Origin of the sequence: Arthrobacter sp. KN11-1C, from assembly GCF_052180225.1 — a bacterium.
Lineage (GTDB): Bacteria > Actinomycetota > Actinomycetes > Actinomycetales > Micrococcaceae > Arthrobacter.
This window is the reverse complement of sequence record NZ_CP197467.1, coordinates 2,499,446-2,614,788: the sequence shown is the minus strand read 5'-3', so window position 1 is coordinate 2,614,788 and position 115,343 is coordinate 2,499,446. Positions and strand designations below refer to the sequence as shown.

General features: G+C 62.3%; 96 protein-coding genes (1 of these 96 cut by a window edge). 38 read left to right on the top strand and 58 right to left on the bottom strand.

What is annotated here, in order from left to right:
- On the bottom strand, positions 1 to 3,396 hold the 5' portion of the coding sequence (gene mobF / locus ACSBOX_RS12255; RefSeq protein ID WP_442542716.1) for a MobF family relaxase. 162 nt of this gene lie to the left of the window's left edge; 3,396 of the gene's 3,558 nt are visible here — the first part of the coding sequence; it begins with the start codon at positions 3,394 to 3,396; the stop codon falls past the left edge of the window.
- 796 nt (positions 3,397 to 4,192) lie between these two features.
- Between mobF and ACSBOX_RS12250 the strand changes: the two genes are divergently transcribed.
- Together ACSBOX_RS12250 and ACSBOX_RS12245 are read left to right on the top strand one after the other, a co-directional pair.
- Positions 4,193 to 4,459, top strand: coding sequence for a hypothetical protein (locus ACSBOX_RS12250; protein ID WP_442542715.1), 267 nt, complete (start codon positions 4,193 to 4,195; stop codon positions 4,457 to 4,459).
- Positions 4,426 to 5,361: an IS110 family transposase gene (locus ACSBOX_RS12245; protein ID WP_442546024.1), complete on the top strand. Its 936-nt coding sequence runs from the start codon at positions 4,426 to 4,428 to the stop codon at positions 5,359 to 5,361. Before ACSBOX_RS12250 ends, ACSBOX_RS12245 begins: the two co-directional genes overlap by 34 nt.
- An 802-nt stretch (positions 5,362 to 6,163) precedes the next feature.
- Here the strand turns inward: ACSBOX_RS12245 and ACSBOX_RS12240 are convergent.
- The 3 genes from ACSBOX_RS12240 to ACSBOX_RS12230 form a co-directional block, all read right to left on the bottom strand.
- Positions 6,164 to 7,669: an NAD-dependent succinate-semialdehyde dehydrogenase gene (locus ACSBOX_RS12240; RefSeq protein WP_442542714.1), complete on the bottom strand. Its 1,506-nt coding sequence runs from the start codon at positions 7,667 to 7,669 to the stop codon at positions 6,164 to 6,166.
- Positions 7,670 to 7,894: 225 nt separating this feature from the next.
- Positions 7,895 to 8,446 (bottom strand): flavin reductase family protein, encoded by a 552-nt coding sequence (locus tag ACSBOX_RS12235; RefSeq protein WP_442542713.1) that lies wholly within the window; start codon positions 8,444 to 8,446, stop codon positions 7,895 to 7,897.
- 581 nt (positions 8,447 to 9,027) lie between these two features.
- The gene (locus ACSBOX_RS12230) at positions 9,028 to 9,942 is read right to left on the bottom strand and encodes a DMT family transporter (RefSeq protein WP_442542712.1); all 915 of its coding nucleotides are present in this window, start codon (positions 9,940 to 9,942) and stop codon (positions 9,028 to 9,030) included.
- Positions 9,943 to 10,659: 717 nt separating this feature from the next.
- Between ACSBOX_RS12230 and ACSBOX_RS12225 the strand changes: the two genes are divergently transcribed.
- The 7 genes from ACSBOX_RS12225 to ACSBOX_RS12195 all read left to right on the top strand — a co-directional run bounded on the left by ACSBOX_RS12225 (position 10,660) and on the right by ACSBOX_RS12195 (position 17,378).
- Positions 10,660 to 12,003, top strand: coding sequence for an MFS transporter (locus tag ACSBOX_RS12225; protein ID WP_442542711.1), 1,344 nt, complete (start codon positions 10,660 to 10,662; stop codon positions 12,001 to 12,003).
- 150 nt (positions 12,004 to 12,153) lie between these two features.
- Entirely contained in the window at positions 12,154 to 13,338 is a 1,185-nt protein-coding gene (locus ACSBOX_RS12220) for a thiolase family protein (protein WP_442542710.1), read from the top strand.
- Positions 13,339 to 13,355: 17 nt separating this feature from the next.
- A complete protein-coding gene (locus ACSBOX_RS12215) occupies positions 13,356 to 14,030 on the top strand; it encodes a 3-oxoacid CoA-transferase subunit A (RefSeq protein WP_442542709.1) in 675 nt (224 codons plus the stop codon).
- Between the two features lies 1 nt (position 14,031).
- A complete protein-coding gene (locus ACSBOX_RS12210; RefSeq protein WP_442542708.1) occupies positions 14,032 to 14,766 on the top strand; it encodes a 3-oxoacid CoA-transferase subunit B in 735 nt (244 codons plus the stop codon).
- 217 nt (positions 14,767 to 14,983) lie between these two features.
- A complete protein-coding gene (locus ACSBOX_RS12205; RefSeq protein ID WP_442542707.1) occupies positions 14,984 to 15,184 on the top strand; it encodes a hypothetical protein in 201 nt (66 codons plus the stop codon).
- A 135-nt stretch (positions 15,185 to 15,319) separates the two neighbouring features.
- On the top strand, positions 15,320 to 16,552 hold the full coding sequence (locus ACSBOX_RS12200) for a CaiB/BaiF CoA transferase family protein (RefSeq protein WP_442542706.1): 1,233 nt from the start codon (positions 15,320 to 15,322) through the stop codon (positions 16,550 to 16,552).
- Positions 16,530 to 17,378, top strand: a complete 849-nt coding sequence (locus tag ACSBOX_RS12195) for a citryl-CoA lyase (protein ID WP_442542705.1) — start codon at positions 16,530 to 16,532, stop codon at positions 17,376 to 17,378. The genes ACSBOX_RS12200 and ACSBOX_RS12195 overlap by 23 nt, the downstream gene beginning before the upstream one ends.
- Before the next feature lie 599 nt (positions 17,379 to 17,977).
- Here the strand turns inward: ACSBOX_RS12195 and ACSBOX_RS12190 are convergent.
- From ACSBOX_RS12190 to ACSBOX_RS12135, 12 genes are all read right to left on the bottom strand, one after another.
- On the bottom strand, positions 17,978 to 18,751 hold the full coding sequence (locus ACSBOX_RS12190; RefSeq protein ID WP_442542704.1) for a carboxymuconolactone decarboxylase family protein: 774 nt from the start codon (positions 18,749 to 18,751) through the stop codon (positions 17,978 to 17,980).
- Positions 18,752 to 18,874: 123 nt separating this feature from the next.
- On the bottom strand, positions 18,875 to 19,699 hold the full coding sequence (locus tag ACSBOX_RS12185; RefSeq protein WP_442542703.1) for a GntR family transcriptional regulator: 825 nt from the start codon (positions 19,697 to 19,699) through the stop codon (positions 18,875 to 18,877).
- A gap of 36 nt (positions 19,700 to 19,735) precedes the next feature.
- On the bottom strand, positions 19,736 to 20,626 hold the full coding sequence (locus tag ACSBOX_RS12180; protein ID WP_442542702.1) for an NAD(P)-dependent oxidoreductase: 891 nt from the start codon (positions 20,624 to 20,626) through the stop codon (positions 19,736 to 19,738).
- Positions 20,623 to 21,027, bottom strand: a complete 405-nt coding sequence (locus ACSBOX_RS12175) for a carboxymuconolactone decarboxylase family protein (protein ID WP_442542701.1) — start codon at positions 21,025 to 21,027, stop codon at positions 20,623 to 20,625. The genes ACSBOX_RS12180 and ACSBOX_RS12175 overlap by 4 nt, the downstream gene beginning before the upstream one ends.
- Positions 21,028 to 21,029: 2 nt before the next feature.
- Positions 21,030 to 21,434, bottom strand: coding sequence for a cupin domain-containing protein (locus tag ACSBOX_RS12170; RefSeq protein ID WP_442542700.1), 405 nt, complete (start codon positions 21,432 to 21,434; stop codon positions 21,030 to 21,032).
- Complete coding sequence (locus ACSBOX_RS12165; RefSeq protein WP_442542699.1) at positions 21,431 to 22,390, bottom strand: NAD(P)-dependent oxidoreductase; 960 nt, start codon at positions 22,388 to 22,390, stop codon at positions 21,431 to 21,433. Before ACSBOX_RS12165 ends, ACSBOX_RS12170 begins: the two co-directional genes overlap by 4 nt.
- Entirely contained in the window at positions 22,387 to 23,244 is an 858-nt protein-coding gene (locus ACSBOX_RS12160; RefSeq protein ID WP_442542698.1) for an SDR family NAD(P)-dependent oxidoreductase, read from the bottom strand. The genes ACSBOX_RS12165 and ACSBOX_RS12160 overlap by 4 nt, the downstream gene beginning before the upstream one ends.
- The gene (locus ACSBOX_RS12155) at positions 23,241 to 24,059 is read right to left on the bottom strand and encodes an N-acyl homoserine lactonase family protein (RefSeq protein ID WP_442542697.1); all 819 of its coding nucleotides are present in this window, start codon (positions 24,057 to 24,059) and stop codon (positions 23,241 to 23,243) included. Before ACSBOX_RS12155 ends, ACSBOX_RS12160 begins: the two co-directional genes overlap by 4 nt.
- Positions 24,060 to 24,074: 15 nt before the next feature.
- A complete protein-coding gene (locus tag ACSBOX_RS12150) occupies positions 24,075 to 25,427 on the bottom strand; it encodes an MFS transporter (RefSeq protein ID WP_442542696.1) in 1,353 nt (450 codons plus the stop codon).
- 640 nt (positions 25,428 to 26,067) lie between these two features.
- Positions 26,068 to 28,050 carry a hydantoinase B/oxoprolinase family protein gene (locus ACSBOX_RS12145; RefSeq protein WP_442542695.1) on the bottom strand — a complete coding sequence of 661 codons (1,983 nt, stop codon included), beginning with the start codon at positions 28,048 to 28,050 and terminating at the stop codon, positions 26,068 to 26,070.
- Positions 28,047 to 30,089: a hydantoinase/oxoprolinase family protein gene (locus ACSBOX_RS12140; protein WP_442542694.1), complete on the bottom strand. Its 2,043-nt coding sequence runs from the start codon at positions 30,087 to 30,089 to the stop codon at positions 28,047 to 28,049. Before ACSBOX_RS12140 ends, ACSBOX_RS12145 begins: the two co-directional genes overlap by 4 nt.
- A gap of 650 nt (positions 30,090 to 30,739) precedes the next feature.
- Entirely contained in the window at positions 30,740 to 32,896 is a 2,157-nt protein-coding gene (locus ACSBOX_RS12135) for a cytochrome P450/oxidoreductase (RefSeq protein ID WP_442542693.1), read from the bottom strand.
- Positions 32,897 to 33,015: 119 nt separating this feature from the next.
- Between ACSBOX_RS12135 and ACSBOX_RS12130 the strand changes: the two genes are divergently transcribed.
- Positions 33,016 to 33,930, top strand: coding sequence for a LysR substrate-binding domain-containing protein (locus ACSBOX_RS12130; RefSeq protein ID WP_442542692.1), 915 nt, complete (start codon positions 33,016 to 33,018; stop codon positions 33,928 to 33,930).
- A 521-nt stretch (positions 33,931 to 34,451) separates the two neighbouring features.
- Here ACSBOX_RS12130 and ACSBOX_RS12125 read toward each other — a convergent pair.
- The 6 genes from ACSBOX_RS12125 to ACSBOX_RS12100 all read right to left on the bottom strand — a co-directional run bounded on the left by ACSBOX_RS12125 (position 34,452) and on the right by ACSBOX_RS12100 (position 40,578).
- On the bottom strand, positions 34,452 to 35,159 hold the full coding sequence (locus ACSBOX_RS12125) for a GntR family transcriptional regulator (protein ID WP_442542691.1): 708 nt from the start codon (positions 35,157 to 35,159) through the stop codon (positions 34,452 to 34,454).
- Positions 35,160 to 35,272: 113 nt separating this feature from the next.
- Entirely contained in the window at positions 35,273 to 36,361 is a 1,089-nt protein-coding gene (locus ACSBOX_RS12120) for a zinc-binding dehydrogenase (protein ID WP_442542690.1), read from the bottom strand.
- Between the two features lie 49 nt (positions 36,362 to 36,410).
- The gene (locus ACSBOX_RS12115; protein WP_442542689.1) at positions 36,411 to 37,475 is read right to left on the bottom strand and encodes a maleylacetate reductase; all 1,065 of its coding nucleotides are present in this window, start codon (positions 37,473 to 37,475) and stop codon (positions 36,411 to 36,413) included.
- Between the two features lie 44 nt (positions 37,476 to 37,519).
- Complete coding sequence (locus ACSBOX_RS12110) at positions 37,520 to 38,179, bottom strand: alpha/beta hydrolase (protein WP_442542688.1); 660 nt, start codon at positions 38,177 to 38,179, stop codon at positions 37,520 to 37,522.
- 109 nt (positions 38,180 to 38,288) lie between these two features.
- Positions 38,289 to 39,242, bottom strand: coding sequence for a VOC family protein (locus tag ACSBOX_RS12105; RefSeq protein WP_442542687.1), 954 nt, complete (start codon positions 39,240 to 39,242; stop codon positions 38,289 to 38,291).
- A 172-nt stretch (positions 39,243 to 39,414) separates the two neighbouring features.
- Entirely contained in the window at positions 39,415 to 40,578 is a 1,164-nt protein-coding gene (locus ACSBOX_RS12100; RefSeq protein WP_442542686.1) for a flavin reductase, read from the bottom strand.
- Between the two features lie 221 nt (positions 40,579 to 40,799).
- Here ACSBOX_RS12100 and ACSBOX_RS12095 point away from each other — a divergent pair, with 221 nt between their 5' ends.
- The gene (locus tag ACSBOX_RS12095) at positions 40,800 to 42,047 is read left to right on the top strand and encodes an acyl-CoA dehydrogenase family protein (protein WP_442542685.1); all 1,248 of its coding nucleotides are present in this window, start codon (positions 40,800 to 40,802) and stop codon (positions 42,045 to 42,047) included.
- 130 nt (positions 42,048 to 42,177) lie between these two features.
- Here the strand turns inward: ACSBOX_RS12095 and ACSBOX_RS12090 are convergent, their stop codons facing one another.
- From ACSBOX_RS12090 to ACSBOX_RS12080, 3 genes are all read right to left on the bottom strand, one after another.
- Positions 42,178 to 43,260, bottom strand: coding sequence for a zinc-binding dehydrogenase (locus ACSBOX_RS12090; RefSeq protein WP_442542684.1), 1,083 nt, complete (start codon positions 43,258 to 43,260; stop codon positions 42,178 to 42,180).
- Between the two features lie 43 nt (positions 43,261 to 43,303).
- A complete protein-coding gene (locus ACSBOX_RS12085; protein WP_442542683.1) occupies positions 43,304 to 44,896 on the bottom strand; it encodes an FAD-binding oxidoreductase in 1,593 nt (530 codons plus the stop codon).
- A gap of 68 nt (positions 44,897 to 44,964) precedes the next feature.
- Complete coding sequence (locus tag ACSBOX_RS12080) at positions 44,965 to 45,804, bottom strand: SDR family NAD(P)-dependent oxidoreductase (protein WP_442542682.1); 840 nt, start codon at positions 45,802 to 45,804, stop codon at positions 44,965 to 44,967.
- 193 nt (positions 45,805 to 45,997) lie between these two features.
- Here ACSBOX_RS12080 and ACSBOX_RS12075 point away from each other — a divergent pair, with 193 nt between their 5' ends.
- Together ACSBOX_RS12075 and ACSBOX_RS12070 are read left to right on the top strand one after the other, a co-directional pair.
- On the top strand, positions 45,998 to 47,314 hold the full coding sequence (locus ACSBOX_RS12075) for an acyl-CoA dehydrogenase family protein (RefSeq protein ID WP_442542681.1): 1,317 nt from the start codon (positions 45,998 to 46,000) through the stop codon (positions 47,312 to 47,314).
- A gap of 192 nt (positions 47,315 to 47,506) precedes the next feature.
- Complete coding sequence (locus ACSBOX_RS12070) at positions 47,507 to 48,352, top strand: alpha/beta fold hydrolase (RefSeq protein ID WP_442542680.1); 846 nt, start codon at positions 47,507 to 47,509, stop codon at positions 48,350 to 48,352.
- Between the two features lie 95 nt (positions 48,353 to 48,447).
- Here ACSBOX_RS12070 and ACSBOX_RS12065 read toward each other — a convergent pair whose 3' ends face one another.
- The gene (locus ACSBOX_RS12065; protein ID WP_442542679.1) at positions 48,448 to 49,368 is read right to left on the bottom strand and encodes an SDR family oxidoreductase; all 921 of its coding nucleotides are present in this window, start codon (positions 49,366 to 49,368) and stop codon (positions 48,448 to 48,450) included.
- Positions 49,369 to 49,631: 263 nt separating this feature from the next.
- Here ACSBOX_RS12065 and ACSBOX_RS12060 point away from each other — a divergent pair, with 263 nt between their 5' ends.
- The 5 genes from ACSBOX_RS12060 (at position 49,632) to ACSBOX_RS12040 (ending at position 55,479) form a co-directional block, all read left to right on the top strand.
- Entirely contained in the window at positions 49,632 to 51,200 is a 1,569-nt protein-coding gene (locus ACSBOX_RS12060) for a sugar ABC transporter ATP-binding protein (RefSeq protein ID WP_442542678.1), read from the top strand.
- Positions 51,190 to 52,236: an ABC transporter permease gene (locus ACSBOX_RS12055; protein WP_442542677.1), complete on the top strand. Its 1,047-nt coding sequence runs from the start codon at positions 51,190 to 51,192 to the stop codon at positions 52,234 to 52,236. Before ACSBOX_RS12060 ends, ACSBOX_RS12055 begins: the two co-directional genes overlap by 11 nt.
- Positions 52,233 to 53,261 (top strand): ABC transporter permease, encoded by a 1,029-nt coding sequence (locus ACSBOX_RS12050; protein ID WP_442542676.1) that lies wholly within the window; start codon positions 52,233 to 52,235, stop codon positions 53,259 to 53,261. The genes ACSBOX_RS12055 and ACSBOX_RS12050 overlap by 4 nt, the downstream gene beginning before the upstream one ends.
- 60 nt (positions 53,262 to 53,321) lie before the next feature.
- A complete protein-coding gene (locus ACSBOX_RS12045; protein WP_442542675.1) occupies positions 53,322 to 54,608 on the top strand; it encodes a substrate-binding domain-containing protein in 1,287 nt (428 codons plus the stop codon).
- A gap of 136 nt (positions 54,609 to 54,744) precedes the next feature.
- Positions 54,745 to 55,479 carry an SDR family NAD(P)-dependent oxidoreductase gene (locus ACSBOX_RS12040; protein WP_442542674.1) on the top strand — a complete coding sequence of 245 codons (735 nt, stop codon included), beginning with the start codon at positions 54,745 to 54,747 and terminating at the stop codon, positions 55,477 to 55,479.
- A gap of 266 nt (positions 55,480 to 55,745) precedes the next feature.
- Here the strand turns inward: ACSBOX_RS12040 and ACSBOX_RS12035 are convergent, their stop codons facing one another.
- A complete protein-coding gene (locus ACSBOX_RS12035) occupies positions 55,746 to 56,549 on the bottom strand; it encodes an SDR family NAD(P)-dependent oxidoreductase (protein ID WP_442542673.1) in 804 nt (267 codons plus the stop codon).
- On the bottom strand, positions 56,546 to 58,120 hold the full coding sequence (locus ACSBOX_RS12030; protein ID WP_442542672.1) for an FAD-binding oxidoreductase: 1,575 nt from the start codon (positions 58,118 to 58,120) through the stop codon (positions 56,546 to 56,548). Before ACSBOX_RS12030 ends, ACSBOX_RS12035 begins: the two co-directional genes overlap by 4 nt.
- Positions 58,121 to 58,379: 259 nt before the next feature.
- On the opposite strand from ACSBOX_RS12030, the gene ACSBOX_RS12025 reads away from it, so the two are divergent.
- The 3 genes from ACSBOX_RS12025 (at position 58,380) to ACSBOX_RS12015 (ending at position 61,109) form a co-directional block, all read left to right on the top strand.
- Positions 58,380 to 58,565 carry a hypothetical protein gene (locus ACSBOX_RS12025; protein WP_442542671.1) on the top strand — a complete coding sequence of 62 codons (186 nt, stop codon included), beginning with the start codon at positions 58,380 to 58,382 and terminating at the stop codon, positions 58,563 to 58,565.
- A gap of 421 nt (positions 58,566 to 58,986) precedes the next feature.
- Complete coding sequence (locus ACSBOX_RS12020) at positions 58,987 to 59,298, top strand: putative quinol monooxygenase (protein ID WP_442542670.1); 312 nt, start codon at positions 58,987 to 58,989, stop codon at positions 59,296 to 59,298.
- Positions 59,299 to 59,984: 686 nt separating this feature from the next.
- Entirely contained in the window at positions 59,985 to 61,109 is a 1,125-nt protein-coding gene (locus tag ACSBOX_RS12015; protein ID WP_442542669.1) for an ROK family protein, read from the top strand.
- A 338-nt stretch (positions 61,110 to 61,447) separates the two neighbouring features.
- Here ACSBOX_RS12015 and ACSBOX_RS12010 read toward each other — a convergent pair whose 3' ends face one another.
- The 9 genes from ACSBOX_RS12010 to ACSBOX_RS11970 all read right to left on the bottom strand — a co-directional run bounded on the left by ACSBOX_RS12010 (position 61,448) and on the right by ACSBOX_RS11970 (position 71,742).
- A complete protein-coding gene (locus ACSBOX_RS12010; protein ID WP_442542668.1) occupies positions 61,448 to 62,449 on the bottom strand; it encodes a sugar phosphate isomerase/epimerase family protein in 1,002 nt (333 codons plus the stop codon).
- 48 nt (positions 62,450 to 62,497) lie between these two features.
- Positions 62,498 to 63,592 (bottom strand): Gfo/Idh/MocA family protein, encoded by a 1,095-nt coding sequence (locus ACSBOX_RS12005; RefSeq protein ID WP_442546023.1) that lies wholly within the window; start codon positions 63,590 to 63,592, stop codon positions 62,498 to 62,500.
- Positions 63,593 to 63,831: 239 nt separating this feature from the next.
- Positions 63,832 to 65,007, bottom strand: a complete 1,176-nt coding sequence (locus ACSBOX_RS12000) for a multidrug effflux MFS transporter (protein WP_442542667.1) — start codon at positions 65,005 to 65,007, stop codon at positions 63,832 to 63,834.
- A gap of 32 nt (positions 65,008 to 65,039) precedes the next feature.
- Positions 65,040 to 66,044 carry a Gfo/Idh/MocA family protein gene (locus ACSBOX_RS11995; protein ID WP_442542666.1) on the bottom strand — a complete coding sequence of 335 codons (1,005 nt, stop codon included), beginning with the start codon at positions 66,042 to 66,044 and terminating at the stop codon, positions 65,040 to 65,042.
- The gene (locus tag ACSBOX_RS11990; RefSeq protein WP_442542665.1) at positions 66,041 to 67,714 is read right to left on the bottom strand and encodes a dipeptide ABC transporter ATP-binding protein; all 1,674 of its coding nucleotides are present in this window, start codon (positions 67,712 to 67,714) and stop codon (positions 66,041 to 66,043) included. The genes ACSBOX_RS11995 and ACSBOX_RS11990 overlap by 4 nt, the downstream gene beginning before the upstream one ends.
- The gene (locus tag ACSBOX_RS11985; RefSeq protein WP_442542664.1) at positions 67,711 to 68,532 is read right to left on the bottom strand and encodes an ABC transporter permease; all 822 of its coding nucleotides are present in this window, start codon (positions 68,530 to 68,532) and stop codon (positions 67,711 to 67,713) included. The genes ACSBOX_RS11990 and ACSBOX_RS11985 overlap by 4 nt, the downstream gene beginning before the upstream one ends.
- 95 nt (positions 68,533 to 68,627) lie before the next feature.
- The gene (locus ACSBOX_RS11980) at positions 68,628 to 69,581 is read right to left on the bottom strand and encodes an ABC transporter permease (protein WP_442542663.1); all 954 of its coding nucleotides are present in this window, start codon (positions 69,579 to 69,581) and stop codon (positions 68,628 to 68,630) included.
- Positions 69,578 to 71,125, bottom strand: a complete 1,548-nt coding sequence (locus tag ACSBOX_RS11975) for an ABC transporter substrate-binding protein (RefSeq protein ID WP_442542662.1) — start codon at positions 71,123 to 71,125, stop codon at positions 69,578 to 69,580. The genes ACSBOX_RS11980 and ACSBOX_RS11975 overlap by 4 nt, the downstream gene beginning before the upstream one ends.
- Before the next feature lie 125 nt (positions 71,126 to 71,250).
- Positions 71,251 to 71,742, bottom strand: coding sequence for a VOC family protein (locus ACSBOX_RS11970; protein WP_442542661.1), 492 nt, complete (start codon positions 71,740 to 71,742; stop codon positions 71,251 to 71,253).
- 143 nt (positions 71,743 to 71,885) lie between these two features.
- On the opposite strand from ACSBOX_RS11970, the gene ACSBOX_RS11965 reads away from it, so the two are divergent.
- From ACSBOX_RS11965 to ACSBOX_RS11940, 6 genes are all read left to right on the top strand, one after another.
- Positions 71,886 to 73,073 carry an ROK family protein gene (locus tag ACSBOX_RS11965; RefSeq protein ID WP_442542660.1) on the top strand — a complete coding sequence of 396 codons (1,188 nt, stop codon included), beginning with the start codon at positions 71,886 to 71,888 and terminating at the stop codon, positions 73,071 to 73,073.
- A gap of 48 nt (positions 73,074 to 73,121) precedes the next feature.
- The gene (locus tag ACSBOX_RS11960; RefSeq protein ID WP_442542659.1) at positions 73,122 to 74,207 is read left to right on the top strand and encodes a Gfo/Idh/MocA family protein; all 1,086 of its coding nucleotides are present in this window, start codon (positions 73,122 to 73,124) and stop codon (positions 74,205 to 74,207) included.
- A complete protein-coding gene (locus ACSBOX_RS11955; protein ID WP_442542658.1) occupies positions 74,204 to 75,301 on the top strand; it encodes a Gfo/Idh/MocA family protein in 1,098 nt (365 codons plus the stop codon). Before ACSBOX_RS11960 ends, ACSBOX_RS11955 begins: the two co-directional genes overlap by 4 nt.
- Before the next feature lie 127 nt (positions 75,302 to 75,428).
- Positions 75,429 to 75,860, top strand: a complete 432-nt coding sequence (locus ACSBOX_RS11950; RefSeq protein ID WP_442542657.1) for a DUF3237 domain-containing protein — start codon at positions 75,429 to 75,431, stop codon at positions 75,858 to 75,860.
- 34 nt (positions 75,861 to 75,894) lie between these two features.
- Positions 75,895 to 76,116 carry a hypothetical protein gene (locus tag ACSBOX_RS11945; protein ID WP_442542656.1) on the top strand — a complete coding sequence of 74 codons (222 nt, stop codon included), beginning with the start codon at positions 75,895 to 75,897 and terminating at the stop codon, positions 76,114 to 76,116.
- Positions 76,117 to 76,243: 127 nt separating this feature from the next.
- Positions 76,244 to 76,528: a hypothetical protein gene (locus ACSBOX_RS11940; protein WP_442542655.1), complete on the top strand. Its 285-nt coding sequence runs from the start codon at positions 76,244 to 76,246 to the stop codon at positions 76,526 to 76,528.
- Positions 76,529 to 76,578: 50 nt separating this feature from the next.
- Here ACSBOX_RS11940 and ACSBOX_RS11935 read toward each other — a convergent pair whose 3' ends face one another.
- Complete coding sequence (locus ACSBOX_RS11935) at positions 76,579 to 77,046, bottom strand: MarR family winged helix-turn-helix transcriptional regulator (RefSeq protein WP_442542654.1); 468 nt, start codon at positions 77,044 to 77,046, stop codon at positions 76,579 to 76,581.
- Positions 77,047 to 77,173: 127 nt separating this feature from the next.
- Here ACSBOX_RS11935 and ACSBOX_RS11930 point away from each other — a divergent pair, with 127 nt between their 5' ends.
- From ACSBOX_RS11930 to menE, 5 genes are all read left to right on the top strand, one after another.
- Positions 77,174 to 78,106: an SDR family NAD(P)-dependent oxidoreductase gene (locus ACSBOX_RS11930; RefSeq protein WP_442542653.1), complete on the top strand. Its 933-nt coding sequence runs from the start codon at positions 77,174 to 77,176 to the stop codon at positions 78,104 to 78,106.
- 15 nt (positions 78,107 to 78,121) lie between these two features.
- Positions 78,122 to 79,015: an amidohydrolase family protein gene (locus ACSBOX_RS11925; protein ID WP_442542652.1), complete on the top strand. Its 894-nt coding sequence runs from the start codon at positions 78,122 to 78,124 to the stop codon at positions 79,013 to 79,015.
- Positions 79,012 to 80,199: an acyl-CoA dehydrogenase family protein gene (locus tag ACSBOX_RS11920; protein ID WP_442542651.1), complete on the top strand. Its 1,188-nt coding sequence runs from the start codon at positions 79,012 to 79,014 to the stop codon at positions 80,197 to 80,199. Before ACSBOX_RS11925 ends, ACSBOX_RS11920 begins: the two co-directional genes overlap by 4 nt.
- 67 nt (positions 80,200 to 80,266) lie before the next feature.
- On the top strand, positions 80,267 to 80,722 hold the full coding sequence (locus tag ACSBOX_RS11915; RefSeq protein ID WP_442542650.1) for a MaoC family dehydratase: 456 nt from the start codon (positions 80,267 to 80,269) through the stop codon (positions 80,720 to 80,722).
- Between the two features lie 11 nt (positions 80,723 to 80,733).
- On the top strand, positions 80,734 to 82,266 hold the full coding sequence (gene menE, locus ACSBOX_RS11910) for an o-succinylbenzoate--CoA ligase (protein ID WP_442542649.1): 1,533 nt from the start codon (positions 80,734 to 80,736) through the stop codon (positions 82,264 to 82,266).
- Positions 82,267 to 83,227: 961 nt separating this feature from the next.
- Here menE and ACSBOX_RS11905 read toward each other — a convergent pair.
- The 11 genes from ACSBOX_RS11905 to ACSBOX_RS11855 form a co-directional block, all read right to left on the bottom strand.
- Positions 83,228 to 83,773, bottom strand: a complete 546-nt coding sequence (locus tag ACSBOX_RS11905; RefSeq protein ID WP_442542648.1) for a heme-degrading domain-containing protein — start codon at positions 83,771 to 83,773, stop codon at positions 83,228 to 83,230.
- A 58-nt stretch (positions 83,774 to 83,831) separates the two neighbouring features.
- The gene (locus ACSBOX_RS11900) at positions 83,832 to 84,854 is read right to left on the bottom strand and encodes a LacI family DNA-binding transcriptional regulator (RefSeq protein WP_442542647.1); all 1,023 of its coding nucleotides are present in this window, start codon (positions 84,852 to 84,854) and stop codon (positions 83,832 to 83,834) included.
- 74 nt (positions 84,855 to 84,928) lie between these two features.
- The gene (locus ACSBOX_RS11895) at positions 84,929 to 86,377 is read right to left on the bottom strand and encodes an MFS transporter (RefSeq protein WP_442542646.1); all 1,449 of its coding nucleotides are present in this window, start codon (positions 86,375 to 86,377) and stop codon (positions 84,929 to 84,931) included.
- Entirely contained in the window at positions 86,367 to 88,004 is a 1,638-nt protein-coding gene (locus tag ACSBOX_RS11890; RefSeq protein WP_442542645.1) for a GMC oxidoreductase, read from the bottom strand. The genes ACSBOX_RS11895 and ACSBOX_RS11890 overlap by 11 nt, the downstream gene beginning before the upstream one ends.
- Before the next feature lie 5 nt (positions 88,005 to 88,009).
- Positions 88,010 to 89,224, bottom strand: coding sequence for a glycoside hydrolase family 88 protein (locus ACSBOX_RS11885; RefSeq protein WP_442542644.1), 1,215 nt, complete (start codon positions 89,222 to 89,224; stop codon positions 88,010 to 88,012).
- A 28-nt stretch (positions 89,225 to 89,252) separates the two neighbouring features.
- A complete protein-coding gene (locus ACSBOX_RS11880) occupies positions 89,253 to 90,770 on the bottom strand; it encodes an aldehyde dehydrogenase family protein (protein WP_442542643.1) in 1,518 nt (505 codons plus the stop codon).
- A 44-nt stretch (positions 90,771 to 90,814) separates the two neighbouring features.
- On the bottom strand, positions 90,815 to 91,627 hold the full coding sequence (locus ACSBOX_RS11875; RefSeq protein ID WP_442542642.1) for an enoyl-CoA hydratase/isomerase family protein: 813 nt from the start codon (positions 91,625 to 91,627) through the stop codon (positions 90,815 to 90,817).
- Positions 91,624 to 93,891 carry a gluconate 2-dehydrogenase subunit 3 family protein gene (locus ACSBOX_RS11870; protein ID WP_442542641.1) on the bottom strand — a complete coding sequence of 756 codons (2,268 nt, stop codon included), beginning with the start codon at positions 93,889 to 93,891 and terminating at the stop codon, positions 91,624 to 91,626. Before ACSBOX_RS11870 ends, ACSBOX_RS11875 begins: the two co-directional genes overlap by 4 nt.
- A 33-nt stretch (positions 93,892 to 93,924) precedes the next feature.
- Entirely contained in the window at positions 93,925 to 95,559 is a 1,635-nt protein-coding gene (locus ACSBOX_RS11865) for an acyl CoA:acetate/3-ketoacid CoA transferase (RefSeq protein WP_442542640.1), read from the bottom strand.
- Between the two features lie 18 nt (positions 95,560 to 95,577).
- The gene (locus ACSBOX_RS11860; RefSeq protein WP_442542639.1) at positions 95,578 to 96,588 is read right to left on the bottom strand and encodes a Gfo/Idh/MocA family protein; all 1,011 of its coding nucleotides are present in this window, start codon (positions 96,586 to 96,588) and stop codon (positions 95,578 to 95,580) included.
- 10 nt (positions 96,589 to 96,598) lie between these two features.
- Positions 96,599 to 97,621: a LacI family DNA-binding transcriptional regulator gene (locus ACSBOX_RS11855; protein WP_442542638.1), complete on the bottom strand. Its 1,023-nt coding sequence runs from the start codon at positions 97,619 to 97,621 to the stop codon at positions 96,599 to 96,601.
- Positions 97,622 to 97,891: 270 nt separating this feature from the next.
- Here ACSBOX_RS11855 and ACSBOX_RS11850 point away from each other — a divergent pair, with 270 nt between their 5' ends.
- From ACSBOX_RS11850 to ACSBOX_RS11825, 6 genes are all read left to right on the top strand, one after another.
- Positions 97,892 to 99,187 carry an ABC transporter substrate-binding protein gene (locus ACSBOX_RS11850; protein ID WP_442542637.1) on the top strand — a complete coding sequence of 432 codons (1,296 nt, stop codon included), beginning with the start codon at positions 97,892 to 97,894 and terminating at the stop codon, positions 99,185 to 99,187.
- A 77-nt stretch (positions 99,188 to 99,264) separates the two neighbouring features.
- Positions 99,265 to 100,269, top strand: a complete 1,005-nt coding sequence (locus ACSBOX_RS11845) for a carbohydrate ABC transporter permease (protein WP_442542636.1) — start codon at positions 99,265 to 99,267, stop codon at positions 100,267 to 100,269.
- A gap of 2 nt (positions 100,270 to 100,271) precedes the next feature.
- A complete protein-coding gene (locus ACSBOX_RS11840; RefSeq protein ID WP_442542635.1) occupies positions 100,272 to 101,174 on the top strand; it encodes a carbohydrate ABC transporter permease in 903 nt (300 codons plus the stop codon).
- Positions 101,171 to 102,133: a sugar kinase gene (locus ACSBOX_RS11835; RefSeq protein WP_442542634.1), complete on the top strand. Its 963-nt coding sequence runs from the start codon at positions 101,171 to 101,173 to the stop codon at positions 102,131 to 102,133. The genes ACSBOX_RS11840 and ACSBOX_RS11835 overlap by 4 nt, the downstream gene beginning before the upstream one ends.
- Before the next feature lie 54 nt (positions 102,134 to 102,187).
- A complete protein-coding gene (locus ACSBOX_RS11830) occupies positions 102,188 to 102,826 on the top strand; it encodes a bifunctional 4-hydroxy-2-oxoglutarate aldolase/2-dehydro-3-deoxy-phosphogluconate aldolase (protein WP_442542633.1) in 639 nt (212 codons plus the stop codon).
- A 111-nt stretch (positions 102,827 to 102,937) separates the two neighbouring features.
- On the top strand, positions 102,938 to 103,642 hold the full coding sequence (locus tag ACSBOX_RS11825; RefSeq protein WP_442542632.1) for an HAD family hydrolase: 705 nt from the start codon (positions 102,938 to 102,940) through the stop codon (positions 103,640 to 103,642).
- Positions 103,643 to 103,838: 196 nt separating this feature from the next.
- Here the strand turns inward: ACSBOX_RS11825 and ACSBOX_RS11820 are convergent, their stop codons facing one another.
- From ACSBOX_RS11820 to ACSBOX_RS11780, 9 genes are all read right to left on the bottom strand, one after another.
- Positions 103,839 to 104,873, bottom strand: a complete 1,035-nt coding sequence (locus ACSBOX_RS11820) for a DUF4192 domain-containing protein (protein ID WP_442542631.1) — start codon at positions 104,871 to 104,873, stop codon at positions 103,839 to 103,841.
- Positions 104,874 to 105,190: 317 nt separating this feature from the next.
- A complete protein-coding gene (locus ACSBOX_RS11815; RefSeq protein WP_442542630.1) occupies positions 105,191 to 106,195 on the bottom strand; it encodes a hypothetical protein in 1,005 nt (334 codons plus the stop codon).
- Positions 106,195 to 106,680: a hypothetical protein gene (locus ACSBOX_RS11810; protein WP_442542629.1), complete on the bottom strand. Its 486-nt coding sequence runs from the start codon at positions 106,678 to 106,680 to the stop codon at positions 106,195 to 106,197. Before ACSBOX_RS11810 ends, ACSBOX_RS11815 begins: the two co-directional genes overlap by 1 nt.
- Complete coding sequence (locus ACSBOX_RS11805; RefSeq protein WP_442542628.1) at positions 106,667 to 107,560, bottom strand: oxygenase MpaB family protein; 894 nt, start codon at positions 107,558 to 107,560, stop codon at positions 106,667 to 106,669. The genes ACSBOX_RS11810 and ACSBOX_RS11805 overlap by 14 nt, the downstream gene beginning before the upstream one ends.
- A 137-nt stretch (positions 107,561 to 107,697) precedes the next feature.
- Entirely contained in the window at positions 107,698 to 108,204 is a 507-nt protein-coding gene (locus ACSBOX_RS11800; protein WP_442542627.1) for an SRPBCC family protein, read from the bottom strand.
- 85 nt (positions 108,205 to 108,289) lie between these two features.
- Entirely contained in the window at positions 108,290 to 108,904 is a 615-nt protein-coding gene (locus ACSBOX_RS11795) for a hypothetical protein (RefSeq protein ID WP_442542626.1), read from the bottom strand.
- A gap of 426 nt (positions 108,905 to 109,330) precedes the next feature.
- Positions 109,331 to 109,759, bottom strand: coding sequence for a hypothetical protein (locus tag ACSBOX_RS11790; RefSeq protein WP_442542625.1), 429 nt, complete (start codon positions 109,757 to 109,759; stop codon positions 109,331 to 109,333).
- A 13-nt stretch (positions 109,760 to 109,772) separates the two neighbouring features.
- Positions 109,773 to 109,952 carry a hypothetical protein gene (locus ACSBOX_RS11785; RefSeq protein ID WP_442542624.1) on the bottom strand — a complete coding sequence of 60 codons (180 nt, stop codon included), beginning with the start codon at positions 109,950 to 109,952 and terminating at the stop codon, positions 109,773 to 109,775.
- A 517-nt stretch (positions 109,953 to 110,469) separates the two neighbouring features.
- On the bottom strand, positions 110,470 to 114,597 hold the full coding sequence (locus ACSBOX_RS11780) for an NACHT domain-containing protein (protein WP_442542623.1): 4,128 nt from the start codon (positions 114,595 to 114,597) through the stop codon (positions 110,470 to 110,472).
- Positions 114,598 to 115,343 lie beyond the last annotated feature (746 nt).

Sequence of the window (115,343 nt, the reverse complement as noted above, 5' to 3'; positions counted from 1 at the left end):
AACAGGCCCGAGCGGAAGCGGCGAGTTTTCGATACCCCATCTGTCTCGGTAGACGGCGACTCTGCCAACCACGGGGAGTATGTCGTCCACGCCTTCCTTATGCAGAATCTCAAGTAGGTTTCGCTTCCATTCGGGGTCCGTAATGAGTGCTCTTCTGCTAACCTCGTCGGCCCTGTTGCTGATCCGTTCCGTCACCTGCGCGAGCATGTTGGCGAGATCGGGCCGATCAGCTTGAACCGGGTCTCCGGTAAGGGCAGGTTCACGGTCGGGCATTCCTGCCACGAAGTTGCGGAGCCGGGCATGGATGACGGCAGTGGCGTCTTTCGCTGTCGTGCTCGTCTCTAACGCATTTGCAACGATCCGCATCGCAGTTGATCGGTTCATTCCCGTGGATCGGCGCCATGCTGCGACGGCCGCGCCCCAGGACGGGGATTGCTCGAGTTCGCCAACATTGCAAGGGCTGTGGGCCTGGAGAAACTTACTCAGGTCTTCCGCGGATGCGATTTGTGCGAGGTAGTCATATTCGGCGCTGAGGCGTTCCAAGCTGTCGGAGCTGAGCCGTTCGGCGTCGCGGACTTCGTGGGCGGTCCGTTCGGCACCTTCCGCAGCGAGTACCTCTCCCAAGACCTCCAGCCACGAGGCATGCGAGGAGGGATCAAGAGGCTCGGCATCGGTAGGGTCAACGTCGCAGACATAGGCGTAGTTTCCCAGGCGTCCGCGGGTCATGCTCACGTACAGAAGCTCGCGGGTGAGTCGGCCCCGTGTGACGACGCTGTGGCCGGCGTCCACCGTGAGCCCCTGGGAGCGGTGGGCGGTCGTCGCGTATCCCAGCTCGACTGCAGACTCAACATAGTCTCGGTACAGCGTGACGGTGGCGCCGGTGTCCCTGCGGACCGCGGTAAGGGAGCAGTCGCGCCTGCCGATACGTACGACGTCGAGCAGGGTGCCATTGCGGATGAAGTCGCCATTGCTGTCGGCAACGGTGCGGTCGTTGCGGCGCGCGATGATCGTATCACCGCGGCCGGCACGCATCCCGTCGCCCAGAAGTACCGCCTGTTCGGCGTCCACATGACCCTGGATCACACGGTCTGCCTGGGCACGTTCGTTGAGCATACCGACGGTGTCGTTGTCCGCGGCGATGAGAATGGACGACCTTCCGGCAAGGATGTCGGCTTGCCAGTTCAGGTAGGCCTGGTCGACCATGTCCAGATAAGCGCCGTGCCGGATCCGCTGATGCTGCTCGTAGGCGGTGATGGCCGCCATGTCCCCTCTGCGGAGTTTCAGCGAGGCCTCGCGTTCCCAGACGTGTTCGAAGCGCCAGATGGTGCTCAACCGGCTGGTTTTGCCTTGTCGGTCCAGCCAGCCGAGTACGCCGCCGGCGTCGATCGCATCCAGTTGCCCGGGATCGCCCACCAATAGGACCTTGGCTCCGGCTTCCCGGGCCTGGTGCAGCAGAGCCGAAAGCTGAACGGTGGACACCATCGAGGCTTCGTCGACGACGACCAACTGGTTCCGATGGAACCGCCACCGATTCTGCTCTGCGGCCAGCCGGGTAGCTTCCTGCGCCAGGCGGGTGCTTGGAGCCACTGAGTTGCCCAGGCGCGCCTCGGTAGCGAGAAAGCGCTCAGCCCTGTGGCCCGCCCCCTCGCCGACGGACTCGTACAGCCATTTGGCGACGTTCTCTGTCACCATGGACAGCTCCCGCCCCAGGACCTCGGCGCTCGCCGCCGCGGGCGCCAGTCCGATGACGGAGCCGGTCCCGAATTCCGATTCCCAGGCGACCTTGATTCCGCCGAGGGCGGTGGTTTTGCCCGTGCCTGCCGGCCCGATGACGGCGTCGAGCCGGTTCCCGCTCAGCAGCACTTTGGTCGCGGCGGTCCGCTGGTCCTCGTGGAGCCCGAATTTGCCCTGATGTTTGTATCCGGTGAGTGCCTCCATGGCGAGGGTTGCGCGGACAGCCGGGCCGCCGTCGTCGTTCCTTGCCGCCAAGACCGCCTCCTCGCAGGCGAGCGTCGTGGTGTCGGTATAGAGGCGGGAACCATGGAAGTCGAAGACGCTCCGCTTGCCGAGCCGGAGATCGGGCCGCGCGTCCGCGGGGACGCTGTACCGGTAGTCATTCAGCGGAACCGATTGGGCCTCAGCGGCCGTGGCGACGGCATCGATCAGGGCGTTGCGGTCCTCCGGTGCGTGGCAGCGAATCGCGGCGCAGACCCGTTCGGCCTCGGCGAGGAGGTTCCAGCGGTTCCAGGTGGCGCGTTTGGCCGCCACACGCTCTCGCGTGAGGGAAGCCACGGCGTCGATCCAGTCGACGGTGAAGTCGGACGAACGGAACGGATTTGTCCGTGACCGCCGGATGGTGTTTGCCAGAACGAGGCGGGGGTCGAAGCCCTTGGCCTCGGCGCGTGCCCGCCAGTTTACGGAGAGTTGGTGCAAGGGTGCGATGGTCGCGGCTTTGGCGGTGCGGGTGGAGAGAGTTGCCTGCTGACGGAGCTTGATGGTGGTCGTCGCCGTTGGGGGAGTGCCGTGGGCCGCGGTCCATGCGGCTACCAGGCGGTCGGTTTCCTGATCAATCAGGCGGGAGCGGTGGGAGAATTCGCGGATCAACGTGTCGTGGACGCCGGTGAGCTGCGGGCTCGGGTTGTGGGTGCTGGGTGCGGGCTCCCGGATGTCGGTCTCGGTACCCAGGTGGCGGTGGAGGGAGTCGAAGAGCAGACCGTTGTAGTGCTCACTGGCAGCGACGGCGGCCTTGTAGAGCGTCCTTGAGTCGAGGGTGACCCAGACGCTGTCGGTGGTCCGCTGGACGCGGTTGGCGATCACCAGGTGCGTGTGCAGCTGCGGGTCCCCGGCGCGCGACTCCCAATGATCAAAGGCGGCGGCGATCGCCCCAGTGGTGCCGATGCGCGCGACGCCGTTGCGGCCGGATCTTGTGTGGATGACGGACTCTTCCAACCATTCCAGTGTGGCGGAGACGGCGTCGTGGTGGGTTTGAAGAATCTGGTCTTGGAGGGTCCGCGCGCTCAGCGCCCATAGCACAGAGACTGATTTGGGGGCGCTGAAGGTTAGGTCGAAGCCGGCGACAGCGCGACGCGTGCCGTTTTGTCCCTGGTTGTTTTGAACGATGGTGGGCTGGCCGTGCGGCCGGCCTAGGGGAGCGCCGGTGTCCGGATGGATGGTGTTGTCGAAGATGGCTTTCGCGTCGGTTTCCGTGACGAGTTCACCGGTTGTTCTGCCGATGCCGTCCAGTCCGGAGCCGAGCCAGCGGCCTTGCGGTGTCCCCGCCTTCAGGTAGTAGGTGGTTGCGTCCCGAGGAGTGGGCGAGACGTCGTCCATCATCGTTGTCTTGAACAGGTACTTTAGGCCGGACTGTGCGGAGAGCCGGGCGATGGACATGGTCATGGCCGGGGGATGAGGGATTGCTTACGCGCTGGTTTCCATCCGCGTCGGCGAAGGATGTCCAGCGTCGGGGGGTCTAGTGCGACGCGTTGTGCGTGCGAGACTGCAACCAATCGGGCGGCGATGTGAGCCAGATCTTGGATATTGATTCGTTGGGCGCGTTTGAGACGGGCGAGCTCGTTTTGGAGGAGTCTGATGCGGTCGTGTTGCTCCGTGTTCTCCTCTTCGACACGTTCGAGTTCTGATGACTGAGATCGGAGGGCGGTTTGGAGGGTGTCGATGTGCTGTAGGTAGATCTTGGTGGGTACGTTGTGATCTTGGCTCGCAGGTAGATGGGCGGGGAGCTTCCACGCGTACTCCGACTGCGGAGGCGTCGCATCCCGCGTCCGTTGCCGCCGTCGATGGTCCCTTTGCCGATTGGCGCACCGTGTCGTGCAGAACCGCTGAGAGCTGCGAGACGGCTCAAGGTCGTCCCCGCACTCTTCGCAAACTTTTCCACTCACGTCGGTTCATCAACACCGAGCCCAACCGCTACATGACATCCCGTGAGCCCTTACACACGTCCACGCCTTGGGTGCCAGAGGTGTAGCTCATGCGGGAGTATCTTCCGCGGGCCGAGGGGTGAGAATTGTGGTGCCGCTTGGCGACGTCTATTCACATTGGTGCCGGGGAGCCCGAAGACGTGTATGACGCGAGGTCCGTGGGTGAGCCGGATTGTTGCCGTAGAGCACGTGGGTCTGTTTCCTGATCAGAGGATCCTCCAAGCGGCGCTGATAGTGATTCTCGCTTCAAAGGATGGGTGAGTCTGATGGACGTGATGTTCGAACGCGTCGCCGGGCTGGACATCGGGAAGAAATCGGTGACTGTGTGCGTGCGCACGCCCCGTCGTCACGGCGAGACGCGCACGTTTCGGACAATGACGCGCTCGCTGGAGCTGATGAGGGATTGGCTGGTCGGGCAGGGGGTGACGCTGGCGGCAATGGAGTCCACGAGCACGTACTGGAAGCCTGTGTTTACTCCTTGGAAGAGCGGATGGAGTGCTGGCTGCTCAAGGCCGCTCATATGAAGGCGGTTCCGGGCCGCAAAACTGAGGTCAAAGACTCTGAGTGGATAGCACAATTGCTCGAGCACGGCGTGCTCCGGCCTTCGTTCGTGCCGCCTCCGCCGATCCGACATCTGCGCCTGCTGACGCGTTACCGGGTGCAGTTGATGGGAGACCGAACCAGGGACGCCGGCCGGTTGGAGAAGATGCTCGAAGATGCCAGCATCAAGATCTCCTCGGTGGCCTCATCCGTGACCACCGTCTCCGCACGCGCCATGCTCGCGGGGCTGATCGCCGGGGAAGCTGATCCGGAGGTTTTGGCGCAACTGGCGAAGGGAAAGATGCGGTCCAAGATCCCTGACCTGATCGAGGCGTTGACGGGCCACTTCGATGCCGATCATGCCCGGCTGGCTGCGGCGATGCTGGGTCGCCTTGACCGGGTCGAGGCCGCGTTGGCGACACTTGATGCGGCCATTGCGGACGCTTCACGTCCGTGGGCCCATCAGGTTGAGTTGCTGCAGACGATCCCGGGTGTGGGGCTGAAAGTCGCGCAGGTCATCATCGCCGAAACAGGCGGTGACATGTCGCGGTTCCCGTCGGCGGCGCACTTGGCGGCGTGGGCAGGTGTCGCGCCGGCGATCCACGAGTCGGCTGGGCGCAGGACTCCGGCCGGTGCGAGGCACGGAAACAAATGGCTCACCTCGGCACTGGTCGCCTGCCGGCGGGGTGGCAAGCGGGCCCAGATCGCGGCCGCGCACTCAATCCTCGATAGCGCCTCCTACATGCTTGAACGCGACGAGCCCTACCGAGACCTCGGACCCGACTGGCTGCACCGCCGGCACGACGAGGCACCTACCCGACGGCTGGTCGCCCAGTCGAACGGCTCGGACACACCGTCGTCATCGACCCGGCCGCCTGATTTTTAGTACGCTTATTGCCCGGAGCGACACCTCCGGTGGGTCACTCACGCCCTGCTCGGGTTATTCAAGGGTCTGTAGCTGAAGGGTACGTTCCTTCCGCGGACCTTCGAGATTGGAATTGCTTGCGCTTCGCGATGCATCTTCGCATTGGTGCGGGGAGCCGTTAGAACTGTATGACGCGATGTTCTTGGCAGCGAGAGATTGCTGATGTAGAACAGCGCGGCCACGAGGCGCTGTTTGATACAAATAGAGGTAGGCGGTCTTCGTGATGCGTCGTCGTAGCGATCCACCTGTTAGAGGGCGCCGGACGCCGGCCGGTGAGGCTACTATCTCCCAGTGCGCACAGAAGCTTACGCAGACCGGCCGATAGAAGCGCAGAAGCCACCCAAACTGATTTACGGCCCAGTCAAGGAAAGGTGACTCGCCGCTTGGCCGCGAGCTGATTCTCTGTCGTCTGACGGCCCAAAATCTGGAGATCCAGTAGGGTTTTGTATCCATCGACGTGGTGAAAAATACGGCGGCCCCCGCAGTCGTCCTGCACAAGCCAGATCAGGGAGCCATCGGCGGATACCCCCGTCGACCGTTCCTGATATTCGCCCATCGCCCTTTTGCAGATTATGCAAGACCACACTGTCGCCTTAGATGAGCTCACGCCAGTCCGCGACGACCGGTCGGTGGCCGTCGCGTGGGAGTTGAGGCAAGGAACTACCTTTCTGTCGGTCGCGCGGTGATGACGCCGCCCGCTCGAATTGCCTGTTGAGCGGCTTGCCGGCCGGGGCACAGATGCGCCCGGCGCAAACACGTTCGCTCAGTTGGTGTATGGGTCTGCGATGCCGATGTATTGGGTGGTGGTGTATTCGGCGATGCCTTCGGAGCCGCCTTCGCGGCCCAGGCCGGACTGCTTGACGCCGCCGAAGGGGGCGGCGGCGTTGGAGATGACGCCGGCGTTGAAGCCGACCATGCCGAAATCGATCTGTTCCGCCACGCGGAGCAGCCGGTTGAAGTCACGGCTGTAGAGGTAGGAGGCCAGGCCGTATTCAGTGGTGTTCGCGAGACCGATGGCGTCCTCTTCGGTGGTGAACGTGGTGACCGGGGCGACGGGGCCGAAGATTTCCTGGCGGAGGATCTCGGCGTCATTGGGCACACCGCCGAGCACGGTGGGCTGGTAGAAGTAGCCGGGCCCCTCCACGGGGGCGCCGCCCGTCACCGCGGTGGCTCCGGCGGCGATGGCGGCACTGACCAGGGCGTGGACGTCGTCGCGGGCGCCGGCGTCGATGAGCGGACCCACCTGGGTGTCGGGTTCGGTACCGCGGCCGGTGGTGAGGGCGCCCATGGCGGCGGCGAACTTCCGGGTGAACTCCTGTGCGACGGAGTCCTGGACGAGGAAGCGGTTGGCGGCGGTGCAGGCCTCGCCCATGTTGCGCATCTTGGCGGCCATGGCGCCTTCGACGGCCTTGTCCAGGTCCGCGTCCTCGAAGACGATAAACGGCGCGTTGCCGCCCAGTTCCATAGACGTGCGCAGGACATTCTGCGCGGCGTCGGCCATGAGGCGCTTGCCCACCGGGGTGGAACCGGTGAAGGAGACCTTGCGCAGCCGCGGATCTGCAAGCAGCGGACCGGAAATTCCGGCAGCGCTGGAGGAGGACACCACATTCAGCACCCCGGCGGGCAGGCCGGCATCGAGCATGGTCTGGGCGAAGTATTGGGCCGTCAGGGGTGTGAGTTTCGCGGGCTTGAGCACCATGGTGCAGCCGGCGGCGACGGCGGGCGCGACCTTGCGTGTGGCCATGGCGAGGGGGAAGTTCCAGGGGGTGATGAGAAGGCAGGGCCCGACGGGCTTGTGCTGGACCAGGATCTTGTTCTTGCCCTCGGGGGTGGTGAGGTAGCGGCCGTAGTCGCGGACGGTCTCTTCGGAGAACCAGCGGAGGAATTCTGCCCCGTAGGTGACTTCGCCGCGGGCTTCGGCCAGGGGCTTGCCCATTTCCATGGTCATGAGCAGGGCGAAGTCCTCTGCCCGTGCGGTGACCAGGTCGAAGGCCCGGCGCAGGATCTCGGCTCGCACCCTGGGTGCGGTCCGGGCCCAGGAGGCCTGCACGGCGTCGGCTGCATCGAGGGCGGCGAGGGCGTCCTCGCTCGTGGCGGATGCGAGGGTGGCGAGCACCTGCCCGGTTGCGGGGTCGTGGACGTCGAATGTGCCGCCGTCGGACGCGGCGCGCCATTGTCCGTTGATCAGCAGGCCGGTGGGTACGGCAGCCAGGAGGGCGGTCTCCTGCTTAGTGGCGACGGTAGGGGACGCTACGGGGGAAGTGGTCATGCGGAGGTCTCCTCAAGAGAATTTTGGGGTTGGACTGGCTCAACCACCACCGGTGCTGTTCTGTAGCTGGCAGGAGCTTCTGCGTCTGCCCGCCGAATGCATTCAGCCGCCAGCCCTTCGGTGCCCAGGGAAAGGCCGCCGGCCCTTCTCGGCACCCCGCCAGGTCAGTGGACGTACGAGTCGTCGATTGGTATCAACATGGGCATTGTCTGCTTATCCCCTCGGTTAGGGGATAACCGAATTGTCATCGAGCGTGTGCCACGCGCGGTCGTGGTACACGAGCGGACTCGGTCGGTCGTCAGCGAGGGACGCCTGAAGGGCGCGAACCGCCACGATGGTGGACGTGCCGGCAGCCATGCGACTAACGATGCGGCCGCGGAGCCAGGTTGAAGCCGATGTCAGGACGGGTTCGCCCGTCTCTAGCGCCGACCACGAAGACGGGTCTTCGAACCTGTCGATGCCGCTCGTTGCGAATCTCCGGGCCAAAGGGAGCTCGTCCACGCCGAGCATGTGTACAACGACGTTCGTGGCGTTGGAAATGGTCGGTGCTGCGGAAGACAGGTCGGACAGGGAAAAGACCAACAAGGCAGGATCGGCCGACACGGAGATCACTGATGTGGCTGTCAGCCCGACCGGTCCGTTGCCATCGTTGGCGGTGATGATGGCAACTCCGGCCGGATGGTTTCGAAAGACCGCTTTGAAGTCTTCGGCGCTAATGGATTCGCCGAACGTGTCTTCATGGCTGCTCTCCACTGGACTGGGCTGGGTCTGCGTCATTGGGTTCCCTCTCGGACTGGAGACTACAAGTCGAAACAAACTAGATTGTCATACGATAATACGAAAATCTGGACCATGTCAACGATCCCCCATACCGAGGTCCCCCTATGCCGGCTTACACCGGACCTTCATCCCCGCCGCAGCGGGGGGTTGGCATAAGGAATTACAGACCTCATGCCCGGCACTGGAGATTTGCCGCGCAGACAGACCGCGCGCTGGCAAGAGCGTCTTTCCTGGCGGCGCACATGCAGCATGGAGGCCTCACTCATCCGGGAACAGGGGCGGGGAGGACTTTTCGGCAACGGATTGCCGCTCCTTCACGAACCATTCGGGCGCGCAAAGCGATAGCGATTGACGGAGGGCTCCCGGTAGCCAGGATCTGGAAATATTGCTCCGAATCTATTTGGAGCACCCATTGCCCCGGGCCGCGGCTCCGACGTTTACAGCGCGGAGTACGTCACTGGGAATTTCACCTGGCCCGGCGGCATGAGGGGGCTTGCTCCAAACGCTTCCAAATCTCACAACAACTCCTGCAGCACTTCAGAGACCGCGTTGAGACGGAAAGGAACGGTGTGGGCCAATCATCGCGGGTTCCTGCTGCCGGAGGCGGTCGGCTCATGATGTCCGCCAGGGCGTCCGTTAGCGATGAACACTGACGCGCAAGCAAGCAGGATCCCGGCGATGGTGAATATGCTGGGGCCACGCCCGGAGCCGGGCAGAAGAATTACGTCGATAACCAGTGCGGCGATGCACTGACCGGCGACCATGCCGAGAAAGAGCCGCAGAACGCCGAAGTTTTTCGCAGCGATGGGGCCGAAGATTCCCACGGCGGCACCTAACGCTCCTCCCGTCCAGGCCCAGCCGGGCAGCGAGGACAGCGGCACAAGGCTGGTGGCAGAAATCGCCAGGCCTAGAAAGAGCACAGTCGCGCCAACTAGGAAGTTGATCAAACCCATGGCGAGCGGCTCCCCTGTACTCCTCACCAAATGCGCGTTTCCTGCTTGTTGAAACGCCACAGCGGCACCCCCGGCAACAACCGAAATCAAGATGACCGGATGGGACTGGCCAGTCTGGTCGAGAGCGCCGACCGCAACACCCGCCAACGCCCCGAAGGCGCCGGCCAGTCGCCGTCGCGACGGAAGCTGGCGCCCTGCCGGTCCGACGCCCCATGCGTCGGCAAGGATGCCGCCCAAGAGCTGGCCAAACACTAGGGCGACCGTCAGGAACGCCAGGCCCACAATGGGCGCCGCAACAGCGTTTGCAGACACTGCCATGGCTCCGGCGACGCCGCCGAAGAACCACCACAGCCGAACCCGCGAGCGACCGGACCTTAACTCCCTTAGGGCCCGGGGGACTGCGCCGCTCAGAATGGCCAGCAACAAGACGATCGCGAGGGCCGCGCCGTTGTTGACGGCGGCTGCGGTCAGCGCTGATCCAAGGGACTCTCCGAGTCGTCCGTTAACAAAGGACTGCAACGACACCGCTGCGCCCGCCACGACTGAGAGCAGGGTGCCAACCAATACACGTTGACGGGCAGGCCGACGAGTACCCGCCAGTGGCTCGGACTCACGCGAAGGCAGTGAAAACACCGCTACGGTCAGCATGCCAGCATGACGAATGAATGCTCTTTTCCGTTTGCGTTGGCGAGTACGCCGTCACGCGCGGCCCCACTCTATATGGCCCGTGTTCCATCAGTCGATGACACCCAGGGATGTCGCTGTCGAGCATGCTTTGTCCATTCTGAAAAGACAGATCAGCCGGCCGTTCAAGGCAAAAGCGGTCTGCGAGAGGGGGATCTTGCTGCGTGGACTTTACTCACCCCGGCTGGTACGACAGTTCCGGTCACCAGGTCGAAACGCAAATGCTGTTTTTGTGCGCCAGTGCTCAACCAAAAACAATCGTATTACTATCATACAATCGTTTCAGAATCCACAATGACCGGAGGCTGGCTCTAGCTGCCGAGGGCCCCTCACCGCCTCCGGCCCTGGGATCTGGGGTTGCCGGACTGATCTCCACATGACCGGCCAAAGGAATAAACGCCATTTACGTGAAGGACAACGTGCAAACCCGGCGGCGTGGCCAGCGGTTCTTCACTTCGGCGCTGGAGGCAAACTTGTGATTGACACCACCCGCCATCTATTGAATGATTGTACGACAATGCGGCGAACGATCTTCTTGCCGGGGACCTTCCACTTCACGACTGGAGCACTTCAATGACGAACGCACCAAGTTCCCCCAAGGGGCTTACCCGCAAGAAAGCATGGCAGGTAGCCGGGGCCAGCCTGGCCGGCACGACCATCGAGTATTACGACTTTGCGATATATGGCTTGGCGGCGGCCCTGGTGTTCCCCAAATTTTTCTTCCCCGGCGGAGACCCTGTTCTCAGTTCCATGGCCGCCTTCGCGACTTTTGCCGTTGGCTTCATTGCCCGGCCCGTCGGAGGCCTGATCTTTGGCCATTTCGGAGATCGAATCGGCCGCAAGCCGACCCTGGTCATCACCCTGGTGATGATGGGCATCGCATCCGCACTCATCGGGGTGCTTCCGACTTATCAATCCGTTGGAATCTGGGCTCCCATTCTGTTGGTCACCCTCCGGATCCTCCAAGGCATTGCCTTCGGTGGAGAGTGGGGCGGGGCAGTTCTCATGGCATTCGAGTACGCCCCTCCGGGACGAAAAGCCTTCTTCGGTAGCATCCCGCAAGTCGGCCCCGTCGCAGGGGCTCTACTCGGCAGCGGAGTCTTCGCTCTGATCACACTCATGCCTGAGGAAGCTGTTCTCTCGTGGGGCTGGCGCGTTCCTTTCCTGTTCAGCGTCGTGCTCGTCGTCGTCGGCATGCTGATGCGCTCGAAAGTCAGCGAATCGCCAGAGTTCGAAGCACTCAAGGAACAAGGCCAAACTGCCGCACTTCCGTTTGTGGACGTTCTAAAGAAAAACCCCGGGTCCGTGGTCCTGATCATCTTTGGGTATCTTGGCTTTGGAGCCTACGCGGCCGTGTTGGTCACGTACATGCTTTCCTATGGAACAAAGCAACTGGGAATTCCCGCCAGCGTCCTCCTGACGTTCGCGCTACTGGCCAGTGCCCTCCAGATTCCCATGATGCTCCTGTCCGGCTACATGGCCGACCGCTTTGGGATGCGAAAGGTCATGGTCGCAGGCCCCATCCTCGCGATTGTCGGGGTCTATGTCTTGTTCACCGGGGTGGGAACGGGACAGCCGCTTGGCATTGGCTTGGGTTACGTCATCGGCCAACTCTGCTACAGCGTGTGTGCCGGGGCGCAGCCGGCCCTGTTCGCGGAAGCTTTTCCTGCACCCGTCCGGTTCACGGGCATGTCCCTCGGCTACCAGGTTGCGAATGTCCTGGGCACCGGCGTTACCCCGCTGCTGGCCACAGTGATCGTTAGCCAAACCGGGTCCGGCTATGCCGTAGCAACATATGTGGCCGCCGTGCTCGTCATCTCCCTAATCTGCCTTAATCTCCTGGTGAGCAAGGCATCGCGCAATACGAGGGAGCGTGTCATTGCTCCGGTCGTCGAACATTCATCGACAGCCAGCTAGGAGAGCTGTGCGCGTGGGCCGCAACCGACCCACGCGCACCCAAGCCTGCCGCCGTCCAACAGCTCAACGAAAACGGCGCGCGGCACAGTCCGTAGATTCGCGGCAGCGCCACGAGCAAAGGCGCTCCGCCCCACCCATGCGAAAGAACCCATGAACCAGGCTTTTGTGTACGACGCCGTCCGGACCCCGTTCGGGAAGTTCGGCTCCGGCCTCGCGGCCGTCCGCCCGGACGACCTCGCCGCCCACGTGATCGGTGAGATCGTCAAGCGCGCCCCGGCCCTGGACGTCGAGCGGATCGACGAGGTGGTCTTCGGCAACGCCAACGGCGCCGGCGAGGAAAACCGCAACGTCGCCCGGATGGGCACCCTGCTGGCCGGGCTGCCGGCCTCAATCCCCGGCACCACGGTCAACCGGCTCTGCGGCTCCTCCCTGGACGCGGCGATCATCGCCTCCCGCCAGATCAACACCGGCGACGCCGAGCTCATGCTGATCGGCGGCACCGAGTCCATGTCCCGCGCCCCCTGGGTGCTGCCCAAGACCGAGAAACCCTACCCGGCCGGGGACCTGACCCTGGCCTCCACCACGCTGGGCTGGCGGCTGGTGAACCAGGCCATGCCCACGGACTGGACCATCTCCCTGGGCGAGGCCACCGAACGGCTGGCCGAGAAGTACGGCGTGAGCCGCGAGGCGCAGGACGAGTTCGCCGCGAACTCCCACAACCTCGCCGCCGCGGCCTGGGACGAGGGCTTCTACGACACCCTCGTGGCCCCGGTCCCCGGCACGGACCTGGTCCGCGACGAAGGCATCCGGGCCGGCTCCACGGCCGAAAAGCTCGCCGGGCTCAAGACCGTGTTCCGGACCGGGAACGGCACCGTCACCGCCGGGAACGCCTCCCCACTCTCCGACGGCGCCTCCGCGGCCTGGCTCGGCTCCGAGGCCGCCGCCGGGATCCTCGGCCTGGAACCGCTGGCCCGCATCGCCGGGCGCGGCGCGCACGCCAACGACCCCCAGTACTTCGGCTACGCCCCCGTCGAGGCCGCGAACAAGGCCCTCGCCAAGGCCGGCATCGGCTGGGACCAGGTGGGCGCCGTCGAACTGAACGAGGCATTCGCCGCACAGTCCCTGGCCTGCATCAACGCCTGGGGCATCGACCCCTCCCTCGTGAACCGGCACGGCGGCGCGATCGCCATGGGCCACCCGCTCGGCGCCTCCGGCGGACGGATCCTCGGCACCCTGGCCCGGTCCCTGCAGGCCTCCGGCGAACGTTGGGGAGTCGCCGCGATCTGCATCGGAGTCGGCCAGGGCCTCGCCGTCGTCCTCGAAAACGTAACTTAGGAAGTGAGGGGCTGACCATGCTGAATTTCATTGACACCGTCGGCGAGGCAGTCGCCGGCATCAAAGACGGCTCCACCGTGATGATCGGCGGCTTCGGCAACGCCGGGCAGCCCTTCGAACTGATCGACGCGCTGCTCGACGGCGGCGCCACCGGCCTGACCGTGGTGAACAACAACGCCGGCCAGGGCGACCAGGGCCTGGCCCTGCTCATCAAGGAAGGCCGGGTGAGGAAGATGATCTGTTCCTTCCCGCGGCAGTCCGACTCCTGGCACTTCGACGAAAAGTACCGCGCCGGCGAGATCGAACTCGAACTCGTCCCGCAGGGGAACCTCGCCGAGCGGATCCGTGCCGCCGGCGCCGGGATCGGCGGCTTCTTCACGCCCACCGGCTACGGCACCATGCTCGCCGAGGGCAAGGAAACCCGCTATCTGGACGGCAAGTGGCAGGTCTTCGAGACCGCCATCCACGCCGACGTCGCCCTCATCAAGGCCCTCACGGCAGACGGAACCGGCAACCTCGTCTATCGCAAGACCGCACGGAACTTCGGCCCCATCATGGCCGCCGCCGCGAAACACACCATCGTCCAGGTCTCCGGGATCGTCCCCACCGGCGCCCTGGACCCGGAAGTCATCGTGACCCCCGGAATCTACGTCAACAGCGTCGTCCGTATGAACACAGAAAGCGTGGCCTGAGATGAGCGTGCAGTCCAACAGCCAGGCCGGTATCCGGGTGTCAGACAAGCCGCTGGGCCGTGACGATCTCGCCCGCCTCGTGGCCCGCGACATCGCCCCCGGATCCTTCGTGAACCTCGGCGTCGGCCAGCCCACCCTGGTCTCCAACTACCTCGAGCCGGGGCAGAACATCACGCTCCACACCGAGAACGGCATGCTCGGCATGGGCCCGGAAGCCGCCGGGGACCAGATCGACGGCGACCTCATCAACGCCGGCAAAATCCCCGTGACCGAGCTTCCCGGGGCGTCCTACTTCCACCACGCGGATTCCTTCGCGATCATGCGCGGCGGGCACCTGGACATCTGCGTCCTCGGCGCCTTCCAGGTCTCGGCCACCGGGGACCTCGCCAACTGGCACACCGGGGCGCCAGACGCGATCCCCGCCGTCGGCGGGGCCATGGACCTTGCCACCGGCGCCAAGGACGTCTTCGTCATAATGACGCTCCTGACCCGCGACGGCGCATCCAAGATCGTCGAGGCGTGCACCTACCCGCTCACCGGCATCGGCTGCGTCACCCGCGTCTACACGGACAAGGCCGTCTTCCTCACCGGCCCCGACGGCGTCCAGGTGCGGGAGACGTTCGGCTGCTCCCTCGAGGAACTCCAGACCATGGTCCCCGTGCCGCTAAGTAGCGTCAATCACGACTCCGTCCTTCATTTCGGCACCGGTTCTGTTGCCGTATCCGGCTCATGCTAGAGCCGTCAAACTCCGGCCGCCCCGCAGGCGCCGAGCACCAGTCCTGTGATCCTGGGCCGAGGAAAGACCTCCACAACAATGGGGACATACCGCCACCGCTGTCTTCGTCAGGCGATTCCTTGCAGTCGTCCGCGCGTGGTCACCGCTATTCCCTGAAGGGTTCAAAATGAAGGGTCCACAGCACCTAGTACCTCCGGAGCCGCATCGACTCCCCACCGTGACACCCGACAATAAATGGAGCTCCTTCAAGGCAGGTGACCTCGTGGAGGTTTGGTCGGATGGCGTCCCGCGGTATTCAGCACAGGTGGATGATCACTCCGAGGACGGCGAAATGGTGTGGATAATCGAGACTAGAACAGCGGCCCGACGGCTGCTGCTCCGCAGCGACAACGTCGCCCTCTACAGGCTCTCGGCGTAGTCTTCCTCCTGAGGTACCAGGAAGAGTGTGGCCGGCTTGGGCCCATGCAGTGACTCCATGAGACCCCGGCACTCCGCTCCACCATCCGGTGTCCGCCAGAAGACCATCTGAAGTTTGAAGCGGAAAGGAACCACCGTGGTAAGCCACCCCCAGCCGGAGGCCGCACAGGCTCCGGTCGCCCGCCCCCTGGACGGGATTGTCATCGCCGACTTCTCCCGCGTGCTGGCCGGCCCGTATGCCACCATGCTCCTGGCCGACATGGGCGCCGAAGTCATCAAAGTCGAAAGCCCGGGCGGGGATGACACCCGCTCCTGGGTGCCTCCGGTCCGCCCCGACGGTGTCTCGACGTACTACTCGGCCATCAACCGCAACAAGAAATCCGTCGTGCTGAACCTGAAGGACGAGGACGATCTGGCCGCCGCCCAGGAGCTCGCCGCCCGCGCCGACGTCGTGATTGAAAATTTCAAGCCCGGCGGACTGAAGCGGTTCGGACTGGACTACGTCTCGGTCCGGGAACGCAACGAGGCTGTCATCTACTGCTCGATCAGCGGATTCGGCACCGCCGAAGGGGCCGCCCTTCCCGGCTATGACCTGATCGTCCAGGCCATGTCCGGGCTGATGAGCCTGACCGGAGACCCCAACGGTGAACCCTACCGCGCCGGCATCAGCGTCTTCGACGTCATGGCCGGACTGCATTCGACCATTGGCATCCTCGCCGCCCTGCACCACCGGGACCGCACCGGTGAAGGGCAGAACATCGAAACGAGCCTGATGGCCTCGGCCATGAGCGGGCTCGTCAACCAGACCTCCGCCTACGTTGCCGGCGGCGTCACACCGTTCAGGATGGGCAACGCCCACCCGAGCCTGTTTCCCTATGAGGCGTTGCCGACCAAGGACGATGACCTGATCATTACCGCCGGCAACAACGCCCAGTTCCGCAAGCTCTGCACCGTGCTCGGCGTACCCGAACTTGCCGACGACGAACGGTTCGCCGAGAACGCGGGCCGGACCCGGCTCCGTGAAGAGCTCCGCCCCCTGCTGGTGGAACAGCTGAAGACCCGGAGTGCCGAAGAATGGTTCGGGAAGCTGAACGAAGCCGGCGTACCCAACGGGCCCATCAACACCATCAAACAGGGCGTCGAATACGCCCAGAAACTCGGGCTCCAGCCCGTCGTCGAGGTCGGCACCGGGACCAAGACCGTCCCGGGCGTGCGCAACCCGATCACGTTCTCCGCCACCCCGGCACGGTACGACCTGGCACCGCCGGAACTCGGCGAACACACCGACGAGATCCGTGCCTGGCTTGCCGCATCGCCGTCCCGACCGCCTCAACCACTGGAGAATAATGAACCCCGCGACCGAGCATGAACAGCTGCAGTTCCCGACCTCTCTGGGAACCTCCACCGCCACCGACATCCGCCTCCTGGGCCAGGACCTCGCCGCTGACCTGATGGGCAAAGTCAGCTTCGGTGAACTGGCCTTCTGGCTCGTTGCCATGCGCCGGCCCACAGGCGGGGAACTGCGTGTCTTTGAATCGGTGCTGGTCGCACTGGCCGATCATGGCTTCACACCCACCGCCATCGCCGCCCGGCTTACCTACCTCAGTGCGCCGGACTCCCTGCAGGGAGCCATGGCCGCCGGCCTGCTCGGCGGCGGCTCACGGTTCCTCGGCGTCACCGAAGACTGCGGCCAGTTCCTCGCCGCCACCCTCGCAGCCCACGATGGCGACCACCCCGACACGGACGCCGGATGGGATGAGCTGGCGCTGAGCGCGATCACCGCCCAGCGGGCCGCCGGCAAATTCGTCCCCGGGCTGGGCCACCCGAACCACAAGGTCCAGGACCCCCGCACCCCGGTACTGATCGGCATCGCCGAGGAGGAAAGCCTGCGCGGCCCGCACCTGCGCCTCTTCGAAGCCATCGGCCGAATGAGCGAAAAGGCCCTCGGCCGCAAACTGCCCCTCAACGGCGCCGGCGTCTGCGGTGCCGCCCTCGCCGACCTCGGCTTGCCCACCGACCTGCTGCGCGGATTCGCGCTGCTGGCACGGGCCGCCGGCCTGCTCGGGCAGATCGCCGAGGAACGCCGGAACCCGATCGCTACGGAGATCTATATGGCGGTGGACCGGAACGCCGTCTACGTAGACCCGCAGTCACCCGAGGCACCGGAGGCACCGGAGACACCGGACGAACGCTAAACCAGCGGGGCAAGGCGTCGTCATCGACTACGAACGGTGCGTTACGGGCCAGTTTTTATCCGCCTCTGCATGACAGTGTCCCCGCGTCCACGGATCAGGGCCTGTCCGCCGGGGTGAAGTCGGTGAAGGACATCTTGCGGTGGCCGTCATCTTGGATGAGCGGTCCGGTGGCGGCGCCGACAGTGGAAGTCTGGATGACGTGAGTGCGCCTGCGGGAAGTCCGGCTGCCTGCGCGAGATGGGCAAACCACGGGTGGTCGGCGCGATCAGGTTGGCCGGCTTGAGCATCATGGTTCAGCCGCTGCGACGGCCGGGGCTACCTTGCAGGTGGCCCCGGCCAGCGGGAAGGTCAGCGGGCGATCAGCCGGCACGAGCCAACGGGCTTCTTCGATACGAGCAAGCACTCTTGCCCTCCGGGGCTGCAGAGTAGCGGCCGTCCACGCGTACAGCTTCCTCGCAGATCCGGCGCAGGGAATCCACACCGTGGGGATCCTCGCAGCGAGGCTCTCCCAGCGGTTTGCCCATCTCCCGGTCATCTGCAGCGCGAAGTCCTCGGCCCGGGCCGCCACTCGCTCACGAAGGCGCGGCACAGGGTGTCGGTCAGAGCGTTGCGTGTTCTGCTTCGAATGCGGCGATTTCTTCGAGGATGATCGGGGCGGCGGTGGTGGCTGCGTGGATGCCGATGACGCTGGCGATCTCCATGACTTCGAGGATTTCCTCCACGGTGGCGCCGTAGCGGAGCGCGTTCTCCATGTGCAGCTTGGTGCCGCGTTCGTAGAGGTGGGTGGCCGCGATGTCGAACGCGATGTAGATGAATTCCTTGACCTTGGGCTCCAGCGGCCCGTACTTCCAGGAGGCGGAGGAGAACTCCGTGTAAGCCTCAAGGTATTCCGGGTCGAGCTCCAGGGTGTCGTCCCAGGTCTTGTTCCAGTAGCCGCGGTTTTCGGTGAATTCCTTCTTGACCCGTTCCTGGTACTCGGTCAGGGGCTGTTTGGCGGGCCGTGCCCCGGTTTCGTCCAGGACCTCGCAGAGAATCGGCACTCCGACGTTCATGGCGTGCACGCCGAGGGTGCTGGCCAGTTCCACCACCTCCATGATCTCTGCCGACGTGGCGCCGAACCGCAATGCGGCCCGGGCATGCTGCCGGACGCCCGGGAGGTACATGTGGGTTGCCGCGCTGTCCACGGCAATGTAGATGAACTCCTTGACCTTGTCCTCGAGGTGGTTCTTCTTCCAGGGAACGGAAGACATGGACAGGTACCCTGCGAGGAACTCGGGGCTGAGCGCCAGGATCGCCTCCCACGCGTCGCCCCACGTTCCGCGGATGCTGATGAAGTCTTGTTTGATTTGCTGCTGGCGGGCTGTCAGGTCCATGGGTTTTTCCTTCTCTGGGATGGGGCGGGCAACCAACTGCTGCCCAGGGCTGGCCCGTTTCGGGCATGGCAGAGGGAGTCTCGTTGTTTCGCGGTGTTGCTGTGGGGTCTGCTGTGTGGAGGGTTAGTCGTCGAAGTCGGCGAGGGCGGTTCTGGCAGCGTGTCGGATGTGGGCCTCGTAGAGCTCGGTGGCCTGGGTGATATCCCGCTTTGCCACCGAAGCGGCTATCGCTTCCATCTCCTCTACTGCTTCCATGGCGCGCCCGGGGTGGGATAGCGACGTTGCTCGAAGAACGTGCACCCTGGCCTGGATTTGTTCCATGAGCACGCGCAAGGCTTCACTGCGGGCACCAGCGATCAGAACAGCATAGATGCCGCTCTTGGCTGCAAGAACGGACCTCATATCGCTGATGTTTTGCGCGCTCTCTGTGCGGTGGAGGGCCGACGGCAGCCGGGTTGCGCCGTATTCCGTACCCGTAGCCTGACCGACGGACCTCTGGGTAATCAGGGACTCCAAGGCCGCTCGCATGTCGCTGATATGCTGCTCGGTCACTCTCCGGTAGTTTGCTGTGGCTTTCCTAAGATCAGATATTTCATCGTCGGAGGCCCGTTCGATGAATCGCTGAACCACAAGGGATTCGAGTCTGGCGCGGACCTCGTAAAGGTCCTCGGCCTCCGAACCAGTGGGACGGCTGACGATTGCGCCCTTCTGGGGAACAACGGTCACCAGCCCTTCTGAGGAGAGCTCCCGGATGGCTTCCCGGACGGTGGTCCGGGAGACCCCGAGCCGCTCCATAAGTTCCCGCTCCACGAGGCGCTGGCCGGGCTTGAGCTGCAACCCGGTGATGGCGCTCCGGAGCCGGTCGACAACTTGCTCGCGCACCGGCATTGCCGGGCGTCCCAGCGGCTCGGAGGCCCATGAGTCGGCCAATGCATTGGTCACCGTCATCGTGTTCCTTCTTCCTGCGCGCGGATCTGAGCAATCCTACCTTTGACTGGCTGCGGGCTCTTGTGAAGTTGCAGCAACCCATCGGGCTATTTCGGTGTGGTCGGCATTGTCGGGGAGTTCGGCCGCGGCTTCTTCCCAGAGCTGGACGGCGGCGTGACTGAGGCGCGATGCGGCGTGGACCTGGTCGGCGAGGTCCACGGCTATTTTCATGTCCTTGAGCATCAGCTTCAGTGCGAAGCCGGAGTTGTAGGTGCCGGTCAAGATGAAGTTGGGCCATTTGTTCTCGGTGGAGCCGCTCTTGCCGCTGGAGCCGTTGACAATCTGCAGCAAGAGTTCCGGGTCCACGCCGAAGCTTTGCCCGGCCAGGATGGCCTCGCTGCTGACCAGCAGGTGGGTGGCGGACATGAGGTTGTTCAGCGCCTTCGCGGCGTGCCCTGCCCCCACTTGCCCGGCACGCCTGACGGTTCCTAAACACTCCAGAATGGTGGCAGCCTCCGCCAGATTTTCGTCTATTCCGCCTGCCATCACGGTCAGCGTCCCGTTTTCGGCCCCCTTCACTCCTCCGGATACGGGGGCGTCGACGAAACGGATCCCATTTTTCCGCAGCCGTTGCTCAAGGGCCCTGCTGCGAAGCGGCTCGCTTGAACTCATGTCGATGACCAGGGTATTGGCGGCGAGTTCGGCGTTCACTTCCGGACTACTGATCACAGATTCGACGATGTCGGAGTTGGGCAGCATCAGAATCACGACGCCCGCTCCGGCCACGGCCTCTGCAGGCGATGCGCAGCTGATGCCGCCTGCCTCCGTTAACCTGGTCCTGGCCTGTTCGGAGAGGTCGAATCCCCTTACGGTGTGGCCTGCGGCGAGCAGTCGCTGCGCCATCGGGGTGCCCATGTTGCCCAGGCCGATAAATGCGATCGTGGTCATGGCGTCTGGCTTACCTTTATCTCGTTGAGCGCTTTCTCGGCGATCCGGAACGACTCGAGGGCCGCCGGGACGCCGACGTAGATGGCTGTCTGCATCAGGACTTCCTGGATTTCCTGCTCCGAGACGCCGTTGTTGATGGCACCGCGGACGTGGACTCCGAGTTCGTGGGGCCGATTCAGGGCCGTGAGCATGGCGAGGTTGATCAGGCTGCGGCTGCGGCGGTCGAGGCCCTCACGGGTCCAGACGGCGCCCCAGCAGTATTCGGTGACCAGTTCCTGGATGGGGCGGCTGAATTCGGATACCTGTCCGAGGGAGCGCTCCACATGGCTCGCGCCTAGGACCTCCTTGCGTACGGCCAGGCCCTCTTCGTACGTGGTGGTGTGGGTGTCGTTGGTGTCCATGTTTAGTCCTTTCGAAGCTCTGGGCTTGTGGTGTAGTCGGATTCCTCGACGGGTTCGGCCCAATGGGTCTGGCCAAGGGAGATCGCAGTGTGCGTCATGAAGGAGTCCGTAGCGGCCCCGTGCCAGTGGCGTTCCCCTGCCGGACACCACACGGTGTCACCGGCATTGAGCACCCGCGGTGTGTCCTCACCCTCGGCCTGGATCAGGCCGCGTCCGGCAAGGACTTGGAGGATCTGGCCGTTTTCGTGGTGGTGCCAGTAGGTCCTGGCGCCGGGGGTGAAGTTGACGGTGTTGATGGTGACGCCGTCCGTGGACGCCATCGTCAGGTATGGGAAAGCGGCGCCGCTGAACTGTGAACCGGCTTTGCCAGCCGTGCCGTCCTGCAAAGGTCCGTTGATGATCCTCACTGCTGTTCCTTTGCTTCGTACGGCGCGCGGCGGTCCTGTTCGAGCGTCTCGGGGCCTGCCGGCGAAGGGTCAAAGAGCCGGACCCCGCCGGACATATCTCCGATGGCGTCGACCACCGTGTTACTGATCTGCTCGGCGTATCCAAGGGCGTTGGCCAGGCCGAAGCTCGCCAGGGGCCCTGCGGAATTGGGGCTCGCTACGCCGAGGTCTCCGGTCAGCTCGACGTAGGCCAACACATCCTTCATCATCAGGGCGTTGGTGAGTCCGCCCTTGAGGTAGTCGCCCTTGATGATTTTCGGGAACCTGTTCAGCGAAGCGAAGCTGACCCCGGAGCTGTTGTTGATGACATCTAGCAGTACTTCGAGGTCCAGGCCGGCCTTCTTGCCGGCGACCATTGCTTCGGCCGTGGCGGAAAGGGTGATGGCGTTCAAGAAGTTGTTGATGAGCTTGGTCGTATGGCCCGCCCCGGACGCTCCCGTGTAGAAAATCTTGCTGGAGAAGAGTTCCAGGGCCGGCCGGGCGCGCTCAAGGACGCTTTCCTCGCCGCCCACCATCAGCACCAATTGGCCTTTTTCCGCCGCGGCCGCCCCGCCAGAGATGCCGGCGTCGAGGTAGCTTGCGCCTGCTGCGGCCACTTTGCCCGCAATCATGCGGGTGGAGGCGGGCGCGGACGTGCTCAGGTCCACCACGATCTGCCCGTCCCGGAGGTCCTCCAGGACGCCTCCGTCACCGAGCATGACGGCCTCCACGACGGCACTCTTGGGGAGGGAAAGGAGGACTATATCCGAGCCTCGTACCACGTCCGCCGCGCTCTCGGCCGGGCTTGCCCCTACTGCGGAGATGTTCGCTGCAACGGGGTCGTAACCCAGCACGTCCCGTCCGGCTTTGGTGATGCAGGCAGCCATCCGGCCGCCCATGTTCCCCAGTCCGATAAACCCAATACGGAGTTCGCTCATTGTCCTGTCCTCTGAAAGATGTTGCCGTAAATGGCCTCGTCCACGCTGGTGGTATCCCAGGCGCCAGCCCCCCCGCTGGGGCGGACGGTGTTCACGATGGAGGCTCCGCCGTCGGCCGCGATCACCTGGCCGGTCACGTACGCGGAGTCGTCGCTCAGCAGGAAGGCCACGACGCCGGCAATTTCCTCGGGGGTGCCGGCGCGGCGCAGGGGAGTGGTGCTGGCGCGCTGCTCCATGTCGCTTTTGCCGCCGCTGGTGGTCGCGGCGGCGGCGAAGAGTTCAGTGGGGACGATGCCCGGCGCCACGGCGTTGACCCGGATGCCCAGCGGGCCGCCGTAGACGGAGCCGCCATGGACCAGTCCGACGACGGCGTGTTTGGAGGTATGGTAGGCCAGTAGGTCCGCTGCTCCCGTGAGGCTCGCGATGGACGCCGTGATCGCGATGTTGCCACCGGTGCCCTGCGCGGCGAACTGCCGGAAGGCCGCGCGCATGCCTAGGAACTGACCGCGGACGTTCACGTTCATGACGCGGTCGAAATCCTCGACCTCGACCTCCGGCAGGGCCGCGAACTTGCCGAAGATCCCGGCATTGAGGTGGTGCAGGTCCACGTGGCCGAAGGCGTCGAGAGCCTCCCGCATGTAGTTGTGGACGTCCGCTTCGTTGGCCACATCCGTCGCCACTGCGATGGAGCGGGTGGGCAGTGATCGCGCCACGGCGTCGGCGGCGTCGGCGTTGATGTCGACGACGACGACGTGCGCCCCCTCCGCGGCGAGCCGCCAGGCCGAGGCTCTGCCCAGGCCGCCGGCCGCTCCGGTAACGACGGCTACTTTGCCGTCAAAACGCTGGCTGGTCATGACTGTTCTTCCTTTCTGCCGATGGTTGCTGCCAGTCCGGCGAGAGGGCCGGCGGTGACAGGGGTGAACCGGTCCAGGGTGGAGGGGTCATGGCCTGTCACGAGATGGCTGGCGGGCGTGTCTATCAACTGCCGGATCGTGTCGAACCCGGCATACATTTCCCGCACGTCATTGACGAACATGAACGGCAGGTCCTGTTCGAATTCTTCGTAGTAGTGGATGGCGTCCGAGGCGAGAACCACCTGGCCCTCGCTAGTTTGGACGGTGACGATTGACTGGCCAGGGGTGTGGCCCCCGACGCGTGACATCTGGATGCCTGGGGCAACCGTGTAGTCGTCGTCGAAGGTGGTGACTCTTCCTTCCCCTGCTGCCCGCTTCAGGTAGTCGAGTTCTTCGGTTTCGATTGAGTGCTGGAACTGCTTGCGGGCGGCGAAGCTGCTGAGCCAGAAGTCCAGTTCGGCGCGGGCGATGATGATGTTCGAGTCCGGGAACAGGTCCAGGTTCCCGATGTGGTCGTAGTGCGCGTGGGTGACCAGCACTTGGGGTGCTTCCGCGGGATCAACGCCCAGGGCTGCGAAGGCCTCGATCGGCTCGATAAGGAAGGTGCGTTTCCGGCTTTCCCCGCCCTGCCGAGAGAAGCCAGTGTCGACGACGACGGTACGTTGCCCGTTGCGGATTACCCAGAAGAAGTAGTCCATGTCCACGGGCCCATCAGCCGTTTTGTAGATGTGGTAGTTCAGGTACACGTCGCTCTTCAGTGTGGATCGGGTACCGAACTTCACAATGCTGACTTGATACGTGTCGTTGTGCGTCATACTCGTAATCCTCGCTTAGGCGGTGACTTGGGCTGTGTCGACCGGCCCGGGGGTCTTGGCGTGCCAGTCGATTTCGTCGCTGAAGATATCCTGCTTGCTGCTTTCCGGCAGCCACTTGAGGAGTGCTACCAGGGCGATCAACGCAATGAAGACCTGATAGAACGCCGGAGCGATCGGGTTGCCCATGCTGGAGGCTAGGAACGCGCCGATGTAGGGTCCGGGTCCGGCGATGAAGGCGAGGGCGATATTGAACCCGATAGCGCTTCCAGTGGCCCGTGTGGAGGCAGGGAAGAGCTCGACGAGCATGACGACCGTGGTCACGGAGACCAGGCACTGGGTGGCACCGAGGAGGACCAGTCCAAGGATGATGAGTGCCGGATTGGCCGTGCTCATCAGCAGGAACACCGGGATGGGCAGCAGGACGTAGCCCACCGTGCCAATGATGTTCGGAATGCGCCGCCCGAACTTGTCCGAGATCATGCCCGCAACGGGGCAGAGGATCATGTAGATCAGTAAGCCGATAGCGCTGAGCATGAGGGCATTGGGACGCTGGATCTTCAGCGTCACTTCGAGGTAGTTCACCACGTATGTTGCAAGATAATAGTAACCGAGGCCTTGGACTGCCGCGAAGCAGACGGTCAGACCTACGGCCTTCATGTTGCGCTTGAGTTTAGGCGCAGGCAAGCTTGCGGAATCGCGGGCCTTCTTAATCTCTTTGAAGACCGGGGTATCGTCCAGCCGCAGCCGCACGAACAGCCCGATCAGGGCGATGGGTGCCGCGGCCCAGAAAGGGATCCTCCAGCCGAAGTCCATCAGCTGGTCTTTCGTCAAGATGTTATTGAGCCACAGTGCGAAGCCGCTGCCGGCGACCGTGGCCAGAGCCGCGGTGGCCGAAATCACGCTGGCGTAGGTGGCACGGCGGTTGCGCGGAGCTCCTTCAATCAGGAAGGCAGCCGATCCGGTCCATTCGCCGCCTGCCGAAAGTCCCTGGATGCAGCGCAGGAGCACCAACAACAAAGGAGCGGCGACGCCGATGGTGGCGTAAGTCGGTATGAACCCGATCATGGTGGTAGCCAGGCCCATTGCTAAGACCGAGAAGCTCAGCGCGGCGCGGCGGCCGTACTTATCACCAATCGGCCCCAGGATGAAGCCGCCGAGTGGCCGCATGAGGAAGCCCACGGCAAAAACGCCCAAGGACGACAACAGCGACACCACGGGGCTCTGGTCCGCGAAGAACAGCTGGCCGATGATGACGGCGAAGAACCCGTACACGGCGAAATCGAACCACTCCATGAAGTTGCCAACGCCAACTGCGAAAGCGGCCTGGCCCAAGCTCTTGTGCTGCATTTCAGCTTCATTGATGCTCACTAGTTACCTCCTCGTAACTCTCGAATGGAGCGGTCGCTATCTGGCGATGACTCCTTGCCATGCAATGTACGACAATTCCTCTCCAAGAATGTACGACAATTGCGTCCCTGTCAACAGTGAGTGGTGACCGTCCCCGTAGTTCTTGGCCCGGACACCTGCAGATCCAAGGCATCAGACTGCTGGTGCGTACGCAGCCCATGTTGTCGACTACTCAATGGATGGGTAGATGTTTTAGGTAATTGAGGTAGGGACGGCCAGGCGCCGTCTCTTACTTCGCGACGACGTGTTTGCCGTATATACGGGTTGAACTGTTCGTCGGCCAGCCCGATTGCAAGGGCCGGGCCTCAAGCCTCCGGACATCGAAACGGAGGGGTTTAAAGGGATTTGCCACAGCGGGCACGAGCAGCCGGAGGGTGTGGGTGTCGCTCAGTCGGGATCTGGTCACCAGAATGCCTCGCCAGCTCCTGCACGGGTGTAGGCCAACGGCTGGGACTGTGGAGTGTTCGCCCTTATTGCTTTGCCTTTTATTTCAAGAGCCGGAAAGGCTCCGGCTTGAGGGAAAGTGTTGTGTCAGTTCTGGATGCCCTAGAGCCTCGAGGCGCAGCTGGCTACCGTGGCTCTAGGGCGGATGTTTGGACTGCTACGCGACTGCTAGTTCGGTCGATGACGTCGCGTCACGAACGGCCGCCAATCGGCGTCGCTGGTCACGGGTTGCTTCCTCGTCAACGGTGAGTGCTTCCGGGTCGGATGCGGGGTCTCCCTTGACGATCACCCCGTAGAGGCGGGCAGCGCCGTCGATGGAGACATACTCGTCGCGAACGTCGACTCTTACCTGCTCGATGTCCCGTTCCAAAGGGTTGCCCCACCCTCCGCCGCCGTTGGTTACGTAGCGGAGTACGGAATTTGCCTGGCTGTTGTGATTGTCGGCGAACGGATAGTGGAACACCCCTTCCCTGGATGGCAGCCCGGTCTCCGGGCTGATGACGCCCGCCCACGCGCGAGCGTCGCGGTAGGAAGGATCATCCGCGTGCGGGAGCGGCGATTCGCCGTCGGCGCTGGCCGGGAAAAGCCACACGCCGCCGTTCCGGCCTCCGTGGCCACCCAGGACTCCAAAGCCGGCGACGCGCTTGTGCCGAAGTTCGATCAAGGAGTGCGCGGCATCTGTGAGCCACAAGGTGTCCTTCAGCATGGCGTTACCCCCGCGGTAAAAACCCGCGCCTCCTGTGTCGGCCACTGGTTCGTGTCGCAGCATCACAACGGGGCTGTCTTTCTCGATGGCCTCGACCGTTGGGGCGACCCCGTTGGCCAAGTAGGACATGCACTGAGAATCCGCGTCCCCAAACTTGTTCGCGCCGTAGGGTCCGATTTCTCCTCCGCACTGGAGGGCCGAGACCCAGGGTGACCCGTCTTGGTGGTGTCCAAAGGCCGTGTGCAGGTTGGTTCCTCCCCGGTCCCCGGCTATGGCGTCGATTCCCATTGCGGATTCGAGTGCCCGGAGTGCTGTGGAGAGAATGATCTGGCTCTGCTCGAAGTAAAGGAAAACAGCTCCGTCAGGAGGGAGCGCCGAAATGACGGTTCCTTCGGGGATGAGGATGTCGATGTTCCGGAAGAGTCCGGAGTTGAAGCGACCCCTCGGGTCAAATACATACTTCATGGCGACGCCAATCGCTGTCTTGACCTCCCAGGCCGTTGCGTTGATGGAGCTCCTGGCTTGGCGAGATGTTCCGGAGTAGTCAATCTCTAACCGGTCGCCTCTCTTGCGGATGGCCACTCGGACTTCATAGTCCTCGGTGTCATCGACGCCGTCGCAGTCAACCGCATCGGCGGCGGACCAATCGCCGTCGGGGAGTGCGCTGATGCCTTCGGCCATACGTTCGGCAGAAACGTCACAGGCGTGGTCCATTGCGCCCAAGAAGGCCAGAAGGCCGTACCGGTTGACAGACTCGAGGACGAGGGTTTCGCCCAGTTCAAGACTGGAGCAGACGGTCTGCATGTCAGGTAGAAGGATCTCGGCCATCCGGACATTCTCGAAGATCAGATTCCAAGTCTCCCGAACCGGGCCTTCTGCTCTCATGAGGAGGCGGGGGGAGAGTACGAGCCCGTTTTCGTACACGTTCTGTTTGGTCGCGCTAAATCCGCCCGGTACGGTTCCTCCCATATCCAGCTGGTGGGCATTGAGCGTAACGAAAGAAATGATAGTGCCCTCAAAAAAGACCGGTCGAGTGAAAACGAGGTCATTGTTGTGATTGCCGGTGCGATAGGGATCGTTCGCGATCAGGACATCGCCTGGCTTCAGCTTGTCTGCCCCAAATTCGCGCACCATGTTGGGCACCGCGTCAATTGTCGTTCCTGCCATGAGGACAATGCCGTTGCTGGCAGCCGGGACAGGAAAGCCTCGCTCAGGCGGTCCTGAGATGGTTGCCGCCAAGTCGTAGAAATCTCTCAGGACGGGAGAGAATGCTCCCGTCAGCAGCCGTACGCTCATGTGCTCGACAAGGTACTCGAATCGGTTTCCCAAAACTGTCGCGGTGTAGCGATCACAGCCGTATCTGTCCACGAATGCTTTCTCGTCGAGATCGCGGATCTGCATGCTCGCTGGCCTGCTGGCTTCAATCGTGCTCATACCTGTGGCTGCCTTTCAATGATGATTTCGCCGCAACGTCCGACGGTGGCCCGCTGCCCTGGTGCAATAAACGTGGTGCTGAGCTCCTCGCGAATGACTGCGGGCCCCTGAACGAGGGCTCCGACGCTGAGTTTTTCGCGTAGGAACCATTCGGCCTGCAGGGGCTCATCGGCGAAGTAGCTAAGTACGAAGGTGCCCTCCGGCTCCGCGTCAAAAACGTCAACGGCGTCAGCGGGGACGTATTCGACCTTTTCGGAAGGAACGATGAGTTCCACCCGGTATGTCACGCCCTCTACTGGAATCGACTCGAAGCGGTTGCCGTTTCGCTCTTCGTAGGTGTTGTGGAAAGCATCGATCAGTCCGGCAACAGACTCACCGGTTATCGGACCCTCGGGAATCGGGATGAAAGGAGTCTCCCAGCTCTGGCCATACAGCCTGCCGTCAAAACTTCGCCGGACTGGGATGCCGTCTGCGACGCTGCCTAGTCGACTGCGAAGATGCGCCTCCATCTCATCGAAGACCTCGTTGATTTGGTCGGCGGAAGCAATGCCAAACGTCACATAGGCGCTCCGGCTCTCATAGAATGCCTGATCGCTGGAGAGCAACCCGAGGGCGGAAAACAATCCGGGATGCGGAGGGATGATCACTTCCGGGAGGGGAAGTAGATCGAGCACCGCCGGAAGCAGCATGCCGCCGGCCGCGCCGTAGGCCATCAAGCCGAAGTCCCGGATGTCCACGCCATGGCGAACGGCGACGTTCAGGATCTCCTCCGCCATGTTGGCTACGGCAAGTCGGTACGCCGAGCGCACGCGCTCGTCAAACGGAACCGGTGTCGTCAAACTTTCGAAAGCAAGCCGGGAGGCTTTCAAATCCAAGTCAAACTCCCCGCCGGCGAATCCCTGCGTGTCGAGAATACCCATCAGGAGTACGGCATCCGTCACAGCAGGGACGGTTCCGCCCCGCCCGTAACATGCAGGTCCGGGATCGGCACCGGCGCTTCCAGGTCCGACCTGGATGCCTCCGGCGGCGGAAACCGCCACCAAGCTTCCTCCGCCGGCGCCGACGCTGGACACCTCGGTCGAGAGTGCATTGATGGTCAGATCCGGTTCAATCTCAAACGTGGTTTGTACGAAAGGCCTGCCGTTTTGGATCATCGAAACGTCCGTGGATGTCCCGCCCACGTCGGCGCACAGCAGATTGGACCGCCCGATGGCGGAACCCAGGTGGGCGCTGGAAATGGTTCCGGCTGCCGGGCCTGCAAAGAGGATGCGGAACGGTCGATCCAGTGCTTCTTCCCAGGGAAGGAGGTTTGCAGCGCAGTCCGCAAAGTGGAGTTTGCCTTCAAAGCCGATGCCTTTGAGGTCTCGGTTCAAATCGTTGGCGTAGGAGGTGAACAAGAGTTTCATCAGGACGTCGATTGTCGTAGTCGAAGATCGTTCGTATTCCTTTGCCAACGGCGAAGTCTCCGAAGAGATGGAGACCTGAACTCCGTGGCCTAGCTCCTCGTGGACGAGCTCACGCAGCCGGATTTCGTGTTCGGGAGTGACGTAGGCGTTGATGAGGCAGATTGCCACGCCCTCGACGCCGCACTTTTTGAGAACAGAGAGCTGTTCTCTGGCCTGATTCTCATCGAGAGGGATGAGGGTTTCCCCAGTAGCAGTCTTCCTTTCCACGATTCCTCGGCGCAGATACCGCGGCACGAGCGGGCTTCCCTTCGCGTCGCCGAAGCTGCGTCGCCAGGAGGGGTCCGTTTGGCCGTCGAGCGGCCGATGGACCGTTCCGCGGTCCAGTACGTCCCTGAATCCTTCAGTAGTAAGGAAAGCAATTTTGGGGAGCCGCCGTTCCAGGACTGCGTTCAACCCCATCGTGCTGGCGTGATTAAATACGGCGCTCCCCGCTACGTTGAGGCGCCGGGATCCCTCGATAACTGCGCTGGCCGGGTCCGTCCGGCTGCTGGGCACCTTGGTGACTTCGATGACACCGTTCCTGATGGCGACCACATCCGTAAATGTGCCGCCCACATCAACTCCGAACATCATTGTCCTTTCAACTTGCATAGTTCGTTAGAGGGCGGAGCCCAGCGGTTGAATCGATCCCAGATGGGGTGCGGGGACTCGGCTCAATGACGCAAGGCAAGACTGGCATTTCACTACGGTCCACCACCCACCTTCGCTGAGAACCCGGTAGGCCTTGAGCCCCTCAGTGCCGCACTCAGCGCAGCGGCCCTCAGCCTCGTCGCGGGCGACGAACAGTCTCTTCTCTTGGGGGCGGGGGAAGTTATGCATAGTGGCTCCTCGATGAGCAGGGTCTTATTGCATGGTGAACTGATCGTAATACAATAGGACAAAAGTGGCGAGAGTCACCGAAATCGCGACTGGACATTTCGGGCGGTGCTGGCCGGCCGGTCGGACAGCTCGCGGGCGCATCAGGCTCCTCGGCGCTAGAGGTCCGGAGTCAGTCGGAAAATGGGCCTCATACGCCCTGTGGCGGGCGACTGGAAGCCGCCACTCGGACCAGAGATGGTGCGCAGGCCGCAAAAAAATCGTGCGGAGTGTCGGTTGACGTCCAACGGACACTCTCCGGTATCGCATCCTTCGGCTAGGCGATGACGGAATTGTCGTCGAGCGTGTAGCTTAACGACGCTCCCGTTGTGGTGTTCCTCATAGAGCTTCTTCCTACAGGGGAGGAATTAGAGATCCAAGGTTATAGAGGGCGTCGAGGCCCTAGACACGCAGATCATCATCGAAGTGTTCTTTTCGCGCTCTTCCTCGGAAAGAACGGAGTCGCGATGGCAAGGGCGGCCAGCCAGCACGGCGACCTCGCACGTACCGCATGTTCCTTCCATACAGGATGAAAGCACGGGGATCCCAGCATTTTCGAGGACATCAACAATCGATGTACCAACAGGGATGTTGAAAGCCTCACCGGTACTGCCTATCTCTACACTGAAGCTGCTCGTCTCTATCTCTGGCGTTTGGACCGGGCTGAAATGCTCAACGCGCAGGCTGCCCTTTGGCCAGGATTCCGAAAGTACTTTGAGCCCGCTCAGAAGAGCTTCGGGGCCGCAGGAATAGACCATGCACGAGGGTCCGGATACCTGGATCAGTGACTCCACGGATGCCCGGCCCCTTTCGTCCTTGGGCCACGCAGTCACTTTTTGGCCGTATCGGCTGAGAGTGTCGAGAAATGGCATACGACTGCGCGAGCTCCCAAGGTACAGCAGAGACCACTCTGAGCCCGCTGCCTCTGCCGCTTTGATCATGGGCAGAATCGGAGTGATCCCGATGCCACCGACAACAAACTTATACTCGGGAGCCGCGAGCAACGGAAAGTGATTTTTGGGGATGGCCGCCTCCAGAAGAGCCCCGGGTTCGATGCTGTTGTGAACGTGATCGGAACCGCCTCGACCTCCTGGCTCGCGCAGGACGGCAATCTTGTAGTGGAGTGGGTCACTGGCGTCGCCACAGAGGGAATACTGGCGCTCCAAACCGACCGAAAGTTTAAGCGTCAGGTGTGCACCTGGTTCCCAGGCGGGGAGTGGCTTGCCTGTCGGATCGGAAAGCTCAAGAACAACGACATCTTCGGTGGCCTGCATCCGACTATCAACCCTGAGCACAAGGTCGTGCGCATCAACCGCGCGTTGTCGGCCAGTGGGAGCGGGCTCCCACATGACGGGAAGACTTTCCAGGCCCCGGAAGGTCCACCCTTTGAAACTGGCGGCCACCACGTCTACTGGGCGAAATTTTGGCAAACGAGAATATAGCAAGGGCAACGCAACGTGTCCGACGGCAGACTCCGCCGCCCAACGCCCGGCGCACATGTGAGATCCGCTGCCAAAGGCGTAGTTCGGGAGTTTCTCGCGTAGGACATCAAAGGTGTCCGGGTCTAGGAAACGGCCGGAGTCTCGATTTGCGGACTGGATGGAGGCCCCGACCAAAGATCCGGACTCGATCAGCACACCACCAATCTCGACGTCCCGGGTCGCGCGACGCGAGATCATGCCCACCGGCGACAGCCAACGCGCGACTTCATCGAAGACATCACCAAAAAGCGAGCTATCTTCCATCACCGCAGCGAGCTGCCTCGGGTGCGTTGCCAGCGCCCAAACGGCGCTGGTGATCATGTGCTGGGGTTCGTTCACACCGCCAGCTATGGTCAGTTTTGTGTTTGCTCGGATGATGGGCGTGGGTAGCCTCGCCTGGAGCATTGCCGATAGCATCGAATCATCGGGCCGCTTTAGGAGATACGGGATCGCCTCGTCCAGAAGGGCCTCAACTTCCGCACCGGCGGCCTCTGTGACACGCCAGATGTCTATATCCTCTGCACTATTGGCGGTGCCATCGATGAAGGCCAGTGACCAACGACGGATGTCGGTCCAGTCAACTCCTGGGAGCCCCACAATGGCTGCCAGGTTGGTGGCAGCGTAGGGTGCAGCGAAGTCCTCGTTCAGGTCAGCGCCGGGGCCCTTCTGGAGCATCTGCTCGAGATACCTTGCCGCGTTGCGTTCGAACACTGGCCGCCAGATTTCTTGCACGGCCTTGACACGGAGCGTCGGGTTGATCGGACGCCGCTCCTTTGCGTGCTCCGGGTCATCCTTTCGCAGCATCGAGCCCCCAATGGCGCGATTCATCCGGTGCCCTTCCTCTACAGCTGAGAAGAGATCTCCGTCCGATTCGACGAAGCGGCAATCCTCATACCGTGTAAGGAAATACCTGCCTGCGCAAGGTACCCAGGCCACCGGTGATTCTCGTCGCAGGCGTTCATAGATCGGATATGGGTCCTGGTCCAACGCTTCTAAGGTGATCCAGTCTGCGACTGGTGCGTATGCGCGGGTCAGGGCATTCATTCTTCTAACTCCAAAGGACGGGGACAGGCTGACCACATGGGTGCTCCGACGATTGTCCCCCGACCAGTAAGTTTATAAAAGCGGTATTTATGTACTTTGTATCCCCATAAAATAGGCTTATGAACCCTTCCTACACCCTTCGGCAGCTGTCCTACTTCTGCGCCTTAGCGGAGGCGTCCAGCATCCGGCAGGCGGCTCTGACGTTGCACATCTCCGAATCGGCGCTGACTTCTGCTCTGGACAGCCTGGAGAGGGCGCTGAAAGTGCAGCTCTGCGTTCGACGCAAGGCGCTCGGTATTTCCCTGACTCCGGGAGGGCATCGTTTGGCGGAATTGGGCCGGGAGCTTCTTCGGAAGGCAACTGAGCTTGAGAACGAGGCAGCCGGGCTGCAGGGGACCATTTCCGGCCCTGTACGGCTGGGCTGCCCAGCCGGAACGGCGCCGACATTATTGCCAAGGATCATAATGGCCTGCCGGGATCTCTATCCGGATTTGGATGTTAGCTTCGAATTGGGTCAGCTAGCTGACCTCCTCCCTAGCCTCCATGCGGGCCTCCTGGACCTGATTATTCTGGCCGGTCCTCATATTCCGGCCGGGCTGCAAACCCGATTTCTCTACGACAGCCCGGTTCACGTCATCCTCCCTTCGGGTCATCCGCTGGCGGTGCACGAGTTCGTCGATCTGCACAGTTTGGCGGATCAGCCGTTGATTTTGCTTGATTCCAGCGACAGCCGGGAACATGCGCTCAGCATGTTCGATTCGATTGGGCTAACTCCCTATATCCGCATGCGTTCCGAGAGTTTTGAGCTCGTCCGGTCTTTGGTTGGGCGGGGGCTTGGATATTCCCTGCAGATGCAGCGACCTTGGGGTGACCACACATACGAAGGACTTCCCTTGTCTATCAGAACTCTGACCCCAGCCATGTCGGGAGAGACTACTCGGATCGGATGGCCAGATTACGTCCGCTTGAGTCCACGTGCCAGCGCCCTGATGGATCTCGTGGTTCAGGTCTGCTCCGAAAGTCTCCCCAAATAGGGCATCTGCGGTAATGAGGTGCAACAACACCGCGCTCTTCCTCGCCAGCGATGCAGGGCCGTTTTTGGCGGAGGCTCTTTTCCCATACGCCGGTTGTCATCATGTACGCGCACGCCAGTCCCCTCGGGCCAACCACTGTGGCTGCCACGTAACCAGCAGGTCCGGAACGCTACGAGAGAATCAGCCAAGAAAAGTGAGTAGGTATACGGCGCTCTGCAGGCCTTAAACGCGACGCTGGCGAACGGCCACGATCGCAGCGCAACCGACGAAGGTGGGTGGCGACAATGTGGTCAGAAGCTGGTGTTCCGCAAGGACGTCAACGCAGCGAGGATCCCTCACAGAGAGTCTGGGACCCGCTGGCGCAAATCCCGGGCGCGACTATCGAGCTGCAGCTCCAGCCCCTCGGGGCCAAACTGGCGCCCAGGCCCTGTCTGCGTCCGGCACAGGCGGAGCGGCTCTTCCGTTCATTTTCGGTGCGCGGACCGCCCTCCGAGCCTGAGCACCCTACACCCTCTGGGCGCCTAACTCGCTTGCTCGGCTTCTCGGAGGCTCTGTAAGGCATTGGCGCCACTCCGGCGGATGTGGATGGCGTACAGTTCGGCAGCCCGTTTACCGTCGCCGGCCTGTACGGCGTCGACAACGCCTCGCAGTTCCTCCACAGCCTGGCTGTGGCCTTCGGGGGACATGGCCTTCGCCCTGAGCACACGGACCCGGGCCTGAGTAGTTTCGGTCAATTGGTGAAATACCGAACTGCCTGCACCTTCGACGAGAACATCGTAGAAGACATCTTTGGCTGCCAGGATGGCGGAAGCCTCGCCACGGCCGGCAGCTTCGGCAAAGGCCTCGGCCGCCGCACTTAGGCGGATCACTTGAGATTTCGACGCATTCTCGGCAAAACGCTCCACGAGCAGGGACTCCAGTGCCGCCCTGGCTTCGTAGAGATCGTGCGCCTCTTTGAGGGAGGGTTGCGTGACAATGGCCCCCTTCTGCGGCACCACCGTTACGAGCCCCTCGGACGTAAGCTCCCGGAGGGCTTCACGGACCGTGGTCCGGGAGACTCCAAGCTGCTCGATGAGCTCCCGCTCCACCAGCCGCTGGCCCGGCTTGAGGCGGAAATCAAGGATCGCTTCGCGGAGGGCGGCGATCACCTGTTCCCTCAGCGGGGCGGCGATTCGGCCCACGGGACTGGAGACCCATGCGTCGGACAAAGTATTGATGGAAGTCGTCATGAGCCCTCGCGATTGTTAGATGTTCTCCTGTCATACAATCTATCACTGGGTGGTGTATCTCGCTGCATGCCGCGCGAACACTGTCCGCAGGGTGACGATTCGGAGAAGCACCGCTATCCGAAACTGATCACCCCGCTGAGGTCCTGCAGCTGACCTGACGCATACATTGCCTCGTTGATCTTCTCCAGCGGATATTCGGCAGTCACAAGTTCCGCTGCTTGGTACTGTCCGCTCTCCATGAGACTCAGGCACAGGGGGAGGTCACGGCCCAGTATGCTCTGGCCGTTCTGACAGGCCAGGATCCGCCGCCCCTGAATTGCTATGGCAAGCTGCGGGAGGTTAATCGACGCCTGAAACTGCTGCACTCCTGTCAGGACCACGGTTCCGGCGCGGCGGGACATCAGCACTGCCTGCTGGACTGCGAGTTCGGGTCCCGCTGCCTCAAGAACGACGTCGGAGCCCCGGCCGCCGGTCAAGGCCCGGACCTGTTCGACGGGATCGCCCGAGGTCGGGTCCACCAGATGGGTGGCACCCAGTGATCTGGCGAGGTCACGCCGGCCCGGCACCATGTCTACCCCGATTATGCTTGAAGCCCCGGCGACCCGTGCGGCCTGGACCATCCACTGTCCGAGGTGTCCCAGCCCTACGACCGTAACTGATTGTCCTGCTTCGACCTGGGCCACATTAACTACGGCACCGTGTCCTGTGGTGACTCCGCAGCCCAGCAGACTCAATTGGCTGTGCGGCATGTCGCTCTCGACGGCCCAGATCTGGTTCTGGTTCGCCAGGATGTATTCCGCGTACGCCCCAACCCGTCCGGCGGCTCTGATCGGCGTTCCATCTTCCTTGGCAGCGACTACCGGTTCTGGCTGCTCCATCAGCACGCTGCACTGATCAGGTCTGCCGACGCCGCAATAGAAACATTCCCCGCATTCGGGTGTCCCTGCGACCACCACAAGGTCCCCGGCCTTGACCGCCGACACCCCAGCTCCGGTGGTCTCCACAATTCCGACGGCGGTGTGCCCCAGGATGACGGGCGGCGTTTTGTTCCGCATGGCCTTCCAGCCCAGCCAATCCGTGGAACAAAATGGCGCCGCGGTGTTCCTGACCACCACTTCGCCCGGAGCCGGGTCCCTCATAATGACGTCGTGAACAATCATGGGGACGCCGAACTGTTCGAGCAGCGCGGCTTTGTGGATCATTGCTTGTCCTTTTCCTCGAGAGCCGGGCGGCCGTTGGGGGCCAGGGAGGTTAGACCTCAGGCACGGAGCCTGCAAAGGCGGCCTGAATCAGGACGGTCAGGTTTTCCCTGGTGACCGCGCGGGGGTTCGAGGTGGGTATCTGGGAAAGGATGAGTTCCACGGCCTCGGGGATGTCTTCTTCTGCCAGGCCATGGTTCTTGAGCGCCGTGGGTGCGTCGAGCCGCTCCCGCAGCTGATTCAGCCCTCCGACCGCGTCCTCCGAGCCGAAGGCTGCCGCAATGCGGCGTTCGGCTTCCGGAGCTGCAGCAGAGTTGAATGCCAGGACATATGGCAAGACTGTGGCGTGGGTCTGGGCGTGGGGGAGGTTGTAGGCGCCTCCCAGGACGTGGCAGATCTTGTGATGCATGCCGGAGCCGGCCGAGGCGAAAGCAACAGCGGAGAGGTAGGCGCCGTACAACGCCAGTTCACGGCCCGCCAGGTCTTCGGGATCATCCTTGACCAGGGGCAGCCCTTGGTTCAGGGCGCGGATGCCTTCAGCGGCCAGAGCCTGGTTGATGGGGTCGGCCCTGGGTGCCCACATTGAATCGACGCAGTGAGCCAGAGCATTGAGACCGGATGCCACCGAGAGTTCAGCTGGCAGGGAAGTGGTGAGTTCGGCGTCATAGATCACGGTGATCGGCAGGACTTTGTCATCCACGCCGGTGGTCTTGCGGGACGCCTCCGTGAGCCCCCAGACGTTGGTGGCTTCCGACCCTGCGTACGTCGTGGGCACGGCGATGATGGGCAGGCCAGTCGTCATGGCCACTGCTTTTGCAAGGCCGGTAGTGGAGCCGCCGCCGATGCAGACCAGCAGGTCAATGCCATGCCGGACGGCGGCAGCGCGCGCCTTGTCGGCTTTTTCGATCGGCACGTGCGGAGCCACGTCGTCGTACATCAGGGTCACTTCAATGTTCTGTGAAACTGCCGCGGCTATCACGGCTTCGAACTCGGAGGCGATGACCATGACCTTGCCTGGGCCAATGCGCGCGACTTCGGCAGCCAGGTTCTCGGCGGCCTTTCCCGAGCCGAAGAGGACCCTTTGCCCCAACGTGGTGTGTTCGAAAACAAGTGACATGTGCAGTCCTATCTAAGTCCGGCGTGGTGGGCAGGGTGCGGGCGCTAGGTGGCCGCAGGGCGGTCCGGGCCCCGCGTGTCAGATGGTCTGATGCTTCGCAGGAGCCGATCCACCGCTGACATGGCCTCGTCCGTGATGATGTGCTCGTTCCCTGGGGCGATGAGAAGGTCGACGTCGGCCCCGGCAGCGGACAGCGCCTTGGCAGTCTCTTTGACCCGGCCCGTTGGCACCCAGGGGTCATGTTCGATGCTTCGCATCACGACCGAGGTTCCCTGCAGTGGCCGGCCCTCGGGGGCAGGAAGCATCTCGGGGCCTACGAATCCTCCGGTCAATAGAGCGAGCCCACCGTAGCTGGCGGGCCGGGTCAGGACGAGGTGCGATATGAGGCATGCCCCTTGGGAAAATCCCCAAAGAACGATGCGTTCGGGGGGAAAGCCGTCTGCTTCAACAGCCCTGGCCAGGGAGTCAACTGCGTCGAGTGCGTGGGAAAGGTGGGGTTCGTTGTCGGCCAGGGGTTCCAGGAACTGCTTGGGGTACCACGTCTGGCCGAACGCCGAAGGGCAGTAGAAGCGGACCCCGGTGGAATGCAGCCTCTCGGCTTGGTCCCGCATGAATGCGGGGGACTGTCCCCGGCCATGGATTGCAATGACTGCGGTATGCGCCTGTTGTGTTTCGGGGCCCCACGTGGTGACGGGGGTGTCCAAATGCGGGTTCTGAATGGAACTCAGTCCTTTGCGGGGTATGGGGACGATTCTTCCGGCCGGGGGAGGGGGTCTGCGGCCGGAAGAATCGTCAGGGATCTGGCTGAGCCGCTTAGCTCTCGATCGGTTCGAGCTGGTCCATGATGGCGGAGCGCTGGTCCTCGAAGAACGCCGGCAGCATGAATGCCTGACCGAGTTCTTCAGGCGACTCATCGCAGTCCCAGCCGCCCTCATTGTGTGTCACGGCGAGTTCGAACAGTGCCCCGCCCGGTGTCCGCACGTAGTGGGACTTGAAGTAGGTCCGGTCCTTCAGTTCAGAGATATCCGTATATCCGGCACCTTCGATTTCGAACTTGATCTTGTTCTGGTTCTCCAGATTGTCCAGGTTCCAGGCGAAGTGGTGGTACGTGCCGGCTCCGTAGCGCCAAGTGCCCTGATCGTCCGTGCGGTTCCCGGTCAGCTCAATGTAGTTGCCGAACTTGTCGTCGCCCACCTGGAAACGGGCACGGTTGCCTTCTTCCTGGATGTTGCCCTTGGCCGAGAACACGTCCTGCGCGAATTCAACCATCCGGTCCTGGTCGTACACGTGGATACCAGTGCCGTGGATTCCATGAATGGCGTTCTCAGCGGAGACGCCGTTTCCGGTGAAACCGACGCGGGGATCGCCCTCATTGCCGACCAGAACATATTCAATACCGGACGGGTGCCGGAAGTTGACCCGGCGCTCACCGAATACTTCTGTCATTTGCGTCTCGACCTCATGCTGGCCCAGCCGCTTGTTCCAGTAGTCCAGGGAAGTCGAAGGTACTGACAGGAAGACTTCCCGGGCCTGGTTTGTTCCGCGTGAGCCATAGAGGCCGGCCTGTGCCCATGGGAATGTGGTGACCACGGACGACGGGTCGCCGTTCGCGTTGGAGTAGTAGAGGTGGTAGATGGGAGTTGAACCGTCGTAGAGCACCGTCTTCTTGATGAAGCGCATGCCCAGCACTTTGGTGTGGAAATCCACGTCCTCCTGGGCGCCGCCAACGGAAAGTGTTACATGGTGGGAACCGACAACGTAAGTCATTGCTATCTCCTTTGATTTCAGTGAGCGCCAGCGACGTCTCTGTGTGCTGACATGAAGTTTTTGGTGGTGATCGGTGGGCGTCGTCCAACCTAATGCAATATGGTCGGATCGTCATACAATCATATGGTATCGACTGCAGTAGTCAAGGAGTTTCGAGGATCAAGCCAGAAAATCAGCCGGCTTCGTGGCTCGCGAGGGCGCGTTCGCGGGTGCGCATTTCCCGGGGCCTGTCGGCGTGCTGCCGAAGGACTCCGAGGGCCTGCTCCAGGTTTCCGTTCTCGTAGGCTTCAACGAGCTTTCTGTGGTCATCCAAGAGGGCTGTCGTCGCGTAGGTCGACCTGTTAATGGTCCTAGCGTTCAGCCCGGGGAGGCCAAGCCGCCGGTAGGTTTCCAGCAGCACGCGGGAGCCGGCGAGTTCCACCATGTACTCGTGAAACCGCTCGTTAGCGACAATCCAGGCCTCGGGATCGGTGAAGTGGTCATCCTGCACCATTTCCAGCGTCGCTTCCATGTACTCCCTGAGCGTTGCGAGTTGGGCCGGGCTGAGTTTCCCGACGGTGCTTTCAGCAACGCCGACTTCGATCGCCAGTTTGGCCGCATAGGACTCAAAAATGATGGACTCGGGCACGGGTGCGATGATGAACTGCCCGGCCTGCCTGCGAAGCAGGCCTTCACCGAGCAGTGCGGTGAGTGCCCGGTGCAGCGTGTTCGTCTCGACGCCCAGGTCATCGGCCAACGCAGCCACGTCCAAGGTCTCGTCGACGTGGCTCCCAGCGTTGATGATCCGCTCCCGGACGTCGCGCAGCACTGAGGCCTCGGGAGCCATAAGCATTCGGCCAAATCCTCCCCGGAAGTAGGCGAGGGGGTGGCCCGGATACGCTACGGCATCGTCGACGTGGGCAAGGAAGACGTAGTGCGTTCCGGCTTCCACCTGCTCACTGACACGGCAGACAAGGTGGGCGATGGCGCCCACGAGCAAGGGTGAGCAGTTGGTGTCGGCTTCCACTGCTACGCCTTCAAACTTGTCGGCCAGCTTGGCTGCGAAGCGCCCGGCCAGTTCTATGTGGTCTTCGGCCAGGACGTTCACCGCGAAAGTTCCGCTCGCGGCAATGGCGTGTGCAGTAGCCGAGGATTTGTTCAGGCAAATCAGCAGCATCGGCGGTTCCGCCGATAGCGAGCTGACGGCACTGGCGGTTGAGCCAAAATCCCGGCCGCCGTTCCGGGTGGTAATTACCGTGACACCGCTAGCGAAGCGGCCGATAACGTCACGAAAGGCGTCAGAAGTCAGGCGGGTGGGTTCGGCTTGTGCCGGTTCGCCGCTGGTAGCCATTGGCATGCTGATCAACTCCTCTTACTGGGTGGTGAAACCCAAATGCTTCGTTGCATTTTCAGACTGTATCATCATCATACAATCTTCGATAGAGGAAGAGGCGGGGCGGGGAGGAGGGGTCTCCGCGCCTGACGGCCCGCTGCGCTGCGGACCAGAAGCTTGCCTCCACATTCCATACGCTGATATGATCGTCATACAATCTATGCATCGACGCACAGGAGTCTCTTATGACCACAAGCCTTTATTCGCCCGCCCACACCGGGCAGGCGGGAAGTCAGGATTTGAGTCCCGACGAGCTGGTGGCCCGCGCCGTTGACCTGCGGCCCCGGCTGCGCAAATTGCAGTCTGAACACGAGCAGCTGGGCGGGTACTCCCGGGAGATACATCAGGAGTTCCTGGACGCGGGGTTCTACCGCATTCTTCAGCCCCGGAAGTACGGGGGGCTGGAATATGGCCTGGATGATTTCATCCGGGTGGGCGTCGAAATTTCCCGGGGTGACCCGGGGGTCGGATGGTCCTTTATCCTCGGGGCCGGCCACGCCTTTCACGTTGGCTCGTTTTTTGGCGAGAAGGCCCAGGAGGAGCTCTTCGGACAAGGGGCCTTCATCGGCCCGGGCCGCACCATCCCGGCAGGCAAGGCTGTGGCGACGGACGGCGGCTACAGACTCACCGGCACCTGGGATTACTGCTCTGGTTCGATGTGGAGCACCCATGTTCTGGTTGTTGCGCCAACGTTCTCGGCGGATGAAGATCAGCTTGGACTTCAGATGTTCGCGGTGCCGCGCCCTGATTACACCGTGCTCGATGACTGGGGCGGGGACCGAACGATCGGCCTGAGGGCGTCCAGCTCAAACTCCGTCAAGATCGAGGATGCCTTTGTGCCGGCGCATCTTGCTGTTCCCTACGATTTTCGCGAGCACGAGCTCGGCAGCCACGGCACGCCCGGATACCAGCTGCACAAGAATCCGATGTACCTGGGCAGAACCATGACGTTCTTCAACGCAGAGCTGGTGGCCACACAAATTGGTGCCGCCTGGGCCGCAGTCGACGAATTCGAGCAGTTGATGGAATCGCGCGCGGCGAGCTTCCCACCCCGTCTGCCGCGGCTCGCTGCCCCCGAGTACCACCGCTGGTTCGGCCAGTTGCTCGCCCTGGCCGATTCAGCCGAATGCCTGCTGCTGGCGGGAGTCCGGCAGTATGCCGAACTTGGCCAGCGCTGGCAGGCAACAGGGGAAGAGTTCACGCCGGAGCAGGACGCGCGGCTGCGTGGAGTTGTGCAGCAGGCTGCCCAGCTGGCCATCCAAGCCGTCGAAATCGCGTTCACGACGGCAGGGTCCAGCTCAGCGAAAAGCGGATCGCCGATGGAGAAGTATTATCGCGACGTCGCGATGTACAAGACCCACATCGCGGCCCAGTGGGACGTCACCTTTGGCGCGGTTTCCCGCTTCCATTTCGGACAGCCGCTTACTTTCTGAGTAACCGCCATCCGTCAAGGAGAGATGGCCCGGGGATAGTCCCTGGGCCATCTCTCTTTATGGGCGGGCCGTGCCAGCCCGAGGCGCCTTCTCGTGCCGCCGGTTCAGGAAGGCTCGCCGGTGGGGAGGGTCAGAACACGAAGACCCCGGACAAATCCTCGAGTGATTCTGATCGCTGGAGCGCCAGGTTAATGTCGTCCAGCCCGTACCGCGTGGTGATGATGGGTGCCGCATCCAGCAGGCCGCGCTCGAGCAGGTTGATGTAGCGCGGGAGGTCCCTGCGCATGCGCACATTGCCGTTCTGGGTACTGAGCATCTGGCGGCTCTGGACGGCCAGGGGGATTTGCGGGAACGTCACTTCCGTGGCGGCTTCGGCCAGGCCGCTGAAAACGACCGTTCCGGCCCGTCGCGAAAGGGACAGGGCCAGGCGCTGGGCCTCTGGTGTTCCCGCTGCCTCGATGACAGTGTCCGCGCCCCGGCCGGCCGTGAGTGACTTCACGGCGTCGGCGGCGTCGGTCGCGGGGTCCACCAGATGCGTCGCTCCCAGTTCGCCGGCAAGGGCGCGGCGTGCAGCGTTAGGCTCCACCGCGATGATCAGTGCGGCACCTGCCAGCCTTGCTGCCTGCACTGCCCACAGCCCCAGATGCCCGCAGCCCACGACAACCACGGATTCACCGGGCTGGACCTTGGCCACGTTCAGGACCGCCCCGACGCCGGTGGTGATCCCGCAGCCCAACAGCGAAAGCACGTCGTATGGCAAGTCCGTGTCCACCGGAAAGGCCTGGTTCTTGGAGATACTCATGAGTTCGGCATAGCCTCCCACGCAGCCTGCGGCGGAGACCGGCAGACCGTCGGAGGTTGTGGCGACGTCGGGAAAGATGCCGCCGAGGTCGAACAGCTCGGAGCATTGATCCGGCCGCCCGGCGCTGCAGTAGTAGCAGTGTCCGCATTCCGGTGTGCCGGGCACGATGACGCGCTGCCCGGGGCGTAAGCCCTGGACCTGGCTGCCGACTTCAATGACTTCCCCCGCGGAGGCGTGTCCCAAAATGGTAGGCGGGATCTTGCCCAGCTTGCCGTGGTAGCTCGTGACGTCCGTGGAACAGAAAGGGCTCGCCTTGGTGCGCACGAGTACGCGGAACGGATCCAGGTCCAGCATTTGGACGTCTTCTACGGTGAAGGGGACGTCGAAGTCCCTGAGCAGTGCAGCTCGCAATATAAACACCTCAGTGTGGTCGGCAATTTGGGGACGTTGCGGGTTAGTGGCCGGACTCGTTCTCCGGGGCCGCCCTTAGCGACTTGGGCCAGATTCCGTGGCGCCCGGGGGAAAGGATGCCTTGAGGGTCCACGGCGTCCTTGATGGTCTCGCAGAAGCGGCGGTAGGCATGGTCATTGAAGGAGTACTGATCCGCTGCGAGATCCATGAAATCCAGGTGGGCCCGGTATTCCCCGTAACCGCGGCGGCCGGCCTCTTCCACCAGCATTTTCACGGTGTCGTAGGCCTTTTTCGCCTGTGCGGCATCAGTGACGTCGTAGTTCAGGCCGATTACGTACAGGGCAGTTCGTTCGTTGATCATGAGCAGGCCACCGGCCACGTTCACACCCGCGCGCTCGGCGATCAGTTTGCCGATGAAGTCGACGGCTTCGCGGACGTCGGTCCCCACGAGGGGGATCGCAGGGGAGAATCCGATGTGGCCCATGTTTGGGGGCATCGCGGCCAGCATGTCGATGCTGGGAATACCGGCGTGAACCTTCTCGGGGATGGATCCGAACTCCCCCCATTCGTCGCGTCCGAAGGTGTTTTCGTGAATCATCCTGGCCCCGGGGATGGCGCTCCAGGCCTTCCTGATTTTTTCGAGCTGGTGTTCGACGACTGGCCGGTCGCCCCAGAGCGCGGCCCGCATTCCCCAGCGGCCCAGTGCGGTTTCGTCGGCCATTTGCTGCAGTGTTGCGTCGGAGAATGTTCCCTCGCCGCCGGAGAATTTACCCATTACTTCGGGGAACTGCGCTGCCAGGGTCACGGTGTTGTACATGCTGGGAACACCCCTGAGGGTGCCCTCAAGCCTTAGCTCCCGGGTGATGTCGATGGCCTGCTCGAGGTGTTCGTCCCGGGGGACGGTGAGGAAGATGGGGGCGTAGGCTTCCGGGCGGCGCATGAGCCAGTAGCCCATGCGCGTGACGATCCCGAAATTGGACTGGATAAACAAGGGGTCCAGCACCGGACCCAGCCCGCGCTTGTAGAGGTGCCAGGTCTTGTTGCCTGGGACGGCGCCCATGCCGGTTCGGATCAGCTCTCCATTGGCCAGAACCACTTCCATGCCGCAGGGAGCCATGAAATCGGTCCCGTAGGGAAGGTAGGTGACGCCGTTGTCGAGCGAGTTTCCAATCACGCTGCCCCAGCCCAGATCAGGGATGGATATCATCATGTCCTCGTTGCCGGATGCTTTCAGCGCGTCGTAGAGATCAAACCAGCGCACACCGGGCTCAACGACGGCGTAGGCCAGATCGGCGTTGATTTCAAGGACCTTGTTCATCCGGGTGAGGCTGACGACCACGGCGCCCTTGACCCGCGGTGAGGCCCCGCCGTACCCGTAGTTGCGTCCGGTAGAGGACGTCCACAGAGGCACACCCAGCTCGTTGGCGATGCGGACGATCGCCTGCACATCTTCAGTGGATGCAGGCAGGAGCACAGCCGATGATTCATAGGTGTCGTCATCGGCCGGCCAGTACTTGTCCCGGTACTGCTCGTGGCGGCGAGACTCGTCGTCGAGCAGCACACCACCCTCGCCCAGTACGGCGACGAAACGGGCGACGGCCTCGTCGGTCAAACGGTCAACAGGGACTGTGGTCATTGCGGTTCCTTTTGTTCGTTGCGGGGGAAACCATGACTTTTCACGCGAAACGCAGGCCCCCCGCGGCATCAGTTCGACGAGACGCGGTGCCGGGCCAGGAGCGCACGGTCGGTGACATCAACATTCCAAAGACCGGCCCCGCCGGAGTTGCGGTTGGTGTTCTGGATGCTGGCCCCACCGTCGATCGAAAGGATCTCGCCGGTGATGTAACTCGCGTCCTCGCTAAAGAGGAAGGCTACCGAGCCGGCTATTTCCTCCGGGGTGCCCGGGCGGCGCAGAGGGGAAGTTCCCGCCCGCCGGATCATGTCCGCCTGGCCGGCTTCGCCAAAGATGGGGGTGGGCACAATGCCAGGTGCTATTCCGTTGACCCGGACCCCAAGCGGGCCGCCGTAGACAGCTGCCCCGTGCACCAGACCGATGACGCCGTGCTTGGATGTGGTGTACGCGAGGAGATCGTTGCTGCCCCGGAGGCCGGCGATCGAGGCGGTGATCACGATGGATCCCGTGGTGCCCGTCTGTAGATACTGCCGGAACGCCGCACGGACGCCGAGGAACGGCCCGCGCAGGTTCACAGCCATTACCTTGTCCCACTCATCCACGGGCACGTCCACCAAGTCGGCCAAAGACCCGGGGATACCGGCGTTCAGATGATGGAAATCTATCTTTCCAAAGGCACTGATGGCTTCACTAATGTAGTGCTCGGTGCCTTGCTCGGAAGAGACATCGGCGCCAATTCCGATCGCCTCCGAAGGCAGTGATGCGGCTGTTTCTTCCGCCTTCCCCGCATCCAGGTCGACGGCGACGACCTTGACGCCTTCTTCGGAGAGCCTGAGGGCAGTGGCCCGGCCCAAGCCGCCCGCTGCTCCTGTAACTACGGCCACCTTTTCTTGGAGTCCCTTGTATGCCACAGGAATCCACATCCTTTGCTCGTCATTGTGCTTGCGGATTGCGCCGCCGCCCTTGTTCTGGGGAGAACGCGGACAGTCGACGGGCGCCACCTCGGATTATTTTGTCTTATCGTACGACAATACATACGGAAGGTTCCGTTGGCCAGCACTGGGTAGTCGGGAAGCCTCATAAGACACACTCTGGATTGAGTGATTGTATGACAGGAAATTAAGCGATAGCATTGTGACTGGCCTCACGGGGGGCCTGATGGGTACAAAGGAGAATCTATTGACTGTCGTCACGTCCGAAGCGGCGAAACAAGAGTCCAGGGCCGCCTCGGCCGATCTCGTCGCCACGGCCATTGCCATGCGGCCCGAACTCATCGAACGTCAGGCAGAGGTGGAGGAAAACACGTTCTTTAGTGAAGCCATCCATCAGAAGTTTCTGGGTTCCGGCCTTTATGACATGTTCGTCCCCAAGCTGTACGGTGGCCTTGAGGTCGACGTACCCACTTTCGCCAAGGTGACGGTCGAGCTTGCCCGCGGCTGCATGAGCACGGCTTGGTGTTTTTCCTTGTCGGCGAATCACGCCCTGCAGGTGGCCAGCTTTTTTCCAAAGGCTGTCCAGGACGAGGTCTTTGCCCGGCACGATTTCCGGGCCGCTTCCACGTCTGCACCCACAGTCACGGCAACCAAGGTTTCTGGCGGCTATGTGCTCAATGGCGTGGTGGGTTACTGCTCAGGCATCCCGTATTCCACGTACTACCTCGGCCAGGCCATGGTGCCGGCCGAGGACGGCGGGGCACCGCAGATGGGTATGTTCGTTGCCCCCCGCGAGCAGTTTGAGCGGCTCGATGACTGGGGCGACACGCTAGGCCTGAAGGGAACGGGATCTCACAGCATCCGGTTCACCGACGGCTTCATTCCCGAGAGTTACCTCATCGAGAATTTCAACATGCTCGATATGCCGGTGGAAGGCGGGACCGTCGGTTCCAGGCTCCATGGCAACGGCATGTATTCCGGCAGGGGGCTGGTGTTGTTCACCCTTAGCATTGCAGCTGCCGTCATTGGCGGGGGCTACAACGCGCTGGATGAATTCGAGAACCAGATGCGGACGAAGAAAACGTCCCTTCCTCCCATCATTTCGCGCCTCGAGGACCCCGACTACCAGCGCTACTACGGCTCCGCGTACACCAAGATCGCCACCGCCGAGGCTGCCCTGATGAACGTCGCGCAACAGCATATGGACCTCTCCGCCGCCAATGCTTCCGGCGAGCGGCCCTACACCTTTCTGGACGATTTCAAGTTGGCCGGCATCGCCCGGGAACTGATTCTTCAGGTTTGGGAGACGGTGGAGCGGGATCTCTTCCGCCATGTAGGCTCCAGCGCAGCCAAGAATGGAGAGCGTTTCGAGCGGCTGTTCCGCGACCTTGCACAGGCCGCAGGACACCGCAACCCCCTCCTGAGGGAGCCGTCCTATCGGACCCTGACCCAGTTTGAACTGGGACTCGTCCCCACCAATCAGCACTGACAAGGGGACGAACCGCTCGTGACCGCAACCCACAATCCACCTCATCTGTCGGCGACCGCCGATGCCGTCACAACCAAACGGGGGCTTTTCTGGATCCCGGGGGACACGGTCGCCACGCCTTTTGGCACTGCTATGCGTGGGCCGCTCTTCGTGGAATGGGAAAGTCCGGAACAAGTCACTCAGCCCCTCCCGTTGATTCTTATCCATGGCGGTGGCGGGCAAGGCACTGATTGGCTGACAACCCCTGACGGGCGCCCAGGGTGGGCAAGCGAATTCGTCCAGGCCGGATTTGCGGTCTATGTCGTTGACAGGCCCGGGCACGGCAGGTCACCGCATCACCCCGACGTCCTTGGACCGGTGGCGCCGCCCTTCCCCTTCGAGGCGGCCCAGTCGTATTTCGCCCCCACAGGGCCCGCAGCGGCCGGACACACCCAATGGCCGTGGGGCCGCGAGCTGGGGGATCCTGAAATGGCGCAAGTGTATTCCGCGATGGGATTCTTTATGGCCGACCTCGCGGAATCACAGGAGCTCGACGGCAACCGGCTGGCCCAATTGCTGGACCTCACAGGCCCGGCGGTCTTGGTCAGCCATTCGGCCGGCGCGCCCGGCGGCTGGCTGGCGGCGAACAAACGCCCCGACCTGGTCCGTGCCATTGTCTCCGTGGAACCTATGGGGCCGCCTTTTGCGGAGTTCCCCGGTCTGGGGCCTATTCCGTTCGGGCTGACCTATGCGCCCCTGCGCACAGAACCGCCCCTGGAATCGCCATCAGAGCTGCAGAACGATCCTTCCAGCTTCCGCGTTCCGGGCCTGTCCGGAACCCCCATTCAGGTCGTTACTGGGGGTGCTTCCCCCACGGCCCCTGGAGGAGCGGATACGGTAAAATTCCTCACCGCCATCGCTGCGGAGGCCGAATTGACGCACCTCCCGGACCGCGGCATTGAAGGCAACGGCCACGGGCTCATCTTTGAGAAGAACTCCTCAGAAACGGCGAAACTCGTAATCGGCTGGATCACGGCCCTTGAGGCTAGGTCAGCGTAAGGAGGCTAGGTCAGCGTAAGATTTTTTCATATCAAAATGGTTGCCGGCCCTCTCGGGCCGGCAACCATTTTGGCGCTTTGGGCTATGCCGGGAGGTTAGGCGCTGATGCCTGCCGGCCACCGGACGGATGACCTCTTCAGGACCTCGTACATGGAAATTGGCGGGGTTCCAGTCAATTCCAACACGGCATCGCTCATGTCCGCCATGTAGCCTTCCCGGATTGCGCGCCCGAAAGTCACCATGTCCTCGCTGCACCACGGAATCGGCGAGGAGCTCATGTCATCCAGTGCCGTCCGGGGAACACCAATGGAGTCCCACTGCTTGAAGTTCTCATCATCAGATAGCACCTTGTATTCCACGGGCGTGCCGGAAATCTCAGAGATCATGGCTGCGACCTCGCGGTAGGAAAGCAGGTCCGGGCCCGTGATGTTGTAGGCAGTGTCGTCGACGCCGGCCCCCTGCAGAATGGCAGCGGCCACGGCAACGCAGTCATCCCGGGACACGAGGGCGACCTTGCCCTCAGCCGAATTGGCGGCCCATTCTCCGGTGGCTACAGCGGCCGGGGCCACCATATCCGCCAAGGCTTCCGCATACTGCGAATCCCGAAGGACGTTCCACCTGAGCCCGGAATTCCGAAGGTCGGTTTCTGTAGCCCGGTGGTCTAAGGTCACGATGGCCGGGTTCTCCTCATCACCGGCACCGATGATCGAGGTGTAAACAACCTTGCCAACCCCGGCAGTTTTGGCCGCTTCGATGGCGTTGCGGTGCTGCGCGACCCGGGAGCCCACCCGCGCCGTCGAGATCAGCAGCATGCTTTCCCCACCCGCGAAGGCTTCCTCGAGCGATTCCGGCTTGTCGTAATCCGCGAACCTGACATGCGCTCCCTCCGCCGCGTACTCACTCAGTTTTTCCGGCGTCCTGGTAGTAAGGATTAGGTTCTCCGCAGGGACCGTTTCCAGGAGCTTGCTAACCGTCGACCGGCCGAACCCTCCACTTGCACCCGAAATAATAATCATCTAATTGAACTCCTCGAACGACGTTGTTCTCACAGCGGCGGGCGCCTGCGATCGTCAGACGATCGTACATGCGAGGAGTCTATAGTGTGCAACAAATCACCCTCCTGTCAAGGGGCTACCTTTCGCCCACGCGCCGCTATATTCAAGCGTTTTCTGACTTAGAAGCAGTTCCTTCCCTTGCCTATAGACGTGACCTGAGGCACAAGCTACTCTTTGTATGACGACCATACGGTCATATAGTTCGAACTCAATGAGGAGCTCAGATGTCGGTGGCGGAACATGCTGCACCATTGCCCCGCACCAGTGCGAAGTACGTATCACTTTTAGACGCCCAGTCCCTTTCGAAGCAGTTCGGGCCAACCGTCGCCCTGCGGGATGCATCCTTTGAGCTTCATAGAGGTGAAATCCATGCCTTGGTAGGTGAGAACGGATCCGGCAAAAGCACCCTGGTCAAGATCCTCAGCGGTGTCCACAAACCGGACAGCGGATCCATCCAGGTCCGCGGTACCGGGACGGCCTTCGCAAACCCCGGTGGGGCACAGGCAAATTCTGTGGCCACTGTTTTCCAGGAGGTTCTGGCTATCGAATCCCAGTCCGTGCTGGAAAACCTTTGGCTCGGCACCGGCTCCTTCTTCCGGAGCGGCCCTTCCGCCCAGATCCGTCGGGAACGGGCAACTGCCTGCCTGGCGGAGCTGATGGACAACCCGCCGTCCCTGGATGCCAGCGTGGAGGAACTGGAGCTCAGCGACCGCCAAGCGTGTGCCATCGCCAGAGCCCTGCTGCGCGAGCCGGACGTTTTGATCCTGGATGAGGCGACCTCGGCTCTGGATTTTGACACCAGGACCCGCCTTTTCAGGATCGTCACCCGCTTAAGCCGTGAAGGCATGGGCGTGATCCTGATTACCCACCGCATGGACGAGATCGACGAGATCGGGGACCGGATAACAGTCATGCGTTCCGGCGAGACGGTGGCAACACTGAAGCGGGGGGAATGGAGCCAAGGTGAGCTCGTCCGCCTCATGACGGGTTCAGATCATCTCGTTCAGCCCGCGGCGCGGATCAAGAACACCAGCGACCCCCAGGAAAACCCCGTGGTTCTGGAGACCTCCGGTGCCGTATTGGCTCACGGCAGCGCACCCATCAACGTGGCTTTCCGTCGCGGGGAGATCGTGGGGCTGGCAGGGCTGGAAGGCCACGGACAGGACCGTTTCCTGAAACTGCTCGCCGGACAGCAACCGGGCGGCACAGTAACCAGAGTCGAAGAGGGGCGCCGCACGGCCGTGTCCACCTCGGCGTCGGCACAAAAGCTAGGCATCGCCTACGTGCCGCGGGAGAGAAGGGCCGAGTCCATATTTCCCTGGATGTCCATCCTGGAGAACTTTGCCCTCGGAACACCTGGCCGCGACGCCTCGGCCGGCTGGTTGTCAAAGTCGAGGAGCGAATCCAGGTTCGCTCCCTTCGTCGAAAGCCTCAACATCAAACTTGGCCGTTCTTCCGACGCCATCACAACCCTCAGCGGCGGCAACCAGCAAAAGGTGATCATCGCCCGCTGGCTGGCCTCGGATCCGTCAATCCTGCTGCTCAACGACCCAACCCGCGGAATCGACGTCAACGCCAAACGCGATCTCTACGCCCTTCTGTCCACCCTGGCCGAACAAGGCATGACGGTCGTAATGCTGTCAACCGAAGTCGACGAGCACGTGGAGCTCATGGACCGCGTCCTGGTCTTCCGCGAAAACGAACTCTTTGACGAAATCATTGCCGACGCTCTGTCGCCCGAGGTTCTCGTTGCCGCCTTCTTCGGCGAGAAAGTAGCATCCAGTGCCAACTAACACTCATTCCACAGTTGAAGCACACGGCAAACCGGATGGCAGTCCGGCACCACAGGGAGCGCCGGCACCGCCGGCCCGGCCGCAACAGCGCCGAAGAAGCATCAGGTCCCTGTTCCGGACACACAGTTATGCCTTTGCGCTGACCCTGGCGGTTCTGTTCCTCGTGGTGAACCTGTCCATCCAGCCCAACTTCGGCTGGACCGATCAGCTCGCGTCATTCGCGCCCTTGGCCATTGCCGCCGTCGCCAGCGTCCCTTCCATCATCAGCGGCCGCGGCGGCCTGGACATGTCCATCAGCCCCATCATGACGCTTTCGAGCATCCTGTTCGGCGTATGGCTCGTGCCGCTGGGGCTCAGCGGAGTCGTTGCCGTGCCCATCCTGATGCTGGTGGGTGCGGCAGTGGGGACCCTCAGCGGACTTCTCATCGTGGTGCTTCGCCTGCAGCCGATCGTGGTCACCTTGTCCATGTTCTTCATCATCAGCGGCGTGAATCTGAAGCTTGCCCCCCTCCCGGTGGGCATCAGTGGAACGTGGCTGGAAAACCTCGGCGGATCGTGGGGACCCATTCCCGGCGGCATCATCAGCATCCTTATCCCCGTCACCATCTGGCTGGCACTGACACGCACGCCCTTCAGACGAATGTTGTACGCAGTGGGTGGCAACGACATCACCGCCTATTCCGCCGGTTTGAACGTCAACCGTATCCGCGTCGGCGCCTACGCCCTGGGCGGATCATTCGCAGCGGTGGGAGGACTGGCATTGACTGGGCTGGTCAGTTCGGCCGTGGCCAGCACCAGCACGTCCTACACGCTGGTTGCCATTGCCGCCGTCGCGTTGGGCGGGACCGCTTTGGCCGGCGGCAGGGGCGGCATCCTCGGCGCATTGATCGGGGCAGCCGCAATTTACATGCTGCAAAGCATGCTCGGTGTCATGCAGGTTTCGCAGATCTGGCTGCAGATCATCTACGGCCTCCTGCTCCTCGTCGCCGTCGTGTTCAGCGCCGTCCTCGCCGTCTCACCCAAGGAAAAGAAATGACAACAACCACTGTGCAGCCGCAGAAGGCGCCCCTGCTGGGCCCTGCCGACAAGCCAGGTATCCGTGAGCGGCTCGTTAGGCTTCAACGCCGCTTTCCCTTCGTCCAGCTGTTTCTCTTGGCGGCGGTGTTCTGCTACGGTCTGGCAGCCCTGCCAGGGTTTGGCAACGCAACCAGCATCAAATCCATCCTGATCCTCAGCGCACTGGTGGGAATCGCCGCCCTAGGGCAGTCGGTGGTGGTCCTCATTGGAGGCATCGACCTGTCTGTCGCCGGTTTCATCGTCGCCGGCGCCATCATAGTCACGCAGCTGACCTCCGCGAACAAGATCCCGTTTGGCATTGCCCTGGCGATAGCCTTCGTGGGAGCTGCCATCTTGGGTGCTGTCGTCGGCTACCTCTGCCATCGCTTCATGGTGCATCCCATCATCGTCTCCTTCGCCATGGGAGCCATCGCGCTGGGCGTCGCCCAGCTCCAGACCGGCGGCAAGTTCGGCGGGGGAGCGCCGGTATGGCTCTCCCAGATGACCTCACCCGTCACCCTAACCTTCGGGCTCCCGGTCCCACCACTGGTCGTAGTCTGGGCGGCGGTGATCGTCCTGGCGGCCCTCTTCCTCCACAAGACCGTCCCCGGCCGCCGGCTCATGGCAATAGGCGCCAGCCCCCGCGCGGCCCAACTGGTGCACATCAATACCCGCCGGGTGTGGGTGCTGGCATTTGCATTCAGTGCCGTCGCCTCAGTTTTTGCCGGCGTCTTCCTCGCCGGGTTTGCCGGCAATGTCGATTCCACCCTCGGAAACCCGTACCTGTTTCAGAGCATCGCAGCCGTCATCATCGGCGGAACCATTTTTGGCGGCCCGGGCGACTACACCCGCACCGCCGTCGGCGTTCTATTGCTGACCGTGCTGACCACCGTCTTGGTCGGTCAGGGCTTCACCGGGGCAGACCAGCAGATCCTGTATGGCCTCATCATCCTCGCAGCCATGGCCGTCTACGGCCGCGATCGCCGGCTGCGCGACCAAGTCTAGATTCAGCAGCCCAGCCCGGCATTGATGCCGGCCTGATCCCACACCACAGAAAGGGAACCCATGCGTTCCATTTTCAACCCTGCCGGCAGCAACTCCGGCACCACGCGGGGCGTCCTGGCCCGCACAGCCCTGGTGCTGTCCGTTCCACTGATGCTGACACTAACGTCCTGCAGCACTCCCGGAGGAGCGCCAGCGGGCGCCGCCACTCCAGCATCCCAAGCGGAGCTGGGCGAATGCGGAACGGTTCCTCAGGTTCCTGTGCAGGATCCAGACGGCGCCGTGGCTGCACTGCCCGCCGACGTGCAGGCAGCGTACAACGGCTATCCGGAGCCGATCCCCGCCAGCGCCTGGAAGAACTTGGCGAAAGCGAACGGACCCATCAAAGTAGGACTGTCCTACCTCCCACCGGCCAACCCCTTCGGCGCCGCGGTGGTGGCCCAACTCGATAAGAGCTTCGCTGAAGCCAAGGCCAAGGGCCTGGTTCAAGGAGAGCTCGTCAAAAGGATCCTTCCGGACCCGGCAACCATGACTCCTGCCGAACAGATCCGCGGCTACCAGGAACTGGTCCGTGAAGGCGTAAACGTCATTCTCACTTCACCTCTGTCCGGTGACGCGATGATCGACGTCGTCAACCAAGCTGGGGCACAAGGAATCCCCACCATTACGCTTTCGTCCACCATCAAGTCCAAGTACGCAATCAACGTCACCGATAACTCCTACCTCAACCTCGCTAAGCCCACAGCTGAGGTCATGAAGCAGCTCGGCGGCAAGGGCAACGTCGTGATTGTACGAGGCATCCCTGGCCTCCCGACGGATCAGTACGGCTTCGACGCCGCCAAGGCCGTAATGGCCAAATGCCCCGGCATTAACGTCGTTGGAGAAGTGGTGGGCAACTTCGTCCCCGCGGCCACGAAGTCGGCCATGCTGCAGTTCCTGGCCAGCCACCCTCAGCAGATCGATGCCGTGGTCCAGATCGGCACCATGGGTTCAGGGGTCTACTCGGCCTTCGAACAGACTGGCCGCCCGATGCCCAAGGTGGTTGACGCGGGCGCCTCGGCAGCATCCCTGGCCTACTGGGACAAAGCGCACAAGGAGAACGGCTATGACACGTCGGGAACCGGAGGCAACGGAACCCAGGAGGCAGCCGCGATGTTTGACGTCGCCATGAAAACAATGGCCGGTGACGGACCCGCCGTCGGCACGATAACTCGCCAACCCTCGATGATCAGCAGCGCCAACCTCGAAACCTACATGGCAGAAGGCGCCGACACCTCCTCCCCGCTGGAGATCCGCGACGGCGAACCCTGGATGCTCCAGGACTACCTCAAGAAGTTCTTCGCTAAGTAACAAAGTTCCTCAACGGGCCCAGCTTCGTTGGCCGTACCGAAGAGACGCCAGGCGGCGGATTCCCTGAACGAAGGGGAGCCGCCGCCCTGACGTTCCAACTGGACATCCAAGCATTATCAGTAAGAAAGGGAACGTCATGCGCCTGAAGAACAAGGTGGCCCTGGTAACGGGGGCGGCGTCGGGAATCGGCCTGGCCACGGTCCGGAGATTTGTAGATGAGGGCGCCCACGTGGTTGCCCTCGATCTCGACCTCGAAAGGACGCTTGCCGCTCTGGGGGGGTTGGCCAATGTCACACCGGCGGCCGCCGACGTCAGCAAGAGCGCGGAGGTCAACAAGGTCTTTGAGATGGCTGAAGGGAAACACGGCCGTCTTGATGTCCTGGTGAACGCCGCCGGGATATCGGCAGGGCCGGCGGACATCGAAGACATCACCGATGAAGACTTTGCACGTGTGGTGGAGGTCAACCTCTATGGCAGCTTCTATACGCTACGTGCCGCGGCGAAGCTCATGCGGCGCAACGGGGACAGCGGGGGGTCCATCGTGAACATTTCCAGCGTGGGCGCGTTGGCAAACTTCCCGCTGCCCGCAGCCTATCCGGCGTCGAAAGCCGCAGTTTTGGGAATGACGCGGGCAACCGCCGCCCTCCTGGCGCCCGACAACATCCGGGTCAATGCAGTTGCCCCCGGGGCCACCGACACGCCGATGCTGCCTGCGGACCCGGAATTCAGGAACGCCGTGGTCAACCTCGGAGTAATGAAGCGCGCGGCGTCCGCGGAAGAGCTGGCCAACACCATCCTCTTCCTGGCTAGTGACGAAGCCGCCTTCTTCACCGGCCAGACGCTGTCGCCCAACGGCGGCTACGTCATGTAGCGGTGTTCCTCCGGGCGGGGAGACACGGCTGCGTGTGAGGCAGCCGTCTCCGCCGTGAACGGGGCGATCGGCGCAATTGAGCCATCCGCGGGGGACAGGTGCTTCTTAGGCGATCATGGTGAAGTTGGGGGTGCAACCCTTGGAATCCAAGAACAAACCGGCCGTCCTGCCCAGAGGCAATTTCAACCACTCCCTGGGACTGGCTTCACGACAAAGCAGTCAGGCCGGAAACCACATTGCGGCTTCCGGCCTGACTGCCCTGGTTGCTATTCTGCGTATTTGCCGAAGGCGGCCTTGATCTGCTCGTTCCGTTCCTCCACCATCGGCCACCATTCAGGGTGCGTCAACGCATAGGCATCATCGTTGCGGATGGCCCGCGTGACGATTTTGCCGACCTCCAGTGGTTCCAACCAGCGCAGCTTCGCCGCTTCACCCTTGGCGATGTCAGTGTCGAACAGTGCCCCGCTATCACTGCCTGGGCGGTTCCGCAGGCTTTCCTTGATATTGGTGTGCACCGTTCCCGGAGCCAGCAACGTGGCCGACACCTTCGAGCCCTCGTCCTTAAGCTCCGCACGCAGGACTTCCGTCAGAGCCGCCACACCAAACTTCGTCACAGCGTAGGCTCCGAGGCCTGGGAGCGGAGAGAAGGACGCCATTGAGGCCGTGTTCACGATGTGCCCGCCGGACTCGTTTCCTTGGAGGATCGGGAGGAAGGTGTGCACCCCGTGAATGACCCCGTACAAGTTCACGTCGATCATCCAGCGCCAGTCCGCCAGGGACAGGTCGGCAATCCTTGCCATGGGCCCCACTCCGGCGTTGTTGACCACAATATGTGCAGCCCCGAACTCGGCGAGTGTGGAGTCCGCGAGTGCCGCCACGCTGTCTTCACGGGAGACATCAACCACGACGGGAAACGCCCCGATTTCCATGGCGACTGCCTTAAGGGCGCCCTCCTGGATGTCGGCCAGAACCACCTGGGCGCCTTCGGCGATGAGCTGACGGGCAATGCCCAGGCCGATGCCCGAAGCGCCGCCGGTGACTACTGCCGTGCGTCCGGCGATCTTGCTCATGACTGGCCTTCCTGACGCAGGCGTGCCGGCCAGATGCCGTGCCGTCCCGGTGAGAGGATCCCGTTCGGGTCCACGGCATCCTTGATGGTCTCGCAGAATTTCCGGTACGCGTGGTCGTTGAAGGAATACTGCTCAGCCGCAAGATCCATGAAATCGATGTGCGCACGGTATTCGCCGTAGCCCAGTTTACCGGCCTCTTCCACCATCATCTTGGCGGCAGCCACTGAAGCCTCGGTCTGTTCTTGATCCCTGGTGTCGAAGCTGAGGCTGCTGACCACAATGCAACTACGATCGTTGAAAGGGAAAATGGCGCAAATGAAGTTTGTGCCCACACGCTCGGTGACCAGGTTCTTTATGAGCTCTACAGCTCCCCGGACGTCCGTTCCCACCATCGGCACCACGGGGGAGAACCCGATGTGGCCGATATGCTCCGGCATAGCGTTGAGCATTTCCAGGGTGGGGATTCCTGCCTGAACCTTGTCACCGAAGTCCACGATTTCATCCCATTCATGGCGCAAGAACGTGCGGTGGTGATCCACCCGGCCGCCCTCGATCTCTTTCCATGCTTCGGTGACCCGCCTTACGTGGTGCTCCACAACCGGTTCATCCCCGTAGAGGGCAAGCCGCATACCCCAGCGGCCCACCCCAGACTTGTCCGCCAATGCCTGCAGCTCCTCCTCAGAGAATCCGCCGTCGGCTCCTGCGAACTGACCTATCAGTTCGGGGAAGTGGGCCGAAAGTGTCAATGTGTTCTGGATGCTGGGCATGCCGCGGATGACCCCGTCGAGGCGCAGCTCACGCACGATGTCTATGGCGCGTTCCAGCTGGTTGTCCTGGGGGATGGTGAGGAACATCGGGGCGTAAGCCTGCGGACGCCGCATCAGCCAGTAGCCCATCTGCGTCACTATGCCGAAGTTGGACTGCATGAACAACGGATCCAGCGTTGGGCCGAGACCCCTCTTGTAGAGGTGCCAGGACTTGTTCCCGGGCATAGCGCCCATCCCCGTGCGCAGCAGCTCTCCGTTGGCCAGCACTACCTCCATCCCGGTGGGTGCCATGAAGTCACTACCATAGGGCAGGTAGGTCAAGCCGTTGTCCAGGGAGTTTCCGACAACACTGCCCCAGCCGATGTCAGGGACCGAGATCATCAGATCGTCATTTCCGGACTCCTTCAGCGCCTCCTGCAGGTCAATCCACCGCACTCCCGGTTCCACCACGGCGTAGGCCAGCTCAGCGTTAATCTCCAGGACCTTGTTCATCCGTCGGAAACTGATGAGAACGGATCCCTTGACCCGCCCGGATGGGCCGCCGTAGCCGTTGTTGCGGCCCTGCGATGAGGTCCATAGCGGGATTCCGAATTCATTGGCGACCCGGACGATCGCCTGAACCTGTTCAGTGGAGGTGGGAAACAGCACGGCTGAGGAATCGTAGGTCCGGTCTTCCTGGAACCAGTACGGATCGCGGTAGCTGTCACGTTCTTCGTCGCTGAGCAGGATGCCGTCCTCTCCCACGATCTCGCGAAAATGGTCGACGGCCTGATCAGGCAGGCTAAATGCGGGAATAGTCTTCATTGACGAGGTCTCCTCTTGCAAACGGGTAGCCAAGGTGTTCCCTTTGATCTTGCCATATTTTAGTCATATCGTCATTCAATCTTTCAAAATTCGCATCACTGCTCAGATCTGTGCGCAAGGCTGCGAACCCCTGCGGCCGCATCGCGACAAGAAGCACCCGCCGCGGGCCCTGAACGATCGCCAAAAGATTGGGACGGTGATCTAGAACACAGAAGTTCTCTGTTGTAGTATCGTCATACAATCACCAAAGGGGAAAATCATGACATCCGAACCATGGCAGGGCTACAGCGACTATGAGCCTGGAGCGGCGGCCGACGGCACCGCAGCCGCCGATGCCGCTTCTGCCCAGCGTTACGAACCCGTGCTTTTAGTGCGGCGGAACCCTCTTGCGGCCCCACAGTCGGCCGTTGTGGACTTCATTTCCATCGAATTTCAGCTCAACTAGTCAGAGACACTAGGCGGAGAAGGCATCCCGGTAGGCGCCCCTGTGGCGCGTCGACGGCCACACCCGCTCGTCCCAACCCATCCCTGCCATTTACGTTGCGTGCCCCACTGACGATCACCAGACTGAAAGTCTGGGGGCGGGAAATACACGACCGAAAGGACACTGACCAAGCCTGTAATAGGTATTTCTGCGGCTCCATCACCGCGCTCAACCCTAGGACTGAGGCCAGGGTCCTTCCAACTACCCGGCCTACCAGGGCCAGTCCGCCTCATTGTCGAACAATCATTCGATGACTAAACATGCCCGCCAATCGATATCCCTACTTGGATATAGATGAGGACTTCCATCGGATTATTGATCACACCCGAGGAGGAGCGTCTCCTCCCAGCATTTCACCCATTTTCTTCATAGGAGTTTCGCCATGCCAGTTACCGTCGTTGTTGTTCAAACCCCAAAGCCCGGCCGCTTGCAAGACGGCTTGGATGCGCTCGCCTCTGTTGCCCACGATGTGCACGCCGAACGCGGCAACGAGTTCTACGCGGCCCATACCGACGGGGAGCACATAGTCAACGTTGAGCGATGGGCCACACGGGAAGACCTGGAAGCCCACGCGGCAGGTCCTGCGGTGCAGCGCCTCTACGAACTGACGCGGGATGCCATGCTTGACGCCGGCCAAATCTTCGTTCTTGATGCCGTACCGATGGGCGACCTCACCAAGGGCGTTCTCACCTGACGACCAAGTCGGTGCAGGGCTTGGGGGGCGGTCGCTTCTTCATTCTCCCAGCAGTTTAGTGCAAGGACAAACCCAGCTGGATCCTTCCTAGGTGGCGAGAGCTGGCGGTGTCACCCTGCATCATCAAGGACCAACTCGAGGATACGGCGATCGTCACCTGGTCGCTTGTGTCCTTGGCCTGGGCTCACCCATGGCCGTCGACACCTGTAGCTACCACGCCTCGCCAGCCGAAGTTCGCAAGGAACTGCCGGACGCTGCTCGGATCACCGCGGCACTGGTGCTTTCTGCTTCGTCAGCGAGGCTCCACCTGGGATAAGCAAGCCGGGGAGTGGGCTCTTGACAAGGGCTGCGGGGTTTCGATCTGAACACCGCCTTGATCCGAGGACTGTCCGCTTATGGCCAGAACTTACTGGATGATGCTATCAGTCAGAGGGTCGTCCGCCGGGACGGTACTGGACTGAATGCCAGGAGGCATTTTCGCTTTGAAAGGGATAAATCAGTCTGCTCCGTAACTAGGCCATAAGTGCCCAGGCGGAAGTTCTCACTCTTCAACGAGCGGATAGTTTCTCCACTTTTTGTTGGTAAGCTACTCGTCGATGGAAGGCGGTGCTGCCGTGGTTGCAACAGAACTACACGCGTACTCACGGGCAAGCGAACTCTTTCAGCTGCTGCGAAGTGGTAAGGCCATGACGCGCACTGAGTTGTCTAGTATTTCGGGCTTGGCCAGAACTACGGTCGGCACGCGTTTGGAAGAATTGACCCAGATTGGTCTTGTCTCTCCGGTCGACGTTGCACCTTCTACAGGCGGAAGGCCTTCGTCGCAGTTTTCTTTTGATCCGACTGCCAGGGTCGTCCTTGCTTTCGACATTGAACCTGAGACCATGTCTGTCGGCGTTACCGATCTACGAGGATCGGTCCTGGATATACGGGAACAACCTCTGAAAGTATCGGAGGGCCCCGCTGTAGTTTTGGCGGAGGCTATTGCAACGGGGCGAAGAATCCTGCAGGACTTGGGCAAGCCGGAAGGGCTCTTGGTCGGTGTGGGAATCGGCTTAGCGGGCTATACGGAGATAGCCGCGGGTCGCCAGCACACCCTGCCTGGCTATGAGAAGTGGACTGAATCCACGATCAAGGAACCTTTCGAGGCCTTCTGTAACCTTCCCGTATTAATTGACAATGACGTAAATGTGCTGGCATTGGGCGAACAACAGATGCATTCCGGTTCGCAAGATTTGATAGTAGTCAAAATTGCCGCGGGTATCGGTTCCGGCATCATCGCCGGCGGAAAGCTGCAAACAGGCACTAGCGGCATGGGTGGCATAGGACACACGAGGGTGCCAAGGGGGCAGGATATTGTCTGCAGGTGCGGCAACTCAGGTTGTTTGGAGGCAATGGCCTCCACCCGGGCGCTTATCCGAACACTAAGCGGTCGCGGGTTTCCAGTCAGGAGTACTTCGGACTTAATTGCCCTTGTTCAGGAAGAAGATACCGATGCTGTTCAAGCAGTGCGCCAGGCCGGACGGGACCTTGGGACGGTCCTTGCGGTCTATGCCAGCATCTTGAATCCGTCCTTGATTGCTCTGAGCGGACCTCTCGTTGAAGCTGGTGAGCACATGTTGGGGGAAGCACGAAAGACCATCTATGACCAAGCATCGCCATTGGTAACCGGAGACCTGCAAATTGTCCGCGCAATGTCGTCTCAGACAACGGCCGTCACCGGAGCCGGTCGCATGGTTATTGAACACGTGCTCTCGCCCAAGGGCATCGAAGAGATGTTGTCGTCACCGTTCACCGGCAAGACCAGCGGCTGAATCTCCCGGGCATTGGAGCAATCCACTCCAGCGCCGAGTGGACCGAATCCAAGTCAGCCGCGGTTGCTGCTGCTACCTCGACCCTGGAAGGGGACCCCGGGTGACGCGGAGGCAGCGATCGAGCTCATCGTTGTCTGACAAAAACCGGCTTCGAGCTGTGACCTCAACAAGTTGTTTCTGCCTGGTACTAACCGGGACGGCGCGCTTGAACCCAACTTGCGCGCTGCGCATCCATCGCTCCATGAACATGGTCACCGTTCAGCATCTCTAGGCTTGACCAACCGAGTGGGCTGTCTGGCGCTGGTATGGTTCCCGGCACGGAGCTCGTCATCCTGAGGTCAATTCTTGTGGCTGAAGGCGGCGTCGAAGCTGGTTTGGGAGGGCGGGAAGTCGTATTTCTTGAGGGCGGCGAGGGCTTCGGGGGCGCCGTGGAGGCGGTCCATGCCGGCGTCCTCCCATTCCACCGAGATCGGGCCGTTGTAGCCGATGGCGGTGAGCGCGCGGAAGCTCGATTCCCAGGGCACGTCGCCGCGTCCGGCGGAGACGAAGTCCCAGCCGCGGCGGGGGTCGCCCCAGGGCAGGTGGGAGCCCATGACGGTGTTGCGGCCGGTGGGGCGGAGCTTGGTGTCCTTGCAGTCCACGTGGTAGATCCGGTCTTTGAAGTCCCAGATGAACGAGACGGGGTCGATGCCTTGCCACATGAAGTGCGAGGGGTCCCAGTTCAGGCCGAACGCTTCCCGGTGCCCGATGGCTTCCAGGGTGCGGACGGTGGTCCAGTAGTCGTAGGCGATCTCGGAGGGGTGGACTTCGTGGGCGAAGCGGACGCCGCATTCGTCGAAGACGTCCAGGATGGGGTTCCAGCGGTCGGCGAAGTCCTGGTAGCCGGCCTCGATGACCTTCTCGGGGACGGGCGGGAACATGGCGACGTATTGCCAGATGGAGGAGCCGGTGAACCCGACCACGGTGTCCGTGCCGAGGGCCTTGGCGAGGCGGGCGGTGTGCTTCATTTCCTCTGCGGCACGTTGGCGGACGCCTTCGGGATCGCCGTCGCCCCAGACCTTGGCCCCGACGATCGCCTGGTGGCGAAAGTCGATGGGGTCATCGCACACGGCCTGGCCCTTGAGGTGGTTGGAGATGGCCCAGACCTTGAGGTTGTATTTCTCCAGGATGGCGAGTTTGTTCTCGACGTAGCCGGGTTCGTCCCAGCGCCAGGCGTCCAGGTGGTCCCCGGAGACGGCGATTTCCAGGCCGTCGTAGCCCCAGCCGGAGGCAAGCTTGGCGACTTCCTCGAAGGGCAGGTCGGCCCATTGGCCGGTGAACAGGGTATACGGGCGGGGCATTGGTTCTCCTTGCAATGATTTACGGGGGAAGCTGGACGGCCGGCGTTTCTAGTGGCCGGAGACCTGGATGATGGCGGACTTGGCGTCGGCGGATTCTTCGATGGCGGCCAGGACCTGCTGCACGGCGAGCCCGTCTTCGAACGAGGGCGACGGCGGGGTCCCGGCGTCGATGGCCGCGAGGAAGTCACGGATCTCGTGGGTGAAGGTGTGCTCCCAGCCGATCACGTGGCCCTGCGGCCACCAGGCAGCCATGTAGGGGTGTTCGGATTCGTTGACCAGGATCCGGCGGAAGCCTTGCTCCCGGACAGGCACCGTGGCGTCAAGGAAGCCGAGCTCGTTGATGGATTCCAGGTCGAACAGGAGCGAGCCCTTGTCGCCGTAGATTTCCATCGTGAGCGAGTTCTTCTTACCCGTGGCCATGCGGGAGACTTCCACCGAGGCGACTGCCCCGGAGGCGAGGGTCAGCGTGGCCCAGGCGGCGTCGTCGACCGTTACTCGTTCCGGACCGTCCGCGCCCGGGCGGCTGTCCACGAAGGTGTGGAGCCGGCCGGAGACTTCGGTGACGGTGTCCCCGAGCAGGAAGAGGACCTGGTCGATGGCGTGGGAGGCGATGTCGCCGAGTGCCCCGGATCCCGCGGTTTCCTTGTTCAGCCGCCAGGTCATGGGGGAGTCGGCGTCCACGAGCCAGTCCTGCAGGTAGGCGGCGCGAACGTGCCGGACCGTACCCAGCCGGCCTTCCGCGATGAGTTCGCGGGCCAGGGCGAGGGCCGGCACTCGCCGGTAGTTGAAGCCGATCATGGACTGAATGCCGCGCGCACGGGCGGCACGCGCGGCTTCCGTCATGGCTTCGGCCTCGGCGAGGGTGTTCGCGAGGGGCTTCTCCACGAGTACGTGCTTGCCCGCTTCCAGCGCCGCGGTGGCGATTTCGGCGTGCATCCAGCCCGGGGCGCAGATGTCCACGATGTGGATGTCGTCGCGTTCCAGGACCGAGCGCCAGTCCGTGGCGGACTCGCTCCACCCGTACTTCGCCGCGGCCTCGGCAACCTGTTCCGGGTCCCGGCCCACGAGCACTTTCTGCTCGAAGGCCGGAACGTCGAAGAAACTGGCCACGTTCCGCCACGCGTTGGAATGGGCTTTGCCCATGAACGCGTAGCCGATCGCGGCAACACCCAATTTCTTATGGCGCGGTGGCAAGCTCTTTTCGGGTGGTTCCTGTGAGGTCACGATGGTCTTCCTTGAGGGTTCGGACTCCCAGCTCCCTGTTATCAGAGAGCGCGGGGAAATCGGGGCGGAATTTTCGACGTCGGTGAACGGTCCAGGTTCGGTGGTTTCGCGGGGGACCGCTGTGTCCAGAACGGGATGCTCAGGTGGTGGGTAACGCATCAGTGCTCTTGGAGCAGAATTCGGCGCTTCAAAATCAGGACGGCGGCAATTGAAAGAAGGGAGGCGCCGCCCATGATCAGCGCCATTGAGAGCGCTGGGTCGCCGAGACCGCTGATGGGCGTGAAGATGGCGCCTGACAGAAACGTAATCACGCCCAGAAGCGCTGAGGCGGTGCCGGCGTGACCGCCAGACTGGCCCATGCAGATCGTCATAATGTTTGGAAGATTGAATCCCAACGGGGCAATGGCGAGGAAGAGAACTGTGGCGAGGCCGAGAACCCTAAACTCGCCAAGGTCCACACGGAGAAGCACGAACACGCAAAGAACCGCTGTACCTGCGAACTGGAGTGCGACCCCTATCCGGAGCATCCTTGCGGGCCCATGCACCGGGGCGAGGCGAGCATTGACACGGGCAAAGAGCGCGATTCCGAGCCCGTTGGCGGCAAAGGCCGCCGCGAACTGTGCAGCTGTCGCCCCGTAAGTGCCTTGCAAGACGAATGATGAACTGGCGATATAGGTGAAGAGGATTGCGGCCGTGAGGCCACTTAGAACTACGTAACCGCTGAAGGCCCGGTCAGCCAATACGAGGCCGAAGGCGCGGAGGGAGGAAGAAAGCACACCGATGGGGTGAAACTTGGGGTGATGGGTCTCGGGGACAAATGTTGCCACCATTACTGTAAGGATGGCGCCCAGGACTGCGAGGCCCAGGAAAACGCCCCGCCACGAGAAGAAGGCCACGCCGACGGCCCCAAGCAGGGGGGCGACGACCGGTGCGAGTCCGGAGACAATCGCGAGTTGTGAGTAGAGGGCGGCAGCTGAACGTCCTGAGCTAATGTCCCTGACAATAGCCCGCGCCATGACCAGGCCAGCCGCCCCGGCCAAGCCTTGTATGAAGCGCACGGTGATGAAGAATTCAATGGAAGGTGCAATGGCGCAGCCAATCGAAGCGAGGAGGAATCCGACCGAGCCCACCAGCAGTGGGGTCTTGCGGCCGATTCGATCTCCCCAAGGCCCGACCAGAAGCTGACCGAAGGCGAGCCCGATCAAACACGCAGTCAGCGACAGCTGCACTGTTTCCCTGCCGGTCTGAAGATCGGACGCGATCGCCGGAAACGCAGGGAGGTATGTGTCCAGGCTGAACGGACCCACAGCGGTGAGAACACCCAGGCTCAGCATGATTGTCAGAGGTACGGGTGACGGTATGGACTTCACGTTGGCCTAGCGGACAGGGCTTCAAGGGCCACAGTGTGACCGCTTACGGCGGATACGTAGGCGGCCTCGATTATCTGTGTGACTCGGAGGGCGGTTGTAAGGTGATTGGGGTCGTCGGCGCCGGTTGTGACAGCATCAACCCACTGATCGAAAGTAGAGGCCAGCCGCGGTCTGGGCTCTTGTTCAACCCATTCCCCGGCGGGTCCTTGTCGAAGGAGCACGCGGCCGTCGGAAGGCCCGACGGCGATCGTGCCGGCGGTGCCTGTGACCTCGAGGGAATACGCGAAGAAGCTGGCTACCATGCTTACCTCTGCGACGCTGATCGCGCCGCCCTGGAATTCCATGACGGCCACGGCGTTGTCCTCGACCTCGCGGTCTGTGACATAGCTCATCCGCGCAGAGACCGACGTCGGCGCGCCATCGTGCAGGAGCATCGCAAGATAGATCGGGTGGGCGCCCAAGTCGATCAACGCACCGCCGCCGGTCTGCGTCTTATTGAAGAAATGATCGGGGATCCATGGCACACCGACTGCACCGTGGTGTTCATAGCGGATGCGGCTGGCCGTGATCTGTCCCACGGCCCCTTCGTCGATCAGCCGTTTGACGGTGCGGATCGACGCCTCGGTCAGTCGCTCCAGGGACACTGCGAGCATCACCTTGTTTTCGTGGGCTAAGCCGATGAGGGACAACGCGTCGTCGGTACGGATGGCGAGGACTTTCTCGGTGAAGACGTGCTTACCTGCGCGGATCGCGGTCGCGATTACCGCCGGATGGTCGGCCGTCGCGGTGTCGATGATTGCTCCGTCGATGTCGTGCCGCGCGAGAATCACGTCAAGATCGGGCTCGAAATCGAGTGCGTGTTCCGCGGCGAAGGCCTTGCCCGCGGCGGTGTTGTTGTCCCACACGGCGACAACTTGAGTGTTGTGGTTACGGCGGGCTGCCTCGACATGGTGGGCAGCATGGAGGTGCCAGGTTCCGAGCTGCGCCAGTCTAATCGTCACGAGGCGTTCCCTTGGGCCAGGGAGGACAGGCTGACCCTCTCGGTGAGAGAGGGCGTGGCATCGACCAGTTGACGGGTGTACTCGTGCTCCGGGTCCGTGAACAGTTTTTCCGACGGGCCCTGTTCAACGACTATGCCGTTTCGCATTACTATCGCCGAGTCCGTCATGTGGCGGATCACGGACAGATCATGCGAGACGATCACCAGGGAGAGACCGTGAGTGGCCCGGAGCCCCATAAGCAGGTTAAGGATCTGCGCCTGCGCGGAGATGTCCAGCGATGAGGTGGGCTCGTCCGCCACAATCAGCCGCGGCTCGCTGGCCAAGGCACGCGCGATGCCCACTCGCTGACACTGCCCGCCGCTCAGCCTGGCCGGGTGCCGGTCTACCACGCTCACCGGGAGACCCACCTCGTCCAGCAACTGGCCGGCTCGGATGCGAGCCTCGCTTGGTGAGATATCGTTCCAGCGACGCAGTACTTCGGCGACGGCTTGGCGGGGCGTGCGCCACGGCGTCAGTGATCCATAGGGGTCCTGGAAAATCATCTGGACGCTGCGGCGGAGGGGGTTCTTGCCCTTGATCTGTTTCCAGGTCTTCCCATGTACGAGTACTTCCCCGGTGGTCGGGGCCAGGGCGCCGACGATGACACGCCCAAGGGTGGTCTTGCCGCTTCCACTCTCGCCAACAATTCCGATCGATGCTCCCGAGTGGATGTCCAGGCTCACCTGTGTGACAGCGGGGGCCGTGGCGTGCCGGTATGTGACACTCACATCGTTCAGCTGCATAATGCGTTCGGCTTTGAGCTCGACCTGAACGGGCTGCTCGGGTGATCGCAGTTCGCCGGTCTCCCGGTCAAGGATGGCCAACGGGGACCCGGCAGCAGCTGTTTCCGGACGGGCTGCGAGCAACGCCTGGGTGTATGCGTGCTTGGGCACGGTCAGCACTGTCCGGGTTTGACCGACCTCGATGAGTCGACCGCCGCGCATGACTGCGACGTTTTCCGAGACCAGCTTCACGACGGCAAGGTCGTGGGCGATCATCAACAGCGTGAGTCCGTTCTGTTCCCTCAGGGTGCTGAGGAGTTTCAGGATGCCCGCCTGCACGGTCACGTCCAGTGCTGTGGTCGGTTCGTCGGCCACCATGAATTCAGGGCGGCCGGCCAAAGCCAGTGCGATCATGATGCGTTGGCGCATTCCGCCCGAGAGCTCATGGGGAAATGACCGCAGGATCTGCTCTGGCCGTGGCATCTGAACTTGGTCGAGCAGTTCAAGGGACCGCACCTTGGTGTCCGCCGCGGGGTCAAGATGCCGGATGGTCTCGGCGATCTGTTTCCCGATCCGCATGACCGGGTCAAGGCTGGAAAGCGAGGCCTGCGGCACGAGGGCAATGCGTCGTCCTCGGAGGGGGGACCAGATGGCGGGGTCGTCCTGAACGAGTTCTTGTCCGCCATAAGTTACCTTGCCCGCAGTGACGACTCCACCGATGCGGCTGATCAAACCGGTGACGACACGGGCTGTTACGGTTTTGCCCGAACCGGATTCTCCGACCAGCGCAAGGGAATCGCCCTTTGCGATCGAGAATCCGACGTCGTTCAGGACGTCGCGGCCGCCGAGGTGGACCGAGAGACCCTCAACGGAGAGCAGCGGCTCGTTGGCGGAGGGTATGGCGGTCATTTCTTGCTCCTTGCGTCAAGCAGTGAATCGGCCACGAAGCTCAGGGCGAGGCCGGTGATGGCGACCACGGCGCCCGGAAGCAGAGTGATCCACCAAGCGTTGCGGAGGTACCCGCGCCCTTCGTACATGATGCTTCCCCATTCCGGAGCCGGTGGTTGCACACCGGCTCCCAGGAAGGGGAGAGAGGACAGGATGACAACGACCAGGATGATATCGCTGACAGCGAGGGCCAGCGTGATGCGACCCACCCCTGGTGCTATGTGGCGGAGCACGATCCTTCCGTTGGAGAGGCCGGAGACGCGCGTGGCGAGGATGAAGTCGGAATCGCGCATTGCCAGTGATTGGCCACGGGCCATCCGGGCGTAGCCGGCCCACATGACGCTCATCAGTGCGGCCATTGAGGCGACTAGCCCTGCCGGTGCTGGCCCCCAGGCCGTGTCGGTTCCGATCACGACGACGAGGGCGAGGATCAGGATGACCAGCGGAAAAGCGATGACGGCGTCGACGATGCGCATAATGAGCCCGTCAAGCCAGCGTTGCTTGGACGATCCGGCCAGGGTGCCGAGTGTGGTGCCCACAATCAGGGAGAAACCGGTGACGATCGCGGCGGCGACGAGATTGACTCTGCCACCGGCCCAGGTGCGGACGAAGAGATCCCTGCCGACGGCATCGGTGCCGAAGAGGTGAGCCGGACTCGGGGGCTGGAATGCCTGGGCGACAAATTCATCGGGTGCGTACGGGGAGAGGATCGGCACGAAAATGCAGAGCAGAACCACGAGGCCAAAGACCACCATACCGACGGTGCGGCTTGCCGACACCCCGACTACATTGCGCAGCCAGCCAATGGCAAGGGGTCTACGGGCTTTGGGGTTCAACGGTCTTGGCCCTTTCATGGCAAGCGATGGGCTTGGGTTCATAGTGTCCTCGCTCGGGGGTCAACGAAGGTGTAGGCGATTTCGATGAGGTAACTACTCAGCACCACGGTGACGCCGGTGAGCAGGGCAATGCCCTGCACGACAGGGTAGTCGCGGCGCCCGACGGCTCTGGTCATTTCTGAGCCGATGCCGGGGATTCCGAAGACTGCTTCGACGATGATCGCACCGGTGAGCAGCGTTCCGAAGCTGATTCCGACCAAGGTCAGGACCGGCAGGATGCTGTTTGGGAGGATGTGTCGGAAGTTAAGAATCCGCGCTGGGAGGCCACGCGCGAGTGCTGCTTCCATGTGCTGCTGGCCGCTCGCGTCGATCGCTCCTTGCCGGACGGTGCGGGCGATCGTGGTTGAAAGGTGGCTCGATAGTGCGATGCCCGGAAGGAGCAGGTAGGCGAAGTTATCCGGCCACCTGTTCGGCCACCCGCCGGCAGGGAGCCAGCCAAAGGTTAGCGAAAAGACGAAGATCAGGAGCAGAGCCGCCAGAAACGTCGGAACCGAGAAGGACAGCATCCCCCAGGCACGGACGATGAGGTCGACTCCCTTGCGTTTGCTGATGGCGGCAAGGAGGCCCAACGCCACGCCGGTGATGACGCCGAAGATAATACCTGTCACGACCAGCGACAAGGTGGTGGGCAACGCTGCGAAAATCACGTCGGCGACGCTGCGGCCGGGCTGGGCGGTGGATTCGCCCAGGTCCCCCCGGAACAGCCCGCCAATGTAATTGACGAACTGCTCGGGGATGGACCTGTCCAGGTTCAGCTCAGTGCGTAGCGCCTGGGCCTTATCCTCGGAATATTCGACGCCAAGGATCACCTTGACGGGGTCACCCGGAATGATCCTCACGAGCAGGAAAACCAGGACCACTATCGATGTGAGGGTCAGAAGTGCTTGGCCCGTCATTCGTGCGACGCGGCCCCAGCCTGCTCTGAGTTTCATTTGCCCAGGCTTCCCATCTTTGCGGCGGTGCCCACCAGGGCGAAGACGCCCGAGGGAAGAGTCGTCGCCGACCCGCGGACCCAAGGCGCGAGTGTCGCATAGGGCTGGTCCTGGCTGAACAGAGTCTCGATCTTCTTGATCGCGTCGGCGCGCGGGGCGCCGTCGGTTTCGTTGACCGTTGCGATGAGCTTGTTCATCACATCAGAGCTGTAGCCGGTGAATTCGGAGCGCAGCCTGGCGGTTCCGAGCAGGGCATTGGTGAGCAGCGGGTCCGGCACGTTGCCGCTGGAGGCCATCGCGCCGGGAGCCAAGTCATAGTTGCCGGCGAAGAGCCGATCGATGATCGTCGCTGCATCGAGCTTCTCAAGTTTGACGGTGATGCCGATCTTGCTCAACTGGCTCTGCAGCATGAGGGCGAGCTGACCGGAGAAAGGGAAGTCCTGATCCGAGTACATCATCCGCACCGTACAGCCGTTAGCGCAGGTCGTCTTGGCAAGGAACCCTTTGGCGGCCGTGAGGTCTTGGTCGGTTGACTTGCTCGTGTCGAAGCCCGGCATGGAGTTGGGCCAGAAGCCTGACTGCGGCTGGTTCTGATCCCCCCATATGGCGGACACAATTGCCTTGCGGTCCAACGCCGCATTGACGGCCTTGCGCATGTTGATATCGGCGAACGGACCCGACTGGTTCCACATACGGAGATCGAAGAATCCATAGACATCGCTCTTGACCAGGTTCAGCTTGGGTGTGCCTTTGAGCTGGGTAATGAAGCTGGGTGCCAGGTCCCCGGCGAAATCAATCTGTCCGCTCTGGAGCTGGCTGACCGCACTGTTTCCGTCCTCCACCACGGTCAGGGTGAGGTTCTTGACGATAGGCTGGGCGGCCCAGTAGTTCTTGTTCGCCTCAAGCTGGAGCTTATTGCCGGCCCAGGACTGGGCGATCGTGTACTGGCCTGAGGTCACCTTCGGCGAAGCGTAATATGCGTCCGCATTTGCCAGGAGTGCTGCCGGTGCGATTCCCGACGAACCTTCGGCGAGGACCGACGGGAATGACGGGAATGGTTTGGGGAAGGTGAATACGACCGTTTGGGGGTCAGAGGCGACAACGCTCGCGATCCGATCGGTCACGCGGCTGATCGTACTGCCCTTGACGCTTTTGTGGCGGGTGAACGTGGCTGCGACGTCATTGGCAGTCAGAGCGCTCCCGTCGGAGAACTTCGCATCCTTCTTGAGGTGCGCAGTCAAAGCAGTGAAATCGGCATTGAATTCGTATTTCTCGGCCAGTCCGGGAGTGATTGTACCGTCGAATTCGAGATTCATCAGCGTGCCGTTGATCATTGACCACGTTACGCGGTCGGTGGCCGAGACCGATTTCGTGGGATCGAAGCTTAGGTTGGGTGCCGGCAGTGACACGACGGCCTTCTGAATCGGTCCGATGGCGGTCGCTGTGGGAGCCGATGCACCCGCCGATGAGCAGGCGGAGAGCAAGACTGCGGCAGCTACTATGGCTCCCGCGAAGCGCATCTGCCTCATTCTGGGTAGTTTCATGGGAATTTTCTCCTCTTTGGTATGTACGGCCAGCCGACATCGATGTGGCGAGGCTGTTCGCTCCGCTTGGAGCAGTACGAGCTTTAGTCCGGTGAGTCAGTCATCGGTGTCCCTCGACGGGACGATTAGGCCCGCTGGGTGGATGCCTCAATTTCGGGATTCCGGTAACTGATAATTTCGATCACGTTTCCCAGAAAATCCTGAATGAACGACCAGTCCATATCGTGACGGTCGAAGTACGACGGCTGGGTCATTACAGTTACCCCACGCGCCACGAGGGCTGCGACCGTTGTGGCGCAGTCACTGACAGTGATGGCTAGGTGGTGATATCCCGATCTGCCTTGGTCCGGCACGTCCAGACCGGGCCGGGTGACCAGTTCTAGGGTGAAATCGCCGAGTTTTAGATGCGCCCATTCCATCTGGACGTCCGGGTTGGACCAGCGGTCCTGGATCGTGAACCCCAGATGATCTACGTACCAATCGACGCCCTTGTCTATATCCGGCACCATCATGCCGACATGGTCGAAACGGCACGAAGGACCTGCCGGCGATGGGTGGTCATTGGTGTTGACCGTTCGTGTCTGTGCGCTGGGTGCTGGCACCTCGTCCTTGAGCATGGATGGAACTCTACGTGACTTATGACGAAAGTCAATCAAAAGTTGAAAGCATAAGACTGAGATCTACTAATCTTTTAGCTTTTTGAGTACTAAAGTTGGTGGAAATACTTACAAGTTGCGAGACGCTGTGCTTAGATGTTGGGATGGTTCTCATCGCTCGTAGCTCCGCGTTAGGGCCGTCCGCGGTCAATGAGCTGTTCCAGTACCTTCGAGACGGCAGCCCGCGCACCAGGTCGGAACTAGCGTCAATGACCGGCCTCGCTCGTTCGACGGTAGCTGCCCGGATCGATGGCCTCATGCGTTTGGGACTGGTCGCTCCAGTACGGGACGGGCCGTCCACCGGGGGGCGTCCGCCGTCGCAGTTTGCGCTCAACCGCACCGGACGTGTCGTCATCGCCGCCGACCTAGGGGCGTCCCACTCGACCATTGCAGTCATGGACCTCACCGGCTCGATCCTCCAGGAGAGCCGTGAAAAACTAGACATCGCATTGGGGCCGGAGCCCGTTTTATCGCACATGCGAGACTCCGCGAAACGTCTCATGGGATTGGCCGGCCGTGACGTTGCGGACGTCATCGCGGTGGGCATCGGGCTTCCGGGGCCTGTGGAATTCACGACCGGTCGCCCCAGTAATCCGCCGATCATGCCCGGGTGGAACGGTTTCGACGTGCCCGGGTGGGTACACCGTCACCTGAATGTCCCCGTGCATGTAGAAAACGATGTAAATATCATGTCGCTGGGCGAAAGGGCCCTGTTTTTTCCCGAAGTGGACGATGTCGTTTTCGTAAAAGTAGCGACCGGCATCGGAGCTGGAATTATCTCTGGTGGGTGGTTGCAACGCGGCGCGCAGGGGACCGCTGGGGACATCGGCCACGTGCGTGTCGAACGGGGAGCAGGGATCGCGTGTCCGTGTGGAAATTCAGGCTGCCTCGAAGCCATCGCCTCAGGGCCGGCCATAGCCGCGTCGTTACGCGGCTATGGCCTCGACGCAACTTCCGGCTCGCACGTTCTGGACCTTGTTCGGCAAGGGAACACTGCGGCGATTCAAGCGGTGCGACAGGCAGGCCGAGACATTGGCGAAGTCCTTACTTCATGTATCAGTTTCATCAATCCCTCGGTCATCGTGATCGGGGGATCGATGGCACAGGCCGGCGAGCATCTTCTCGCTGGTGTTCGCGAGGTCGTTTATACCCGGTCGACCCCTTTAGCTACCGAACATCTTTCGATCGTGCAGTCGAAGGCTGGAGCCAACGCGGCCGTCATCGGCGCCGGCACATTGTCGATCCAGCACGCGCTCTCTCCAGAAGGTATCAACTCAATGATGGCCGCCTAGAGCGGATGTTGGATCCACTGATGGCCTCAACCAAGAAAGTGAATTGCCATGACCGAAACTAAGGTGCGCCTGGGCGTAGTAGGAACGACTTGGTACGCGGAGACACATCTGCGTAACATCCAGAGCCATGACGGCGCCGAGCTTGTGGCAATCGCAGGACGGGACCGGGACAAGGCGACTGAAGTGGCTGCGCGCTACCAGATTCCATTGGTTTACACGGATTACCAGGCCATGATCGCCTCAGGAAACATCGATGCCGTTGTTATCGTGGCCCCTGATGAATTGCACCTGCCGATTACTATGGACGCGCTCGACGCCGGGCTGCATGTACTGTGCGAAAAGCCCCTGGCGACCACGGCTGCCGATGCCCGGGCAATGTACAAGCGCGCTGAAGCCGCCGGGCTCAAGCACATGAGCTATTTCGCGCTCCGTACCTCCATGCACCACCGTTACCTGAAGAGCCTGATTGAAGACGGCTACCTGGGGCCGGTGTACTCGGCCCAGTTCAGCCTCACTCACGGGTTTTTTCGAGGAGATGACTACCAGTGGCGGTTCGACGCTGCCCGCGGTGCGGGTGCACTGGGCGACCTGGGCTGCTACGTCATCGACCAGGCGAGATGGTACCTCGGAGATATCGCCCGGGTCAGCGCAAACCTTCGCAACACCATCAGCCGTCCATGTGCGACGGGTGTCCCTTACCAACCGGCCAACGACTCGGCAGTCCTCGCGGTTGAGTTCGTGAACGGAGCGCATGCAACGATGTCGACCAACGTTGTGGCACATCAGGCCGAACGCAAGCAGACAAACACAGTAGTACTGCAGGGCGAAGGCGGGACACTGGAGCTGCAGCACACCTTTTCAGGTGCTGTGCTGCGCGGAGCCAGAGCATACGACGACGGTTTCCGAACGCTGAAGATACCGGCTGACTTGTGGGAAGGCGTCGATCCGAGCAACCCCGGGATCGTGGGCCAGGTGCATTCGGTCGGCGACCGGGCGTTTATCGATGCGATCCTCGACGACGAACCGATATCGCCCAGCTTTTATGACGGCTGGAAAGTCCAGCAGGTGATTGAGACCGCATTCGCGGCCAACACCAGCGGCTCTTGGGAGTCAGTACCGGAGGACGAATCATGATCCGCTTGGCAATGCTCAGTTTCTGGCACCTACATGGCAAAGACTATGCCCAGGCCGCCCAGGAGCACCCCGATACAGAGATCGCAGCCATCTGGGATGAGGACCCGGTTCGCGGACGCGAGGAGGCCGCCCGCTGGGGAGCCCGATTCTACGAAGACCTCGCTGAACTGTTCGCCGAGCCCGAGATCGATGCGGTCGTCGTCGACACCCCGACCAGCGCTCACAAGGACGTCATCGTAGCCGCAGCAAGGGCAGGCAAACACATCTTCACCGAGAAAGTTATCGCCGCGACTCTGCAGGACGCCGAGGAAATCGTTCGGGAGGTGGCAGCATCCGGCGTGACATTCATGGTTTCCATGTGGCGCTCCGACGAGGGGTACACCGAAGCGATCACGGACATCCTCAACCGGGGTCTCCTCGGCCGGATCACCCAGCTGCGCATCCGGGACGGGCACCCGCTGGGCGTGCCGACGCCGGAATATCCACGTGGTTTGCTGCCCGAACAGTTCTACAACGCCGAAGAATCCTTGGGTGGCGCCCTGATCGATCTCTGCCACCCGGTCTATCTACTCAGCCATTTCCTTGGCCGTCCGAGCAGCGTGAGCGCCGTCTTTGGCCATGTCACCCGCCGGGAAGTCGAGGACAACGCGGTGGTCACCTTCCACTATCCCGACGGAGCCATCGGCGTGGCCGAGACGAGCTACGTCTCCGCCTACACCCCGTTCTCCATCGAGGCCCACGGCACGGAGGGCAGCCTGCTCTTCAGCCTGGATGGAATCGGGGAACTCATTGCCCGGCGGCGCAACCCGGATGCGGATCGGTCAGGCTCCGTGGGCGGACCGGACGGCCAGTTATACGTCCGCAGCAACCTGCTCGGCCCGGAGTCGACCGGCTGGGAACGCCAGGAGCTGCCGGCAGGGCCGTTCCCCAAGGCGTTCGAGAAGTGGGTATCCCATATCAAGGCCGGCACAACCGCGCCCAAAAACGTCGCCTTGGGGATTGAGCTGAGCGCCGCGATCGAGGCTTCCTACCGTTCCGCTTCTTCGGGCGCGGAAGTGCGCCTCGACCCATTAGCCCACAAACCTACAGGGTAGAGCTCGCCTCGCCCTCGCAGCGTGTTTGTCTCCCATCACGCATCTCACCAGTTGAACGCCCTGAATTACTTCCGTAGAGGACACAATGAACTTGCCGAGACCACCCCACCCGCCTGCCTGCAGCTATGTGGCATCGATATCCGTCCAGGTAGGACCTGCCATCGAAGTAGGCGAGACTTTCGAGGGAATCCGGCGCATTATTCCTATCCTCGGGGGAACGGTTACGGGCCCGAACATTTCCGGCCGGGTACTACCCGCCGGAGCTGATTACCAACTACTCCGCACACCAACCACCACGGAGTTGGAAGCAAAATACGTTCTGGAGATGGACCAAGGCGACCGGATCTACGTGAGCAACCTGGGCATACGCACCGGCACAGCCGAGGACATAGCAGCGCTGGTCGCAGGAGTTCCCGTTGACCCCGAACGAATCTATTTCCGCTCGACACCCCGTTTTACTGCGGGCGGTCAGTGGTCCTGGCTCAGTTCGCGCCTCTTTCTCGCCTCCGGAAAACGCCTTCCTGATGAAGTGCACCTCGATGTCTTCATGGTCGAGTGAGGACCTCGGGCTTCACTCCTCACGATCACAATGAATGAACATGCACACCGACATGCCCCGGACTCCACTCGGGGCCATCAATAAAAGGGTCGACAGCGGTGTCCGGCTCGGGGTCCTCGAAGACCGCGAACGGTGCGTTGCGGCCGAGTTCCACGGAGCTGCCAGGACTTTGTTCACGGCTTCGCGCATCAGGGACTGCCCGACGGCGGTGGAACCGGTGAAGGAGATCTTGCGCGGCAGTCTTGGCTGCGGTTGAAGAATGTGGTCGGTGCTTCGACGAAAAGGATTGCCTCCTGGAAGGTAAGGATGTTCCATGGGGTCCCAGGGCCAGGAAGACCCGGTATCGGATTACAGATTCGGGGATCGTCGCTTTCCGGGGATGGATGAATGCACCACTGGAATATTCACGGGAGCGGAACCCGGTTCGCCTTAAGGCCGCCAACCTCGACGAGTTGCGCAGGAAGCCGCGGGAGGACATGATCAGCGAACTCCGCGTCGGGACGAACATCATGCTGCGCAAGCATCTGGAAATGACCGCAGAGGCTGACCGGCTTCGGACCACGGAGTTCAAGATCTTTACCTACAAAGGGCTGATTGCCCGTGCAGAGACGGAGATTGCCTGGGCGCGGCGTGGCCTGGAACTTATCGATCATCTCGACGGCGCTTAGTCGCCGTTGTCCGAGGCGGCCCGCGGGCGCACGCGTCAGGCCTCCCCGCCTCAGGGGTTGAAGGCTATGCGCGCCAGCAGCTGGCGCAGAGTTTCCTGCTCCGCCGGGCTCAGTTGATCTAGTGCCACGGATTCGCCCTGTGCAGTGGCGCGGCGTGCCTTCCGGTACAGCTCATGCCCGGCCGGAGTTCCGGCAATGACCTTCGAGCGCCGATCCTGGGGATCGGCGCGGCGCTCCACCAGTCCGCGGGTTTCCAACTGATCCACCAGCGGCACGATCTGGCTGGGGTCCAGGGAGAGGAAGTCGGCCAGCTCCCGTTGCGTGGGAGAGAGACCGCTGCAGGACAGGGACAGGACCGAGTACGAGCGCACCTTGAGGCCCAACGGTTCCAGCAGCTTGTTGGCCCTCGCCGCGCCCGTTGCGCGTGCGCGGGCCGTCAGGAATTCAATTTCACCTGCCAGCTCACACGTGAGGAATCGATCAATTGTGTCGGTGCTCGTGCTGGTTCGGCTTACCAAGTCAGCGCCCTTCAGGGTAGATAAGAAAATTAATCATTGACGTTTTCAAGAGTTTAAGTTGTTATGTATACAGCAAGGTTCCCACGAGCGGTCGGCGGGAACAACAGAAGCCCTGAAGGAGCAGAACATGTCACTGGCTGGAAAAGTAGCTATAGTCACCGGTAGCGGCCGTGGTCTCGGGCTGAGCTATGCCCAGGAATTGGCCCGCCAAGGTGCCGCCCTGGTCATCAATGATGTCGACGCCGATGTCGCGGCGGAAGCTGTCGAATCGATCGTGGGCCGGGGCGGCAAAGCCGTCGCCGTTGTGGCGCCGGTCGGCTCCAGCGAAACTGCCAAGGCCCTTGTTGACTCGGCCGTGGAGAACTTCGGCCGACTTGACATCCTGGTCACCAACGCCGGGGTCTTGCGCGACAAGTCCATCCTGAAGATGACGGACGAGGACTTTGACCTGGTCATCAACGTCCACCTGCGCGGTACCTTCACCTGCGTCCGCGAAGCGTTCGGCTACTTCAAGGAAAACGGTGTCACCGGCCGCATTATCACGATTGGTTCGCCAACGGGCCAGCGCGGAAACTTCGGTCAGACCAACTATGCGGCAGCCAAGGCCGGCATCGTGGGTATGGTCCGCACCTGGGCGCTGGAGATGAAGCGTGCCGGCGTCACCGTTAACGCGGTCATCCCGGTCGCGGCCACGGCCATGACCAAGACTGTTCCGTTCTTTGCCAAGGCCGTGGAGGCGGACGAGCGCGGTGAAGCGATGCCGGAGTTCTTCCGGAAGGAACTGGGTTTCGGCACGGCCGACGACGTCGCTGGGCTGATTGCGTTCCTCGCCTCCGAGGAAGCGGGCAAGATTACCGGCCAAGCCATCGGCGCCGGCGGGGACCGCCTGCAGTTGTGGAGCCACCCGGAAGCCATTATTTCGGAGTTCCACGACGGCGGCTGGGACTACTCCACCTTGCAGCAGCAGTTCAACACCCTCTTCGGCGACAAGCTGCAGTCAGTTGGCGAGTCCTTTCCCGAGCTTCCTGCCGAGCTGCAGCCCGAACCGGCAGCAAATTAGCGAGGAACGCAAGCCATGAGCGTTCGCTACGAACCCGGGATCGACCTCGAGTCGATCACCGCGATCGACATGCACGTGCACGTCGAGGTCGACGACTGCGGCCACAGGGCCATGCCTGAGGACCTCTTCGAGGCGTCGGCCGCCTACTTCAAATCCCAGGAGCGCACCCCCTCCGTGGACCGGATCGCCGAGGTCTATCGTGAGGCGAGGATGGCAGCGGTCCTCTTCACGGTTGATGCGCGAACGGCGCTGGGACATGAGCCCAATTCAATCGAAGACCTGGTGGCAGGGGCCGCCCGCAACAACGACGTACTGATTCCTTTTGGCTCTGTCGATCCGCGCACTGGTGCGGATGCCGTCGTCGGGGCCCTATACCAGGCCAACGAGTTGGGTGTTCGTGGTTTCAAATTCCACCCCTCGCTGCAGGGTTTCGATCCCGCCCGCGAGGAGTTCTACCCGCTCTGGACTGCCCTTGAGGAACTCGCTCTGCCGTGTATCTTCCACACCGGACAGAACGGCATGGGTGCCGGGCTTCCCGGCGGGCGTGGCATCAAGCTTCGATACTCTAACCCCTTGCTGCTTGACGACCTGGCAGCTGACTTCCCGGGCCTAACGATTATCATGGCGCACCCCTCGGTGCCATGGCAGGATGAGGCCAACTCCATCGCAACCCACAAAGCAAACGTTTTCATCGACCTCTCTGGTTGGAGCCCGAAGTACTTTCCAGGCTCGCTGGTGAAGCTGAGCAACAATATCCTGTCAACCAAGGTGCTCTTCGGAACCGATTACCCGCTGATCACGCCTCAGAAGTGGCTTGGCGCCTTTGCCGAACTACCGCTCAAGGACGAAGTCCGCCCGCTGATCCTCAAGGACAACGCGGTCCGGGTCCTGGGACTGGACCACACATGACCGGCTTCTTTTCAAGTGACCAGTACGGTTTTGCTCGGCTGCTCACAGACGCAGAACGCGCAGCCCTGTTACGCCTTCGCTCGGTGCTCGATAGAGAAGTGCGCCCGATCGTCAACGAGTATTGGGATCGTGGCGAGTTTCCCGAGCAGGTTATCGAGCCCTTGATGAACCTGAACCTGATGGCCCCCGCCGAGGTGCTGGCCGCTGGCGAGAAAGTACGAGGACTCTTCGGTGGCTTCCGGAACTTCGAGCTCGCCCGGGTGGACTCTTCCGTGGTGACTTTCTACAACGCGCAGTCCGGGTTGTTCCGCACCACGGTGAACCTGGGCGGCAGCCCTGAACAGGTGGCGGACCTTGACCCGAAGATTATCTCGTACGAGTACAAGGGCGTCCTCGCGCTGACCGAACCGGAGCACGGCTCGGACATTGCCGGGGGGCTGGAAACCTCGGCCACCTTTGAAGGGGACGACGACGGCGGACACTGGGTCATCAACGGTACCAAGCGCTGGATCGGTGGCGCTGCGCAGGCGAATGTGCTGGCGGTCTTCGCCCGCGACACCGCCGATTCCAAGGTCAAGTGCTTCCTGGTGCCCACCGATGCGCCGGGAGTGAAGCTGAGCAAGATTGAGCGCAAGACCAGCTTGCGGATTATGCAGAACGCCGACATCGAGCTCACGCAGGTGAGGGTCACGGCGTCGGCCCGATTGGAAAGAATCAACTCGTTCGCTGACGTCGCGGCGTGCCTGCGCAACATGCGCTCCGACGTCGCCTGGATCGCCGCGGGCGCCTCGGCCGGCGCCTACGAAGCCGCGCTGAAGTACGTTTCCGGGCGGCTGCAGTTCGGCAAGCCGCTTGCCTCGTTCCAGCTGATCCAGCAGAAGCTGGCCACGATGCTCACAAATGTCACCGCGTCCCTTGCAATGGTGGTCAGCCTGACCCAGGCGCAGGACGAGGGCATCTACGTGGACGAAAACTCTGCGATGGCCAAGATGTTCACCGCTCGGATGCTGCGGGAGACCGCGGCGCTGGCTCGCGAGATCTGCGGGGGCAATGGCATATTGCTCGACTACGACGTCGCCCGTTTCCATGCCGACGCCGAAGCCATCTATTCCTACGAAGGCACCGACGAGATCAATGCGTTGATCCTGGGCCGTGCCATTACGGGCATCGGGGCTTTCCGCTAGGCGGAAGACCCGCGGCGTTACCAAGCGTTACCTGAATCACCCAATACCTATCCAAGGAGAACCCATCATGGGCCAAACAGTTCTTTCCTACGACCAGCTCGCAACCGCCGCCGGCACCGACCTGGGTTACAGCGAATTCAGGACGGTCACTCAGGACCAGGTCAATACCTTTGCCGATGCGACGGATGACCACCAGTGGATCCACACCGACCCCGAAAAGGCCAAGCAGGGCCCGTTCGGTGGCGCGATTGCCCACGGCTTCCTTTCGCTGAGCCTGCAGATCGCCTTCTGGTCCGAGCTTTTCGACGTCACCGGTGTTGGCGCCCGGGTCAACTACGGGCTGGACAAGGTCCGCTTCCCGTCACCGGTACCAGTGGGCGCACGGATCCGCATGAAGGCACAGATCGCCGAAGTCGAAGAGGTCAAGGGTGGCTACCAGATCGCCGTCGACCAGGTCGTGGAGGTCGACGGCGCCCCGAAACCCGCCGTCGTTTCCCGCGGCATCTACCGCTTCTACGCCTAAAAGACGCACGCATGTTGAACCAAGGATTAGGAAGCTGGATCCACAAACGCCGGGTCAAGTCCCGAGGGCACACCGCTGTCATCGACGGCCCCGTGTCCGTGACCTACGAGCAGCTGGCCGAGCGCATCGACCGGCTGGCCAACGTACTGACTGACCAGGGCATCAAACGCGGGGACCGGGTGGCCTACCTGGGCAACAACCACCCCGCGTTCCTTGAGACGCTCTTCGCCTGCGGAAGCATCGGCGCGATCTTTGTTCCCATCAACACCCGCCTGGCACCGCAGGAAGTGGCGTTCGCCCTGGAAGATTCCGGAACAACCCTGCTCATCCACGCCCGGCAGAGCGAAGGCCTGGCCATGGCGGCCACCGCCGTGAGGCCCGTCGCGGCGCGACTCGTCGTTGAAGCCGGCCATGACGTCGTCGGGTCCTATGAGGCGGCCATCCGCGCAGCCTCGGCAGAGCACCACGAATATTCGGTTTCCCTGGACGACACGTCCATCATCCTGTACACCTCCGGAACGACCGGCAACCCCAAGGGCGCCATCCTGACCCACGGGAACCTGACCTGGAACTCGTTGAACGTCCTGGTCGACTACGACGTCACCAGCACGCAAGTTGCCCTGATGATTGCCCCCATGTTTCACGTCGCTTCCCTCGGCATGGGCGCACTGCCCACCCTTCTCAAGGGGGGAACCCTGGTGCTTCAGGACCGGTTCGAACCGTCGGCCGTCCTGGCCGCCATCGAACACCATCGCGTCACCTCGCTCTCCGGCGTGCCCACCACCTACCAAATGCTTGCTGAGCACCCGAACTGGGATGCCACCGACCTCTCCTCGATCCGGATGCTCACCTGTGGAGGTTCGGCGGTCCCGACGCGGGTCCTCGACGCCTACGAACAACGAGGACTTTCCTTTTCCGGAGGCTACGGCATGACAGAAACGTCACCGGGGGCCACCTCGCTGCAATCCGAGCACTCGCGGGAGAAAACAGGTTCCGCCGGTCTTCCGCACTTCTTCACCGGCCTCCGGATCGTTGATGTGAACGGTGAAGACGTTTCCGCTCACATTGTCGGGGAGATCCTGATCCAGGGCCCCAACGTGATCCCCAGCTACTGGAACAGGGTAGACGCCACGGCAGCAGCCTTCCAGGACGGGAATTGGTTCAAGTCAGGTGACATGGGGTACATAGACGATCTGGGCTTCTTGTATATCGCCGACCGGCTGAAGGACATGATCATTTCGGGCGGGGAAAACATCTACCCGGCGCAGGTCGAGCAGGCCATCATGGAACTTCCCTCCGTGGCCTCTGTGGCGGTCATCGGTGTACCTGACGAAAAGTGGGGTGAGGCAGTGCACGCCGTCATCGTTCCGGCCGAAGGGCAGCAGGTCACACAGGCCGATATCGTCACCCACCTCGATGGAAAGCTGGCCCGCTACAAGATTCCCCGCACGGTCGAAATCGTCGACGACCTGCCGCGCACCGCCAGCGGGAAGATCCGGAAGAACGACCTGCGTGAAAACTACCGGAAAAGTGCCCTGGCCTAGGTTGACTCAGAGCGACGGCGAGATCCGGCCGGCCGTTTGATTGGCTGCCTCGGCATGGTGCCGCAACTCCGACCCGCCGCCGCGATCCGCGTACACGCTCACGGCCCGGGATGCCACGACTTGGAAGCCGGTTCGAGTCCCACCTTCGTCAGGAAGCTTTTGATCCCTGACTGTGCACAAATCTTCTTTTATCGGCTCCTTCGGGGGCCGTTTTGCGGGTGGCCGTTGGTGTGGCGGCTGCCTCTTTCCTCGGTTGGGCGGTGTGGGCTGTGGCCTTGCTTCTTCATGGTTTGACGAGGACCGGGCTGCGTGACTTTCACGAGTTCTGGTGGTCTGGTTTCAGCCCCGGGGCCGGGTTCAGGTGTCCGAAAGCCCTGCTTTTGGCCGCCGCCAACCCGGGGCAGGGTGATGCCGGGGCGGGATATGGTCTCGGGTGGCGTTCTGATAGCGGGAGCAAGCCTGGGCCGAGGGCCGGAGTGCAACTTGGGGCCCGGAAACGATCCAAGAGTTCGCGAGGGAATAAGCGGCGCTTGAGCGCCGAGCGAAGTTTGGAGTGGGGCCGGCGCAAAGCACCCTGGTTTCGCGCGGGGGCCGCCCAGCAATCATGGGGCATCAGATCGACACATAGCGAAGACGCATCAGTCGCCATTGGGGTCGGAGAGGCATTATGAACTGAAGTGCGACAGACCGCTGTTCGTAGGCTCGCCAATTGATCGCGGTCACGGGACGAACCATTGAGCCGGTCGGCGATAATCGTCCGCCCGAAGCAGCGGCTCTTTAGGCTAAATCCCCCAGTAGCATCCGATAAGTACCCACATGTCGGTCTGTAACTTGCAAAGTCCGGGGCAAATTACCTGGTGGAGAGGCTCAGAAATGAGTCGTTCAGCACGGGATATTTCTCATCGTCGGCAGCCCCGGTTCTTAGGGGTGCTCATCCGCCCCGCCATCCGGTGGTGCCTCCTTAGCCGTTGCCACGGTTGAGGAAAGTGGTCAGTGCCTCGACGACGAGGTCGTGGTCGGCCTTTTGCGGGAGTCCGGAGACTGTTGCGGTGGCGACGTGTCCGGTGCCTTTGACGAATATCGGGAAGGCACCTCCTTGGGAGGCATAGCGCACCTCGTCGAACCATCCGTTGTCTTCGAGTCTGCCTCCGCCGAGCCGGCCTTTGAGCCCGACCAGCAGTGATGGTTCGGCGTACCGCTCGGTTGTTCTGCTCTTTCTCTGGACCCAAAGCTCGTTGTCGGGCGTCGCGCCGGGGAGGGAGACGTGGAAGAGGACGTGTTCGTTTCGGCGGATGTCGATGGCGACCGGGAGGTCCCGCCGGGTGGCGAGCTCCACCAGCAACAGACCCAGCGCCAAGGCGTCGGCTTGGTTGAAGCCGTTCAGGTGCAGGGCGCTGACTTCGTATTCGAGGTGTTCGATTAACGAATGCAGCGCGGCCTCGGGCTGTTCTTCGCGAGAGTCCGGGTCGAATTCTTGCTCGGACGTAACGGTCGCGTCGTGAACCATGATTGGTTGTTCCTTTCTGTTGGAGCGGCCTGCAGTCCTGAGCAATGACCCGGTGTGCCTAGGTGCGGGTGCGCCAGGTCGCGGTTGAGGAGCGGATCTTGAGCTGCGGCTGGATGAGGGTCAGTTGGGTGGGGATGTCCGAGTTGCCGTCAGCCAGGCGGGTCATGAGCATCTCGGCACCTTTCGCGCCGACCTGTTGCGGGAATCCCGCCACGGACGTCAGAGGAGGGACTTGGCCGGCGGCGATGCGGGTGTCATCGAAGGATGCGACGGCGATGTCGCGGCCGGGTTCGAGGCCACGTCGGCGCATTTCGTCGTAGATTCCTTGGGCGACGATGTCGTTGTACGCGATGATCGCGTCCGGTAGCCTCCCTAGGTCGAAGAGCCGGGCGACGGCGGCTGAGCCACCCTCGGGGGTGATCGGGCTGCGCAATTCATCCGGGCTCCAAACGTCGCAACCGTTGGGTTCCAGTGACTTGCGGAGTCCTTCTTCTCGTTCCGTCAGGGACGAGGCGCTGCGGCCACCGAGGAAGGCGACAGTTCTGCAGCCCAAAGCGGCCAGGTGCTCCCCGAGTAGGGTGGCGCCTTTGACGTTGTTGCTACCTACGTAGTCGAATCCAGGGAATCGCCGGGCGAGCAGTGCTAGTGGGACTCCTGCCGCGTTGACCTGTTTGGCGAGCTTTTCGGGGTCGGTGTCCGGGGCTGGTAGCAGCAGGAGTCCATCGACCTGCCGTTCGATCATGGACGCGATGATTTCGTGCTGACGGTCGGCAAGGTCGCGGCTGTAGCCGATGAAGATGGTGTACCCGGCTTCGTGGGTGATCTCGTCGACGGCCATTGCCAGTTCGGCGAAGTAGGGATTGATGATCTCGGTGACGATCAGTCCGATGGTCATGGACCGGTTTTGCCTCAGGTTGGCAGCGGACCGGTTGTAGACATAGCCGAGTTGATCCATGGCCTCGCGCACTTTGGCGGCCGTGCTCTCCGGGATGCGCGAGCTGCCCCGAACAACAAGGGACGCGGTCGATTTTGAGACTCCGGCGGCTTTGCTGACGTCTTCGAGGGTGATGCGCGGGGTCATTCCAGTTTCCTGCCGATGGGGTCGATAGGCGGGATAGCGGTGCTGCCCGCCTATCGACCTTACCAATCCGCGGTCTAGGAACCTTGAAGCTGCACGGCGTGCTTGTCATGGATCGCGTCCCTGGGGTCTTCCAGGCTTCGGCCTTTGGTTTCGGGGACTTCGAAGGTGGCTGCGACGGTGATGGCTGTCAGGAGTGCCAGGTATCCGGCGATGGGTAGCCAGGCTCCGGCGCCGGCCCCATGGACTGTGCTCCCGCCTTCGGCGGTGACCGCGAGTGACATCAGCCAGGCGCCGATCAGGGGAGCTATGCCGCCGGCGATGACCGCGGATCCTTCCCGGGCGACCGACACTCCCAGATACCGCTGTCGGGAGCCGAAGAGTTCGCACATCAGGGCGCTTTGCGCGCCGAACATTCCCCACGTACCAACACCGAGGCCGATGGAGACAACGACGATGGTCAGCACTGTGTCACCGAAGCTCAGCGCATACCAGATGGGGAAGGCGGCGATCAGTTGGAAGATGGCGAAGGCCCGGTAGGTGCGGACGCGGCCGTATTTGTCGGTCAGCCAGCCGGCGAGGGGCACGACGGCGGCGCCCACCGCGGCGGCGAAGACGAGCGAGAGTGCCCCGATGGGTCCCTTCATGCCAATCGCGGCACTGGAAACGTACGCAACCGCAAGTGCCTGGTAGATGGACGAGCCGCCGTTTTCGGCCATGCGCAGTCCGATTCCCAGGAGAAGCGTCTTCCCGGAGCGGTTGATGAGGGTCCTGAGGGGCTTTTCGGTGACCTGCTCGTGCGGTTCCAGCTTGGCAAAGGTGGGGGATTCCTTGAGGCGCAGCCGGATGTAGATGGCGACGCCGAGGATCACGACGCTGGCCAGGAACGGCACCCTCCACAGCCAGGTGTCGGTGATCTTGATGGCCTGGTTGGTGTTCAAAAGCAGGAAGTACACCAGCGCCGCGGCGACGGTGCCCATTTGGACGCCAAGGAAGGGCAGGGAGGCGACGAAGCCGCGTCGGCTTGCGGGAGCGTATTCGGTCATCAGGATGGATGCCCCGGCCATTTCAGCCCCGGCCCCCAGGCCCTGCATCAGGCGCAACACGATGAGCAGGATCGGTGCCAGGATTCCAGCGCCCGTGCCGTACCAGTCGCCGGCCGAGCCGTTGTAGGTGGGCAGGACGCCGATGAGAGTGCTGGCCCCTCCCATGAGGAGGACGGTGGTGAGCAGCACGAACTTCCGCCCAAGCCGGTCGCCGAGGCGGCCGAAGACGACACCGCCGAGCGGCCTGATGGCAAAGCCCAGGAAGTAGGTGCCGAAGCTGAGGATCAGGCCGGTCGCGGGGTTGTTCCCGGGGAAGAACAGCGGGCTGAACACCAGGGCGGAGGCCAGGCTGTACAGGGCGAAGTCGTAGTATTCCAGAGCGCTGCCGAGGGAGCTCGCCCAGGCTGCCCTGGCGAGGTCCCGGGTCGAAATACTGGCGGCTGGCGCCTGCGGGTGGGTTGTTTGGGGATTAAGGCTCACGACGGAGTGCACCTATCTGTGGGGTGGGATGTGGTTGATGAACGGAACCTGTTCGGGGCTTGAGGTCCTTGAGGATGGTGTCCGCGACGCGCAGTGCGTTGGCCGCGATGGTCAGGGCCGGGTTGAGGGCTGCCGAGGAGGGGAAGAAGGAGCTGTCGACGATCCAGAGGTTGTCCAGATCGTGTGTCCTGCAGTCAGGGTTGAGGACACTCGTGCGGGGGTCGTCGCCGGCGACGGCCGTGCCGCATTGATGGGAGTTGGTCTCGATGCCCATGCGTTCGGTGAAGATCAGCGGGTAACCGGCCTTGCGGACGGCCCGTCGGACGCGACGTACTAGTTCTGCATGCGGCTCGAGGTTGTTCGGCTCCCACCAGACGTGGATTTTGCCGTTGACGATGCTGATGCCGTTGCTTCGCCGCGGCAGGTCTTCGGTGGTGAGGTAGATGTCGATGCTGCGGTCCGATATGGCCTTCAGGATCGGGGTGGGCGCCCAGGCGCGTGCCATTTTCAGCATGCTCGCCCGCAGCTTGCCGAGCATCTGCAGATTGCCCAGCGGATGGGGGGTGGTAGGGCCGGCCTCATACCAATCGTTGAGACCGAGGGTCTTCTGCCAGAGGGTCCGGTTGACCTTGAATGGATTGATTCCGATGAAGAAAGTGCTGTTGTGGACCATGTAGTTCCTGCCCAGCAAACCTGAGGAATTGGCCAGTCCTCTCGGATGTCCCGTGGTGGCGGAACCCAAGAGCAAGGCCGCGGAGTTGACTGCCCCGGCGGCGAGAATGAACCTGGCGGCCTCGATGCGGATGACTTGGTCGTTGCGTTCCGCCAAGGCGGCGACGATCGTACGTCCATCGGCCCCGAGAACCAGCCGGGTGACCTTGGTGTCGGTCATTAGCGCGACACCGGCCTCCACTGCGGGGTCGATGGCGACCTTCTCGGCGTCGGACTTCAGTCCCGCTTCATTCGGCGCGCCGTCGCTCGTGGCGCACAAAGCACGCTTCTCCGGAGTGTCGGCGTCGAGCCCGTTGGCCATCCTGAAGGGATGGAGCCCTTGGTTCCGCAGGGAATCCGCCAGATCCTGAATGGCGGGTTCGTGGTCAAGCGCAGGTAACGGATAGCCCTCGGAGTGAACCGGTTCGGTGGGATCTTCGCCGATCTGGCCCCGGACCTTGAAGAGCTTTTCGGCCCGCGTGTAATACGGTTCAAGGTCCGCATAGCTGAAAGGCCACGCAGGAGACACACCGTCTGCATGCCGGGTTTCCTCGAAGTCGCTGGCACGGAACCTCGGCAGGCAGGCGCCGTAGACCTTCGTGTTGCCTCCGACCCAGTAATAGACGCCGGGTTTGAAGGATTCGCCGGTGCGACCATTGAACCAGGCCTCGGCATTCTTGTAGCGGCCCTTGAGATAGACCTCGTCCAGATCGGAGTTCTGTGGCTCCGCCGGCAGGCGGTGACCACGTTCGATCAGCAGGACCCTGGCACCGGAGTCCTTCAGGGCGTAGGCCATGGTGCCGCCGCCCATGCCGGATCCGATGATGGCGATGTCGGTACGGATCACCTCGTCCGGGTACGCCGGTTCTGCCGGTGTCCCCGGACGAGGTGCCTCGTCGATGGTTTGCCAGGACACGGTGCTTACCGGCCCTGCCGTGCCTCGGCGTACTGCTGGATCTGGTCCACGGTGTCCAGGAACCAGTAATCACCCCACATGACGGATTCGTCGACGCCCAGGTCCTTGCCTTCGTGGTAGCTGCCGTGCTTGAGTACGCCTTCCCAGCCCTCGCCCGGACTGGCCAGGAAGTCGTCCGCGCTCAGGCGTTGCAGGATGTTCACTGCGTAGTCGGCATAGATTCCGGCTTTGGTGCGGTCCTGGACGAGGCCTGCGAGCTGCCAGAAACCGCCTGCCGCCGCGGCCGCTGCAGAGGTCTCGTAGGGGCGGACGGGGTTGGGTTCTTCCCAGTCGTTCGGCGGCACGAGACGGTCGCCGGTCTTCTCAAGGTAGAAGTCGGCTGCGGCGATGGCGGTTTCGAGGAAGCGGCGGTCGCCCGTGAAGCGGTAAACGGTACCGAAACCATAGAGGGCCCAGGCCTGCCCGCGTGCCCAGGAGCCGTCGTCGGAGTAGCCCTGTTGGGTGGTCTGCTTCAGGAACGCGCCGGTCTCGACGTCGAACATGCCTTCGTGGGAAGCGGAACCGTCGCCGCGCATCAGGAAGCGCCGGGTGGTAAGGCAGTGGTCAACGGCTTTGCGGGCCATGTCCTGGTCGCCGGTTTGCTGGGCCGCGTAGAGGGCCATGTGGATGTTCATCATGATGTCGATGAACAGGCTGTCTGGCTGGCGGAAGCTGGGCATGTACTTTCCGGCTTCGCGGTAGCGGCTTGCGGTGGTGCGTCCGGCCTCGACCACGACGTCGCGCTTGGTGATGTCACCGGTGGCTTCGAACCAGCGACGGTACGTGGACCAGAACAGGAATCCGAGGTCGTGGACGGTGTCATCGCTCTTTCGTTCTTCGATGAGTTCGGAGTAGTGCTCGGCTGCGGCGCGGAAGCGTGCCTGGTCTGCTTCGTCGGCGCGGCGGGAGAGCATCCAGAGCTGGCCGCCGAGGAAGCCTTCGCACCAGTTGGTCCAGGCTTCACCATCCACCACCCACCTGCCCTCCTCGGTGTAGAGCGGAAACCGGTCAGGGTGGGCCGTGATGAGTCCGGTCAGTTTGGCTGAGGCGGTTTTCCAGGCTTTGGCTGCGGCCTCGGCGAACTCTGCGGGGACTTCGTAGCCCGTCGGGAGCGTGAGCGGCAGGATGGCGGGCAGCACAGCGGGTGCGTGCGATGGTGCCGTGGAGGCGGTGGCGGTCATGTTCGTTTCCTTTGGACGGTTCTGGGGGTCAGGCGCGGGGAGCGTCGGGGGCGTCGACCCACCGGGTGTGCCGGGTGCCGACCTGCAACTGGATGGTCTTGAGTTCGCTGAATTCGGCGAGGGCCTGGCGGCCGAGCTCACGGCCGATGCCGCTTTGGCCGTATCCGCCGAACGGCACTTCGGGGTAGCCGTCCATCCAGCGGTTGACCCAGACGGTGCCGGCGCGCAGGTCTCGGGCAGCGGTGAGGGCCTCGTTGATGTCCTTGCTCCAGATCCCGGCGGACAGTCCGAACGAGGTGGAGTTCGCGATGCTGATCGCTTCTTCGAGCGTGTCGTAGGGGAGCACGGACAAGACGGGACCGAAGATTTCGTCGGTGGCGATGGACATCTGTGCCGTGACGTCCGTGAAGACGGTGGGCTGGTAGAAGCGGCCGTCCAGGCCGGTGTCGAGGCGGCCGCCGCCGGTGAGCAGGTGGGCGCCGGCTGCGCGGCCCTCGGCCACGTAGCGTTCGACGACGGCGAGCTGGGTGTCGTTGACGAGGGAGCCTACCAGCGTGTCGGACTTGAGCGGATCGCCCACGCGCATGTGCTGTGCCCGTTCGACGACGGCGGCGGCGAACTCGTCGGCGATGGAGCGGTGCACGATGAGGCGGCTGCCGGAGTTGCAGCACTGGCCCACGTTGAAGTAGCCGCCGAACACCCCTGCGTCCACTGCGGCCGTGAAGTCGGCGTTGGGTGTAATGATCTGCGGGTTCTTCCCGCCCAGTTCGAGTTCGACCTTCTTCAGGTCCCGCCCGGCTGTGGCGGCGATGCTCTTGCCGACACCCGTTGAGCCTGTGAAGCTGACCATGTCGATGCCGGGGTGTTCGGCGATGGCCGAACCCACCACGCGGTCGCCGGTGACGATGTTCACGACGCCTGCGGGGAAGCCGGCTTCGCGGATGAGGCGGCCCAGCATCACGGTGGTGGCGGAGGTGCTTTCGCTGGGCTTGATGACGGCGGTGTTTCCGGCGGCGAGGGCGAACGGGAGCTTCTGGCTGATGATCAGCAGAGGGAAGTTCCATGGCGTGATCATCCCGACGACGCCGATCGGCTCGTGGACCACGAGCGCCAGGGTGTCGGGCCCCAGGGCGTTGTGGGCGTCACCTTGTGTGTTCCGGGCCAGGCTGGCGGCGTATTCCCACAACTCCGCGGTGCCGGCGACTTCGTTGCGGGACTGGGTGATGGGCTTGCCGGTTTCGAGCGTTTCAGCCAATGCCAGTTCTTCCGCGTCGCGGCGGACAAGGTCGGCGACTTTCAGCAGCAATTTGGAGCGCTCGGATCCGCTGGACTTCCGCCAGCCGCCCTCCAGCGCCTTTCGTGCGGCGAGAACGGCACGGTCGACGTCGTCCTTTCCGCCTTGGGGGAATGAGGTCACCTCGACCTCGTGTGCCGGGCTCAGCCGGGTGAAGGTTTCGCCGCTGCGCGCCTGGACGTCTTCACCGTCGATGATCATCGGGCGGTAGGTGGGCTCGACGTCGTCGAGCGTGTAGTTCCTGGTTTCCATTTCGGGTGTCCTTAGAAGATGTTGTGGGGTGCCGGCTGGTGGTGTCAGTTGTCCGTGAAGTGCGCGGCGCGCTTTTCCCGGAAGGCTGCGACACCCTCGGCCAGGTCGTCGGTGGCGGCCGCGAGGCCGCCGGCGAGGGCTTCGAGCACGTGGGACGGAGCGCCGTCGGCAGCAGCGTCGATGAGTTGCTTGCCCAGTTGCACGGCCAGCGGGGCTCCGGCCAGCAAGTCATCGCTGAGCTTTGCGACGGCCTTTTCAAGCTCCGCTTGGGGCGCGACGGCGGTGGCCAGGCCCCAGCCGACGGCTTCCTCGCCGGTGAGTTGCCTGCGGGTCAGGACAAGTTCCTTGGCCCGTGCCCGGCCTACCAGCTCCGTGGCTCGTTCAGTGCCACCCCAGCCGGGTACGGTGCCCAGTCCGGTTTCGGGAAGGGCGACGCGTGCTTCGGCGGCGATGATGCGGAAGTCGCAGGCGAGGGCCAGTTCCAGCCCGCCGCCGAACGCGAGGCCGTCGACGACGGCGATGCTGGGCTGGCGGAGTCCGGCGAGGGCATCGAAGGCCCGGTGGCCGGTGGCGATCCAGTCCCGCCACATGCCGGCGGCGGAGAGATCGGCGAAGTGGTTGATGTCCGCGCCGACGCAGAAGACCTTTTGACCGCCGGTGCGCACGATGACGAGCCGGGCCGTGGAGGCGGCGACTTCGCGGGTTGCCGCGGCCAGGTCGTCCAAAAGGCCCAGGGTAAGTGCGTTGAGCTTGGCCGAGCGGTCGATCAGGATCGTTGCGGTGTGGCCATCCGCGGAGTACTCCACGGTCACCTGTTCGGTGGCTTCTTTGGTGGCCGGTGCTGTTTCGGTGCTCATGGCTGGTCCTTTCGCTGGCCACCGAGTTCGCCGGCCAAGTGCTCGGCGGCGCGCATGACGATAGCCCAGATGGTCAGGGTGGGGTTGATGCCGGGGCAGCTGGGGAACGCCGCACCGGAGTACATGTAGAGGTTGGGGGTGTCGTGGACCGCGAGGTGCTCGTCCAGGACCGAACCGGCAGGGTCGTGGCCGAAGCGGGCACCGCCGAGGTCGTGGCTGGAGCCGACCCCGGTGAAGTAGGGGCCTTGCCAGGTCTTGGTTGCTCCCATGTCTTTCAGGAGGCCGGTTGCGCGGTCTGCCATCCAGGCGGCCAGTCGGCGCTCATTCTCGCGCAGCCTGTACGTCACCCGGACCAAAGGCATGCCGAGTCCGGAGGAGTCCCGGTGCCGTGGGTCGATTTCCAGGCGGTGCGAGGCGTAGGGCAGGGCGTCGGGTTGGATGCGGATGACCCCTTGCTGGGACCAGAGCTTCAAATGGTCGCGGTAGCCGGCGCCCCAGCGGCGGACGTCCTCGGGGAGGGTTTCGCGGGCGATCTGAAGGGGCAGGGCCTGCTGTTCGGCGCCGAGGGTGGCGCCGCCGATGAAGCCGTGGTCCAGGGACCTGAATTCGGGGGAGAGGTAGTCGTCCAGTACCACGCCCTGGGCGGCAGGGCCGGTGTGGCGGTTGAATTCGGTACCCGGGAAGAGGGCGTCCACGTGGCCGAACATCTTGGTCATGTAATGAAGTCCCAGTTGGCCGGTGTTGTTGCCGAGGCCGTTTTCGTGACGGGAGTCGGCCGAAAGGTACATCAGGCGCAGGTTTTCGTAGGTGTACGCCGAGAGAATGACGGCCCGGGCGTACTGGCGGCGGACCCTGCCCAGGGGATCGACCCACTCGACGCCGCGGGCGGCACCTGACTCATCCATGATGATCCGGGTGACGCGGGAGTGGGTGCGCAGCTCGAAGTTGCCGGTGGCGATGGCGGCAGGCACCGGGCCCAGGCCGGGGTGCCAGCGGTCCCCGCGGAAGGATCCAAGCCCGTTGTTCCACGCACTGTAACCGGTGGCAGCCCGGCCGCCGTAGGACTCGGTGGTGAATCCGACGGGAACGGGGTGCGGGTGCAGTCCGGCGGCGCGGGTGGTTTCGCTGAACTTGTTGCCCAGGATGAACGGCCGGGTGGGCGGCAGCGGGAGGGGCTTGCTGCGCTTGACGAAGGGGTTGGATTCGTCGCCGGCGATGCCGATCAGGTGTTCGAGCTTTGTGTAGAAGGGTTCCAGGTCTTCGTAGTTGACGGGCCAGTCGGCCAGGGTGCAGTCTTCGGGGAGCGCTTCCGGTCCGTAGAGGCCGTCGTAGTGGCTCTTGGGGGCGAATTGCCAGGGGTGGAAGCGCCGTAGCCAGGATCCGTAGTGTCCTGCGGAGCCGCCGACGCCGTTGACCATTCGGCCCAGGGAGAAGGTGGCTTCGCGGCTGTCTTCCTCTTCCGCGGTTTCGCGCCAGCGGGGGGTCTCCTGCTGGAACTTCGGTCCCAGGCCGCCGCGCGTGTAGTAGGCGTGTTCGAGTTCGTCGGGGAGGAATTCGTCCAGGGGACGGAACGGTCCGGCTTCCAGGCCCACCACGCTCAGGCCGGCCTCGGCGAAGACCTGGGCGCTCAGCCCGCCCATGGCCCCGACGCCGATGAGCAGAACGTCGACCTCGTCCGTCATCTGCGGGTTGACGGCGTTCTCGTAGCCAAGCTGCTTGAGCCGGTGTCCTTGGGTATCGCGGGGGATCTCCTGCATGGCATCGGCCAGTGTCTTGATCACCCCACCCTTGGTCACATGCTCGGCGCTGAGGTTTTCCTCGGCGGAGTTTTCCAACCAGACGCCGGGGTGCCTGAGGAACTTCCAGCCGACACTGTCCTTATTTCCACCGTGGGCAGGATCCGCGAACAGCCCTTCCTGCAGGTGCGCGACGACCAGGCCGAAGAGGTCCTGCTGTTCCTTCGCAGGAAGCTGATCGGTCAGTTCGCCTTGTTCGAGCAAGACCAGCACGTCGGTGCGTTCGTCCAGTGTGAGCGCGGCGAAGTTCCGGCCGTGCTTGTTCTCCGCGTACCGGTCCAGGGCGCCAAAGAGCCATTGGTACCGGGGCAGTTCCTTCCGTCCGTAGCCTTCCAGGGTCAGATCCAGATAGGTGGTGACTCCGGCGTCGCGGACGTCGGGGCTTTCCCCGTCGGAAGGGAACATGGCTTCGAACAGCGCGTCGGCAAGTTCGGTTTCGTAGGGGGTAAGAATGCGGAAGCTTTTCATCGCAGGAGTCCTTTCAAGTGTTTCGGCCGTGCGTCAGTGCGCGGCCAGTGAAGGGGTGCGCTGTTCGATCCGCTCGTGCAGCGGCAGCGTCGGGAGGTGGATGCCGACCGGTGCGTCGGCAAAGAGGGCGAGGTCCATGGTCCGTAGATTGTCGGAGACGATCAGCGGGAACTCGCTGCGGTCCAGGACGTCTTTCTGGAGGTCCACGCCGGGGGCGATTTCGGTGACGACGAGTCCTTTGCTGGTGAGCTCCAGCACTGCGCGCTCGGTGATGTATTTGACCTTCTGGCCGCGCGCCAAGGCACGGGGTCCGGAGAAGGTGATGGCCGAAACGTCGTTGACGAGCTTGGTGAAGGGGCCATCGGCGCGGATGTCCAAGCCGTCCCCGCCGGCCACGATGTCGCGGCGTCCGGCGGTGAAGGCGCCCATGAAGATGATCTCGGGAGCCGAGGAGGTGATGTCGGCGAAGCCGCCGACGCCCGCGGTGACGTGGCGCTTCTTGGGCAAGTGGTGGACGTTGACATTGCCGAGCCGGTCGATCTCCAGGAAGGACAGCAAAGAGCGGTGGAAGCCGCCGCCTTGCAGGAGGGTGAATTGGTCGATGCTGGGCATGATTGCGTCAGGGTTCTGGGCGCATCCGAACGCGAAGTCCAGCAGGGGGATTCCGCCCACGGCGCCCTGTTCGATGACCCAGCTGACTTCCCGTCCCTGGTCTTCTTCGACGAGGATGTGCGGGACGAGGGCGGAGACGCCGAAGCCGAGGTTGACGATCTCGCCGGCCCTGAGTTCCTGGGCGGCGCGACGTGCGGTGATCTTCTCGATGGAGAAGGCGACGCGGGGGAGCGAGCTCAGGGGCCTGCGCAGTTGCCCCGAGATGGCGGGGTCGTTCGCTGTCAGGGTGGTCTGGAGCTGGTCCTCGGCTATGACAATGGCGTCCACGAGGATCCCGGGAACTTTCACGTGCTGGGGGTGCAGGCTTCCTGCTTCGGCCACGCGTTTGACCTGGGCGATAACGACGCCACCGTTGTTGTGGGCAGCGTAGGCAAGGTCCAGGGCCCCAAGGGGTGATCCTTCGTCTTCGAAGGTCAGGTTGCCGTATTCATCGGCGGTGGTTGCCCGGATGATGGCCACGTTGGGGATGACTGAGGGGAAGAACAGCCATTCCTGCCCGGCGAGTGTAGTTGTCTCGACGTGTGCGGCCGGGGTGGTGTTGTTCATCCGTCCGCCTTGAAGGCGGGGATCGATGAAGGTGTCCAAGCCTACCTGCGTGAAGACGCCCGGTTGTTTCGCCGCCGCGGTGCGGTGCATCTGGTAGATGACGCCCGAGGGGAAGTTGTAGGCCTCCACTTCCTCCCGTTCGATCATTTGCCAGATCAGGGGCGGCTCCGCACTGGAAGGACCGGACGGGTAGGACCCGGCAATGACTTTGCGCAGAAGACCGGGGCGGGCGATGTGGTCGATGCCTTTGACGCCGTACATGTCGCCTGCGGCAATGGGATGCACCGATGTGAGGTTCGTCGGGTGGGAGGTTTCCTCGAACCGCTGGCCGATCCCGGCCAGGACACTGTCCGGGCACCCGAGGGCGCTGGAGGAACTGACGGTGATGACGTCGTCGTCGTTGATGAGCTCCGCTGCTTCGCGGGCCGTGAGGATCTGTACCTTCTGCATGGTGTTCTTTCTGGGGTCTTAGTTGATGTGGACGGTGCGTCCGGTGTTTGCGGATTCCTGGGCTGCGAGGGCGACTTTGAGGGCCAGCAGCCCGTCCTTGCCGCTCGCCGTCGGGATGCCGGTGCCTTCGACGGCGGACGTGAAAGCACGCAGGTTGATGACATAAAGATCCTCGGAGCAGTCGACGTCGATGGTTTGGCTTCCTGACTTGGTGGTCAGGACCAGCTGGCCTTCGGTGTCCTGTGTCATGGCGTCGGTGACAATGAGGGTGCCGTCGGTGCCGTGGACTTCCAGGGAAGTCTTCGCGTATCCGACCGTGAAGGAATCATGGGTCTGGGCGAGGACGGGTGGCTGGCCGTCCCGCTCGTACCGGATCACGGTCATGGCGGCGTCTTCCTGGCCGCCCGTGTTCCAGGCTGCTTGCTGGACGGCGACGGCGCTGACCGACACCGGAGTGCCGAGCAGCGGGTTGAGGACCGAGGCGTCGTGGCAGGTGATGTCCAGGATTACTCCGCTTCCGGGGGTGCCTTGCCCGAGCCGCCAACCGCGAAGGCGTTCCGGCAGGAGGACGGCGTGGGCAACCTTTGCCGAGAGGACGGAACCGATGGTTCCGGCGCTCACGAGCTCCCGGACTTTGGCGTGCAACGGGCTGCCTGGCAGGTGGTGGTTCGCAGCCAGGACCAGGTCCTGTTGCTCCGCCAAATCCACCATCGCCGTTGCCTCGTCGACGTTCAGCGCCAGTGGTTTCTCGCACAGCACGTGCTTGCCGGCCCGAAGTGCCTTGGTGGCCTGGTCGAAATGCTTGTCGTTGGTGGAGGAGATGTAGACCGCATCAATGTCCCAGCCCAGGAGCTCGTCCAGAGCGGTGGTGACATTGGGCATTCCGTGGCTGGCCGCGACGTCCCGCGCCCGGTCTCCGGATCCGCTGTAGACCCCGACGGCGTCGCCTCCACTTGCGCGGATGGCGCCGATGACCCGGGTCGCAGCGATGTCGCTGGCGCCGATGAGGCCCCATTTCAGTGCTGGCATTGCTTTCTCCTTAAGTTCTGGGTCGCCATTGGGCGGTGGATGCGCGGATCTTCAGCGCCGGTTCGATGAGGGATCGTTGGGGATCCAGCGAAGAGTCCCTTATGCGGTTCAAGAGCATCTCCGCTGCTTTGCGGGCGATGAGTTCCGGGTAGGTGGCCACAGAAGTCAGCGGCGGGAGCAGCAGCTCGGCCATGGCGATGTCGTCGAAGCTCGCCACGGACACGTCCCGTCCCGGTTCCAGGTTCCGCCGCCGCAGCTCGGCATAGATCCCGAGCGCCACCGCGTCGCTGTAGGCGATGATGCAGTCCGGCCAGATCCCTTGGTCAAGCACCCGGGCCACGCCCTCAGACCCGCCGGCAGCATTATTCGTGGTGGTAGCGGCGGACAAGGATGCATCGAAAGCCACGATGCTTCCCGCAAAGCCGGTTTCCAGGCCCTTGATCCGTTCGGTACGCGCCGAAGAATGTTCAGGGCCCCCAACCAGCACCGCCGACGCGGCGCCCAGGGAGGACACATGCCGGGCCAGCTGCTGCCCGGCAGCAATGTTGTCCGGGCCGACGTAGTCCATCTCTTCGGAGAAATAGCGGGCCAGCTGCAGGACCGGTACCGAGGAGCGGTCAACGATCTGACAGACCGGGGCCAGCTCGGTTCCCTCAGCGGGGAGGAGAAAGATTCCATCGACCTGTTGCTGGACCATCGTCTCAAGCTGCAGGGCCTGCCGCTCGACGTCATCCCGGCTGTAGCCGACCAGGAGGGTGTAGCCCGCGTCATGCGCGGCTTCCTCGATGGTCATGGTCAGCCCGGCAAAGTAGGGGTTGCGGATGTCGGTCACGATCAGTCCGAGAGTCATGGACTGGCTGCGGCGCATGTTGGCCGCGTGCCGGTTATAGACGTAGCCCAGCTCTGCCATAGCCAGCCGGACGCGGTCCGAGGTGGCTTCCGGAATGCGGGGGCTTCCCCGCAGCACCAGCGAGGCGGTAGATCGGGATACTCCAGCTGCTCGGCTGACATCGTTGAGTGTCACATTTTTCATTGATCCGCACCTCCTTTCGTGCTTGGTCTCACATTTCTATCACGTTTCTATCCACCGCGATAGAACGATCTACTAAAAATCTACTGCAGATAGATCTCTGAATTTCCAACGAATTGCCGATCTGGATTCGACATGCTCTGCCGATTTGAACTGCTTGTCCCGGGTTGTGAAGAAAAGTATTGCATCGATCTACTTAAATATGTAACCTGAACCACAACGCAGGCTGAAGCCGGCCTTGTCCGGCGTCTGACAACCCAAAGGAGAGTAGTCATGCGTTCTTCCAACAAACTCAAGATCTCACTGGCCGCAACGGCCGCGGTAAGCCTCATCGCCGTCACCGGATGTGCAGCCAATACGCCTGCCGGAAGCTCGAGCGGTGGTGGCACTGACAAACTTGAGATCACATCGTGGTGGACCTCCGGTTCAGAGGCGGACGCGCTCAACGTGCTCATTGACGGGGTGAAGAAGGCCTCGCCAGGCCTTTCTGTCGACAACGCTGCCGTGTCCGGCGGCGGCGGATCCAACGCCAGGCAGGCGCTGGCGGCACGACTCCAGGCCGGCAGCCCGCCCGACACGTGGCAAGTGCACCCGGCGGGACAGCTGAAGAGCTACGTTGATGGGGGCCAGGCCGCAGACGTTACAGCGCTGTGGACCGAGGGGAACTGGGCTGCCCAGATGCCCAAAGACGTCGCCGAGGCGCAGCAGGTCAACGGCAAGTACTACACGGTTCCGATCGGCGTCCACCGTGGCAATGTCCTGTGGACCAATCCCTCAGTGCTCGCCAGGGCAAATGTCAAGATCGATCCGGCCGCCGGCGTCGACGGCTTGATCGCTTCCCTGAAGCAGGTCCAGGCCAGCGGGGCCACCCCCGTTTGCCTGGGTGACAAGGACATCTTCGCATCCTCGGAGCTCCTGGAGTCCCTCATTATGTCCAGGACGGGCGCGGATAACTGGAAGAAACTCTTCACCAACCAGTACTCCTTCGATGCCCCGGAAGTGAAGCAGGCACTGGAGGACTACAAGACGATCCTTTCCCTGGCCAACAAGGACCATTCCGCGATCACTTGGGATGAAGCTGCAAAGAATCTCGCCAGCGGCTCTTGCGCTGTCAACCTCATGGGCGACTGGGCCTACGGCGAACTCGTCAACGCCGGCAAGAAACCAGGAACGGACTTCTCCTGGGTAGCCTTCCCCGGAAAAGAAGACATCTTCGACTACGTCGGCGACGGTTTCTCCATTCCGGCCAGCAACATCCCGCACGCCGATGCCGCCAAGACCTGGTTGAAGACGCTGATGGATCCAAAGATCCAGACAGCGTTTGCAGCTAAGAAGGGATCCATACCTGCCCTGAGCACGGCTGACATCTCCGGCTTGTCGGAGTACCAGCAGTCCGCTGCCAAGAGCTTCAAGTCCGCGGCGGTGGTCTCTTCCCTGGCGCAGGCCCAGGCAGCCCCGGCTGAATTCGCCCAGACCTATGCCGATGCCGTTTCCACCTTCAACGGCAGCGGCAACGTTGCCGCCTTCACCGCCAGCATGACGCAGGCGCAGAAGAGCCAGCTGAAGTAGCCGGCACTCCAACCACGTCGTAACGGGTGTGGCTGCGGGCCTCCGCGGCCACACCCCCGGACAGGATCAGTTCACTCATGACAACCTCAACAGCACCTCCAGCGCCGGTAAGCCCCTCACCCCGGTCCAAGAAACAGGTACCCCACAACGTCAAGACGTCCCGACGAGCCGCGTGGATCTTCGCTCCCAGCCTCCTGGTCAGCTTCGTCTTCGTCTACGTCTTCATCGGCATCACCGTCTATATCTCCCTTTCGAACTGGAAGATCGGCACGAGTCCCGATCTGAGCATCCGCCAGCCGCTCGGCGGCACCTACGGCGAGATCGTCCAGGAACAGCGCTTCCAGGCCGATATCCGCAACGTCGTGATCTTCACCGTCGTCTTCCTGGTCCTGGCCATCCTCGGGGGACTCGTTGCAGCCCTCTTCATTCACCACGTCGCGGTCGGCAAAGGCCTGTTCCGGACAGTTTTCCTCCTGCCCTACGCCCTGTCCTTCATCGTCACCGGTGTTGCTTGGCGCTGGATCTTCTCGCCCTCCACCGGCGTCAACGAAATCTTGCGGAACCTGGGCATCCAGAATCCCCCCGGCTGGACAACCGACACCACCGTCCTCGGTGCCCTCAACGACCCCACGGGCACCGACTTCCTCAAGGTCCAGTTCGGTATTCCCGTCGCCCTGCTACCCATCATCTTCGCCGCCGCTTGGCAGCTCGTCGGTTTCGCCATGGCCATGTACCTGGCCGGGCTTGCCTCCATCCCGGAGGAACACCTTGAAGCCGCAAGCGTCGACGGTGCCAACACCTGGCAGCGCCTGCGCCACATCGTCCTTCCCCAGTTGTGGCCCTCGACCATCACCTGCTTCGTGCTCCTGCTTCACGTGGCGTTGAAGATCTTTGACCTCGTTATCGCGATGTCAGGGTCCGGCCCCGGATTCGTCACCGATGTCCCCGGCATCTACATCTACAACTACCTCACCAGCCGCTACGACAAAGCCTCAGCGATGGCGATCATCCTGCTCCTGCTGACACTCGTGGTGATCGTCCCCTACCTCATCCGCGGCTACCGGAAAGAGCGGAAGGCATAGAAATGGCCGTCGAAACACTTCAACCGAGCACGCCCGCCGGCGAACAACGCCGCCGGCCCGGCATCAATGCCCGCAAGCCCCGTTCGTGGAAAATCCCCAAGACCCCTGCCGGCTGGATAGTCCTGGCAGTCTGCGCCGTAGCCACCCTCGGCATGTTCATGCCGGTGTACGTCATCATCTCCACGGCATTGTCAGGAAGCAGCGGGGCACCTAACTTCTTCCTCGCTTTCCCCGACGCTCCAAGCCTGGACGCCTTCAAAGGGGCATGGACAAAGCTTCACGGTTCCCTGATCAATTCACTCCAGATCACCGTCCCTGCGGCTGTGATTTCGTGCCTGCTGGGTTCAATCAACGGATACATCCTGTCCAAATTTCCGTTCAAGGGGTCCAACGCCCTTTTCACGGTCCTTCTGGTGGGAATGTTCATCCCGTTCCAGGCCGTTATCATCCCGGTTTTCCAGTTCCTGAACATGCTGCACCTACAGGGAAGCATCGCCGGCCTGATCGTGGTCCACATCATCTACGGCATTCCGATCACCACGCTGATCTTCCGCAACTACTACGAAGGCATCCCCAGCGCCATCATCGAGGCGGCAGCCATCGACGGTGCCGGGATCTGGAAGACCTATTTCCGGGTGATGCTCCCGCTGTCGGTTCCCGGGTTCGTCGTCGCAGGAATCTTCCAATGCACCAACATCTGGAACGACTTCCTCTTCGGCTTCATCCTGGCCTCCCCGGCCGCATGGCCGGCCACCGTCACGCTGAACAACCTCATCGGCACGACAACTGTCAATTACTCCGAGCTGATGGCCGGCGCCGTACTGGTCGCAGCTCCCACTGTCCTGCTCTACCTCGTCCTGGGCAGGTTCTTCGTCAGCGGTCTCACCGCCGGAGCTGTGAAATGACAGCCATTGATGTCCTATGTGTCGGGGAAACCATGGCTGTCGTCACCCCTGCGAAAGCCAAACCACTCCGCGAAGCCGAGGAATGCCTGCTTGGTTTCGGGGGAGCGGAGTCCAACGTCGCCGCGCACCTGGCCGAGTTCGGCTACCGAGCCGGCTGGGCCAGCCGCCTCGGAGAAGATCCGTTTGGGGATCGCATCGCCGAGGGCCTGGCCGCCCGAGGAGTGGACGTCAGCAGGGTGATCCGGGACCCGGCGTCCAGCACGGGAGTGTATTTCAAAGACCCGGATCTAGGTCACGGAGCTCGCACTCTCTATTACAGGGCAGGTTCCGCGGCCTCCCGCATGGCGCCGGAGGATTCCCGTGACTGGTACCTCGAGCAGACAGGTTGGATCCACACCAGCGGAATCAACCCAGCCCTGTCGGACAGCTGCTCGGAACTTACCGAGCTTCTTCTCTCCCAGGCCCGCTCCGCAGGGTACAAGGTGTCCTTCGACGTCAACTACCGCCCGGCATTATGGAACGTGGAGACGGCTGGACCCCGGCTTCTCGAGCTGGCCTCCATGGCTACAGTGGTCCTCGTCGGCCTCGACGAAGCCCAAACCCTGTGGGACTGCTCCACCGCTGAAGACGTCTCGGTGCTCCTTCCCGGGCCGCGGCACCTGGTCATCAAAGACTCGGCCACAGAAGCCGTGGAATTCATCCGCGAACCAGGCAAGGACGAGCAGGTGTTCCGGGTCCCCGCACATCGGGTGGACGTCGTCGAACCCGTCGGCGCCGGCGACGCGTTCGCCGCCGGCTACCTCGCCGGGCTGCTCCGCGGAGACAAACCTGTCGAGAGATTGGCCCTCGGCCACTCCTTCGCAGCGTGGACCCTGGGAACCCGGGCCGACTTCAGACCAGGTCACGGAACAAAGCCCCGGATATACCAGCCCCAGCAGACAACAGCAGCCGCCACCTGAGACTCACCGCCGGAAACCGAACCCCCGCTGCAACCACCTCCCAAGGAGAACACCTTGCTACACAAACACCCCCACGGCTGGTTTGCCGATGACTTCTTCAAAGTCCCGGTGATCGCCGTGCTCCGCGGCCTCACCCCCGCCGAGGCGGTCAGGTCCGCCACCCGGGCCTGGGACGCCGGCGTCGAGCACGTCGAAGTCACCATTGAAACACCAGACGCCGTCCCTACCCTGGCCGCCGTCGCCAGAGCAGCCGCCGAACGAGGGCTCGCCGTCGGCGCCGGAACCATCATCCGCCCCGAACAACTGGACGCCGCCGCATCGGCCAGCGCATCGTTCACCGTTTCGCCAGGCCTGGATGAAACGGTCCTCCAGGAAAGCATCCGACGCGGCCTCCCGCACCTCCCGGGAGTGGCCACCCCCAGTGAAATACTCCGCGCCAAGGCCCTCGGCTTGACGTGGCTCAAGGCCTTCCCGGCCTCTCTGCTCGGACCCGAATGGATCAGGGCGATGAAAGGACCCTTCCCGGACATGCAGTTCGTCGCGACCGGAGGCATGAAAGCCGCGACGGCCACTTCGTACCTCTCTGCGGGAGTCGGCGTCGTCGGGCTAAGCTCCGACTTCTCCTCCGACGCGGGTGCAGCGTCCGTGCGCGAACTTCTCGCATCCATCTCAGACGCGAGCGCTCCCTACTAAACCGATCCAAAACCGGACTCCAGCGAGGGCCCCAGCCGCGCAGTCGCGGGACTATCATCACATCAACTCCACATGACCGCAGAGCTACGCATCACAAGAACGGACACCGCCATGACCTCTGAGAACGAGGACCGCCTTCAGGCAGTCCTGTGGGACATGGACGGCACGCTCGTCGACACGGAACCCTACTGGCTGGCTGCACAAACAGAGCTCGCACAAGAACACGGAATAACGTGGACCACCCACGACGCCCGGGCCACAGTCGGGCAGGCAATGCCCGTGACAGCGGCAATACTAAGGGAAAGCGGAGTGGCCCTCTCCACAGAGGAGATCATCGATGACCTCCTCGAACGCGTCGTCGCAAAACTGCAGGGAGGAATCCCGTGGCTTCCAGGGGCTGAACGGATCCTCGCCGAGCTCGTCGACCAGCACATTCCCTCCGCGCTGGTCACCATGGCCTTCAGCCCCGTCGCCACCCGCGTGGCCGCAGCCGCACCCATCGGAACCTTTCACGCAGTAATCGCCGGAGATTCCGTCCCGCAAGGCAAACCCCACCCGGCTCCATATCTCGCCGCAGCAGACCTCCTCGGCGTTGACCCCGCGCACTGCGTCGCCGTGGAAGACTCCGTCAGTGGTACGACCAGCGCCCAAGCCGCCGGCATGGAAGTGGTAGTGGTCCCCGGAATCGTGCAGCCGCCACCCGGACCCGGGCGTCACTTCATCGCCTCACTCGAGGACCTTACAGCGGATTTCTTCCGAGACATCCTTGGTGTTTCGGGGGTCGCTGGCGACCACCGTCCCGCACCCGGAACGTGAGCAACAACGCGGACTCTTACAAAGTCATTGGCCAAGCCGTTTTCGGGGAGCCGGTGCCGAACGGGGGTGGGTCCGGGTGGTGCTGACTTGGTTTTGGCGGCCCACTTGAGGATCCGATCAGGGGCTCCTGGTATAAGGGAAAGGGACTTCTCGCAGCTACTTCCACTCCCTTTTTTCGCCGATGACAGACGCTTCGTCAGTCCGACGTTCCGAGCCCCCTCGTCCGGTACGCCGTATCCTTGTCCATGTTCCATCCGGCGAGCATTCCATAGCCGAGGAGTTGGTCGCTGAGTTTGGCTAGGCGGTAGCCGGGGTCTGCCTCAAGGGCGAGTTCCATGTATTGGTGGGCTTTGCTGCCGCGGCCTTCCCACCAGTTGATGTAGCCGATTGCGGTAAGGAGGGGAGCCGAGTGCTTTGTGCTGCTCAGCGTGTAGGCATGGAGGAGGATTTGCTGCGCCCATTCGACGCGGGCCCAGTTCGGCTTGCTTTGAGTTTGGGCCAAAAGGATCTTTTCCATGGGACCGTCGACGCCCGGGATGTCTGCCATCAGTTGGTCGCGGATCGCGGCGAACTGGAAGTTCGCGATCAACGCGACGGTCTGGTCATCTGTCGGGTAGGTTTTGGCCTCGATGATGCTCGCCCAGAGGGTTCGCGCCTTTTCGATCGCCCTGTGGTCATGGCACTGCCCGATTGACTTGACGCGATCCTCCACGGCATCGAACGTGGCCTCTTTGTTTGACGGCGGCAAGGTGATCCGGCCGGTTCGTGCGACCGAGCTCCCGCGGTAGACGAGCTCGGCGTTGATTTCACTGGAGTCGACCATCGACAGGGGCAGCGCGCAGTTGAGGTTGGGATCGTCGTCGTAGGGTGAAACGCTCTGGCCTCCGACGAGGAGCCCGTCCCGGATAGTGATGTGTCGCTCGGCTAACGCCCCAGTCAGGGCAGCGATCATGCTTGCGTATGGCTTGACCCCACCTGCTGCCGGGGCAGCGGCGGTATAGACGGCAAACAAAGCGCTGGTGGCATTCGCGTCGTCCGCCAGGTAGCCGGCGACTGTTCGGGCATAGGCGCGCTCGCCGCCGTCGTGCCTGGGCAGATCCACGCGGAGGGTCACGCCGATGTGGTTGGTGTCCAGCGTGATGCAAACCAGGCTTTCCTGGGGCCAGAAGCCCAGGGTGTGGCCGATGAAACTGAGGACATCTGCGGGGGTCTTGATGGTGAGGGTTTCCATGTCTTTCTCTTTCTGAGGCGGCGTCGGCCGTGGGCGTTGGTTTTCGGCGTCGTTCTGATAGAGGAGCCACCGCTGGGCATGAGGGGCCGGAGTGCAACTTGGGGAACCGGCAACGATCCAAAAGTTCGCGAGGAAATAAGCGGAGCGCCGAACGAAGTTTTGGATTGGGACCGGCGCAGAGCGCCCTGGTTGCGCGGAGGATCCGCCCAGCGATGATCGAGCATCAGAACGACAAACAGCGAAGATTCTTCTGGCTCTTCATGGCTGGGTCGGGGCAGCGCTGCATGACGCTCGAGCCTCGTGACGTACGAAGGGACCTATCGTGTGAGCCGTGCGCCGGAGCGTCTCTCAAGGGCAAGTTCGGCGCGTTCGACGACGGATCGGTCGTGAGCGTCGAGGCGCACGGTGGTCTTGCTGCTCGCCAGTTCGCAGTCGCGTATTTCGACCAGGCGGCGATGGAGCTGGGTTTCGGCGTGCCGGCTGAGCACGATGAGCGCACTGGCCCGTCGCTTCTCGAGGATCAGCTCGCGGTGGGTGAAAGCCACGCGGTTCCAGATCGGCCTGATTTCGAAGAGCAGTAGCCGGACATGGAGTTGGAAATTGCCGTATTTGAGGTGGCCTTCGAGCCGGGGGAGAAGCAGCCCCAGGCTCACAAGGAGAACCGCGAACGTTTCGCCCACCCAGTAGAGGACCGTCAGAACCGCCGCGGAAGGGCTGACAGTGCCGTCGACCTTCGTAACGAATCCATAGACCAGACGGTCGACGAGGACCAGAGCGAAGAGGATGCATCCGATGGCGATCAGGACGAAGGCAGATCGGAAGGCACGTGCCCGCATGCTTGGAACATTGTCATGGCACACCCGTGCGATATCGAGGCAGATCCACATGATGAACGCGGACCCGCTCCAGAGGAACACGGCCATCCCTGGTTGGTCGCCGTAGCTCAGAGGCAAGTTGGGATCAGTGACGGGGGTGCGGCTGGTGAGGAATCCTGCCGTCACTGCCGAGCACGAAATGACCGCAGCCCACCGGCCGAAGGCGAGTTGCCGACGTCGTACTTCAAAGTCTTCGACTGCCGCCAGCAGGATGGCAGTCCGGAATTGCCAGAATCCCAGGAGCAGAGACAAAAGGGTGACCAGACCGACGCGGTTCCGTCCGCCGAGCAACGGATCGACGCCGTAGTAGACCGCCGGGATGTACAAGGTGCAGGCGATGGCAGCGAGGATGGTCGCACGGAAGACGCTGCCGCGATGTGGATCGAGCGCCGCGGGCAGCCGGAGGATGGTCAATACCCAGAGAGCGGCTGCCGGCACGTACTCCATCAGCCGAACACTTTGCGGAACGCCAACGGCTCCGGTGGCGTACCAGCGTCGCTGTTGATGATGCGCGTTGCGAGCTGATCGGCAAGGGCTTCGGCGGTGAGCTCTGCGTTGTCGGTGTAGCTGCTGCGGGCGAGGGCGCGGAGCACCTGTTCACCGTCGAGATCGGGGAGGAGGCCCTTGACCATTTCGCTGCTTTGGCCATCGAGATCGTGTTCGAGGATCATGTGGCTGAATTCATGGAGGATGATCTGTTGCCGGTGCCAGTCTGATTTGGCCGGTGCGTGGAGGACGATGTCCTCGTCCTCGCAGATGAGCCAGACCCCACACAGTTCTTCACCAGCCAATTCAGGAAGCACTGCCACCGTGATGCTTCTTCCGCGTTTGCGCTCCAGCTTCTCGTGGATGAGCTCAAGCGTGGCGTCATTGGGCAAGCTGAACGCGTGTTCTGCTTTCCGCGCTATTTTGCGGGCTTCACGGTAGTTCATTGCCGGATGGGACAGGGGAGGACGGAACGTTGACCGGACCGATCTGGTCCAGGGAATACCCGCCGGGGTACAGGTTCGAGCCGGCGTGTCCGGGGGTGAAATGTGGTTTGGTTTTCAGCGGACGACGGCGGTGGATCGCGTTGCGTGCGGCGAGCCCGGTTTTGAGGGCGGTCCGGGAGATCCGGCCCGCTCGGGGGAGGCCGAGCGCGTCGGTGAGGCGGTCGTCGTCGAGCATTGTGCTGATGAGGTGTTTCGCCAGGGGGCGCAGGGGCGCTGGTAGCCGGCTCTTGAATACTCGGACCGTGCTATGCATGAGGAGTTGGCCTTCGGCCGACGGCGCGACGTGGGTTGCCTCGTAGTGGTCGAAGAAGTCCTCGGCGCTCGCGTAGGTGGCCGGCATGCCGGTGATATTCATGCGGGTGCCCAGCTCCGTGAAGAAGCGTGAGGCGGCCGCGAGCTCGGATGTTGTGGGTTGGCGCCAGGCGTGTTTCTGGATCCAGCGGATCGGTACGACCAGCAGCGTGAGGAGGACGTAGAGGAAGTCGTCCTTGCTTCCGGGTACATTGCGGTGCACGCGGTTGAGCAACTCGACCATGGTTCGGCCGCGGTCGCCGTCCAGACCGCAGGTGATGAGCTCATAGATCACGATTGCCGTGTCGTAAGAGCGCTTCATAGGGCGCTGCTGGATTTCGGCGTTCGCGTGCAGGGTCGCTGCGATACTTGGGATTGCGAAGTTGCGGTAGTAGGCGAGGAAGAACCCGAGTTCCATGTCCGGGGCGAGATCGAAGAGAGCCATCTGGCGGAAGGTGGCCTCCCAGTCTTCCGGGGAGGCGCTTTGCTGGCGGCCGAGGCTCGCTGAGAGGGTGGCGTTGATGTTCAAGGTTCCCCCATTCGCCGTTGCCTAAGCTCCTAAGCTTGCGATCGAAACCGGGGGTTCCAGCTCCCCAGCTAAGCTGACCTATTCTATGGTAAAACCGTTGCGATTACGTGGCTAGTTAATGTGTAGACGGGTCTACTTCATTTGCTTGCGGCGCCTTCGGCCAAGGCCCGGAGCAGGCCCTTTTCGCCTTGCCGCATCATGAGGGCGTGGGCCGCGGTGAAGGCCGGCGCTGCGATGGGTGACAGGAGATTCATCCACCGTTGAGTGGGGCGGACCTTCCATTCGATGGCCATGCGTGTTGCTTCTCCCTCTGCTTCTGGGCTGAGTGTGACCCGGCCGGTGCCCTCGAGATGGCCGCTCGCGTCGAACTCAATTTCACTCGCGGTGATCACCGTCGTTGGGTGGATGCTGATGGTGAGGGTGTAGCCCAGAGATGCCTTGAACTTGAGGTACGCGGTGGTTGCTTTGAGTATGTCTTCTTGGGAGGTGCTTGCTGGCTCGGTGCGAAGCAGTGGCGCGGCGAAGCTGCACCGCGGCCACCACTTGGGCCAGCTCATGTCGATGTCTGCAATGATCGCCCACACTTTTTCTGGAGGTGCTGGGAGATGCCAAGTAGAGCTGAGATCGAAAAGGCGCGGGGTCATTGGGACAATCTTTGACATGGTGAATTGGGGGAGCTGGCTTTGCACCGTGCACTGCAGTGACTGTCTGAGTGGACTACGCAGCGAGTCATTTCGTAGTGCCCTCAGAGGCATATTGAACCAAACGTGATACCGCGGGTAGTACATTCTCTTTGGTGACGGCGTATGCCAAGACGGCCGCGGCCAAGAACCCGAGGTTTGCCGAAGCGTCGCGGAGCCCAGCTTTCACTCTCACTGCGGGCGATGGGCGCCAGTTCTCCACGAACGGCTCATTTTTCAGAGCATCACTGAACCAGTGAACATGCTCGTCGCCACGATACCAACTTAACAGGCGTGATTGCAGCTTCGTCGCACGGAATAGGTACTCTTTCCTTGCTGTCTCAAACACCATCCTCTGCACCTGGCCTGCGGACCACAATGCAACGGGAATGTCTTCCTTTTGGAGATCGAGCAAGAGCCGTGACAGCGCGAGCAGGAGCGCTGCGTCCGGGTTTTTCCAGCGCCGGATGAGGGGTGGGAGGACCTGGACCTTTATCGCTTCGTCGAGCACGTCGAGCATCCTCGAGACAGCGACTCTCTTCGCTTCGTGCCGAGCCGCTCGTTCATTGCGCCGCTTCTCTAGAATGTACACAATAAGGGAAGCCGCGATACCCATAACGCCGCCAATCGCGGCTGCAACGATCGGCACCCAGATATCAGTCATGCCGAAAGCATAACGGGACCACGAAGCGAGTCGGTTGTGGCGAAGGCGCTCATGAAATTGGGATTGCAAGGTGGCCAGATTTGAAAGTGCTGGCCCGTTTGCCAGGCGGCTCGAAAAATGTCTAGAGCTGGCACCCTGCTCGGGCTCGCAACTGATCCCGACGCCAGACCGACGGTCGAGAGATATCAGACCCGGGACCATATCTCGCCTATAGCTGCCCAGGGTGGGGCGATGAGCCGGAGAACCTCCGAACTGCGCACAAACGCCGCACCGTGCTCGGCGATAGCGGCTTTGGCAATTAAGAGTTCGTCCCGGCATCGGCGCAACGAAGGTTCCTATAGCGCATAGGGCAACACAAAAGACCCTCATCGAGCCAAAGAAGCGTTCCCCTAGCTAGAAGAAGAGGGGCGTTTTGTTGGGAGCGGTTTATTCGGCGGGCTGATCGTCTTCATCGAGCTCGCTGCCGCAACGACGACAGCGGGTGCCGCTGTTAGGTCCGCGGCCGTGTCCGGGGCAGCCGTCTGGCTCGTACTGAAAGTCGTCCTTGTTGCGTTCGCTCGCCTCAAGGACCATCTCGAGCATCCGCGGATCGGTGACGAGATAGCCGTCACTCGAACGTTCCCACAGGCCGGCAGCGACGAGCTCCGCGGCGGTCAGTGTGGTTTCGGCAGCTATGGCGTTGAGGTAATCGTCTGAGATGAAGCCAGGATTTCCGTCACGCACGCTGTTGATCATTCCGAAGCTGTGAAGCTGGAGCGCCGCACGTGAAAGGACATGGTCATCCTTGCCTTCGCTGCCTGTGCCTTCGAGCCGGAAAAATCGCGTGTGGTCGTCGTCTTCAAAGTCGCTTGCCACGCGATAAACCTCGTCAGAAGTCGACTGGCAGGTAGATCGAGAAGCCAGTCACAGAACCATCTCGCTCGTCCCGCTCTAGTAGGAGCGGGTGGTCGTCCTGAACGCCGCTCGCTTGCGCCTTTTTGACGAAGCGGGCGAGGTCGCCGAAAGTAGCTTCGCCGTCTCCGTCGGGTTCTCTAAATTCCAGATCCATTTACAGTCCGATTGCCATGCCGCCAGTATGGCATGAGGGACTGACATAACCGGTCATGAGTGTGCGCTCGAAGCATTCAATGGAAGCGCTGCCGGGCACCTAAACGCAGAAGGCCATGCCGGGAAGTCATCGCGGGGTGGCTCGCTGGAGAGGATGAGGTTGAGTGTCTGGCCAGCGGCGCGCGCAACGAAGCGACAATGGTCCGACGTGTTCTGCCGCTACTTGGGACTGCCCCGGAGTGCATACGCCTACACAGACGATGTCATCTTGACGCACCCGCATCATCAAGGGCCAAGTCACTCCTGGCCGGCGACTTAGTGCAAACCACTTCCATGGAGGCGGCGCTTTGGCGCAAAGATTGCGATTCCCGTGATTCCTAGCCCGTCTGATTCCAAGGTCGGGACTCTTTCTCGGCGCCGGCATGAGGTGTTTCGAGGCCTGTATCGATGAGCGCTCGAACGAGGTTGCCATTTGTACTGTTGCTCCTGCCCGTGACCCAGGGTCACGGATACGTGATTCAGCTAAAAGTTCGTTGACCTGGCGGCCAGGGTGGATCTCCGTCATGTATCACGGGCACGACGGTTAAAGCGGGTGCGAGGGCTTCCGCCTGCTCCCTTAGCAGCACTTCCAATCCCTCAAGGTTTCTTTTCGAAGTCCGCCTCTTGCTCGGATTGGAAACATGCTGGGGTGAAAAGGAGACTACGAGATAGACGCCGTGCGTCAGACCGCCACCAACAAGGTAGTCGTCGGCGAGCTGTGATTTGAGGCAGGATTGGACGCCTGGATGCCAAATTCCTTTCACCTCCACCACGGTCACGTACTGTTCGCCCGTCGCCGGGTTACGGATCTCGATTCGAATGTCTTGGCGGGACCCGACGCCGGGTCCGATCCGGTTCCTGACTTCGACTTCGCGGTTGACGATGAGTCCCGAGTCGGCCAGCCGGATGCGAAGCGCGTGGCAGTACCAGTCTGAAATCGTGTTTTCGTCCTTGGGTACGAAGTAGTCGGGCGGTGCGATGTCCCAGAGGCTGAACGCCTGTGGTGTCTCGCCTCGCAGCCACTCCTGGAGGCAGCCGAGTTCCTCTATCACGGCGTGGAGTAACGTGTCGTTACTCCGGACGAGGCGCGCCCCTCGGCGCTCGAGTACCGCGCGAAGTTCCTGGATGGTGATGGGTTGCCAGCCGTTGATCCGGTAGCTCTCTTGTGCCGCGGCTACGGCCCATTCCAGGCGAAGATCGGGCCTGCGCGTGGCAAGCGCCGTTACAGCTTCAAGCCCTTGCCTGGTTCCACCGCGGATGACGCTTGAAAGCAGGCCGTCGCGCCACCTCGCTAGGTCTTCCCGGGCGCTCACGAGATGCACTCCGTCATTGCGAGGATCGTCAGCGGGCGGGAAGAGAATGCAGAGCCGTTCGAAGAGGCTAATGCGTAGACGGTCATCTACGGCGGCACCTCTAACACTTCCGCGAGGTTCCAGGGTCACCAGTTTCGGTAGTACCTCAAGTGCAAGAGCCTCGCGGCTCTCAGCGAGCTCCATCAGAGCACGGAACCCAGCATCGGGTGCGTGGACCAATAGTGCGGCGAGTGAGGCCGCAATCCTAAACGGATCGCTTGAGGAATGGTACGTCGCGACGGTCCAGCCTTTTGCAGCTTGCGGGTCTGTGTCGAAGTACAGATCCAGCAAGGCACCGAAATACTGGTGATTAGCTGCAGTCAGTGTGGTGGGTAGGTGCGCAGTCACGGCGGCGCTGCCGACGACCACCAGGTCGGCGATCGAAGAGCTCAGCGGTCTGTCATCGGAGAGACGGTCAAGAAATCCGATGACTGCCTGGTCGAGTCCGTCGGCATCGGCGCTATGGATTCGGCGGAGCAAACTCCTGCGAACTTCGCTGGCGTCTTCGTCTTCGTCCTGAACATAGGGAGCGGGATATTCCAATACGGCTCGGGAGAGTGAGACCCAGGGAATGTCAACAGCCTCGGTGAGGGTCCTAGGGCGATACTTCTCTAGGGTGTAGAGCGCTTGATATGCAGCGGTGAGCCTCTGGTCCATGACGTTGGGTTGCGAATTCACGGGGATCGCTTCATCCGCATGAAGTAAGTATTCCAACGCTAGATGGAGGACCTCTTCAACGGTGCCTTCGTCGAGCAGCTTGATGCAGCCCAAGTGCAGGATGTCCGGCGATGACGAATTTCTGTAATATCCAGCCTCCACGTCTACGTCGAGCCATCTCGCGAGTCTCCAGAATTCTGTCGGGCTATCTCGGGCGGCCAAGATCAGGCCATCAATTGCTGCAGTGTACTGGGCCGAGGTCATTCCCTGGTTCTTCGGTTCAACATGGGTCTCTCGAGCGGCTTCCCACGATTTGCGCAGACCTCGAGCTCCTTCAGACTCAATCTCCATGCCATCGAAATGATGCCCGATCGTTGCCCAGAGACGTGTCGAGCGATACTTCGACATGAGCTGGATCTGGTCAGGGTCATCGATGCCGAGCATCATGTTGATCAGGTCCGCCCAGACTTCAGACTCGAGCGTTTGAGCGCTGAGCGCCTGCTCGGCTAACCACGGTAAGTCTTCATTGGAAAACAAGCGTTGGCCTACTGAGTCTGTCATTGTCATGAGCTCGTACCACGCGAGCGGATCCTTCGAGTGGAAACGAACGAACTCGACGATTAGTCGACGCCGCTTGTCGGGGTTCACTCCGCTCCGGGCAAATGACAGCTTGATTCCGCCGGGTTCCGCGATTTCGCTCAGAACTAGGACGAGCTCCCCGAAGGTGTCGTCATCAGTTTCCGATGACGACATCCAGACCTCGCAGGCTTTGGTGATTGTGCTGTGCAAGGAGTCGCCAGCAGCATCACTGGGCGTGGGAAACTCGCCGGCAGCGCTTGTGAGTCCGGCAACCGTCCAACGAATGATGTTGGCCGCATCCGCCGCAGAGATGCGCCGCTGAAAGGTGAAGAGAAAACTCTGATAGGCGCCATAGAAAGTCGCCCGCGGACGGACAAGAAGGTTTAGCACGCCCGGCGTGTCGATGTGCAGCGGCCATAGGGCATCGAGAAGGGTCCCCCTCAGCTCAGCGTTGACATCTTGATCGAACCAATCGTCCTCCTGAGGAGACAGACCAGAAAGTTGAGCCCCAAGGCCCCGGTCGCGCATTATCTCGATGGCAAGCTTCCTGGCTCGGACCCCCATCGTCACGTCGTTGGCTAGGTCCCGAAGGTCATCCTCGAGCCCTTCGACATACGAGTCCTTCAGGATGCGGAGGGCTAAGACAGTATTCGCCTCGTTGGTTCCGAACTGTCCGCTCAATTGCGCGGCCAGCTCCGAATGGCCCAGCCCTTCGAATTTATCGTGCCAGGCCAGAACCCGATCAATCTCTGTGGCCCTCGAGAACAGGAGAGCGACCAGGGCAGAGGCGAGCTCGGGACGATCCAACGCAAGCCGATTCTTGGTCAAATTGAACGGGTCCGCGGAAACAAGCCAGCTGAAATCGGCAGGGGCCAGAGCAACCAGCCACGTTGCGATGTCAAGCATCTGCGGAGGGATCGACGAAAGGCCGTTGGACGTTGTCAGAAAGCTGCTGAGCTGAGCCTCCTCAAGATTCCAACGGATGAGGCAACAGGCCGCCAGATAGTCGCGAAGACTCCGGTGAGCAAACTGCCGCTCATTGACGCCACTGTCGGCGAATAACGGAGTCTTCAGCAGCGTCTGAAAATCCGTATGACTGAGCTCAATCGGAGACCCCGACATCAATTCTTGTCCTACCAGGTACTCCGTCTGCATCCCTGACAACGCTTGTCCGGGCCGGAAGACCCCTATCCCGGGCGAGTTGGTGAGCGCAGTAAATGCAGCCAATCGCTCGGCGCCGACCCGTTCCCTCAGAGGAGGCAGCTCCATGTGGGGAATCGGCTGGTACTGTGCGCTGTCGCTGCGGGCCAGAATCAGAGAAATTGCGCGGTCGTAAGTCTTACCGCGCGAAGTCGAAAACCGCCGATCAGCAGTATATATCTGCAAGAGCAGATTCAGCGTGAACGGAACAGCCGCCAATGAATCCAGGGAACATTGGCGAACCTCCTCCAGGAACACCACGGGGTCAAAGGCCGCCGCTTCGGCGATTGCAGTGACGTCGGACCTGCGCAACGGGAGCAGGACGTGTACTGCTCCGTCTTCCAATTCGTCGAAGAGTTCGTCCAAGGCGCTAACGGACTCGGCAGTCCTGCACATCGCGACAACCCTCCAGCGAGACGCTTTCAACATCAAGAGTCGACGCCTTAGAAACCGGACGAATTCCGAGATGATTACGGGTGTCTCGTCGATGCTGTCCATAAGAAGCAATCGATCCGGCTGTCCGTCCTGCACTGAATCGAGCTCGTCGAAGGCCCTTTCCAGGCTGCTCTCCGAATAGCATTCCCGAAGATCTAAGCGCCTGATCTCCAGTGTTGGGAACGAACTCCCGAGCGCCTCTCCCAGCTGCATCAAAGCAGTCGATTTTCCTGCACCAGGCTCACCAAGAATCAGCGTCGCCCGCCGTTCGCGGACATCGTCGAGAGGAATAACGCCTGCAGGGGCATATTCGTCAGTTTCGGGAGCATATCCGTCGCCAACAGGCAATCCTCTAGGGGCCACGAAACGCCTCACATGCAACATTGGCCAAGCCTAGCGGAACCCGTGGAACCTGAGAGCGGCTCCTAGCCGCCCCATGCCTCAAATCCCCATAGCGCGAAGAGGTCGTTGGCGGTTCGGGCGACTTCAGCGCCGTGGCTAGGCCTGGTTGTGGGAGTGGCCGCCCGTGACATTGACCTGCAGGGCAGCGCCGTTCTGGTCGAGCAACACTTGATTCGACGGTAGGTCCCGTGAGTGGGATCCCAAGCTGATTGTCGGAACTCCTTGAAGTGCGGTCGGTGGGGGAGTCTGCAGGGGCGAGATTTGGGGTGTGTACAACATACACACTTCGGGCTTCGGATTGGGCCGTACATCGGCTGGACTGCCCCGTACTCGGCATGTTTTCTAGACTTCCCTGTGTTTCCGGGGCTCAGAAGCCGGTTCGAGTCCCACCTCGGGCACAATGTTGTCGCAGGTCAGGAGCTATTTGGCCCCTGACTGTTGACAAAGCTTGATTTTACTCCGTGCTTGGGTGTGATGGAACCCAACATCAATCGCATCGGTTGACGGGACGTAGCCCCTTGACGGATATGGAGGGCGGGAGGCTGCGATCTTCGCTGGTACCATCCCATGGGCTAGCAGAAAACCGTCGCCGCACGGCTGATCCCGTCTTTCTGGTCTGAAGGTGTCTGGACGGCGGCAACGTGTGCAGACACTGTCAGTAGTTCGGCCGACTCGGCTCTGCTTGCTCCTCCGCGCATTGCCATGCGGCCAGGAAATCGCAGTACCTG

What these genes read in the sequence shown, in the direction of transcription:
- ACSBOX_RS12245 (WP_442546024.1), top strand. Translation starts at nt 4,426, where the DNA reads ATGGAGTGCTGGCTGCTCAAGGCCGCTCATATGAAGGCGGTTCCGGGC.
- ACSBOX_RS12240 (WP_442542714.1), bottom strand. Translation starts at nt 7,669, where the DNA reads ATGACCACTTCCCCCGTAGCGTCCCCTACCGTCGCCACTAAGCAGGAG.
- ACSBOX_RS12235 (WP_442542713.1), bottom strand. Translation starts at nt 8,446, where the DNA reads ATGACGCAGACCCAGCCCAGTCCAGTGGAGAGCAGCCATGAAGACACG.
- ACSBOX_RS12225 (WP_442542711.1), top strand. Translation starts at nt 10,660, where the DNA reads ATGACGAACGCACCAAGTTCCCCCAAGGGGCTTACCCGCAAGAAAGCA.
- ACSBOX_RS12220 (WP_442542710.1), top strand. Translation starts at nt 12,154, where the DNA reads ATGAACCAGGCTTTTGTGTACGACGCCGTCCGGACCCCGTTCGGGAAG.
- ACSBOX_RS12215 (WP_442542709.1), top strand. Translation starts at nt 13,356, where the DNA reads ATGCTGAATTTCATTGACACCGTCGGCGAGGCAGTCGCCGGCATCAAA.
- ACSBOX_RS12210 (WP_442542708.1), top strand. Translation starts at nt 14,032, where the DNA reads ATGAGCGTGCAGTCCAACAGCCAGGCCGGTATCCGGGTGTCAGACAAG.
- ACSBOX_RS12195 (WP_442542705.1), top strand. Translation starts at nt 16,530, where the DNA reads ATGAACCCCGCGACCGAGCATGAACAGCTGCAGTTCCCGACCTCTCTG.
- ACSBOX_RS12190 (WP_442542704.1), bottom strand. Translation starts at nt 18,751, where the DNA reads ATGGACCTGACAGCCCGCCAGCAGCAAATCAAACAAGACTTCATCAGC.
- ACSBOX_RS12185 (WP_442542703.1), bottom strand. Translation starts at nt 19,699, where the DNA reads ATGACGGTGACCAATGCATTGGCCGACTCATGGGCCTCCGAGCCGCTG.
- ACSBOX_RS12180 (WP_442542702.1), bottom strand. Translation starts at nt 20,626, where the DNA reads ATGACCACGATCGCATTTATCGGCCTGGGCAACATGGGCACCCCGATG.
- ACSBOX_RS12175 (WP_442542701.1), bottom strand. Translation starts at nt 21,027, where the DNA reads ATGGACACCAACGACACCCACACCACCACGTACGAAGAGGGCCTGGCC.
- ACSBOX_RS12165 (WP_442542699.1), bottom strand. Translation starts at nt 22,390, where the DNA reads ATGAGCGAACTCCGTATTGGGTTTATCGGACTGGGGAACATGGGCGGC.
- ACSBOX_RS12160 (WP_442542698.1), bottom strand. Translation starts at nt 23,244, where the DNA reads ATGACCAGCCAGCGTTTTGACGGCAAAGTAGCCGTCGTTACCGGAGCG.
- ACSBOX_RS12155 (WP_442542697.1), bottom strand. Translation starts at nt 24,059, where the DNA reads ATGACGCACAACGACACGTATCAAGTCAGCATTGTGAAGTTCGGTACC.
- ACSBOX_RS12145 (WP_442542695.1), bottom strand. Translation starts at nt 28,050, where the DNA reads ATGAGCACGATTGAAGCCAGCAGGCCAGCGAGCATGCAGATCCGCGAT.
- ACSBOX_RS12140 (WP_442542694.1), bottom strand. Translation starts at nt 30,089, where the DNA reads ATGATGTTCGGAGTTGATGTGGGCGGCACATTTACGGATGTGGTCGCC.
- ACSBOX_RS12135 (WP_442542693.1), bottom strand. Translation starts at nt 32,896, where the DNA reads ATGAATGCCCTGACCCGCGCATACGCACCAGTCGCAGACTGGATCACC.
- ACSBOX_RS12130 (WP_442542692.1), top strand. Translation starts at nt 33,016, where the DNA reads ATGAACCCTTCCTACACCCTTCGGCAGCTGTCCTACTTCTGCGCCTTA.
- ACSBOX_RS12125 (WP_442542691.1), bottom strand. Translation starts at nt 35,159, where the DNA reads ATGACGACTTCCATCAATACTTTGTCCGACGCATGGGTCTCCAGTCCC.
- ACSBOX_RS12120 (WP_442542690.1), bottom strand. Translation starts at nt 36,361, where the DNA reads ATGATCCACAAAGCCGCGCTGCTCGAACAGTTCGGCGTCCCCATGATT.
- ACSBOX_RS12115 (WP_442542689.1), bottom strand. Translation starts at nt 37,475, where the DNA reads ATGTCACTTGTTTTCGAACACACCACGTTGGGGCAAAGGGTCCTCTTC.
- ACSBOX_RS12105 (WP_442542687.1), bottom strand. Translation starts at nt 39,242, where the DNA reads ATGACTTACGTTGTCGGTTCCCACCATGTAACACTTTCCGTTGGCGGC.
- ACSBOX_RS12100 (WP_442542686.1), bottom strand. Translation starts at nt 40,578, where the DNA reads ATGCCAATGGCTACCAGCGGCGAACCGGCACAAGCCGAACCCACCCGC.
- ACSBOX_RS12095 (WP_442542685.1), top strand. Translation starts at nt 40,800, where the DNA reads ATGACCACAAGCCTTTATTCGCCCGCCCACACCGGGCAGGCGGGAAGT.
- ACSBOX_RS12085 (WP_442542683.1), bottom strand. Translation starts at nt 44,896, where the DNA reads ATGACCACAGTCCCTGTTGACCGTTTGACCGACGAGGCCGTCGCCCGT.
- ACSBOX_RS12065 (WP_442542679.1), bottom strand. Translation starts at nt 49,368, where the DNA reads ATGATTATTATTTCGGGTGCAAGTGGAGGGTTCGGCCGGTCGACGGTT.
- ACSBOX_RS12060 (WP_442542678.1), top strand. Translation starts at nt 49,632, where the DNA reads ATGTCGGTGGCGGAACATGCTGCACCATTGCCCCGCACCAGTGCGAAG.
- ACSBOX_RS12050 (WP_442542676.1), top strand. Translation starts at nt 52,233, where the DNA reads ATGACAACAACCACTGTGCAGCCGCAGAAGGCGCCCCTGCTGGGCCCT.
- ACSBOX_RS12045 (WP_442542675.1), top strand. Translation starts at nt 53,322, where the DNA reads ATGCGTTCCATTTTCAACCCTGCCGGCAGCAACTCCGGCACCACGCGG.
- ACSBOX_RS12040 (WP_442542674.1), top strand. Translation starts at nt 54,745, where the DNA reads ATGCGCCTGAAGAACAAGGTGGCCCTGGTAACGGGGGCGGCGTCGGGA.
- ACSBOX_RS12035 (WP_442542673.1), bottom strand. Translation starts at nt 56,549, where the DNA reads ATGAGCAAGATCGCCGGACGCACGGCAGTAGTCACCGGCGGCGCTTCG.
- ACSBOX_RS12030 (WP_442542672.1), bottom strand. Translation starts at nt 58,120, where the DNA reads ATGAAGACTATTCCCGCATTTAGCCTGCCTGATCAGGCCGTCGACCAT.
- ACSBOX_RS12025 (WP_442542671.1), top strand. Translation starts at nt 58,380, where the DNA reads ATGACATCCGAACCATGGCAGGGCTACAGCGACTATGAGCCTGGAGCG.
- ACSBOX_RS12020 (WP_442542670.1), top strand. Translation starts at nt 58,987, where the DNA reads ATGCCAGTTACCGTCGTTGTTGTTCAAACCCCAAAGCCCGGCCGCTTG.
- ACSBOX_RS12015 (WP_442542669.1), top strand. Translation starts at nt 59,985, where the DNA reads ATGACGCGCACTGAGTTGTCTAGTATTTCGGGCTTGGCCAGAACTACG.
- ACSBOX_RS12010 (WP_442542668.1), bottom strand. Translation starts at nt 62,449, where the DNA reads ATGCCCCGCCCGTATACCCTGTTCACCGGCCAATGGGCCGACCTGCCC.
- ACSBOX_RS12005 (WP_442546023.1), bottom strand. Translation starts at nt 63,592, where the DNA reads ATGGGCAAAGCCCATTCCAACGCGTGGCGGAACGTGGCCAGTTTCTTC.
- ACSBOX_RS12000 (WP_442542667.1), bottom strand. Translation starts at nt 65,007, where the DNA reads ATGCTGAGCCTGGGTGTTCTCACCGCTGTGGGTCCGTTCAGCCTGGAC.
- ACSBOX_RS11990 (WP_442542665.1), bottom strand. Translation starts at nt 67,714, where the DNA reads ATGACCGCCATACCCTCCGCCAACGAGCCGCTGCTCTCCGTTGAGGGT.
- ACSBOX_RS11980 (WP_442542663.1), bottom strand. Translation starts at nt 69,581, where the DNA reads ATGAAACTCAGAGCAGGCTGGGGCCGCGTCGCACGAATGACGGGCCAA.
- ACSBOX_RS11975 (WP_442542662.1), bottom strand. Translation starts at nt 71,125, where the DNA reads ATGAAACTACCCAGAATGAGGCAGATGCGCTTCGCGGGAGCCATAGTA.
- ACSBOX_RS11970 (WP_442542661.1), bottom strand. Translation starts at nt 71,742, where the DNA reads ATGCTCAAGGACGAGGTGCCAGCACCCAGCGCACAGACACGAACGGTC.
- ACSBOX_RS11965 (WP_442542660.1), top strand. Translation starts at nt 71,886, where the DNA reads ATGGTTCTCATCGCTCGTAGCTCCGCGTTAGGGCCGTCCGCGGTCAAT.
- ACSBOX_RS11960 (WP_442542659.1), top strand. Translation starts at nt 73,122, where the DNA reads ATGACCGAAACTAAGGTGCGCCTGGGCGTAGTAGGAACGACTTGGTAC.
- ACSBOX_RS11955 (WP_442542658.1), top strand. Translation starts at nt 74,204, where the DNA reads ATGATCCGCTTGGCAATGCTCAGTTTCTGGCACCTACATGGCAAAGAC.
- ACSBOX_RS11945 (WP_442542656.1), top strand. Translation starts at nt 75,895, where the DNA reads ATGAACATGCACACCGACATGCCCCGGACTCCACTCGGGGCCATCAAT.
- ACSBOX_RS11940 (WP_442542655.1), top strand. Translation starts at nt 76,244, where the DNA reads ATGAATGCACCACTGGAATATTCACGGGAGCGGAACCCGGTTCGCCTT.
- ACSBOX_RS11930 (WP_442542653.1), top strand. Translation starts at nt 77,174, where the DNA reads ATGTCACTGGCTGGAAAAGTAGCTATAGTCACCGGTAGCGGCCGTGGT.
- ACSBOX_RS11925 (WP_442542652.1), top strand. Translation starts at nt 78,122, where the DNA reads ATGAGCGTTCGCTACGAACCCGGGATCGACCTCGAGTCGATCACCGCG.
- ACSBOX_RS11920 (WP_442542651.1), top strand. Translation starts at nt 79,012, where the DNA reads ATGACCGGCTTCTTTTCAAGTGACCAGTACGGTTTTGCTCGGCTGCTC.
- ACSBOX_RS11915 (WP_442542650.1), top strand. Translation starts at nt 80,267, where the DNA reads ATGGGCCAAACAGTTCTTTCCTACGACCAGCTCGCAACCGCCGCCGGC.
- menE (WP_442542649.1), top strand. Translation starts at nt 80,734, where the DNA reads ATGTTGAACCAAGGATTAGGAAGCTGGATCCACAAACGCCGGGTCAAG.
- ACSBOX_RS11905 (WP_442542648.1), bottom strand. Translation starts at nt 83,773, where the DNA reads ATGGTTCACGACGCGACCGTTACGTCCGAGCAAGAATTCGACCCGGAC.
- ACSBOX_RS11900 (WP_442542647.1), bottom strand. Translation starts at nt 84,854, where the DNA reads ATGACCCCGCGCATCACCCTCGAAGACGTCAGCAAAGCCGCCGGAGTC.
- ACSBOX_RS11885 (WP_442542644.1), bottom strand. Translation starts at nt 89,224, where the DNA reads ATGACCGCCACCGCCTCCACGGCACCATCGCACGCACCCGCTGTGCTG.
- ACSBOX_RS11880 (WP_442542643.1), bottom strand. Translation starts at nt 90,770, where the DNA reads ATGGAAACCAGGAACTACACGCTCGACGACGTCGAGCCCACCTACCGC.
- ACSBOX_RS11875 (WP_442542642.1), bottom strand. Translation starts at nt 91,627, where the DNA reads ATGAGCACCGAAACAGCACCGGCCACCAAAGAAGCCACCGAACAGGTG.
- ACSBOX_RS11870 (WP_442542641.1), bottom strand. Translation starts at nt 93,891, where the DNA reads ATGAAAAGCTTCCGCATTCTTACCCCCTACGAAACCGAACTTGCCGAC.
- ACSBOX_RS11865 (WP_442542640.1), bottom strand. Translation starts at nt 95,559, where the DNA reads ATGCAGAAGGTACAGATCCTCACGGCCCGCGAAGCAGCGGAGCTCATC.
- ACSBOX_RS11860 (WP_442542639.1), bottom strand. Translation starts at nt 96,588, where the DNA reads ATGCCAGCACTGAAATGGGGCCTCATCGGCGCCAGCGACATCGCTGCG.
- ACSBOX_RS11855 (WP_442542638.1), bottom strand. Translation starts at nt 97,621, where the DNA reads ATGAAAAATGTGACACTCAACGATGTCAGCCGAGCAGCTGGAGTATCC.
- ACSBOX_RS11850 (WP_442542637.1), top strand. Translation starts at nt 97,892, where the DNA reads ATGCGTTCTTCCAACAAACTCAAGATCTCACTGGCCGCAACGGCCGCG.
- ACSBOX_RS11845 (WP_442542636.1), top strand. Translation starts at nt 99,265, where the DNA reads ATGACAACCTCAACAGCACCTCCAGCGCCGGTAAGCCCCTCACCCCGG.
- ACSBOX_RS11840 (WP_442542635.1), top strand. Translation starts at nt 100,272, where the DNA reads ATGGCCGTCGAAACACTTCAACCGAGCACGCCCGCCGGCGAACAACGC.
- ACSBOX_RS11835 (WP_442542634.1), top strand. Translation starts at nt 101,171, where the DNA reads ATGACAGCCATTGATGTCCTATGTGTCGGGGAAACCATGGCTGTCGTC.
- ACSBOX_RS11825 (WP_442542632.1), top strand. Translation starts at nt 102,938, where the DNA reads ATGACCTCTGAGAACGAGGACCGCCTTCAGGCAGTCCTGTGGGACATG.
- ACSBOX_RS11820 (WP_442542631.1), bottom strand. Translation starts at nt 104,873, where the DNA reads ATGGAAACCCTCACCATCAAGACCCCCGCAGATGTCCTCAGTTTCATC.
- ACSBOX_RS11815 (WP_442542630.1), bottom strand. Translation starts at nt 106,195, where the DNA reads ATGGAGTACGTGCCGGCAGCCGCTCTCTGGGTATTGACCATCCTCCGG.
- ACSBOX_RS11810 (WP_442542629.1), bottom strand. Translation starts at nt 106,680, where the DNA reads ATGAACTACCGTGAAGCCCGCAAAATAGCGCGGAAAGCAGAACACGCG.
- ACSBOX_RS11800 (WP_442542627.1), bottom strand. Translation starts at nt 108,204, where the DNA reads ATGACCCCGCGCCTTTTCGATCTCAGCTCTACTTGGCATCTCCCAGCA.
- ACSBOX_RS11795 (WP_442542626.1), bottom strand. Translation starts at nt 108,904, where the DNA reads ATGACTGATATCTGGGTGCCGATCGTTGCAGCCGCGATTGGCGGCGTT.
- ACSBOX_RS11785 (WP_442542624.1), bottom strand. Translation starts at nt 109,952, where the DNA reads ATGGATCTGGAATTTAGAGAACCCGACGGAGACGGCGAAGCTACTTTC.
- ACSBOX_RS11780 (WP_442542623.1), bottom strand. Translation starts at nt 114,597, where the DNA reads ATGTTGCATGTGAGGCGTTTCGTGGCCCCTAGAGGATTGCCTGTTGGC.